Origin of the sequence: Rubripirellula reticaptiva (assembly GCF_007860175.1) — a bacterium.
In the GTDB taxonomy this organism is placed as follows: domain Bacteria; phylum Planctomycetota; class Planctomycetia; order Pirellulales; family Pirellulaceae; genus Rubripirellula; species Rubripirellula reticaptiva.
On sequence record NZ_SJPX01000005.1, the window covers coordinates 749,730 to 865,072 of the forward strand.

Genomic DNA, 115,343 nt, shown 5'->3' on the forward strand with positions numbered 1-115,343 from the left:
TCCAGCCCATTTCGTTTTGACCGTGCTGCCAACCACCTGTTTTGAATCGATTCCCCGGTTCGTCATAGTTGACACTTCCAGGTGGAAACGCACCGTGAGTAGCCATGTGATTATGCATCGCCAATCCGAGTTGTTTCATGTTGTTCTGACACTGCATGCGTCGCGCAGCTTCGCGTGCCGCTTGCACCGCAGGCAGTAATAGTCCCACTAGAACTCCAATGATGGCAATCACGACCAATAGTTCGACCAATGTGAATGCAGGTCGATGCGCGGTGACACTCCGCTCTGAAGTTCCATGGCGCTGCTGTGGTCGTGCTCGCCTTGTCGCCATACCCATCAAGTTTCTCATCAAGGTTTTCCGATTTCTATTTGAAAGACAAATTTGTGTTCGACAAAAAATCGATCGACGGATGTCAAGATTTGTGGGGAAGGCCAGTCACCCAATCCAACCTCAAGTCCGTGTGTTCGATTTCCTGAATCGGGGCGGATTAAAACAAAGCCATATAAATTTGGAAGTTTGAACTGATGTGCAAATGATGAAGCGTTTTCACGATCACCTAGCGAAGAACACAACGCGTCAGCATGGCACCCTCGACAAGCTTCAAGGGGGAACGACGCAACCTTGCACGACTGTGAAGGTCTCGAGAATTCCAGCTGATTTAGCAGGAAGCAAGCGAAACGAAGGTGCCAATCACTGTTTCCCCCTCAAGGGATTCCCAACCCAAGCAAGCCAACCTAGACAACGATGGCAGAATCACGATGCAGGAAAACGGGGCAGATCTGCGTTCGATTCAAACGCTGCTGGGTCACGAGAATTTGAACACAACTCAAATCTACACCCACGTCACGATTCAGCGACTCAGGGAAGTTCACAAGCGAACCCAAGCGACCTTCGCAAGGTGAACATCAAACTCGGGAGAGTTGGTCGTGCCGTTTTTGCTGGATACGAATGCGTGGATTGGCCTGCTCAAGAATCCATCGAGTTCCGTTAAAACTCGCATTCAGACTTTAAGTCCAAGCGAAGTGGTAACCTGCTCAATCGTTCATGCTGAGTTGCGTTACGGTGCAGGAAAGTATGGCAATGTCCAGCGCCGCGTTCTTTTGATTGAACAATTCCTTGCACCATTTCGGTCAGTAGCATTCGACGATGATGTTGTCATTGAATACGCAAGGCTTCGCCATTCTCTGGATGGCGATGGGTAAACCGATCGGGTCGCTTGACACGATGATTGCAGCAAGTTGCCTGTCTCACCAATTCACGATCGTGACGCACAACGTCTTTGAATTTTCACGAGTTCCTGGCCTAACCGTTGAAAATTGGCAGTGATGACGATTGCTCAACGCGAAGCGATCAGCGGCTTCGACGCAGACATCGACAACGATGCCACTGACGACTTGACATACCAGTGGGATGCCTTGCTTCGCCGTGTTAGGCGTGATGATGGCACGACGGCAAGCTCGTACGTGCAAACAAGGGTTGCTGAGCCATGGACGCTGGCCGGGATCTATGCACACCGCGTCGAGCTTACGACAGAAGAAGCCATGAAGTTGTGTGACGATGCTCCCCAAGATCGAGAGGGACGAAAGGCGTTCGATCGGCATTTGGACGATCGCTGCCAATGTTTTCGTTCGGCTTACCATCTGCTCGGCCCGGACGCGGATGGGGAAACATTGATCACCTTGAAAATGACAAGGGCGATCAAAGTCGCTGGCCAAGTTCAAGTCAACGGAACTCCTCTCGCCAATGCATTTATCATGATTCACTCGAAGAAAACCGCGATTGATCAGCTTTTCCCCCGTTCGGCTCCGGAGCTAACTGATCATGAAGGAAAATTCAGCTGCTATTGCTTCCCCGGCGATCTCGACCAAGCACGGATCGTCGCGGAACGGCCAAGTGGGAATCGAGTGTTGACCCTAAGCGACATTCAGCCAACGTCAACGGCAACGGGTATGATGTTTGAATTCGACACCGACGCGAAGGACTACGAAGTTGTCGGCAAACCGAAGCGTTAGTGGCAGGCAAAGAACTCTTGCGCGAGTGCTCTCACATTTGAAGCGAATTTCTGACGCAAATGAATCACTCTTTTGCTGCCGAGTGATCGGCGATGCTCGCGGTAGTCATCACAACCACAACAGCCTTACTCGCTTAACCATGTAACAGGCCAGGGTGACTTGGTGAGAGCTTGCCGGGCGGTTGGCGAATCGGATGCGAACACGCGAACGTCGTCGGCAGAGAGCGTGCCGAGTTGCACGGTGGTGTTGATTCGCCATTCTCGTTCGGCGCGCCAATCGTAGGTATTGCCCGCCGCTTGAAACAGGAAACGATCCGCCGGTGCGAGCTTCCTGCGACTCTCTGGTTCACCGTAGATCACTGGGCGGCCGCCCATCGCCGCTAAAACCTGTTTGCGAACGGCGACTCCGAACGGTTCGTAGTCCCAGCGGCCGAGGTGAGGCCGAAAACAGCGTCGCTGCAGAATGTCGGCGAGGGGCAGCGCCGAAAAACAGACCACCGGCTCGGAGCGCGTCGTCGCGACGGCCGAAGCGATCAGACACTGCGACCGCACAATTCGCTCGAGTGCATCGATCGGACCACGGTGCGTCGCAGCGGGATGATCAACCAAGACCGAGTCTTGGTACTGAGACTCGGTTTCGCCTGGCCATGGTCCGTGACGTGATCGGGTGCAGTGAATCAGCCATTGCCCGTCCGTCCGAGACCAGTCAGCATCGGGGGACGAGGATTTAGTTGGCGGTGGTCCCGCGAGCGTGGATTCGGCGGTTGAAGTTTGGGGAAGCGATGAGTTGCGACCGGCCAGATACCATCCGATCGCACCATCGGTGATCAACCTGTTGGCGGCGTCTTTTCTGCCGCCCATGATCGCAACTCGAGTGGACGCGTCCCTAGAGAGGCTTAGTCGTTTTCGCAGGCAAGTCTCGACGTTGCCACCTCGCCGAACGTGAATGGCATCAACGCGATCGGCGATCGCAATCACGGCTGCGTCACGCGAGAGTTCTTCGCAATCAATGCGAACATCTGCGACGCTGTCGTCAACGGAGACCGTTACGAGCGGAACGTCAAACAACGCCGCTGCTCGAACGGTCCAAGGTTCGATCGCTGATCCTCGCGCGACCACGACAGCACCGCCGAGGTCACGGCAATCGAGCATGCTACGACACAGAAACTGACAAACGCGTTGATGCAGAAACACGTCGTGTCCCAGTCGGCTGCTGGTTACTGCGACAAGGGTTCGCGGAAACCGCAGGATGTCACGTCCATGAACTTCGGCAACTGATTCTTTGACACTACCGTTAGCATTGGCCCATCGCCGCATCCGCGCGATACGAACTTCGTCAGGCGCTGGTGACGGTGTCATGTGGAGTTCCCTTCAAAGGAGCCAGTGGCACTAGGTCAAGATTACGTTTCGTTGCCCGTGATCAATTTGTGGGGCAGATGGGTCACGGAGTTAAACCAATCGAGCGTCCAACGATCGCCATCGAAATCCAGCTTCGAGATTCCGGTGTTACGAAGGGCTCCAAAAATTCTTGGATCGACACTTGCGTTAAGCATCTGGGCCAACAGCGCTCGCTTGAAATCTGCGTGGATGATCGCGACGACGGCCTGTCCCGAACTGCCAAAGGTAGCCGACAAACGTTTGACAACTTTACCAGCACGTGCGCAGGCTTCGTCGTCGGTTTCACGTCTTTGGCCGCCCCACCATCCGGTTTCTTTGATCGTAGAATCGACCGTGCACCGATTCGCATCGTCGACGACGTGACGGATGACATCAGCGCGGCCAAGCCCGATTCCGCCTTCGGTCGCATCCGGACCATGGCCGCGGAAACAGCCACCTCGTTCGAACACATCATGCCAAACTTGGACGTCTGCACGATTCACATCCGTTACATAACGAGTCGTTTGTAACGTTCGCAAAAAAGGACTGGTGATCAAGTGATCGATCGAAAGCGATTTGATCCACAACGCCAAGTGCTGGCACTGCAGTCGGCCGACCGCGGTGATCCCGGGATCTTCGACACGCAGGTAGGCTGCCCTCGCGTTGTTTTCGCTTTCGGCATGTCGGATCAAGTACAACTGCATGGTGAAAAATTCTTGCTCGGCGTTACGATTACCGCCGCTGTCGAGTTCGCGTTCGAACATAGTCGATCATCATCCATTCAACGACGACCAACACGACCGGAATGGTGAATAACAAAAACTGAGACAACTGGACGTTGGCTGCCCATGATGGCCCCGATCGCTGAGCAGCGCTGATCACGGCCATTACCAGCGATCCGTTGATGAACAGCATCAACGAAGTCACCAGCGCCGATCCGATCGCCAACAGGCAACCAGCCGTCACAGTGCTGCGTTCATCGGCGGACGATTTCCAGATCACAGGCCCGCTCGCATCGGCAGCACTTGGCTAAACAGGATCGTAGCCAACAAGCCGACTATCGAAAGCACGGCCAAAAGCGGCGTCCAACTTCTTAACGATTCGCCTTCGGTGAGTCCGCCCATTTTCGTGAATACCCAAAATCCGCTGTCATTCATCCAACTGCCCATCAGCGATCCAGCGCCGACCGCAGTCGCGACGTAGACCAAATTGTATTCGGGTTTGATGTCACCGATGATCGCGGACATCATACCTGCACCAATGATCATCGCGACTGTGCTGCTGCCCTGGGCGACTTTCAAGACCGCCGCAATGCTCCATCCAAGCACCAACAGCGACACGCCTGCGGCGCCGGTGCCCGAGAAATAATCGCGGATCGTCTCACTGATGTTCGTCTCTTGCAGCATTCCACCGAACGCGCCGCCGGCGGCCGTGATCAAGATAATGACGCCACCGCTCATCAACGATTCTTCGACATCGCCACTAAGGCCACGCCACGACAATGACCGAGTGATCTTTAGCGTCAGCATTGCGCAGATCGCGGCCAGCAACAGAGCAAAGTTCGCGTTGCTCCACAGCGCCATGCGATCCGCCAAGTCGCGCGCCGGTGACTGCCAGACATGTTGCTGGATCAGTTTTGGGTAAGCGTCTTCGATCAACGCACGATTCATTCGCCGTCGGTCAACAGGTTTCATCCTCAATTGATCGGCGTCCAATTTTGACTTTGCCACTTTCGACAACGGCACACCCAAAAAAGCTTTTTCGTCATGCAAATCGGTAGACAGCAATGCTTGGCTGAACAGTTCGACGTATTCCTTTTTTGATGCATCATCGGCGGGAACGACGGTTAGCTGGTTCCGTTCGGCATCCGATAGCTGGTTGCTGGCCAGTAAACGTCCGGCCGGTGAAACAGGTTTCGCACTGGCCATCGTTTGAGCGAGTTCAGCGAAATTCTTGACTTCTGCGACAGTCAATCTCGCACGGTCTTCGCGGTCCGCAAGCGTCGTTGCGAGTGTCCCAGCACCGATCAGCAATACTGGCAGGGCGACCGGCAGCAGCGACACCCAAAGCGATGGAAGTTCGTGTTCCAAGAGTGCTTTATGTTTGTTGTCACCGGCGCCGAGAGATCGCATCACGATCGGCATTTTCTTGTCGATCAAGATCGAAAACAGCAAACCGGCAATGGCTGCGGGAATTGCCACCATAACACCAACCAACATCATCATCCCAATGTCGACACCCAGAATCGCCGACACCAACAGCGGCCCCGGTGTTGGTGGAACTAGCGTGTGAGTGATAGCGCCGCCGGTCGCAATCGCCATCATATACCGCAAATAGTTTTGATTGGTTCGCCGATACAGGCTGCGGGCGAGCGGCACCAATAAGTAGAACACGGTGTCAAAGAAGACGGGGATCGCCAGGATAAAACCACTGACCATCAAGCCAAACGAGGCCTTCTTTTCGCCTGTCAAGGAGACCGCGCTGCGTACGACCCGGTCGGCCGCGCCGCTGTCGAGCATGCACTTGCCAATGATCGCAGCCATAGCGATCACGATGCCGATTCCGCCAGCTGAACTTCCGAACGCATTGACCACGGCGTTCATGCGCGTGCCAGCGTCTTGACCTTCGACCAACCCCACACCCAAACTGACAATCAGTGCGGAAATGATCAGTGCCAAAAACGCGTTCAGTTTCAGACCAATGATCATGCCAAGCACTGACACGATGCCAACGACCAGCAGAATGATGGGAATGATGTCCAGAACACCATCGTAGGAGTTGGGGATTTCGACGTCAGCAACTTCACCGTCCTCGGCTTCACTGACAGCGTCAGCCGCGTCGACGGCAACAGCAGCTTGGCCTGCGCCTGGAGTTAGGGCGGCTGGAGCAACGGGGCCTTGCCCGATCAGTTCGGCACTGCCGAGACAACCAAAGGCCAGTACTAGACAAAGCACGCAAATGAACGGGGGTCGCATTCGGTCAGGATCCAAGGGAGAGCAATGGCGTCAGGAATCTTGTCGCGATGAAGATTCTAGCCCAACGCACGCCAGCGTGTTGGACGCAGCCACTACGAACCGCTGGACGTGTTGCCGGTCGACCGATTCTTTCGCAGTTGATCGCTTACGCGTGCCAAGATCTTTTGATCCTCGGCGCTCAATGATTCTTTGCCGCCGCTGTGCAACCGCCGCAAGATGTCATCGAGCCGAGCAGCGTCGACGGCTTCATTTCGCTCCTGCTGCATCACTGCTTTCAAGCGTTTCAGCTTTCGCTTTCGATTCAGACGTTCCTTGACCTTAGCGACCAGACTGGGTTGACGTCGCGATTGAGAAGAACCAGCCTCGGTCGAAAACTCAAACGCACGCAAGATTTGCACAATGTCGCTGCGGTACGATGAGACCCACAGCAACAGAGCCAAACCAAACAAGATCGGCCAACTGGGCAGTCCCGTTGATGTCGTTTGGGCAAGCGACCACATTGCCAACACCATTGTCAACATCGCCAGCACGATCAAGCAGCGGCGAAAGACTCGAACTTGGGCGGGCAGATCCAAACGCGTTCCACAGATCGCCGTCAGCGCGCCATACGTCTGGCGTCCGAGCGAGCGAGGGAGCGGAAAGATTTGGCAAACGGCCTGCAGCGAGCACAACCAAGCCGCTGCCTTCCACATCGCATCCGGAGCCGCCATGCCCAACGATGGCATGGCAAACAAACCAGTGACCAACGAACCAGCAGAGTCGTCCGACAAAGTGGGGATCTGGAACCCGCCGCCGATCAAACGAAAAACCATCGCCAACACGACCAAGGAACCCATCGTCGACAAAGTGACGACCAACGCTCGCTTGGGTGGCCACCGACGCGGTGATGTTTCGACGCCAATCAAGCCAACGGTCAGTTCACCGACGGACAGCCCGCAGCCTAAAACCGTAAAGGTGTGAACGATGCTTTGCACAACCCAGCCGCTAACCCAAACCATGGTTCCAAGCAACGCGGCCTTCGGCAAATCGGAATTGCCTGGCTGTGATTTTGCAATCATCACGACGGTCAGCACGATTCCGGCAGCGACAAAAATCCCGTAGGACAGATTCAATTGCATGCCACCAAGCGAACCGATCGGCACCGCCCAAGGGGGCACCCTATCGCGGGCAACCTGCGAGGGTTGAGGGGGAACCGAGGGTGGCTGTTCGACGGGCATCAGAAATCAGTGGGCATCAGAAATCAGGCGACAAGCCAAGTTCGAAAAGTGGCAGCCGGCGCGTTAGCTCGAAGTATACCGCATTGGCAAATTGGTGAGACCGAAGTCGACAAAAACGGCGAACACGGTCTCGCCTGAAACTTCTGCCATTGGCGATCGCGCAGGCATTTTGACTACAGATCTTTCAGCCGCTGGACCGACGCTCGGGCGCGTCTTAGGAAATCGTGCTTCGGCTCGCCAGTTTCCAGAAAAATCGGCGGTCCGATCGTGATACAGCTCAACAGTGGCACGGGCAGCACTTCGCCGCGGGGCAGAATCCGATTTACGTTGTCGATGTAGACCGGCACCAATTCCAGGTCAGGTCGTTTTTTGGCCATGTAGAACAGGCCGCTCTTGAACGCCGTCATTTCCGTTTCGCCCGATGAACGACCACCCTCGGGGAACATGATCAGCGAATAAACGTCACCCATCTGTTTCAACATGATGTCGATGGGGCTCTTGTGGACCTTGATTTCTTTTCGGTCCACCAGCAAAGCGTTGAAGCTGCGAGCCAAGTGAGGCTTGAACCAACCGGCCGACCAATAGTCTTTGGCCGCGACAGGGCGCGTCACCGCTCGCAGTTCCCGCGGCAGCGCCGACCATAACACCACCGCGTCAAGGTGGCTGGTGTGGTTGGCAAAGTAGATTCGCTGGCACGTATCCGGTTGGCAATCGATCCAACGAACGGTGAACCCGCTGAACAACTTTGCCAACAATACAATTGCGTGGCTAGTAAGCGTCATGCGCCCATTCTAGTGCAACTTTCCTGTTTCTATCAGCGGCCAAGCGCGGACGGGCGTTCGTGGTCAGCTGCGCCCCTAAAACATCCTCACAATCTCATCGGCGACGCTGCGTGGATCGATCGAGTCGACGACATCCACTGGCCGGATTTCCGTGAACGAACGCAGCCACGACTCTTGGCGTTTGGCCAGTTGGCGAGTGTGGGTAGCGACGTCGAGCTTTGTTTCGTCCAAGCCGGGGCCGCCACGCAGGTGGCTAATCACTTCGCGATAGCCGACCGCTTGAGCCGCCGTGCGAGACAATTCACCGTGCCTGTCGAGCAGACCCCGGACCTCTTCGACGAGCCCAGCCTCGAACATCGCATCGACGCGCGAATTGATTCGCTGATGCAGCATCTTCCGAGGCCACAGCAAACTGACGACTCGGCAATGCGATGGAGCAACCGACTTGTCAAACTGAATCTGTCGGTGGCTGATGGGCTGGCCAGTCAACCGAGCCACTTCAAGAGCTCGGATCATGCGACGGGCATCGTTCTTACCGATTCGGTGAGCCGCCAGCGGGTCGACTTGATGCAAACGATCTCGCAGCGCTTCGACACCGTACTTTTCAACATCAGCTTGCACAGCTTCGCGAAACGCCCAGTCCGCCGGTGGACCAGGATCAAAGCCACGCAGGACTCCCTTTAAAAACATTGGCGTGCCGCCGACAAAAATCGGCGTCCGTCCGCGCGAACCGATTTCAGCAACCGCGTCATGAGCAGCTCGCAGGTAACGGGCAACACTGAAGTCTTCGGTTGCGTCGACCAAGTCGATCAAATGGTGCGGTACCGCTGCTTGTTCTTCAGCACTCGGTTTCGCCGAACCGATGTCCATGCGCCGGTAGACGGCGATTGAATCAAGCGAGATGATTTCACCGTTGATTCGTTTGGCCAACTCAATCGCGACGGCACTTTTTCCGGACGCTGTGGGGCCGGTCAGCACGACCGCCGACGACGCAAGCGATTCAAAACAAGGTTCAGGCATGTTGATAAAGCCAAGTCCTACTTGAACATCCATCCGTGACGACGCCCCACCATTGCACTGACCGCCAACAAGCCCGACGCGACAACGACAATGATCGCACCGGTGCTCAGTTTGGGCACGATCGCGCTGGCGACCGAACCAAACCCTGCTGCCAACGCACCAATCGCAGCCGAAATCCAAATGTTCGGCCGAATCGAATCGCTCCAGTATCGTGCGGCACTGGCGGGGATGATCAACAGCCCCACGATCAACAACAAACCGACGGACTGCATTCCCGCCACGCACACGGCCACAACCAGCGACATCAGTAACAAGTCCAGTAACCGAACGGGGTACCCCAAAACGGTCGCCAGCCCTTCGTCGAAACACATCAACGTCCATTCTTTCAACAACATCGTGCTGGCCAGAATCGCCACGATCGCGATGCCTGCCAATAAAAAAACATCGGACTGCCGTATCGACGCAGCTTGTCCAAAAATGAATCCCGGCAAACCCGCTTGGCTGCCCGTTGGCGAGGCTTGAACGATCGGCATCAGCACCACACCGATGCCAAAAAACGTACTCAGCACAATCGCCATCACAGCGTCCTCGGGCAACCGGGCGACACGCCGCAGCCACAGCACCGACAGCATCGCCAAGCCGCTGCTGATCGCGCCGCCAATCAACATCACCGGCAAACTTTTGCCGGCTTCGGGTGCGATCGATGCGTATACCAAAAATGCAACCGCGACGCCTGGCAACGCCGCATGACCGATCACGTCGCCAGCCAACGCTCGACCTCGCAGCATCAAGAACGTGCCCGTGATTCCTGCAGCAACCCCCAACAGCATCGTGCCGGCAAGCACGACGAGGGTATTGTAGGCGAACAGGTTTTCAATCAGCGACATCGGCAACGTTGAGGTTGTGGAAACGGTCAGGACCTGAAGTGCGATCACTCAAAGATCATCATTTTGCCGCCGTACGTGGCCTTTAACAACTTGGGCGTCATCACGTCCGCCACCGGGCCTTCGGCGATCACTCGCCCGTTCAATAGCAGCGCACGATCAAAGTAATCTGCAACGGTATCCAGGTCATGGTGAACGACCATCGCCGTTTTTCCGTCGTCACGCAATCGCCTCAGCACGTCAATGATGGTTCGTTCGGTGGACGCGTCCACGCCCGCTAGCGGCTCGTCCATCAAGAACAGATCAGCACCCTGGACCAGCGCCCGTGCCAAAAAGACACGCTGTTGTTGGCCACCGGAAAGCTGGCTGATTTGCCGCTTGCTGTAATCCTGCATCCCAACGCTTCGCAGCGCCTCGATCGCCTGCTCTCGGTGCTTCGAACGCACCGGTCGCAGCCAACCAATCTTGCGATACAAGCCCATACAAACCACATCCAATGCCGTGACCGGAAAGTCCCAGTCGACACTGGTCCGCTGGGGAACATAGCTAACCCGCCCAACCGCACTGGCGAACGTATCGCCAAAAAATTTGAAGTAGCCCGACGCTGGTTCAATCAGCCCCAAAGCCGCTTTGATCATCGTGCTTTTGCCCGCACCGTTGGGGCCGACGATCGCGGTAAGCGTTCCCGGCGGAGTCGCCAAGTTCACGTTTTCAAGTACCGCATTGCTGCGATAGGCAATCGTAACGTTGAACGCTTGTAGTGGGCAAACCGATGAGGAATCGTCGCCAGACATTGCGTTCAACCTTCGATCTCCGGTGCGTTTGCCTGTAGCGGACCATCATGCGGCACGGTTCCGCCAAGTGCCTTGGCGATCGTACCAAAATTATGCCGCATCATCCCGATGTAGTTGCCCGACGGAGTATCGGCGGCGCCCATCGAGTCGCTAAGCAGCACCCAGTCGCTGGACACTTCCTGGCCTCGCTTTCGCGCGCCTTCGACGATCGCTTTGACTTGGCGTTCGGAAACACTCGACTCAAAGAAAACCGCGGGCACGTTCCTGCTGCTGATCAAGTCTACCAATCGGTTGACGTCGCGAATCGCCGCGTCGCTGATCGTCGAGACGCCTTGGACGCCATGGACCTCGACATGATAGCGACGGCCAAAATAACGGAAGGCGTCGTGCGCAGTGATCATGATCCGCTGAGACTCGGGAATGCTTTCCATCGCCTTGCCCCCCCATTGGTCCAACACCGCCAATTCAGCTTGGTACTTTGACGCTCGGACTGCAATAGCGTCGGCATGCTCGGGCATTAACTCTGACAATCGCCGAGAAACGTTTCCAACCGCTTCGCTCCAAAGTGACACGTCCATCCAGATGTGCGGATCGTGCACACCGGCGTCGGCATCGATTAATTGGTCGTGCGGCAGTGTCTCGCCGATGGCGATCGTGTTTTTGGGGTCGCCGTCGCGGCCAGCCAGGACGTCGCCGAGTCGGCCTTCGAGATGCAGGCCGTTGTAGACGACAATGTCGGCAGCACGCAGCTTTACCGCCACCGAGCGCGAGGGCGTGAATAGGTGCGGATCCACACCCGGCCCCATGATCGTTTCCACGTTGGCGTCGGGACCGACCAAGATGGAAACCATGTCGCCAATCATCCCGGTAGTGGTGACGATTTTTTTGCGTGTTTTGCCGGACGAATCCAGATCTTGTGTCGACCTGCCCGCCGAAGTGGCAGCCGAGTGGTTGCATCCGCCTAACAAAAGGGCGGCCCAGAACATCGCCAGCGAAACCACAATGGCAGCCACAAATCGGACTTGTGATCGGTCGTTGGGCGAATTTACGGGGTTCTGGAGGCGTTGCACTTAAAAAACTCGGCAATCGGGAGGTTTACGAGTAGCCAAATATAATTGTTTGGCTTGCCAAAAACTAGCTCAATGCAAGTGCAATTCGCGTTCCGGTTCGAGAACATTTACCTGCGAACATTTACCAGCCGGACATCAATGGTGTGGTAAACTTCAGTTTGCGTTGATCGAATTTTTGCGTCGTTCGATGCTGGCCCGCCGAAATTGAGACTTCGACCGAGATGGGACTGACCTACTTCAAACGTTTCCGCATGGAATACGACCTGACGGAAACCCCAGATCCGGAAAAGACGGTTCCGGCCGGCTATTCGATGATTCCGTTCAGCACCGGAATCGTTCGTGAGCATGCGACGGCAAAGTACCAGAGCTTTCGGCAAGAATTGGACGCCAACGTTTTTCCGTGCCTGGGACGTCGCGACGGTTGTATGCGTTTGATGCGCGAGATCACTTCGCGTGACGGGTTTGTTGCCGAGGCAACCTGGTTGTGCCGCTACCGCGATCCCACGACGGGACATTCAATCCCAGTCGGAACCGTCCAAGGGATTGAAATTGACGGCTGGGGGGCGATCCAGAATTTGGGCATCGATTCGACGCATCGCGGACGCGGGCTCGGCTCGATCCTGATGGCACGCGCAGCAAGCGGTTTCCGGGAAGCCGGACTAACGCGGATGCACCTAGAAGTGACGACCGACAACACCGCAGCAATCCGTTTGTACGAAAGGCTGGGTTTCAAACGTGCCCAAGTCGTCTACAAAGCCGCCGACGTCGCCGGCGTTTGAATTTTTTTTCGGGTAGCGAAAGGTCAATTCGCAGCCCGCCAAGTCCAGGCGGGCTATGAATCAGTTCGGTGACTAAGCCGACGTGCCGTTGAGTGCTTCTTGAAGCGCACTCTTGGGGCGAACGCCAACGAAGCTATCGGACACTTCGCCACCTTTGAAAACCAACAGCGTTGGAATGCTGCTAATACCAAACTTCTGAGCGATGCCTGGATTATCGTCGATGTTGATCTTGCCGATCTTGACCGAAGGATTCTCGGCAGCCAGTTCGTCAATCATCGGAGCGATTTGACGGCAAGGGCCGCACCAAGGAGCCCAGAAGTCAACCAGCACAGGGCCGTCTGACTTGAGGACTTCGCTATCGAAGTTGTCGTCGGTGAATTCTTTGACAGCGTCTGAGGCCATGGAAATTCCTTCGTAAATGGATGTTATCTGATGGGTCGGCGTCAATTTAAGCCTTGCGGGGGCTCGCAAGCAATTCCCCCCAGCAATTTGGTCGGCACCGAATGATGGCCGCCCCGCTACATTGTCCGCCAAAGTTGGCAGTTAGCCGAGTAGGTCACGATAGGGTAGCAATATCTGGGCCAATTGATCCAGGATCATTCCAGTCGCACCCCAAATTTCATGATGCCGGTGACGAATCGCTCGAGCGCGGAACTGAAAAGTTCCTACCTCTCCTGGCCCACTGCGAACCGAACGCGTTTTCAGCGTGTCGATTCGGCTATGCGGATTCAAGAGCACCGAAAGTGGCAGCGTCACCACTTCGGCGACCTCGATCGGGTCAGGCCGCCAATCCTGGTTCGGACTGTCGATCACCATCACGACCGGAAAAACCAAATTTCGGCTGGCATAGACATATTGCGTCGCCAGTTGTCCACAGAAAGTTCGCACGTTCGGCGGGACGCCGAGCTCTTCTTCGAACTCGCGCAAGGCTGCTTGGCGAATCGTTTCGCCCGCATCGACTTGGCCACCGGGCAACGAAATTTGACCGCCATGATGGGCCAACGTCGTCGGCCGCAACGTCAGTGGAATCGTCCATTGATCGGCGTCGTCACGATACAGAGTGACGGCAACCGCAGCGATGCGAACTTGCATCGCTGGCGGGCCACGATGACGCCCATAGGAAAGCGTCGGAGAAATGCTGGTGCATGAACGAGGAACGCTGGGTTGCGAAAGCAATCGCTCGATCAACTTGCCCAGGTTTTCATCACTCATGGTTCTTACCGTCTGCCGTTCGCCGGAAACTACATCAAAGTTTCAAGCAATCGGCGCAGTTTGCGCAGCTCGACGCGGTGATCGAAATCGTCCATCGGCGACATGTGTACCGTCAATGCGCGATCATATCCGTCGCGCGACAATTGAGTCGCAATCTTGCCGTAGTCGACTTCCCCTTGCCCGACGCTGACCTGGAATGCATCCGGTCGCGTGTCACGGAGGTGAACGTTGCAGACAAATTTCAGAATCTTGTCCAGGCTTTTCGCTTTGGCCGGGCCGGCGATGTAAACGCTGGGATCCAACGTGATGCCAAGGCCGTCGACGTTATTGCAAAGCACCATCAACGTATCGGGATCGTCACTCAAACAATTCAATTGGCTGCGGACACTGATGCGGACACCTTCGCCCTCGCCGACTTTGACAAGCTTTTGCAACCGTTCGACTTCTTCGTTGAACGGCGTACCGTGCTCACCCGAAGGCACGGTGATGTTGACCACCTTGGTCTGCTTGGCCAAATGACAGATTTTCTCGAAATCTTCGTAGTGCTGGTCGCCCGTCGACGCCAATTCGACACTGTAGCCCGAGATATCTAAGCGATGCGAATGACGCAGCAATTGTGCTGCGCGATCCAAGTCTTCTAGCAGTTCACTTGGCTTGACCTTGCCGGATTCATGCAGCGCGATTTCGATAGCGGTGAATTCAAGATCCGTTAGAACCTCAATCGCCTCCCGCAACTCCATCTCGGGCCAGCACTCAGTCGATGCTGAAACAAACACGTTTCGTCCTTCCTAACTATCGATGCTCGTCACGCGTCGATCGAACGTCTTTGAACGCCGACCGTGACGAGCGAAAATTTCCGTAACCGTTGTTGTGCTTTCGAAGCACCTATTCGTAAACCGCCTAAAACGCCACGGCTTACCGAAGCCACACAGCTTACCGCGGCGAGGGCTTCCAGCAATAGACCGGTTTTGAATCGGTCGACGTGATTGAACCAGCCTGCTGACCGGCAAAGTTCGCCAGGTGTGTGCGGAATCGCACGAGCTAGTTTTTCCCGACTGCTTTCATGACTTCGGCGGCGACTTGGTCGATCGACTTGCCCGTCGTGTCAACGCGGAAATCAGCGGACGATTCATACAGGTCGTGTCGATCGGCCAATAGTCGCTCGATTTCTTCGCGCTGCGACAACGCGGTCAGAGCAGGCCGTCGGTCGGCCGTTGACGCATCCGCCAATACCCGGCCACAGATCTCGTCGGCCGTCGCATCCAACCAGACTCGCACGCCCGTCGATGCCAACACTTCTCGGTTTTCGGCACGCAAAATCGCACCTCCGCCTAACGAAATGATCGATGCACGACCAGCCGCGACTTCGACGAGGGCCGCAGATTCGAGATCACGAAACAGTGATTCGCCACCTTCGGCGAAGATCTCGCGAATCGATTTTTCTGCCTTTTTCTCGATCACCTCGTCCAGGTCGATCGAGGGTGCGGCCCAAGCAGCCGCTAGCCTAGCGGCCACGGAAGTCTTGCCCGTGCCGCGGAATCCAGTCAAATACAGGTGGCGTGTGATCAACATAGTTAGACGATGACAAAAAAAGCGAAATCCGACAAGCAACCTGCTGCTGTGAATCATGCAAAGTCACGCCGTACGGCGATGATCGTGGGGGCGATCGCGCTCTCACTGCTGCCGTTTGTCGTGATCGAATGGGCCGTACGAACTTTTGCGGATCCCCCCGCGGCCGTCGATGTTCACTCGGTCGTGGGCCTGGATCATTTGCAGCCACTGTTTGAACTGGACCCCGCGTCAGATCGATATCGCATTCCGGATTGGCGTTTACAATTCTTTTGTCGCGACTCGTTTCCACGCGTCAAATCCGCCGGCACGCGACGTGTGTTTGTGTTGGGAGGATCGACAGTTCAGGGGCGACCGTTTTCAACCGAGACTGCGTTTTCAACTTGGCTACGTTTGCAATTGCAGGCTGCTGACCCAAACACGAACTTCGAAGTCATCAATTGTGGCGGCGTTTCTTACGCCAGCTATCGCGTCGCAAAAATCCTTGACGAGGTGCTCGCCTATCAGCCTGACGCGATCGTGATCTACACCGGCCATAACGAATTCTTGGAAGACCGCAGCTACGAGCATATTCGCCAGCTCGGGCCGATTCGCCGCAGCATTACTCGGGCCACCTCGTCGTGGGCGACTGCTCGCTGGATCCAACGCAAACTGATGCCGCCTGAAATTCGCGCACCGATGATCTTGGCGACGGAAGTCGACACGCGGCTTGATCATATCGGTGGTCTGGATTCCTACCAGAACGATCCGACTTGGCGAAGCGAAGTGGAGAGTCAATTCAGTCAATCGTTCAGCGGAATGCTAAGTGCAGCGAAAGCTGCGAAGGTTCCCGTTATCGTTTGCTCGCCATCGAGCGATTTGGTCAACACACCACCCTTCAAATCAGATCCCACGGTGGCACGTTTCGACGCATCGCTGACTTACGCCGCGGGCCGGGCGAAATGGGAAGCAGGAGAAGTCGCCGAGGCAAAACGATTGCTCGTGCTGGCTAAAAACCAAGACATTTGCCCTTTGCGCGCAACCGATGCGATCGTCCAATCCGTACATGACGCCTGTCGTGATTTCGAGACACCGATGATCGATACCGACGAATTGTTTGACATGCGAAATCACCTAGGCGCGAAAGTGTCCGACGGAATTGCAGATCCCGAATTTTTTGCGGACCACGTTCACCCAACCATTGCCGGGCACCAACGAATCGCGGCTGCACTTTTGGAAAAGTTCACCAACAAAGGGTGGGTCACAATCAGCTCATCATCCCAAGCGAGGTTCGAAGCCGCGGCGGCTTCGCATCTGTCATCGCTCGACGAGACGTATTATGCACGCGGTCGTCAACGGTTGAGGGGACTTCGCCGCTGGGCGTCCGGGCGGGCGGCACTGCCGATTGCAGAAGACCAAAAGTCGCTAGAATAACGTTTGTTCATCCAAATCGCTTTTCACTCGCCAGCACTGCTGATGTGACGATTCGCTGGCAATACGTCCGCCCGGAAAAACTGATGCGTCAACTAATCGCCCTGGTCCTGTTCATCGGATTCGTTTCGCCTCCGGTGTTTCGACTTGCATCGGCCCAGAATTCCGAAAGCCAAAGTTTCGAAGTCCAGGATATTGCGAACCAAGGTTCCGCAAGTCAAGAGTCGTCCGCGCCGCTGAGTGCCGACAACATCCAACGCAGCCTGACGCGTGACAGCCCGATCGATGCCGACGATATTGCGGCGGCAAGCGGGTGGGCGTCCGGCAGTGGCATCGTGGATTGGCTGGGCCCGCTAGCGCCAGTTGCCTTATCGCCATTTTTCGGTGTCACCTGTTTGTCGGGCCTTGCGCTGTGGGGGCCGGACTGGGCAACCAACAATGCGGTACTAGGTGTGGCTGGACCACTTCGTAATGAGACGTTGTTCTTTATCTTTTTAGGGCTGACGTTGCTGACCAGTCTGCCGCGTCTGACCAAGGTCAGCAAACCGTTCGCACAGGCACTTGATCGTCTTGAAACTTACGCCGTCATCGTAATCTTGTTATCGATCAAGTTTGTGATGTCGATGGAAATGTCGGGCGACGAAGTCAGTGGCGAACCGCAAATCGCGATGGTCCAATTTGGCGTCGTCAGCATGTCGATCGACACGTTGCTGGCGATCGCAATGGTGATCAACGTGTTGGTCATCAACAGTGTTAAGTTCTTTTTCGAGTTCCTGGTTTGGTTGACGCCGGTTCCGTTTTTGGATGCTATTTTCGAAGTCTGCAACAAATCGTTGTGCGCCGTCTTGATGGGCATTTACGCCTATAGCCCGACGATTGCGACGGGCATCAACTTGGCGGTGTTGATCGTCGCGGCACTAATGTTGCGATGGATCAGCCGCCGTGTGCGTTTCTATCGAACAATGACGCTGGACCCGATCCTGGCAAAACTATGGACCAGTTTCGGAACTCCACGCAAACCGGAATTGATCGTTTTTCCAACGGATACGTTTGGACCGTTCAAGGCCAAGAGTCGGCTGCGAATGGCGGTTCATCCCGATGGCGGATGGAAGCTCTGCGAAGCGAATTGGTGGATGCCAGGGAACGAGCACTTGGTCGGCCCGGAAGCCAAACCGGCGGTTCGCGCAGGCTGGGTAATGAACACTCTGATCATCAAAGATGTCGATGGCCGTGAAGCAAAGTTGACGTTCAGTCGTCGTTACAACGAAGCCAAACTATCGGCATTGCTTCGAGACATGGGAATGGACGAAGCCGAAATCGATGAGGTGGTCGACCAGACGCTGGCAACTCAGTTCGCATAGAGGCGACAACAGGCTAAACGTCGGTGATCCGGCGTTTCGGTGCCTTTTGCGAACTTGGCGCGGCGCCGAAGTGAGGCTTCGGAACGGTGGCATGCGGCGGTTGGTTTCGTTCAACGCCATCCAAGTCACCAAGGTATTCTTCGCGAACCTTGGGGTGCCGTTTGACTTCTTCGGGTGTGCCGTCGATTAAGACCTGGCCTTGATAGATTACGTAGCAGCGATCCACCGTTCCTAAGATTTCTCGGGCTGCGTGGTCCGTGATCAGCACGCTGATTCCACTTTCACGCAGCTGCAGAATCACTTCTTGAATCGACTGGACCGTGACCGGGTCAATCCCGGCAAACGGTTCGTCAAGCATCACAATTTTTGGATTGGAAACCAAACAGCGAGCGATCTCCAACCGACGTCGCTCGCCACCGGAGAGGCCGCCCGCTTTGCTTTTACGAATGTGGGTGATGTTAAACTCTTCGAGCAACTCGTCCGTGCGAGCTTTGCGTGCCTTGCGGTCGATGCCAAGTAGTTCCAACAATGCCGAGATATTTTGCTCAACCGTCAAACTCTTGAACACGCTCGGTTCCTGTGGCAGGTAACCCATGTGCCCATCTCGAGCGCGGCGATACATCGGCCACGTGGTCACGTCGGCACCGTCCAGATAGACGCGGCCTCGATCCGGTTCGACCAGTCCACAGATCATGCGAAAACTGGTCGATTTGCCCGCACCGTTGGGACCTAGCAAGCCCACAATTTCGCCGCGGCCGACGTGCAAATTCACACCGTCAACAACCCGTCGACGGCCATACGTCTTTTGAAGCTCGAAGGCCTCTAAGATCCACGGGTTTTCGCTAGTCATGCTTGCAGTCCATTGCAGAGGTTCAATTTCGCTCTGAGATCACAATGAGAGGTCGATCGCGTCTCATTTACTTTACCGAATCAATTTCATTCGCTTGAAGTTCGGCGTAAACGGAACCGGCGAACTCCACGAGTGCGGCCAGAAAACCACCAGCGCCTTGCCGACCAACAAGTCACGCGGCACATAGGAATCATCGGCCCATCGCCAAGCCGGTTCATTGACACCGCGAGGCAGTTTGTACTGGCTTTTCGTGCCGGCCCAGCATCTCGCGTCGAGGCTCTCGGGGCTGTTGTCGCCCATTGGGAAAAACTGGTCTTCGTGCAAGGTGAACGAAACGGTACGCCGAGCTTGCCAGCCGATAAATTCGTCCCAGCGTTGGGGCATCGCAAAAACACTTTGAATGTCTCCCATCGAAACGCCGCTGCCGGCCAACCGGAACAGCGTGCTGTTGTCGTAATCGTTGATGCCGCCGAAGTTAGCATTGTTGGTGGCAATGTAATACTTGTCACGGCGAATCTGCAGATGTCGAACCGTTGCCTCACCACCCTTCACCGCCAACCCAACCGGTGCAGCGTCGAGCGGATCGTTTTTCGACCAACGTGGATAATCTTCGTCGCGACTCCGATAATCGCGGGCATCGAAAGTAGTCAACGAATCAAACTCGATCACGTCGCCATCGACCCAGAGGACCAATTGGTCATCGCAGTTGCTCAGTCGAACCGTATGGCGCGAACCGGCCTTGAATCCAGTTTCGGCTGTTGGCGAAGAGTTTGCTCCGGTGAAGTTCCTGGTTTCACCTTTCCCTGAGCCGGCGTCGATGATCGTGAGCTTTGCCCTGCCGTCGGCAAGATTGATTCGGCACTGATACTTGACGCCGGCTTCGACGATTTCGAGCGTGACTTCTTTTGCATCACTACTGGTCTCGATATCAGCTTCGGCGATCAGGTCGCCAACCCAGTGCATGCCGTCACGACCAATTTGCTGGTTTCCGCTGTCTTGACCGCCCCAAATGGCGACACCCCGAAATTGTTCGGGCCCAGCGCCACTGTCGTAGTTTTCGTTGAACTCGCCGTTGCTAAATCCGCCGTTGAGCGATCGTTCCAGACTGCCACCGCCTGATGTTGACGGCCGTTCCTTGTAAACGTATCCGGCCGGGACATGGATGTACGAATCGTAGGCGTAAAAATCGGTGATCGCTTGCGACTGATACGCGTCAACGTCCGAAAGTGATTGACCGGCATCCGCGGCCGACCATTGTTCGTCGGTGGGAAAGCGATGGAAGTAACGCAGCCATTGATCAGCGTCAGCCGGTGCCTTGACCGTTGCGACAAAGCCGTCCGTTTTACGGTCGGTGGTCCAAGAGTTTTCCGGCGGCGAATCGGCGCCTTCGGCCCATGCTTGCCAGCGACTTGGGTAGTCAGCATTGACGAGCGACTCGGATTGGAAGTCAGTGTCGTAGACCAACTGGCTCATCGCCATCAACGTGGTCGGCGGTTTGCGCAGGATCATCGACTTGTCGTTCGTACCGGTGCGACGCGCGTAAACATCGCCGTGGCTAAGCGTCAGCGTTTCGGTCGGCAATCCGACCAATCGCTTGATGTAGTTTTGCTTGGGATTTCCTGGATACTTGAAGACAATCACATCCCATCGATCGGGATCGTGGATCATGTATTTGAATTTGCTGACCAGGATTCGGTCGCCATTGAATGTGGTGTCTTCGCCGTTGTCCTTTAGGTCCAACGAATTGACGTGACGACAGTTCGGGCAGACACCGCCGACGACAACCAAGTTCGTGCTTGCACCGGATCGTTCGCGACTCGCACCAACTTGGAACTGTTGTCCACACTGGTCGCACGACAAGTCTTTGTGGGCTCCCATCAATGTCGGTGCCATCGAACCAGTGGGGATCACGAAGGCTTCGGCCAAGAAGGCGCGAAACAGCAGCGCCAGGATGAACGCGACCACGAAGGCTTCGACGGTTTCTCGCTGGGCGGCGACCCGAAACGACTCGGCGCGCTTCTCGGCAGGCGTGCGTTGATCTTGATTGGCGGCCGCCTCCGCTGCTTCTTGTTTGATTCGATCAGCGTTTTTGGCTCGGGCCATCAGTCGACTCAGGGCATCAATGGAGTGGGGACAAAGAGAAAACAGCTAACGTAGCGTGCCGCATCCTAGCCATTTCCCCTGATTTACGGAACTTCGATTCATTCGGCGAAAGCGTCTGAATCTTGGCAAATGGAAGCTGAGGGGCCTCAGGCAATCGTTTGAGGGTCGCTGGCAGGCGTCAAAGCCGGCATTTTGGCTCGGTTTCCCTATCGAAACCATCGGACTCGGCCGACCGCTGATCGGTATTACGTGGCGGCCTTACGGTGCGAAAGGTAGGTGTAGTTGCCAAGCGATTTCTCGTAGAACGCGACCGTCTCGCCCGCTTGTTCGTTATTCAGCACGCCTCGCTGAAGTGCGTCTTCGACTGCTTCTTGCAGCTTGTCGACCAATTCGCGAGTTTCATACTGGACGTAGCCCAGCACTTCTTGGACGGTATCGCCCTTGACGATCGACTGTACCTTGACGTTTCCGTCGGCGATATCGACATGGACTGCGTGCGTATCGCCAAACAGATTGTGCAGGTCACCCAAAATTTCTTGATAGGCACCGACCATCATCACAGCCAATTGATACGGCTGGCCTACCGTGTGTTCATGCAGCATCAGAGTGCGGCTGCGCTTACCGCCACAGATAAAACCGTCGACCTTGCCGTCGCTGTCGCAAGTGATGTCGCCCAGCACCGCGTGCCGAGTTGGTTTTTCGGCCAACCGATGGATCGGCATGATCGGGAACAATTGGTCGATCGCCCACGAGTCAGGCATCGACTGGAACAGCGAGAAGTTGGCGAAGTAAATGTCCGAGAGTGTGCGATCCAAGTGCCGAAGCTCGTCCGGCAGTTCGCCCATTTCAGCGCCGATTTTTTGAATGCCGTGGCAGATTGCAAAGTACAGGTCTTCGGCGATGACGCGTTGTTCAAGTGGCAGATATCCACCGCTGAACAGGTTCATGCAAAGTTCAAGCGAAACTTGAGCGTCGTGGAATACTTGCTGGATATTTCGCGACGTCAAACTGTCCAGCGAAAGCCAAAGATCATGAACCGGTTGCTCGTACTCCTCGGGTAATTCACCGAGGTCGGACTGGAACTTGCCTTGCGCGGTAACGCCAAGGATATCCATCACCAAAATGCTGTGCTGAGCCGCGATGGCTCGGCCACTTTCCGAGATCAGCGTAGGGTGTGGCACTTCCGCTTCGTCGCACACCGTTTGCACGTGATAGACCACGTCATTGGCGTACTCTTGCATGGTGTAATTCATGCTGGAATCGGTATCCGTTTGCGATCCGTCATAGTCGACACCCAAACCGCCGCCAACGTCCAAGTACTTCAGCCCCGCGCCGCGGCGAAACAGATCGACGTAGATCCGAGACGCTTCCAAGATCGCCGATTTCAGTTGGCGGATATTGCCGACCTGGCTGCCGACGTGAAAGTGCAACAGTTGGAAACAGTCGCCCATCCCCAGTTCGATCAGGCGGTCCAATTGCGCCAGCATTTCGGAAACCGTCAATCCAAACTTGCTGCGGTAACCGCCGCTGGCTTGCCAACGCCCGGTGCCGCGGGTGGCCAGTTTGACTCGCATTCCGATTGTCGGACGGATGCCCATTTCTTCGGCGTGCTTCAGGATCAAATCCAGCTCGCTAACCTTTTCAACGACCGGAATGACTGTCCGCCCCATTCGCTGGGCCAGCAGAGCCATGTGGATGAATTCGTCGTCTTTGAAACCGTTACAGATGACCGGCATGTCGGGGTCGGTCATCGCGACCACGGCCAACAATTCAGGCTTGCTGCCCGCTTCGACGCCGAAACCGTATTGGCGACCATGGGCGATTACTTGCTGGACGACATCGCGTTGCTGGTTGACCTTGATCGGAAAGACACAGCAGTATCGGTTTTGGAATCCGTGCTGGTTGATCGCTTCGGCAAAGCAATCGTTCATCCGCTTGAGTCGGTCAGCCAAGATTCCGTTGAAACGAATCAGAATCGGCAAATCGAGGCCGCGTTGATCAAGTCGGTCGACCAGTTCTTTGACATCGATCGCGTTGGCCCGGTTGCGATTGGGCGAGACCAACAAGGTGCCGTTGTCAGAGATATGAAAGTAATCGTCACTCCAGCGTTCGATGTCATACAACTCGGCAGAGTTTTCGACGGTCCAATTTGGCGTGGTGGTTGGTGTAGTGGTGGCACTCATCCAGCGATCTTTCCCGAAAGGTTAGGAAACGAAACCAACAAAATTCGACGCAGCAGGAAACCGAAGTCTTCGGGTCTGGCAGTAACGAAAGTTGTCAAGACTATCGGCGAGTCATTTCAGACCGGAACCGTTAATGAGCTCCGCTACCGAAACCTTGAGCCAGCGTGTGAATTCTAGGCGAGTAAGCTCGCCACTGTTTCGGCGACACCAAACTGGCACTAGCCTTTGCGAGCCAATTGTTCTTCGACCGCAGCGATCGGGATGGGGATTCCGCGAAGAGTGCCTTCCAGCACGATCGATCCGTTCACGACACCCTGGAAAGCTGCGATGATCATTCGATTACGGCGAGCCTTCACCAGCTCGACCATCAAGATCAAATCGTCGCCGGGCGTGACGATACCTCGAAAACGCACGTCATCAACGCCGCCGAAACCGACAATGTCGGCACCTAGCAAGTCGTTCTTTTGAGTGAAATAACTGGAAAGCTGAGCCACCGATTCCAGCATGACAACACCGGGCATCAAAGGCATGCCGGGCATATGGCCGCGGCACCAAAATTCATCCTCCGTGACCGATTTTACGGCCGCGCATACATTCCGGTCTAAATCCTCGTAGAGGATCGCCGTCAATTGCTCCATCTCGTGGCGCTGCGGATTCAACTCGCGGATCGCTTCAATACCGGCGATTGGCTTGTTGACGTCCAACAGATCGAGATCGATGATGAATTTGCTTTTCAACTTGCTTTTCACCAAGCGAGGAAGAGAAATCTCGATCTTTTGATTAGGTTTTCAGCTTGCGGCGTTTCGCTTTACGTGCCTTAGCGTTAGCCGGGCGGCGGCCGTGATTAGCTTTCTTTAACTTGCGATGCGGTTTGGCCATCGAAAAATCTGGTCGTCAGAGGTACAGGAAAATGGGAGCTTTGCTTCCCAAGAATCGAGAAAATAGCAGGTTTCGTGCCGCAGGGGTAGCCTCGGTCACGGTCAACTTTTCGCCGGTAATGGCAGACCATCCAGTGATCCATCCCAAACCCCGCTAGTAGCAGACCCAAGCATGGCTTATCGGACGCCCGCCGAAGAGCCGTCGGGGAAGTCCGAACTGTGGCCGCTAATATCGTGTTGATGGACCGCGGTACCCGCCTTGGCGAGCATTATCAGAATACGGCAGGTGGGCTTGCGGCTGATAAGACTGTGGCTGGTAAGACTGTGGCTGGTAAGACTGTGGCTGACCGCCGCCACCAAGTGTGACCTCAGGCTGGGGCTGAGCCGACTTGTAGCGTCCCGGATTTCGCACCGACGGGGGAACCATCGGGTCGGCGATCGTGGGAGCCTCGGCCAAGGCCGGGTTCTCGGAAACAGCCTCGAGTCGTTTTCGCTGATACCAGCCGCCCGATTCGGTGCTGGCCAGTGTGGTCAAGACGGCCGAGTTTTGCGGGGCGATCAAGTTCGTCGCCGGACCGGTTGCGGATGCAGGCCGAACGCCGGACGAGGGAACCGACAAGTCACCGCGGACCGATGCGATCGCGTTCGGTGATGGGATTGATGGCGATGCGGAAGCTGGAGGAGCATTTTTCGCGAAACGGGCGACCGGTCCGCTGCCTTCGGCAACCCAAGCGAGCCAATACTGTTGCAGTTCGGCCAGCGAATCGTAGCCGTAGTGTTTTTTGATGTTCACAGTCCAAGATGGCGACTGCATGTAATCGCTCAGGAACGCGATGAACGTCGGAGCGTCCTGTTGTTCGATCAAGAACCGGCACACTGAATATCCCTGGGCATACATCGGCAGCACGTCGTTGGGGTACTCAGTCAACAAGAACAGCTTGTTCATTGCGATGCCACGATGGGTGCTCAAGAATTCCCGCAGCTTGGCTTCGTGCTTGCTCTTTTCCGAATCGTGTTCGACTGTCGTACAAATTCCCTCGTCGGCCCATCGCGGCAACGGACGTCCGAAGTGAGTCGCCAAGACAGTGTGCGTGACTTCGTGAGGCAGAACGCTGTCGAGGATTCGCTCGGGCGTACCGACGACTTTCATTTGGAAGTCGCGAACCGGAGCGGTGTGGTAGTTGGTTTCGCCCTGGGCGGCCAGATTAGCACCCGCGATGACAACGACAGGGCATGGTGTCGGCCAAGGCGGCAACGGCTGGCCTAGCCAATACGATGCCAGGTCATGACGGTATTTTTCCGCCGTATCGCCAACTTGTTTGGCAAGCTGAGCGTCAGGCGCTTGGATCAAGAAGTTACGTGTCCGATAGTTGGCTGCGTCAGCCTTAGTTGCGGCCAAGCCCACGGCCAAGCAGACAATTCCAGCGGCAAACGCGACAATCGTGCCGCGCAATTTCGAGTCGGCTTCCATGCCGGGGGCTCCTAAAATGCGTTTCGTTTTCGGACGTCGGGCAGTCTAGGAGAATCCGGGCGGTCACCGATAGCCGAATGTTGCCCCGATTTCTGCGGGAATTGCGGCTTCGGCGGCAAGTTTTCGGACCATAAAACTTGCCAAAAATCTTCTCGCCCAATTCGTCCGCTGTGCCAAGCGTCCTAGGCAGGAAACAATTCGCGAATCCGCTTCGCCACGGTTTCGATGTCCTGGTTGGCGTCGACGACTGCGGTCGTTTCGCTGGCTTCGGGCAACTGCTTCAAGAACGCTTTGCGAACCGACTCCATGTATTCAGGGCCGCGAGCTTCCATGCGATCAGCTGGTCGGTCGATCCGCGCCATCGAATCAAGTGCCGGCATGTCCAACAGAACGGTCACGTCGGGCGACAGATTGCCGGACGCCATTCGGCCAAGTTGCCACAGCAAATCCGGCGAAACGTCACCACCGATACTTTGGTAAACGACTGTCGACAGTAAGAATCGATCCGAGATCACGACTTTGCCTTCAGCGAGTGCCGGTCGAATCAGCGTCTCAACCAATTCGCTTCGGCTGGCCATAAAGATGATCGCTTCGGTTCGACGATGCATCGTCAGATCACTGCTCAATAGAATTTCACGCAACCGTGCTCCCACCGCCGTTGTACCCGGATCGCGAACGCAAAGAACTTCGCGACCTTGGTTTCGAAAGTGCTCGGCCAAACGGTTGATCTGAGTCGATTTGCCAACACCGTCGATGCCATCAAGCGAAACAAACATCCCGGTCGTCATGAATCAGTCTCGTTAAGGAATTGTTGTTGAATCGGTTACGAAATAATGATCGATGGTTGCCGACACGGCGTTAAACGTACAAACTTGGAAGATAGCGGGTTACCCTCAGCCTCGCTATTCTTCCCAATTCGTCGCCTTTGCGAGTGAACAACATGGACGTAAACAAACTGAAGCCAGGCGATTGGGTGATTTATCGAAAGCAAAAATCCAGTAAATCGCCTGGCGAACGAGCGATCGAAGTTCGGCCTGCATCCAGCGGTGAAACGTACCAATACATGGTCGACAAGTTTTGGATCGTCGAGGAAGTCCTAGGCGACGGCCAGATTCGTTTGCGAACGCGTCGCGGCAAACAGCACACCGTGCCGGCGGACGATCTGCGATTGCGCACGCCGCGATGGTGGGAACGGATCTTGTACCGAAATCGTTTCGAGCCAGCCGAGCTGACACCTAAAACGTCCGTGGGAGCAACGAACGAGCCTGCCAGCAATGGCTGAATCGATTTTGTCGCCGAAATTATTTCGGTTCCTTCGTGAACTAAAAAAGAACAACAATCGCGACTGGTTTGCCGACAACAAATCTCGTTTCGAAGAGGACGTGCGAGGGCCTGCGGTCGAGCTGGTCAGCCAGTTGCAGAAGCCGCTCGCGAAAGCGGCGCCCATGTTGTGCGTCGTCCCCAAAGGTCATGGCGGCAGCGTGATGCGGATCTATCGCGACACGCGATTCGGCAAAGACAAAACGCCCTACAAAACCAACATTGGCATTTCGATCCGCCACCAAGCGGACAAGAACATTCACGCGCCCGGCGTCTACTTACACCTCGAGCCAAACGAGTGTTTCATCGGTGCCGGATCCTGGCGTCCGGCGTCGGCACAGTTGGCGGCTTTTCGAGCCGCGATCGCGAACGATCCCAAGGGCTGGATCAAGGCACGCGACCAGCGAGGGTTTCGCGAAAACTACTCACTTGCGGGCGAGAGTCTGAAAACTTCACCGCGAGACTATGACAAAGATCACCCCATGATCGAAGACCTGCGGCGGATCGATTTCATTGGGACCTCGCCATTTGCTGAAACTGACATGACAGGCCCCGATGTCGTCGCCACCGTGATCGACCGAATCAAGAAAGCTAAGCCGATAATGAGTTTTCTGTGTGATGCGATCGGCGTTCCGTACTAGCGGGACTCCACGCGTTATTCTAGTCGCATGACGATTTTGATTCGATGCTTCGTCGCCGCGATCACCATCGCGGCGGTTTCTGAAAACTCATGGCTGGCTGGCACCGATGCATTGGCGGGACTGTTGCCGCTGGCGTTAGTAGCTTCTTCGGACCGGCAATGGACCAAGCGATTCGGCGCACGGTTGGCGAACTTCGCATGTTTCGTGCTGCCATGCTTAACCTTGGTCGACACAACGGTGTTCCAGTGGACCGGCAGCCATCTGTGGTCGCCGCTGGTGGGACGAGCGGTCACGGATTTGCGTGCTGGCTTGTTTTCTTACGCCTCGGCAAACGTGATGCGAGGCATCGGCGTCCTGGTTGCAAAAATCGCACTTTACGTCTCCGTCGCGTGGGCGCTGGGCCGAATCGGCTCGCGCTGGCAGATCTCGGTAACGCCAATCGCAACTTGCACGGCAATCGCATGGATCGCGGTTTTGGGGCATCACGGGAATATACCCAAGCCAGAATGGGCTGCAACAACGACGAAACAAGTCACAAACGACACCGCCCAAAGCTTTCAGTCGATGGTTCTGCGCCGCGACGCGGACCAGCGAATGATGTCAGTCAGCTCGCTCGATGAATCCGGATCTGATCACGAGAATCGGCCCGACATTTTAATCGTCATTGCCGAATCATTTCGTCACGAACTGATCACGCCCGAAGGGACACCCAATCTTTGGAAACTGGCAAACGAAGGAATCTGGTGTCGCAATCATTTTTCGGGCGGCAACGCCACCAACCACGGCATCTTCAGCATCGTCAGCGGCTTGGAAGCGATTTGGTATTCGCGTCCGGTACGATACTCGCCGCCGTTAAATCGCCTATTCCACCGGAGCGGATACGAAATCGGTTTCTTTGCGGGACACGACGATTGGCGAGTCTTTCGAATGGACGGCTTCATCAGTGATGAACACTACGATGAGTTTTCCGCCGAACCGCCCGATGGCTTGTCATCGGATCGTCAGGCCACGATGCGGGCAATCGAGTACTTGCGACCGAGCGACGAACCAACTCGCAAACCGCGACTGGCGATCTTGTATCTGTATGCAACTCACGCCACGTTCAACAGTTACCCCGACGACCAAAAGTTCCAGCCCGCGGCGGACGACCGGTTCACGATTCCGTATCCACCGTCGGCCGCCGATGAAGTTTGGAACCGTTATCGAAACGCGGCGGTCACGGCGGACCGTTTCATCGGCGCGGCGTTGGGCGACGACGATACCGCCCGAAATCGCATCTTTGTATTCACAGGCGACCATGGCGAATCATTTTTAGAAGACGGCACCATTGGGCACGGCACCAAGCTGTCGCCCCAGCAAAACATGACGCCCGCAATCATACGGATTCCCGGCGGAAGCCACCGCGTCATCGACTCGCCGACCATGCACGCAGACATTTTGCCAACATTGCTTGCTGCCGCCGGCATTGAACTGACAGTACAAAACCGACCAGTGCTCGACGGTATCGACTTGGCGAGCGCGAGCGAAGACACACTGGCCCAGCGGTTCTTCGTCACGCGAAACTACTTCGACGACCAAGTTGCCATCATTCACGACCGCGATCCCATGCAAAATGAAATCGAAGTCTCGCTCGACGAGTTCACGATCAAAGGCAACACCGATCACTTGCAATCCTGGATCGACGCGCGTTTCAAGCCGTCGCAATCACGGCAACCAAAGTAACGACGTTGCGGTGCGACTTTCTAAAGGACTTGCGATTTACTAAAGGACTTGCGCTGGCGCCGCGCGTTGCTCTTTGATCAACCGAGTGATCAAGTCATCGACCGTGACTCCGTCGGCGTCCGCGGCAAAGGTCGGCACGATACGATGACGCAGCACCGGGTGCGCCAGGGTTTCGACATCGTCGATCGTGACGTGCGTTCGCCCCTGCAGAAGCGCGCGAGCTTTGGCGGCTAGCACCAATTGCTGGCTGGCACGCGGCCCCGGCCCCCATTCGATCATCTCTTTGACCCACGGCTTTGCATTCTCGTCGCGCGGTCGTACGGCGCGGATCGTATCGAGCACCCAGTCTTTGACATGAGGCGGCAAGGGGACGCGGCGGACGGTTCGTTGGAACTGCATGATTTCTTCGCCCGACACCACGGCTTCCACCGCACTGGTGAACGACGACGTAGTACGGTCAACGATCTCGGCTTCTTCATCACGTGTCGGATAATCGACGACAACCAAGAACAAGAACCGGTCACGTTGCGCTTCGGGTAGGGGGTAGGTGCCTTCTTGTTCGATTGGGTTCTGAGTCGCCAGCACAAAAAACGGCTCGTCCAGCCGGTACGTTTTTCCTGCTGCGGTGACTTCGTGTTCCTGCATCGCTTCCAACAACGCCGCTTGCGTCTTTGGCGGCGTCCGGTTGATTTCGTCTGCCAGCAACATTTGTGTGAACACCGGCCCGCGTTCAAACTTGAATTGTCGATGTCCGGTTTGCGGATCTTCTTGGATGATTTCCGTTCCGGTGATGTCGCCAGGCATCAAGTCGGGCGTGAACTGAATCCGCCGAAACTTCAAATTCATGCTCTCGGCCAACGTCTTCACCATCAACGTTTTCGCAAGACCCGGCACGCCCTCGAGCAGACAATGCCCGCGTGCCAGGATCGCGATCAGCAATTGCTCGATCACTTCGTCTTGCCCGACGACAACGCGGCCCACTTGTTCACGAATTTTCTGGCAGGCGGTGACCAACTGTTGCGCAGCGGCCATGTCGTCTTCGGATTCGATGGGAGGCGGATTCACCATAGTGTGGTTTCGATCAAGTCATTGGTAGGGGAATGCAAACGCGAGATGGAATGCAAACGGAAGTGCAGGCACGCTATATTAGCTAGTGCCAGCATCGGCTTCGCCCGCCAAATCACGTTTTGCAATCTCCATTTTGGATTTTTGCATCCTTTTGCCCACCCCTACGCTCTCTTTTCCCCGCCGATCCATGCCATCGTTGTTTGTTGTCCGAGGTCGTGATCAGGGAAAGCACTTCCAGCTTTCCAAGCCGATGTATCGAATCGGACGCGAAACGGGCAGCGACATTCAATTGCTCGACTCAGAATCGTCTCGCTCGCACGCCGAATTTCAAGCTGGTGATGACGGAAAGTACGAGATCGTGGATCTGGGCAGCAGCAACGGCACTCGGATCAATGGCAAAAGAGTCAGTCGACACCTGCTCAACAGCGGCGATCGAATCGAAATCGGTGGCACGCTAATGATCTACACTGGTACCGGCCAGCCTGGTGCCACGTCGGCCGGACGAGGATCTTCCAGTATCGGCCCAATCGGTGATCTCGAAGCCGCCCACGGCGTCGACATCGTTCTAAAAAGCCAAGATGACGTCAGCCGCATTGTTTCATCGCTGTCCCAATCGGTGTCCGACCCCGACCTGATCGTCAACTCTGGCGAAGGATCACTTCGCCGGCGATCCGAGTCGGACCGCTCGCTCGAAGTCATGTACTTGACCGCGATCGCAGTGGGACGAACCGACGATATCGAAGAAGTGCTGAATCGAATTTTGCGATTGGTGTTCGATTGGGTCGAAGCCGACCGTGGTTGCGTGATGTTGCGTGATGTTGCAACAGACAAATTTCGGCCTGCGGCAAGGTGTGACCGCGAAGACGAAGCGAATTCAGTGCGAGGCAAGCCGATCGCGATCAGCCAAACGATTTTGGATTACGTGATCAAACAAAAGGAAGGCGTACGAACCAGCGACGCGCGTGACGATGCTCGCTTTGATTCAGCGGCGTCGATCGTTCAAGGTGGCGTTCGCGAAGCGCTGTGCGTTCCCTTGCAAGGTCGGTACGCGATCGTCGGCGCACTCTATATCGACACCTACACATCGCCTGGTCAGTTTGTGGCCAGCGGAAACAAGACTCGTTTCAACGACGATCACCTTCGACTGATCACTGCGATCGGTCACCAAGCGGCGTTGGCGATCGAGGATACGTTCTACTATTCGGCGCTGGTGCAAAGCGAACGACTGGCCGCGATGGGACAAACGATCGCGACACTCTCGCACCACATTAAAAACATTCTTCAAGGGATCAGCGGCGGTAGTTACCTGATCGAAGCCGGACTCGACCGCGGCGATACCGACGCGGTACGGCGTGGCTGGTCGATCGTCGACCGAAACCAAGAACGGATCTCAAATCTGGTCATGGACATGTTAACGTTCAGCAAAGAACGCGAACCGGAAAAAGTTGATGCCGATCTAAATGAGACGGTCGCCGATGCGGTTGAATTGATGAAGGCACGTGCCGCCGAGGTGCAAGTCGAAATCGGTACCGATCTCACCTCGTCGATGCCGCTGGCTCTTTTTGATCCCGATGCGGTTCACCGAGCGGTGATGAACTTGGTCACCAATGCGATCGATGCCGCATCGGGCCGATTGGCGAGAGACGATGACTTTGACGTCAATGCCGAATTGGGTGACCCGGCCGAGTCCGAAGCTGAGACCGGGAAAGTTTTCGTGCGAACCTCGTACGAGTCGGGCCAGGGCTGGACTGTTGATGTGGTCGACAACGGACTAGGCGTCGCACCGGAAGACCGCGAAAAAATCTTTTCGCTATTCGAATCACGCAAAGGCATGCGAGGTACGGGATTGGGATTACCCGTCAGCGCAAAGATCATGCGAGAACACGGCGGCGACATCTCGATCGTCGATATCGGAATCAGCCAAGGGACCTGTTTTCGCCTACGTTTCCCGGATCGCGAAACCAACCTGTCAGATTTTGCAAAATTGGACACGTTAGGCTAATCGCCACTCACGGCAAACGCGACACGTTGTGCCCGATTGAAACGGCTTGTCTCAACGCCCGTAGTTCGACAAGTCGATCGGCGAGATATCTTGCAAGAATGCATCTGGGCTGAGCCAAAGCGTGAGCCAGAACAAGACGAGAGAGACAATCGGCAACAGCAACAGCAGGATCAAGACCTTAACAATGCTCCTTTCCTCGTCGTCACTGTTCGAGCACAAGTCGTGCTGCTTCGCGTCATCGATTTCGATATCGCTTTTCGAAAACGTAGAACTGGTTGAACGAGACTGATCCTGCGTGGTATTCAGGATGCTCGTTGGATCGATCGATTCGGAATCCAATTTCCCAGCCTGCGACTGGAAGATTAATAGCGGAATCATGGGCTGCTCCCTACAACAATCTGGATGGAGAACACAAACGACGCGTTAGACGCCCGGGACTTAAATACGCCGTCACGCTGCGCGAGAGCACTCCGATGCACACGGCAGGCCACAATGGCATGATTTGCCAAAAGTTCGAAAAAAACGCCATTTCCATACATGCACAGTCGACATCAAACCCGCGCACCGTCACCCCTGGTTTCCAGCATGGAAACTGGCGTTTCCACTTCGGTGTCGTTTTCAAGTGAAGCATGACTTGCCGAAAAGTCTTGTCGACATTGCCACCTGCCATCCCCGATGATTGGGCTATCTTCTTAGAATGGATTCATGAATTCTCCCAACCTAAGCAGTGCTTCAATTCCGAAACGAGGGCAACCGATCGCACCGGAGTTTTTCCCTACGATTGCGGAGTGCACTTACGACTGGGAAAGCTGGCACAATCGCGATGCTGAACTGTTGTGGGTAAATTCGGCGGTCGAGCGTTTCACCGGATACACGGCCAGTGATTGCTTGGAAATGGACGACTACCCGTATCGCCTGATTGATTCTTCGGACCATGGTCGCATGAAGCAACACATGGTCGAGATGGCCAGCGGAAGCTCAGGGAACAACATTGAATTCAAAGTGCGGCATCGCGATGGAACTCACCGCTGGGTCGCAGTATCTTGGCAACCGATGACAGACCGGCAAGGACGTTCGCTGGGTTACCGAACCAGCGTGCGGGACATCGCCGATAAACGCGAACTGCGTGAACAGTTGCGTTTGCACAACGAGCACCTCGAGCAACTGGTGCAAGAGCGAACCGCTCGCGTCGCTGAATTAGAAAAGCACCGTTCGAAAATGCAGCAACTCGCAGCCCTCGGGGAACTAGCCGCCGGCGTCGCTCACGAGATCAACAATCCGCTGGCCGGAATACGCAACGCCTTGCTGCTAATGAAACGGCATTTGCCCAGCGACACAAAACACTTTGACAAGTTCGAGCTGATTGACCGAGAAATCGACCGCATCAGTGGCATCACGCACCAGATGTATCAACTCTATCGGCCCAGCCAGCAGATGGCGACGCGGTTTTCAATCCAACAGTCGATCGAAGAGGTGATCTCGCTGTCACAACCGCTTGCACGAAAGACCAGAGTCAAGGTCGTGACGGTCTTCGTTGATTTGATCGCGATTGGCGAACTGGGCGCCGATGAAGTGGTGTCGCGAGAAGGTGAGCTGAAGCAGGTACTGCTGAATCTTATTCACAACGCGATTCAAGCTTCCAAACCAGGACAAACGGTGACCGTCACCACAAAAACGGAACATCGAACTTTGTCCGTCGAAGTTGCTGATGATGGATATGGCATCGCAGCCGAACATCTGGACCAGATTTTCAATCCTTTCTTTAGCACAAAGACGGAAACCGTCGGACAGGGCATGGGATTGGGGCTATCCGTAACGCGTAGTATCGTTGAAGCCATGGACGGCTCGGTCAAAGTCGCGAGCGAAGTGGGCAAGGGGACGCGGTTTACGGTCTCGATACCAAGACGACTGGAGTAGGCGGCACCGCCTTCTCGTGCACCGCGTCACGACGACAAGCTTGCAACGAATGTCACTTGGTTGGCTAGGTTTCAAATGACAACAACGAACGACCACTCTCACCGAATCCTCATCGCTGATGACGAACCGCTTTATCGAAACGCGACCGCTGAACTTTTGCGGGATGAAGGCTACGATTGCGTTTGCGTCGAAGATGCCAACGACGCGATCGAATTGCTTCGTGAACAGCCGTTTGACTTGATCCTTTCTGATTTGAACATGCCCGGCAATTTGAAATTAGAATTGTTGAATGAAGGCCGCACGGAGTTCTCGCATATTCCGATGATTGTCGTGACTGGCGCACCCTCGATCCCTAGCGCGATCGAAAGCGTTCGACTTGGCATCGCCGACTACCTGCTCAAGCCGGTCAAATTTGACGAACTGTTGGCCGCAATCAAGCGAGCGATTGGGCAACCGATTGCCAAGAATGTCGAACCCGGCAAGCCACCGGCGTCCGGCAAGACGCAATCACGGTTTACTGAGATTATCGGCGACAGCACGCCGATGACTGAATTACTGGATATAGTCGACCGTATCACGGCGAGTAAAACAAATGTGCTGATTACCGGCGAGAGCGGAACGGGCAAAGAAGTGATTGCCAAGGCAATCCACGACAACAGTCCACGATCCGGCGGTACATTTCAAGTCATCGACTGCACAGCAATTCCAGAATCGTTGTTCGAATCGATGCTGTTTGGTCACATGAAGGGATCGTTCACGGGGGCAATTCAAGACCAGCAAGGTTTGCTTCGTCACTGTGATGGTGGTACGGCATTCGTCGACGAATTAGGTGAATTGCCGGCGATTTCACAGGCGAAGTTGTTACGGGCCGTTCAAGAGCAAACCTTCACGCCGATTGGTGACAGCAAACCGATTAGCGTCAATACTCGTTTCGTTTCCGCGACCAATCGTGATCTACAGGCCGACGTTGATGCTGGCCGCTTTCGCCAGGACTTGTTCTATCGATTGGCAGTGATCCACATCGAACTGGCTCCGCTACGCGAGCGCGGCAACGATGTCCTGTTGCTTGCCGACTATTTTCTAAAACACTTGCGACCAACAGACTCTAGCATCGTTGGGTTCTCGGCCCAGACGCTCGATTGCTTCCGCAGCTATCACTGGCCCGGCAATGTTCGCGAACTACGAAACGTAATCGAACGAACCATTGCACTCGCACGCGGCGAAACGATCGAGGTCGATGACCTACCGCCGCAGCTTCGCGATATTGATTCACTTCCCATGGACACAGCCAAAATCGCAGAAATATCTCGAGACGAAATGCTCGATCGTGCCGATCAGGCTTACCTCACTGCGTTACTGAAGAAACACGAAGGGGTTATCGCAAGTGCTGCACGCCAAGCCGGGCTATCACGTCAAGGATTGAATAAGTTGTTGAGACGACACCACATCAGCGCGGATCAGTTTCGGTAGCCTTGGCGGATTCGAGCAAACATTTTGACGGGGGTATCGTCAACCGGCGTGGGGTGTTGGAATGGGCCGCCCGATTTAGCGCGACATCTTCTCCCAGACTCCAGTACCGTGACCGAAATTTCATCCGAAACGCTGATCCTAGAACTTGCCCGCAGTCTGCATGCTTGTGGATCGCCAGCCTATGAGTTGGACCTCAGGATGGAACAGGTTGCTGCGTCGCTTGGTAGATCAGCGACATTCTTTTCAACGCCTACTGCACTGTTTGTGACGTTTGATGACGATGTCGACCAAGGGACAAGGTTGGTGCGTGTATTTCCTGGCGACACGAACCTGAGGCGGTATGCAGAACTGTTCGAACTGCAAGCCGCGATTCAGAATGAAGGGTTACAGCCGCCCGAGGCTTGGCAACGTTTACAGCAAATCAACGCGACGCCCGATGGCTATGACAAGACCGTTGAAATTGCTGCGTACGGGATCGTTGGTGCCTGCGTCGCTGTGCTGGTCGGGGGCAACACAGTCGTCATCGCGGCGTCGGGCGCGATTGGATTGATCGTCGGCAGTTTGGTGGTCGGGCTAGCGGCGATGCGGCTACAACTCCATTTGATCAATGTGATTGCGGGATTTGTCGCAAGTGCCATGGCGTGCTTGATCCAAGTTCTTGTCCCGGCGAGCAATTTTGAATTGACGGTACTGTCGTCGCTAATCGTGCTAGTTCCGGGTTTGCATTTAACGATCAGCATCAACGAATTAGCAACCCAAAACTTAGCGTCGGGCTCGGCTCGAGTCGCTGGAGCGATCACGACTCTGCTGACCATGATCTTTGGCGTCTACATGGGACACGGGATTGTTGCTGCTTTTCATGCAGTCCCCACATCGGCCGCGCCGATGACGCCGACGCTGCTGGCTTCGGCAGTCGTCATCGTTCCGACCGGACTCTGTTTCGCAGTCCTTTTTCGAACTCGATACCGCGACGTCCCCTGGTTGCTGTTGGCGACGATCGTCGGTTTCGGCACACTGCGATTGGCAGCCGAATTCGTCAGCTCATTTGCGGCGGTTTGGATCGCATCCGTCGTTGCAGGAATTGTCAGCCACGTCATCACTGGCCGGTTACGGTTGCCTTCGGCGGTGATGCTGATGCCCGCGCTGATCCTGTTGGTGCCAGGAAGCATCGGCTTTTCTGGGATAGCACAAATCATGCTCCGAGACGACTTGCCCGGCGGCATTCGTTTGGTCGCCACGATGATGCTTACCTCGGTTGCGATCGTCGCCGGCTTGCTCCTCACCGACGCCCTCGCACCCAACCAAAACCTCGCGAAAGAAACAACAATTCGTGACGCTAGCTAGCAGTCGTCCCCTCGCACGATCCCAACCCGCAAATCACAGGTTTTGAACGAATTCGTCGGGTAGTTTGCCTTGATATCTAGCGTTCGCATATTGCCGGTACCAAGCTGTTGCGGTGGAAATCCACTGTCTTTGCGGCGGCGACAAACTTGGTTGGATTGACGCCACGTGATCGTCAACTCGCTGGGCAAACTGGTACAGCGTTTCACTTGGACCGCGAACGAGCGACCATTTCTTCATTCGCCGATCGACGCGTGACAACCTTTTTCGACATTGCTGGTCGATCGCATGGATGCCGACTTGCGAAGGCTTGTAGAATTTTGTCCACCAAAAATAAATGAGCCCACAAACCAGCGGAATCTGGGCCAACCGAAAAAGTGTCATCAGGGTCTCGGTCACCCGCGCGGGCATGACCAAACCTAGCCAATACGTGTACCACGCCTCATCGTTACTTGACGATGTCTCATCAGAACCACCAGAGCGAGCCATTGCGCTGGCGGCATCCTGCAGAGGCGAGATCGTACGATAAGTACGACCCGGGGTCGATTCGACGGGAAACCACTGGCCAGTCGCATCGTCGTATGCTTCCGCCCAAGCGTGGGCGTCACGATTTCGGGCAATCCATTTCGTGTTGTCGTCACTATGCTGCTCATCCACGACGTATCCCGTCAAGTATCGTGACGGCACACCGACCGATCGCAACATCAAAACGCTTGCCGATGCAAAGTATTCACAGTGCGCGACGTGCCGGGTATCCAAAAAGTGAGCAACAGGGTCAACGCGACGTGGCGGAACGGTTTGATTGAGACCATAGACAAACTGCTGTTGAAAAAAGTCACTGATCGCTGCGGCTTTCTCACGAGCCGATTCTTTACCGCGGCAGATCTCGGTCGTTGTCGACGCCAGCATTTCCTTCAACGACTGTGGGATTCTTTCGAGGAGAAATCGACGCTGACCGTCAAGCTGCTCGGGCGGAAGTTCATTGCTAATGCCAACTCGATACGGCACCGTCACGTCGACCCCCATCCGCACAATGCCATGCTGGGAAACGATCAGCTCGTTACTTTTCGACTCGATCCAACGAGTCGCAAGAGGCATGAACACCACCGCCCCTTTCATGGGATCGTTATGGACGTCCATTTCGACCAAGACTTCTTGTGCGTCTCGAGGATTCTTAGTTGAACTTTGGCGTCGCTTTGGATTCTGTAAATCAAAGTGTTTCAAGTCGCGACTGATACTGACAATCGACCTTGACGCAGGAGACTCTGACGGACGAACCGTGAAGTCAATCATGTCAGCTTCGGCGGCGTCGTTCAATCGCAGATTGTTTGCCGATCGCCATTGACCAGATTGATAGTAATCGAATGCCGTTCCTCGCAAGTAGCCCGGTGCACGTTCAGAATCCACGATCAAGGCGATCGATGTTGGATCCGATGAGAGGTGTTTGCGAATCGATCCCAATCGGCTGCCGTTGACGTACATGAGTCCGCCGACGTACTTCGGACTAACGGTCGTGTCGATCGAAACTTTAAGTTGCTGCTGCAATGCGTTCTGGACACTAGGCAATGCATCAGTCGTCGCTCGGGCCACAACGCTGGTAGCCAACAACAAAGTTGAAATCGTAAGAACGGCAAAAACGGGACTTGTACGGCGAGATTGTTCGGTCGGATCGCCGGGCCTGTCCGGCAGACCCATTGCCCGATTGCGTTTCGCTGAAAAAATGATCTGCGAGGCCGTACAAAAACCGATGCAAACGATCAAGCCAACCGTCGTTTGTGCCGTCAGCGACCGGCTGACTCCCCCCGCAGCAACACACAACAAAACGACGATCATCCCCAAAGCCAGAAGCGAAACGTGGCCTCGATCGGGACGAAAGGTCCAAACCGCGAGAGACAAAAAAAAGCACGAGTGTGCCAGCACGTCAACGGCCAAATAAACCAAGTTGGCGGATCCGTTGATGCGACCACCAACACGCCAAACCGTAGTAAAAGCAACGATCAGTGCGATGGTCAAGAACAAAACCATCCATCGAATGGACCGAGACGACGAGCCAAACCAACGATTATTTTCAGATGCCGGTCGAGATGTCGAGCGGTGATGTAAAAGCACCCATGCCAGTGGAAGTGCCGCCAGAATTCCTACTTGCAAGAAATCATTAAATGTCGATCCCAAGAACAGCATCTCGCCAAACAGAATCACACCGAGCAACGTCTTCGTACGTTCAAGCATGAGCCGCATACTCCGGCGCGCTAGAGGGATTACATTGAATGACGGTGACGTGGTTGAGAGAGAAAGCACGTTCGAATTCTTGCTGGCGCGTCGTCAGCAATAATGTGGGGCAGTGGCCGATCATTTCAAAGACGCCCGCAATACGACGATTGGCCGTGGCTTGGTCGACGGTTTCCGCGCCAGCCAATTGAATCAAAAGCGGTTCGCTGTCCGAAACCGCGTGTTGGTTGCGAGGTGCTATAAAAGACTCGGTCGATTCGTTGGTCACGTGCAAACGCAGCCGGACCTGGCGGTGACAAAGATCCGTTACAGCAACGGCGGCCAACGACAACAGGCGTTCCAACACTGGATCCACGGTCTCGGCAGATTGTGGGCGATCGCGATCACTCGACGTGTCGACGATGATCGTGACCGTTTGAACCGATGGCGATTGATACTCGCGAACAATGGGGCGCCCCAGCCTAGCCCATGACGAAAAATCCCATCGCCGAACCGGCATGCCGACTTGATATTCGCGACTGCCGGTATAGTTCAACGCATCTCCGGAAAGCAACCGGTTTGACCATGCACCGATTGCACCGAGAACGGTTCCTGCGATGGGATCGTCCTCGTCATCGATCAATTGTGGTGTGATCGCAATCGTTGTCTGCGAAGCCACAGCGTTGCTTGATCGAAACAAATAAAACGGAAACAGCGACTCGACCATTACATTGGGCAGCACAGCGATGCCGCGTCGCCCGCCCGACAACGTAAACGCAGCATCAACACGATCACGCGGCCGAATCGTCGCGAGCTGACACCGCTGAGACAACAACTGGAATCTGAGGGGACGAGCGTCGCGTCGACGAGTCTTTTCAGGGACAAAACCCACCATCAGATCCATGGCCGGCAACCGCGATTCGTTACGAAGGTGCATCGTGACCAAGAACGGCTGGTTCAAAGGTGCAGAGGTTGGCAACGAAAAGTCGACCTTTAGACGTGGACGTGCCAATCGGCTGCCCAGTCCACCAAGTACAAGCATCGTCAAAGTCGCCGCAAAAACACCGACCCACGGGTAACCCCACACGATGTTCAGCGAAACGATCATGATCAACAGCAAAGTGACCGACGCACCGGTTAGCGAACGGCGAAACGCCAACAGCAACGTGATTGGCGAGATGACGACTCGGCCAACCAAAGCGACCCATCGCCATGGCGTGCTTGATGGTGCGATCGAGTTCAAACGGGCACCTCAACTTGGTCGACCAATTCACGAATGATCATGGCTGTTTCGCGATGGGGCATCGATGCACTGCGCGGCGAGACACGGTGCGCGATCGTTAGTTCCGCCATGGCTTGAATGTCATCAGGCATAACAAAGCCACGACCACGAAGCACCGCGTGCGCTTGTGCTGCGCGAAGCAACATTTTTGATCCACGGGGACTGCATCCGATCCGCAGCCTCGAATCGACACGCGTCAAACTAACAATCTCGACCAAATACTCTGCTACCTTTCGGTCCACCGTCGCCGCTCGCGCCATCGCCTGCAATTCGATCAATTCATCACGGTTCATCACTGGCTTCAATGCACTGTGCGGATCGTCGGATGTACGATCAAGCAACATCTCTACTTCACTGCTTGAGTCCGGATAGTCCATCGCCAACCTGAGCAGGAAACGATCGAGTTGCGATTCGGGCAACGGAAAGGTCCCTTCGAATCCACTTGGATTTTGCGTTGCGATTACCAAGAACGGTTGATTCAGTTTGTAACACTCGCCGTCAATCGTGACCTGTGATTCGGCCATCGCCTCTAACAACGCACTTTGCGTCCGCGGTGACGCTCGGTTGATTTCATCGGCAATCAGCAAGTTGCAAAAAATCGGTCCGGCTCGAAACTCGAACTTATTCGTCGCAGGTTGGAAAATCGAACTTCCCAAAATATCCGCTGGCAACAGATCGGGCGTGCACTGAACTCGTCCAAAGTCAAGGTCGATCAGGGCGGCAATTGATTTCGCGAGTGTCGTCTTGCCAACACCGGGCACGTCTTCGATCAATAGCGATCCGCCGGCCAGTATCGCCGTCAGTATCGAATCAATCACCGCGTCTTTGCCACGAATGACACCGCGCAGTTTTTGCCGAACGAGATCGAGTTTTGCTAAGCGGGGATCATCCGTGATGGCCGCTTTGATCGGCGCGGTGGATGACGAGACCGAATCTTCGAGCGTTTTTCGTGCAAACAAGGGAACTGACTCTGGCCTAAATGAAGAAGTACGGACACGCCAGTGCAGACCAAAGGACGGTTGCCAGAACTGGATCGTCGCAATCCCGATCAACGTAATCCTGTCTACGCAGTCCTGCGGACGCGATTGAATTGTACCGGACATGAAAAGTCACGTGCAATCAGCGGCAATATGCCCATGATCGCGATGCTTCGTCATTTCGTACATGAAGATGGCAGCGGCAACCGAAACGTTCAAACTGTCAGTGTCCAAGTGCATCGGAATGGTAACCAAGTCGGTCACAACGGACTCGATTTCTCGCCCAAGGCCGTCCGGTTCGCTGCCGACGATCAACATCATCGGTCGTCGATCTGATTCAATTGTGCCAAAGACGAATTGGTCAAGAGGCGTCGCATCGGGGTTGAGTGTGGTTGCGACCACACGGACATTGCTGCGCCGAATCATCGTCGGAATCTCATCAATCGGATGGTTCGATTGGTAGATCGATTGACTGAAAACCGTCCCCATGCTGACTCGAATGGAACGCCTTGAAAACGGATCCGCCGTCCTTGGCCCCGTCACGAGTCGGTTGATGCCGAGCGCGGTCGCCGTACGAATCATGCTGCCCAAATTGTCCGCAAGCGAAACACCAAAAACAGCTAGTGAGATTTCCCGCCGTGATGAATCGGACCAGGCTGGATCAACGGCAAGTTGGGTGACCGATTGAGTGGGCGGCCGAATTCCTTCGGCCAAGATGCCGCGGTGGAAATCAAACCCAACCAATTGGCGAATCTGATCTGACGAGAGCACGAAGAGGGGGACGTCGTCGTGAAACTCGGCAGCGACTTGTTCGTGTCGGCCTTCTTCGACAACGACCGAGCGCGGTCGAAAATTGCTTTGCGCCAATTTTTGCACACACCAGCCGCCTTCGACAATGAATGTGTCGTCGGCTGTCTTGATGCTGCGTCGTTCCGATTGCAGGTCGGTGTACCGAGCCAGTCGCGGGTCGTCGATGTCGTGGATTTGAATGATGGGCATAGCAAATTCTAGCGTTACAGTCGTTACGAAGCGTGCGGCCTGCCTTACCAACAGCCCTATCTGAGTCAAACGAGTGTACGGATGTTGATTTTTGGCAACGTGCCGTGGTTTGTCGGCAACGTTTCGATAGACAGACCGTCAAGACATGGTGAACCGTGATAGATGCGATTGAAGTTGCGTCTAGTGCGGGGGCAAAGCCGTAGAGTTTTCACCGCTGGTCTAAACAATTTCCGTCAACACGTCGGGCACACGTGTTGCGAGCCCCCAATTCTTAAAATATGCCCATCCGAATTCTAGTTGTTGACCCCCATGAAATCACTCGTGCGGGAATCGGTCTTGCCTGCCAGTCACGCGAAGATCTGAAAATCGTTGGCGAAGTCGACTCGATTGACGAGGCGGTGCTTTTAACGCCCGAGACAAATCCGAATGTCGTGGTCATGGACCCTCGTTCTTGTGCCGGCGATGGCCTCGAAGAACTGCTTCGATACCGCAATGCCTTCCCAGCGATCAAGATTTTAGCGTTCACTGGAAACGAAAATCCGGCGTTCGCGAAAGACGTCGTTGAATGCGGCGTGGATGGATTCTTGATCAAGGATGCATCCGCCGACGAGCTCTGTTGGGCGATCCGAACCATTCATGCCGGGCGGATCTTCATCAGTCACTCCCACCACGGCGTTAGTTCGCCCCAACATGAAAAAACGGTTGATTCAAACATCCAAAAACGGGATGCCAACGCGTTGGAGCACCCGAATCATCTCGCGATGGAAAACAACCCAGATGCCCAAATTGATCTGTCGACACGCGAACGGGAAGTCCTTGCCCTGATCGCCGACGGGATGACGAACAAACAGGCGGCTGCAAAGCTGTTCCTCAGCGTCAAGACTGTCGAAACGTATCGAGCTCGCGTGATGCGAAAGCATCAGTTGAAAGACCGAAGCGACCTTGTGCGATTCGCAAAGCGGCACGCGTCGAAAACACTTGAATTGCAACCTACGGGGTAAGGGTGCGGTGTTTCCTGTCGGGGAAACCCGCAGGACGTGAATTGGAACTTCCGCTTCCCGTCAGGAAAAATGTGGCACTTGGAATTCAGTGTCAGGCTTCCTTGGACTTCGCGTCTGTTTTCGCACCGAGCGTGAAACTTGGACATAGGTTTCAAGCGTTCCCATTACCACAGCAAAACAAACCGCTTGGCCACCACGGCCAAGCGACAAGTTTCACAGACTCGAAGTTGTGGACTTGGGGAAAACGAGGCTCAGAAATTGTTTCGGATTCGGTTGACCTGTGTGCACCTAAATCCCTACTGTCGTCTTCGGCAAGCCGCAATCCTGCGGCGAATCGAATTCAGGAAACGCGATTGAGCTTCAAAAGAAATTAACGCATTTCGATTCACAAGATACGACTCGCTCGTTTTCAATTGCCCCTAGGAAACTCACGATGAACTTCAAAACTACTTTCGTTGCTCTGATTCTCGCCACTACCGCTGGTACCGCTTTGGGTCAAACCACTGCATCGCAAAAATTCACGGTCACCGTTCCCGGTGCGATCGCGATCACCGCGCCTTCCAACGTGACGATCGTCCACGATGAAAGTGAAATCGATCAAGTGTTCCCCGCTCAATCGTGGGTTGTCAAAGGCAACTCGTTGGCTGGTGTCACGGCATCGTTCGCAACTAGTCAAGCATTCCGTCACACCGTTGATCCAACTGCAAAACGCAACGCGACTTTGGGCTTGAGCGTCAATTCATCCGTTGGATCGGCCGCCTGGACCATTAGCCAAGCAACTGACACGACTGACTATGCCAACAACGACGGTGTTGCTACGGTTCAAGTTTCGTCCAACGGTTTCGGACGAGCGAACCTTGACCTTTCGGTCAGCTTCGTCACCAATGGCTTTGGATCGTTCCCAGCCGGTGACTATGAAACGACTGTCACTGGTACGGTGACAGCAAACTGATATTTGACTTTTTCGATCTAAGAACAACGGTTGCCGCCGCGTCTCATGGAGACGCGGCGGTGATTGCGTCTACAACTCGATCACGAACTTCATGATCCACTGGAAACACCTTTTCATCGCCTTCGCAATCGCCACATTGACTTTCCAGGTCAGTGACGGCGATGTTGTTCGTTTAGGCGGAAACGGTGTGCGAGTTGACATGACCCCTATCCCTCAGTCGGGATCGCAAAGCCTAACCGCTTCGGCCGAGTGCCGTGTTCGCGTCAACAACCGCCAAGCCCTGTTGCACTGGACAACGTCGACCTTTCGTCATATTCAGTACCCTGAAATCGAGAGTGACGCCACAATCGAGGCGACAGTGACCGGAACCTCTGGGATGGTCGACGCGTAACCGCGACGCCTCGTCAAACAAACAGACCGATCAGCCAACCGAAATGAAGCCGCCATTGCGATGGGCATCGCAGGCAACGGCGAAGTAAAAGTCAACTTGCGAGTCAGTATGGGAAACGCACAACCGGTCGAGGGCAACCACTGTGCAACTGTCGTGCTGACGATCACAGGACACTAAAAGGACTTTTTTGACTCACGCAAGGATGCCCAAACGATCCACGCCCGAGACCGTCGCACAGTGTGTGATTGGGATCGTTGTTTGCATTGGCATCGGTGTCGGTTGCGCCTCGCGGCCACTGCCGACACGTCCTTCGATTGCTGAATTGGTTCAAGATTCGCTCGACCATTCGATGCCCGAATTCGACATCAAATCGGCCAATCCATCAGACGACTTCGATGCGTCATCGATTCACCACGACTTGGCGCCCGGTGAATCCATCATCGAGGAACAAATCATTGATGACCGCATCATCAGCGAACGGGTAATCAGCGATCAGGTAATCAGCGATCAGGCGTCCCAAGAAAAAACGCTCGGCCAATCGGTTACCGAGCACGCCGAATTGATTGACGTCTTTCCCCGATCCAGAGATGATCATCCGATCGAACGGGCGATGGGGTATGACGACTACTTCGAAGACAACGGATCTTCACGGCGGCGAAGCGTACGTCGAACTTCAAAGACGGCTGTCCAACAAACCCAAGGATATTTGGAAGCCGAAGAACCACTGTTGTTTGATGAAGAATTCATCGAGACCGATGTTCGTGAAGTCTTGCTGACCCTGTCGTCCGATGCAGGCATTGACTTAGTGATGGATGAAAATGTCCGCGGAGTCGTCAACGCACGAGTGCACAATTTGCCGCTCGATCGAGCGATCGAAAAGGTATTGATGCCGCTGGGGCTGTATTACGCCAAACGCGGCAACCAGCATTTTGTCGCACCGCCAGACCCGGAATCGCCACTATTTTCGTACATTGCCAGTCGTTCGGAGTACCGTCCCAAACACTTGGAAACGAAAGCTCTGATCGACACCGTGCCCAAGGGCCTCGTGCCGTTTGTGCAAGAAATCGCCGGCTCAAACTTGATCGTCGTCGAGGCACCGGACCAAATCGCACAGCAATTGATGGATCGATTCGCGGCGGTGGACCAACCGATTCCTCAAGTCGTCTTGGAAGCAATCATTTGCGTCGTCGAGCCGGACAGCGGATTTCAATTTGGACTCGATTGGCAGCACGCTGTCGAACTGAATGGTGAAAGCGCATTGAAACTTGGTGCGACCGGACTAGCACTCAGTTCCACCTACTCGAAAGCGGGTGCCGGCGCGATTTTCGACGACTTTGCCAAGACGTCGACGTTCATCAAATTGTTGAACGAAAACGGATACCTGACCATTCGCGCGTCACCTCATGTGATGGCCCAAGACAACAAGAAGGCCACGATCGCAATCAATCGCGAGACATTCTTTAGTGTCCAGCCACAATCGAGTGGCGCGACCGACAGCAGCGCATTTTTCTTTCAACAAGATATCCAAACGGTGCAATCGGGGATCAGTTTGGACATCACACCGCGCATCCGCGGTGACGTCGTCACCATCGATATTGAGAAAGCAGAAGTCAGCGAGGACGTCCGAACGGCGAATACAGAACTAGCGCTCAATCCGTTCCCAATTATCAATCGTCGTTCGGTCTCAACAACGGTTCACGTCAAAGACGGTAAAACCATTGTGATCGGAGGTTTAGTACAGCGAGAGACGATTGATAAGGTGAATCGGATCCCCGGATTAAGCAGGATTCCGCTACTGGGCTATCTTTTTGAAACGACACAACAACAAACCCGCGATGCGGAAGTTGTGATCTTTATCTCACCCAAAATCGTGAAGCCCGTTTGCACTCCTTAATTAGTGCCACCGATTTCACTCTTGCCCCAAATCTAACCGAACGCACCGCCATGCCTGCCCCACAGCGCAAGGGTGTTCGATTTCGTTTGAGCCTATCATTGGCTCTCGGATTGATCGCCGCCAACTCCACTTCGCTCGCCGAATCTACCACTTCCGCCAGTGTTGAAGATATCGGTGGAGGCGAAAAACGCGTGACCTTGTCCCAGTCTGTTGAACCGTCGTTTCATATTGAACCGATCGTGCATCGATTCGAAGCTCGTCGCGGCACGACGATTCCATTTCGGTTCGAAATTAAATCGACCGGCAAAGCAATGAATGTTACGGTCATGCCGGTACGTTTGCGTCAAGAAGTCACTGGCATCATTTTGCATGACGAACAAGGTGAAGCGCCGGATGAGATGAAGTTCTTGAGCCCGACTGAGTTCAAGCTCGAACCTGGCGAGTCGACGTTTTTGGTTGGTGAAGTCACCGTTCCGCTGGCAAAATCGAACTACCTTTCGTACGGCGTTCTGGTCCGTGACAACGGCTATGTGTCGGGTAAAACACCTGACCCAACCGATCCAACTCGAATCACTGCTGGGGTGCGGTTTGTGACCCAGTATGTGTTGCGAGTCGACATTGAAACGGGCGTCAAAGATGTCAGCCAGATGAACCAACTCGCTTTTGAACACGGCAGTGTGATCAACGAGCTTGGCATGCCTGTCGCAAAGACCTTTCTGATCAACCCAACTGACTTTGCGTTCGAATGCAGCGTCAGAGGTACCATTGAGTCAGCCACAACATCGCGTCCCAAGCCGTTTCGCTTATCACTTCCGTCCCGAGTCAACCTCGAAGGCGAAGAACGATACTTAGTGCGGATCATGCCTCGCAGCCGCGTGCAAGTCACTGCACCGGTGGAGGAACTGTTGTTTCCGGGTGAACAGTCACTGAAAGTTGAAGTAACCAATGGCCGCCGAGGCTTGGTCGACCAGACCTTTGCCGTCAACGTTGGGCAGGGTGATTTCCCAGCCCTCGAAGTCCAGCAAGCATACTTGGATCATGAATTGTCCGTGCATCCGGCCCAAATCGCAGTCGGTGATGCAGCGGGTGTCAGTCGGTCCAACACACTGCGATTCACGAACAACTCGGTGCACTCGAAAAACATCGTGGCCGAACTTGTCGACTTGGCTGGCAATCCAGTCGACGACGTGCAGCTTTCGTCGGATTCCTTTGACGTTCGACCGGGCCGGACAAAGACGGTTCGGTTGTCGATTTCGTCACGCAACGACGCGGACGTGGCCAAGTATGGCGACATTAGGTTGAGGGTTCGTACGGGCGACGATCGAGAAATAGTTGAGTCGATTCCGATGGCGATGATCTTTGGGACCCCGGCGACTCCCAACCTAGAGGTTGGCGAGTTGGTGTCCGTCGAAAAGGACGGATTCACTTCCTTTGCAATGACGGTCACCAATCTCGGCGAAGGATACGTACCCGTCCATGCTGATCTTCAGATCGGTGACGCGACGGGCAATTCGTTAGACTTGGCGGATGGATTTGGCCGCTGGCTGCGACCTGGCGAAACGCGTGAGCTGGCGTTCGTGCCACCGAAGATGATCGCCGCAGGTCAGTACCAGATCGTACTTAACTTGGTCACCACTCCCGACCAAGAACCAGTCCAGAAGACTTTGGTAATTGAATTGGATCCGAAAACAGCCGACGAGCAAGTCGCCGAACCGAAAGCAGCCACCGTAACCAACTCGCCAATATGAGTTGTTTGGCTTGGTGCTAGAGGTATCGATCTAGCGTTATAACCGGCTGATCTTGAACATTCCGACAGGCCACGTTCATCCTTGCCGATGACCGTGGCCTTTTTTGTGGTTGTTGTACAGAGACCGGATCACAATCTTGACTATGAATGGGCACAACTTCAGGGCATCCGCTTTCGCAATTGCGAGCGTGATCGTAAATTCGGGCATCCCTTCCAACAGTCGAGCGGACGAACCACTCAACGCAGGTGTGCAAGCCTTCGTGGTTTCGGTGCCAACACGACTCGGCATAACCGCGCCAGCACAGGTCAATATCACTCATGATTTGACGGACGCTGTTCAACGATTTCCGGCCCAGCAATGGTCGGTACGTGGAAATTCTCGCGGCGGCATGGTGATCGAGTTTTCGATCGCCAAAGCGTTTAAGCACCATCAAATCGAATCGGCCAAGAATGATGCTCGGCTGAGTCTTTCGGTCACCAGCACGGACGGGCCGGCAACTTGGCTTGTCACCCAGCCATCGGACCAAACGTCGCTGTCAAATGACGATGAAACCGCGGTCGTGCAAGCCACTTCGGATGACGTGGGGTCAGCGATGCTGGAGTTGAACGTCGACTTTGTCGCCGCGCCGTCGGTTTCACTTGCCACGGGCGACTACACCATGGAAGTCGTCTGCACGATTTCAACGCCCTGATTAATTACTTATCCGTTTAGCACTCTTCCATCGACCCGTGAACTTCGCGTGGAAGGTATTGCCCGGGACCGTCTTCATCATAGTGCTGAGCCATGACGGATTCGAATTGTTCGCGAGACTTGATTCGCACGAACGATTCCCGCACGGTCTTGAAGTTCGGGTGACTCGCGGAGTACTTGATGCAGAACTTTCGCATCAGCATCGGCGCACGCTCGGGTGAATACGTTTGTTCGCACAACGTGAAGTGCTCTCGCATCACTGCGGCTTGTTGGTGAATCGTCGGTGGCGCCGGCAGCGGCTTGCCGGCGGCCAGCGCAAGCGATTGCGAAAAGATCCATGGATTGCCGATCGCGCCGCGGGCGATGGTGACTCCGTCGATTCCGGTTTGCTCGATCATTCGATAACCGTCGGCGGCCGTAAACAGATCACCGCTGCCGAGAATCTTCAAACGGTCACCGACATACGATTTGACCTCCGACAGAAACTCCCACCGACTCGGGCCCACATATCGCTGGACCACGGTCCGACCGTGAACGGTTGCCGCATCGAGTCCGGCGTCGATCGCACCGTCAAGAATTTCGAAAAACTGGTCGCGAGCCTCGGTCGAATCATCGATGCCGCGTCGCATCTTTACCGTCACCGGGATCGAGTCGGGAACGACATCGCGAGTTCGACGAAGGATTTCGATGGCGACGTGAGGCTGGGACAGATGGAAACCGCCGCGGCACCGCCCCAAGACTTTCTTGACGGGACAGCCGAAGTTGACATCGATAATGTCGAAGCCTGCATTGGCAAGCTTGAGTGCTCCGGCAGAGAACTGTTCAGGCTCCGCTCCCATCAATTGGCCACCCACGGGTGGTTCATCAGGATGGATGTCCAGGAAGTGACGTGTCTTTTCGCGATTGCCCAACTGCAGCAAAAACTGGTCCAACATGACTTCACACAGCGTGTAGCTGGCGCCGTGGCGTCGAGCGATTAGTCGCATCGGCAGGTCGCTGTACCCAGACAATGCCGCCTGGACGATCGGGGATCCGATGACGACATTGCCGATCTTCAGCGGTGGAATTGCGACAGTGCTGTTCATGCCAAAGAGGCTCCGATCGGATAGGATGTTCGGCCGAGACGACTTCACGAACTCAGGGAAACCGCAATGACGATGTCTCTACTGCTGCGGTCATTGATCATCTTTACCGCTACGGCCGTGTTTGCCAACGGCGCAGAACCTCCGACACCTGCTGCGGGCTCCGCAGCCTCAACTCAGCCAACCACTAAGACAACGATGCAAATTGAAAGTCAAGCTTTCGGGACGACTCCCGCAGGCGACGAAGTGACCAAGTTTACGCTGACCAACACCAAAGGTCACTCGATTTCAGTCATGAACTGGGGTGCGACTTTGATGGAAGTCAACGTGCCCGACCGCGACGGCAAGCTTGCGAACGTCAATTTGTGCTTCGATTCGCTGAAGCCCTATTTGTCGGGGCACCCGTACTTTGGCAGTTCCGTGGGTCGTTTCTGCAACCGCATCGAACACGGCAAATTTGCGATCGATGGCGTCGATTACCAAGTCACCCTGAACGCAGGCAAACACCATTTGCACGGTGGCAAAAAGGGATTCACGTACAAGACCTGGGACTCGGCGACGTATCAAACTGACGATGCCGTGGGCGTGAAGTTCAACCTGACCAGCCCCGATGGCGAAGAAGGATATCCCGGAACCGTCGATGCAACGGTCGATTATCAGTGGAACGACGACAACGAATTGACCATTGATTTTGCCGCTACTACGGACGCGGCGACTCACATCAACATGACCAACCACAGTTACTGGAATCTTGGCGGAGCAGGTTCCGGTTCAGCGATGGATCACGTCGCCGTAATCGAAGCAGATGAGATTCTTGATGTCGATGAAGACTTGATTCCGACCGGCACGATCAATTCGGTCGATGGCACCGTATTCGATTTCCGAACGTCTCGCTCATTCGGCGAACGAGTCGATACGCTGGCCGCGACAAAAGGATACGACCACTGCTATGTCGTTCGCGGCACAACGGGCCAGATGCGACGGGCGGCAACGGTGTCGGATCCCAAAACGGGCCGAGTGTTGGAAATCGAAACCACTCAGCCCGGGATGCAGCTGTATACCGCAAACCATTTGCCGGGGACTGATAAATCCGCCGGTGCCGGCATGCACGAAGCGTTCTGTTTGGAAACCCAGCACTATCCCAACACACCGAACCGGCCAGCGTTCCCGACAACTCTGTTGAAGCCTGGCAGCAAGATGCGGGAAACAACCGTCCACCGTTTCTCAGTCGAGTAAAGTATTTGGTCAAGTAACTCGACGAATTCCTTTCACGAAATCAGGCGTCCGTCAAGTAAGCAAACGCATCAAACCCGGGTCCAAGTGGACTCGGGTTTTTTCGCGCGCCTCTGGCACGTGATTTGATTTATTCGTGAATTATCTTTTTTGACGGCGTTTAAAGCGACCAATCAAAACGGCAATGAAGAATTTGCATTTGCCTTGACGCAAAAACCGCGTAAAGTTAACGTGCAATTAACAATTCGACTGTTCTCTTCGCCGACGGAGTTTGTGGTATGTCAGCAGACCTGGCCTTCGGTATTTTTGCGATTACCGGGCTATCGGCCTTGGCATACACAGTCGGCCGCCGCGTTGGCTTGAACTCGGGGAAGGCACGGCAACCTTACTTTCTAGCATCAATGTTGGCTGGCCTCGTTTTCTCTTGGGAAATGGCGGGCAAGTTGTCTTGGGCGGTTGTTTTCCCAACTTCCTCGGTATTGTTCTGGGCAAATTTGATGCCGGTCATCCTGTCGTTCGCGGCCGGCATCGCTTGCACGATGGTCTCGCTGACGGGTTGGCGACGCCAAGGCACGGTCATTGGACTGATGCTGTTGACGATCGGCTACACGTTGACTCCGATAGCTCGGCCTATTTTTGCGCGGGCTGAAACGGACGAAATTGCGACGTGGCGAGACAACGTTTGTTTGCAAAGTCACTCGGCGACATGCGCCCCGGCCGCCGCGGCAACGCTGCTGAGTCTTTCCGGGATCAGTGCGACTGAGTTTGCGATGGTGTCGCCTTGTTTGACCAGCAGCATGGGCACCGAGCCGCTGGGGTTATTCCGCGGGCTCGCGATTGCAGCATCTGGCAAACCCGTTCGTCCGGCCGTCGCATCGTCGGATCCGGCGACGTGGACCGAAGGCGACCAGTTGCCCAATATCGCGCTAGTCGAATTCGAATTGGCCGATTCACAGGGATCGAGCGGCCGCATCTTTGGTCCGCAGCATGAAGGGCACGCGGTCGTCATTCATGGGCGTGACCCACGCGGCAACTGGATTGTGCTGGACCCTGCGTTCGGCCGAACGGTCTGGTCACCATCGACATTCGAGTCTCGTTTCACCGGCGATGCGATCTACATGAAGTCAGTATCAAAGTAGGCTAGGCAGACCGCGTTGCAGGCCACATCTTCCCGCCGCACCGCCTTGCATCGCCGACTTGAGTTCAATACCGCAGAAAGTTGAAATTGATCTTGCCGTTGGTGAAACTTGGTCGCTAGTGTCCGGTCGTCTCGGAATGCGTTTTTAGGGAAACAGGATGTTTTGCCTTCCACACCACCATCGGAAATTGCCAGCGATCGCGGCCATCGTGATCTTCGCTGTTGCGATCTCGTCGGCCGGTTGCAGCCAGAATCCATACTTGGCGGCTCCCGGCGGTGCGGCTTGGAACATGCCGGCCAACGCAGCTATTTCGCAAAACGACGCCCGTTTAGCCGAACTGAATCGCCGTGTCCAATTGCTGGACGACAATAATCGGCAACTAACGACCCAATTGGCTCAAAGCGACCAGCAGATTCAAGTCTACAAAGACGAATCCGAACTGCTGCGAAATCAGCTTGCCGCGGTCAGCAATCAGATGGAATCGACGGCCATCGCCGCTCGTAACGCCCAAACGCAAGTCCGCGGCATGCAAGCCTCGGCTCAAGTTCGCGGGGGCGCGACGATCCAGCCAAACACGAACCTGACTCAGATGGCAAGCCGTTTGAACTTGGGTGGCATTCCTGTCCAGCAGGATGGCAACGTCATTCGGATCTCGGTTCCGTCGGATCAGTTGTTTGCACCGGGATCGGCTCAAATGAATGCGCAAGCAGCGACGACGCTTGATCCCATCGCGACCCAGCTCGTTCGCATGTTTCCACGAAACCGAATTGGCATTGAAGGCTACACCGACAATGCGCCGCTGTACGGTGGCGGTTTCGCGAGTGCTCATCAATTGACCGCCGCTCAAGCATCGGCGGTGCTGGATCTGCTGAGTCGCCGAAACGGGATGCCACCGAATCAATTGTTCACGGTCGCGCAAGGGTCCAACAATCCACGCCAGTCCAATGACACGCCCGCCGGTCGCGCGGCCAATCGACGTGTCGAGTTGGTCATCTATCCCGACAACTATTAGTCGTTGATCGCAGCCTTCTGTTCCGGTCGCATGGGTTTCGGTCACATAGGGTTCCGGTCGCATGGGTTTCGGTAGCCGCCGAAGAAGTGGGCTGGCTGATCTCGTCAATCCGGTTTTTGCCGATCTTTTGCGGATTTCGGCGGTCCGATAGACTATCCGGCTTCTTCTTTGTCCTCGTTTGCTGCTTGAAATCCCGCCATGCTTGTTTCTTTGAAATGGTTGTCGAAATACATCGATTTGCCGATGTCTCACGAGGAACTGGCCCTTCGGCTGAGTCTTTCGGGGCTCAATCACGAGGAAACGACCGAACTCGGCGGCGACTTCATCGTCGACCTTGAAGTCACCAGCAACCGCGGCGACTGCCTCGGGCACCTCGGCGTCGCTCGCGAAATTGGCGTTTTGTATGGGCTGGACGTTGCGACGCCCGATCCAAAACTGAAACCGGGATCGACCAAAGTCGACTCGTTGTTGTCGGTAAAAAATCAAGCTTTGGATGCTTGCCCGCGTTACACCGCGCGAGTCATCCAGGGCGTCAAGGTTGGCCCCAGCCCGGCGTGGTTGGTCGAGGCTCTGCAGTCGGTGTTTTGGAAACGTCGTTTGGACGGTTCGATCGAGGCCTACCAATCGATCAATAACGTCGTCGACGCGACGAACTTTGTGATGATGGAATGTGGCCAACCGTTGCACGCGTTCGACTACGACAAGATCGCCGACAAGCAAATCATTGTGCGGCAAGCAGCAAACGGCGAGAAAATTCAAGCAATCGACCATCGCGATTACGAACTCGACGAGTCGATGTGTGTGATCGCGGATGCAAAAGACTCGCAAGCGGTCGCCGGAGTGATGGGCGGCGCACTATCCGAAGTTTCTGAAGCGACGACGAATGTTGTGATCGAGGCCGCCGTGTTCACGCCGCTATCGGTTCGACGAACCGCTCGCCGATTGAAACTGCACAGTCCATCGTCGTACCGATTCGAACGCAAGGTTGACTCGGTTGGCGTCGAGTGGGCATCGCGACGAGTTTGCGAATTGATCGTCGAAATGGCGGGCGGTACGGTTGCCGACGGCATCATTGATACCTCACCGACGATTCAACCCAACGATCCAGTGGTGCTGCGTGCCAGTCAAATCGAGCGGATCCTCGGAATCAAAATCGACGCCGACGAAGTGAAACGCATCCTGACAAAGTTGGGCTGCGAAGCAGGCAAATCAGATGCAACGTCGACCGTCTATGTGCCGCCCACTTGGCGTCACGATTTGACTCGCGAAGCTGACTTGATCGAAGAGGTCGCTCGCATCCACGGTTACGACAAAATTCCTGAAGACGCACCAATCCCCGTCGCCCCGAGTTCCAAACGCGACTTCGATACTGCGATGGAAAGAGTTCGACAAGTTTTGACGTCGGCTGGAATTAGCGAAGCGATGACGCCCAGCATCGTCACCGAAAAGTTAGACCAATCGCTAAGCCCATGGACCGACACGCCGGCGTTACAAACGGAAACAGCAATGTTAAAGGGTGCACGCCGGTTGCGGCGGACACTGTTGCCAAGCTTGCTAGAAGGCCGTGCCAAGAATTGGGCTTCGTCGTCGATTGCCGCTGACTTATTCGAGATCGCGCACATTTACCTTCCCGCGACCGGCGGTAACGACACGCTGCCATCGGAACAGTACTCTCTAGGAATCGTCTCGGGCAGCGACTTCTTCGTTGTCAAAGGAACTCTGGAAACGCTGTTCGACCGCATGGGTGTCGAAGGCAGTCTAGAAGTCCAGTCGGTCGACCGGACGGGTTTTGCCAAAGGCAGCGTGGTGTCGCTGAAGATCGGTGAAGTCGAGCTTGGATATATGGGCATCGTCGAACCCAAAGTGCTGAAGTCGTGGAAACTGCCGGCGCCCGTGGTTGTGGCTGAGATTGCGTTGCCAGCAATGTTAGAGATATCGTCGTTGGTGCCTCAGCAAAAGTCGGTCAGCATGTTCCCATCGATCGAACGTGACTTGAACTTCATTCTTGCCGAGTCGGTTCGCTGGGTCGATTTGGAAAAAGTCGTGCGAGCCGCGGTTGGCGATTCGCTGGCCGATGTTCGGTATCGCGAAACGTACCGAAACGCCGAAAAAGACGGAAAAAATCGCAAACGCGTCTTGCTGACCGTCCAGTTGCAACGTCACGATCAAACCCTCAGCGGTGATCAGGCAGACGAATTGATTGGAAAAGTGATTGGGCAATGCGGCAAACAACTGTCCGCCGAACTATTGTCGTAGCCAGTCCTTTATTGCATGCTGGGCAAACGGCGATTGAGTCGGCGTTGCCGCGGTGGGCAAGCCAATTCAGCAGCCGGGATATCGCCGGCTCTACCGTTTTGCGTCAACCAGCGTTTCTATGCAGCGTCCCACTTTCCTCGGCGATCTATATCTCGGCATCGATGTCGGCGGCACCAATGTGAAAGTTGGTCTGGTCGACGATAGCGGCACCATGATCAAGCAAGGATCCGCTGCAACGCCGGTACTGAAAACGCCTGAAAAAGTGTTCCAGTTCGCAATCAATTTTGCGAATCAATACTGCCAACATTTTGACATCGCGCCGGAACGTTTGAAGGCCGTCGGCTTGGCGGTCCCTGGGGTTCTCGATACGCGTGAGTATGTGCTGCGTGAAGTGGTTAACCTGCCGGGCTGGCTTGGGCAACCGCTGAATCAGATTTTGTCGAGCGTTTGTCAGCGTCCGACGATCGTCACCAACGATGCCAATGCCGCGGCTTATGCCGAGCACGAGGCGAGAAACCTGGGCGAACAATCGCTCGCGTTGGTCACGCTAGGGACAGGCGTCGGATGCGGTGTTGTGGCGGGTGGCCGGCCGCATGGTGGCGACCATGGATGCGCGGGTGAGATCGGTCACATCACGATCAACTTTGATGACGATGCGCTGCCTTGTACCTGTGGCAGTCGCGGTCACTTGGAATCCTACGCAGGCGCCGCTGGCGTGATCAAACGGTTGCAAAACTTGTTGAACAGCGAGGCAAGCGGTTCGCAGAAATGGACGACGCTCGAAATTGCGGATGCGGCAGAGGCCGGCAATGCGATCTGCATTCAAGTCATCGACGAAACCGCAGTACTGGTTGGCCGTGCGATCGGCATGTTAGGTCAGGGGCTTGATCCGGCTGTTGTGTTGCTAGGCGGAGCGATGACGTTTGGTGGTGACAAGACCGAAACAGGCCGGCGTTTTCTGCAGCGTATCCGCGCGACTGTCAAAGCGACAACACTGGTGCAGGTCGGTGGTAACATGAAAGTAGAGTTCGCGACCCTTGGCAACGACGCCGGAGTCTTAGGCGCGGCGATGGTGGCAAAAAAACTCTCTAGGCAACCTTCTTAGCGCAACCTTCCTAGCAAGGATCGTCAGTGATCACGAAACCTAACGAGCGGATCTCTTGTCGGATTTTCGAACGAGCATCGGATGCATCGGCTGCGGCCGCAGCTGAGATTGCCGATCTGATCCGTTTGAAATCCAGCCAGAACCAGAATGCGGTGCTTGGTTTGGTTGTCGGTTCGTCGCCCGTCAACATTTATAGTGAATTAGTGCGACTGCATCGCGCGGGAGAGTTGTCATTTGCCAACGTCGTGACGTTCAACTCCGACGAGTACCACCCGATGCAGCCAGTCGAACTGCAAAGTGCTTCGCGGTTCATGCGTGAACATCTTTTCGATCATGTAGATATCGATCCGGCCAATATTCATTTGCTCGATGGCACCGTGTCCAAGGAAGATGCCGCCGCACATTGTGCCCAGTACGAACAAATGATTCGCGATGCTGGCGGTATCGATGTGCAGTTATTGGGCGTCAACCGCGCCGGGCATATCGGATTGAACGAACCAGGGTCGGATCGCAGTTCGCGGACGCGGCTGATCACGCTGGACGAACCCACGCGTACGGAAGCAGCGAGCGATTTTTTCGGTGCCGAAAATGTTCCTCGTCACGCCATCACGATGGGGATTGAAACGATTCTCTCAGCAAAGCGAATTCTGTTGGTGGCGATGGGCGAGGGCAAAGCGGACATTGTCGCTCGTGTTGTCGAAGGGTTCGCCAGCGCGAATGTCCCGGCAACATTCTTGCAGGACCACCCGAGCGCTGAAATCTTACTCGACCAAGCGGCGGCATCCGGGCTGGCCCGATTCGCGACGCCTTGGTTAATCGGCGAGGTAACTTGGGACGACACAACGACTCGGCGCGCCGTGATTGACTTAGCCGAAGGTGTCGGCAAATCGATTTTAAAACTGACCGATGCGGATTACAACGAACACGGTCTGCAAGACTTGTTGGCCGCGCACGGCAGCAGCTACGACATCAACTTGCGCGTGTTTCGGCACTTGCAATCAACCATCACCGGTTGGCCAGGCGGCAAGCCCGAGCATCGGAAGCGGCCGGGTGACCGACCGGGCCATCGTGACGACATTTTTCCGAAACGAGTGATCTTGTTTTCACCGCATCCCGATGACGACGTGATCTCGATGGGGGGGACTTTGATTCGGTTGGTCGATCAGGGACATGATGTGCACGTGGCCTATCAAACGTCAGGCAACATTGCAGTTTTCGACGAGGACGCTCTGCGTTTCGCCGAGTTTGTGGAAGACTATTGCCGCGAATTTGAAATCCAAGCTGATGGGATCGAGAAACTAGCCAGTCACATCGATAAGTTTTTGCGCAAGAAGAAACCCGGTCAACTCGATAGTGACGAAGTGCTGCGAATCAAAGGCTTGATCCGCCGCGGCGAAGCTCGCCAAGGAGCCCGGTGCTGTGGCGTTCCCGACCATAATTTGCACTATCTCGACTTGCCGTTCTATCAAACAGGGCGGATCACTAAGAGTCCGCTAACGGACGAGGACATTCGCATCACCGTCGATCTGATGCGAGCCGTCGAGCCTCACCAAATCTATGCCGCAGGCGATTTATCGGATCCGCACGGCACTCACCGAACTTGTTTGTCAGCGATTTTGCAGGCCTGTGGCGTTTGCAAAGACGATCCTTGGTTTGAGTCGTGCGCGGTATGGATGTACCGCGGTGCGTGGCAAGAATGGGCACCGCATCAAATCGAGATGGCGGTACCGCTTAGTCCCCAAGAAGTTGCGCGAAAACGAGTCGCTATTTTCAAACACGAGTCACAGAAGGATCGTGCGTTGTTCCCCGGTTCGGACGTCCGAGAATTCTGGCAACGCGCCGAGGCTCGCAATGCCGATACGGCAAGACGCTATGACGAACTTGGCTTGGCCGAGTACGCCGCGATCGAAGGCTTCGTCCGCTGGGACGGTCAAACCGGTATCGAATTGTAAAAATTCGCACTGTCCTTAGTCGAGATTCAGGTCTCGACAGTACTTCTGAATCGCTTCGACAAACGTGTCGCCATAGTCTTCTCGTTTGCGATCACCAACACCTTTGATCTTGGCGAAATCAGTGATCGTACGGGGCAAATGCCGAGCAAATTCTCGCAGCGTTGCATCGCCGAAGATAACGTAAGCGGGAACGTTCTTTTCCGCGGCGAGTTCGCGGCGCAGTGATCGCAACGCCTCGAACATTCCGCGGTTAACGCCGTCCCACGACTCGGGTGCCGACTTGCCCGAGCTGGGTTTGGCTTTTTTGTTGACAGTTGCGACGGTCAGTCGTGGATCACCATCACGACGCAACAGACGGCGGCCTGTTTCGGTCACGCCGAGCGTTTGGTATTCACCCGATCGGCACAGGTAGCCTTGTTGAATCAATTGGTCGATCCACATTCGAACCGCCGGCAGTCCGTCATCGGTAAGCAACGCGAACGTGCTGAGTTTGTCATGTCCGAGTTCGCGAATCCGTTGCTCGCCCGAACCGCAAAGCACTTTGGCGGTGTGCGAGACGCCAAAGCGTTCGCGCAGCCGGATCACGCACGACAGGATTTTCTGGCTTAGCGTGATTGGGTCTTCGACCAAATCGATCTCGTCCAAACAAACGTCGCATCCACCGCAATTGTCCGTTGCGTAGCTTTGGCCAAAGTGTTCCACCAAGACTCGGTGACGACACACTGTTCCAGCGCAAACGTCGAACATGGCTTCGAGTGATGCGACTGCGGATTGGTACGATGAGGGCTCGCCCGACATGATCCGTTTCCAAGTCACCACGTCGCCACCCGAGTAGAACAGCACACACTCTGATTCCAGTCCATCACGTCCCGCTCGGCCGCTTTCCTGTTGGTAGTGCTCGATCGATTTTGGCATTCCCGCATGAACGACATAGCGAACGTTCGACTTGTCAATTCCCATTCCGAATGCGACCGTAGCCACGATCACATCACACTCGTCTTTGATGAACGCGTCCTGGTTTGCCTTCCGCGTCTCGTCGTCCAGCCCGGCGTGATAGGGCAGTGCCGAGATGCCTGATTGGACGAGCGCCGATGCCGTCTTTTCAACTTCTTTGCGACTGATGCAATAGATGACGCCAGAGTCGCCCTTGTGTCGATCGACAACTTCCATCACTTGCTGCAATCGACCGTCGGCGCGGACCATTCGATAGGTCAGATTGGGACGGTCAAAGTTGCCAACGATGATTTCGGGGGCGGCGAGCCCAAGCTGGGTGGCGATGTCGTCGCGAACCGGACCAGACGCAGTGGCTGTGTAAGCATGAACCGACGACTTGGGAAACCATTCTTTCAACGAGCGTAAACCGCGATACTCGGGCCGAAAATCGTGCCCCCAATTGCTGATGCAGTGAGCTTCATCGATGGCGAAGAACGAGATCGGTTGACGGCGCAAAAAGTCCAGTGTCCTTGGATTCAGAAGTCGCTCGGGCGCCAGGTAAAGTAGTTTCAGTTCGCCACTGCGAATCGAATCGGCGACTTCGCGTTTCTCGTCGTCGGTTTGGGTACTGTTGACGTACGCGGCCGCGACGCCGCAAGCTCGCAGGGCGTCGACTTGGTCCTTCATCAGCGAAATCAACGGAGACACGACCACCGCCATCGCATCAAGTGACAGGGCGGGCACTTGAAAGCACAGTGATTTTCCGCCACCGGTGGGCAACACCGTCAACGAATCGCGTTGGTTCAAAACACACTCGATCGATTCTTCTTGAAGTGGCCGAAACGCGTCGTAGCCCCAAACCTCTTTCAAGATTCGGTGAACGTCGTTCGTTTGAGTCACATCAGCCGCCATCAACGCCGCTCCAAGCTAGCCAGCCCTGTCTGCACGGGCGTCATCAAGTCGTCACTATGGCGCAGCGCCGCCAAATCGACAAGAACGGCGGACGTGCGGGGTGACGCCAAGAAGGTCGAGACCTTCAGATGAAGGCAAATTTGACACCGCTGGCAGCGTCGCCTATCCTTGCCCCGACGAGACTACACATGTAGGCAATTTTAATTCGCCCGAGGAAACGATGCCCAAGAAGAAGACCGGGAAGACGCCAAACCCGATTCCGACAATTGGTGCCGAAGAGATGGCGATCTTTCAGTTTATTCAGCAGAAGTCGGCGGCTACCGTCCGTGAAGTCGCCGATCACTTTGCCGATCACGGCAAGGCGAGAACGACCGTGTTGACGGTGATGGATCGCCTGAGATCGAAGGGACTATTGTCGCGAAAAAAGGTAGGTGCATCGTTTCAGTACCAGCCGTGCGTCGAGCCCAGCGTGGTGATTCAGTCGATGGTGAAAGACTTTGTTCGCCGCGTCTTGGGCGGTTCGATCTCGCCGTTCACGGCGTACATGAGTCAGTCCGGCGAGATGACGGAATCAGAAATTCAGGAATTGAAAAAAGTCGTCGCTGAGTTAGAGCAGAAGCAAATAGATTCGAAGGCAAACTCATGATCACGATTGCAGAAACCATCATTTCCGCATTGACGCGAGCCTCATGGCAAGGCGGCTCCGCGTTTGTGGTGGCGTTGGTCTTGCTATCGATTGTCGAGCGATTGGCGAGCGTCCCGGCCTGGGCACAGCACTGGGTTTGGCGAATCGTCAGCATGAAGTTTCTGATCGCCATGATCACGATCCCAACGATCACCTTGGCAGTCTTGCCCGCACTGGAGGTAAAAACGGTGAACCGGATTGAGCTTCTCAATCAGATAAAAACACCGGCGTTTGATCAGGTGTCCGGCACGACATCGCGAGAATCGCAGATATTCACAGAGTCTCCTTTGTCGCCCGCTGCGAGCCGAGTTGTGTTTGCGGACGCCGAGGATTTCGGATGGCGTTGGCAATCCGTCGCAGCGACTCTCTGGGGTGCCGGCGTTCTCGTCAGTCTGTCTGTCTTTGCGATGCAGATGACGCAAACTTATCGATTGCCATGTCAACCGATTGAATCCGACTTTTTAAACGACGAAAATCGCCGACTGGCGGATCAGTTTGGCTTGAAAAATGAACCAGCTTTGACGATGTCGGCGAGCGTCACCGGGCCTTTATTGGCTGGGCCGGTGCATCCCAAAATCGTGATTTCCGAATCGGTCATTCAGTCCGCCAGCGACGACGAAATTCGTTGCGTACTGGCTCACGAGATGGCACACGCACGTCGTCGCGATCTGTGGTGGAACCTGTTGCCAGCGATGGTCCAGGCCGTGTTTTGGTTTCATCCGCTGGCGTGGTGGCTTCATCGCAATCATCGCAATACTGCCGAAATGGCTTGCGACGAATTGGCAGTCCGCCAGACTCACATTTCGGTGGTGGACTACGCCAACAGCTTGCTGGAAGTCGCGATTCAAGCGGGTTCATCACAACGTTTTGCAAACCATGTCGGTCACGTGGCCGTCTTTCGATCTTCGGATTCTCTTCGTAAAAGGTTGTTGGCTATGAAAACGCTATCGTTCGGTTCCGCGCGTCGAGTGAAGACCACTGTCGCAATGTTGTCAGTCACGGCGGTGTTGTTTTTGATTCCGGTAAATGCGGTCAATCGACCAGCCATAGCTCAGACGAGCAATTCGGCTGATGAGGTTGGCGACGAGCAGGCGAATGCACCGAAGAATTTCGCGAAAGAGGCGGCTGCCGCCGAGGCAAAGGAGCTCGCGTTCGGCAAAAACATGGGATTTGAAAAAGTGTCCGACCGAGGCGTGGCGATCGGATGGGGCGGAGGTGGCAAAGACTATGAATTGACAGTCGACGCAAACGAAGCTCACGCGGGCAAGACGTGTGGTCGTTTGAGCAGTGTCGCGGGCGGAACGTTTGGAACGTATACCCAGTGCATGGGAACGGACGGATTGGTTGGCAAACGCATTGAGTACCGCGGATCCTTGAAGAGCGATCTGGACGGCAATGGCGGGCTATGGATGCGAGTCGATGGAGATGACAAAGTGCTGTCGTTCGACAACATGGGCGACCGCCGTATCCAAGGAAAAACGAAATGGTCCGAGTACCGAATTGTGTTGGACGTGCCGGCCGAGGCAAACAATATCTGTTTCGGTTTTCTAATGACGGGCAAGGGCGATTTGTGGGGCGATGCGTTTTCGATCCGTGTGTTGGATCCAGTCGGCCAAGGGGATGACGTGACGGCTGAGCCACCGGAATCGCCTACGATGCCAAAAGCCGCGACCAATTTGGACTTCGAAACCCCTCACAGGTCCGCACCGAATTTTCCTGCGGGATGGGGCGGCGGTGGGCAAGGATACGAATTGGTTCTCGATACTAAAATCAAGCACAGCGGTCAGTCGAGTGGTCGAATCGAGCGGACGAAAAACAACGGAAACTTTGGCACGTACACTCAGATGTTGGTCGCCGACCCGTACCGCGGCAAAAAGCTGCGTCTGACTGGTTTCCTGAAAACCAAGTCAGTCAGTTCGTCAGGCATCTGGATGCGGATCGACGGGCCGGGAAACCAATCGCTGGGTTTTGACAATATGCAAGATCGGGCGGTGAAGGGGACCACCGACTGGGCCGAGCAGACGATCGAATTGGATGTTCCTGAATCTGCGACTGCGATCGCGATCGGTTTCTTGCTGATCGGGGACGGCACGGTTTGGGGCGACGATCTGGAACTAAGCGTGGTCGCCGACTGAGGATAATTTCCGAATCGTCAGAGCAAAATTGGGAATAAGACAAGTTTTTCCCAGTCTCCAGCCGCGAATTCTCCCGCCGCCACGCGAGACCGTGAATGACGGTTTCGCCTTTGTTAGCGACTAAGCAATGGAGCAATGCTTCGCCTACCGGGTCAGTGACAAGACCAAATGCGACGCTTGATGCGGTTAGGAAGCTTGTCAATCCAGAAAATTTCAAGAAAAAATGTGTGCGGTTGCCCCGATTTCATTTCGCTGAATTAGTCTGCCGAAACCGGTTGCAGGATGCGTTCGCTGAACACATGTGACCGGACGTTGGCCTGGGATGCTCCCAGCCATTTGACGTAGGGCAGTACATCAGAGGCATTTTTCTTTTTGAGCATGAAGTAGTTTTAGGTTTGCAGTGATTTGAGGGCACGAAGAATCACAGGCAAAGAATCCCAAACATCAGGTCGTCAAGCAAAGTATCCATGCAGCATCCACCGGTAAGTCGGTTGATGGCGTTGCTGCAGATTTGTTTTTCCTGATTCACCTGGAACGGTTTGGCGAAAGATCCACCACCATTGATTGCGATCGGTTTCAACCCGGTAGTAATCACGATTGATGGACGGACCTTTCCACCAACCGGTTTCGATTCTTTCCGGCCCCCACGAACGCACGATCCGGTGAGTCACTCCGTGAACTCGCAAACGATCGGGCAGCGAACCTAATTGCGTATCGCAGGCAAAGGGCACATTGCCAAATGCGATCAACAACATTGATGGTGAAGACAACAAGGCCACCGGTCTGCGCATCGCGTCGGTCGGTAACGGATTTAGATTTTGCGAGTTCAAGTTTTGTGAGATCGCCGATTGGCGGTGACGCGAAACTTGCCGTTTGAATCTTCGAGCGTATGAATGGTTTGTCCGGCTAGAACCTGAATGTTGGTTGCCGGCTAACGGCGACGTTTTGTAGGCGCTTTCGGGCAAAGGATCACGACAAAGTTTGACATCGACAACGGCACTGCGCCCGAGTCGACCACTCAGCGAATCAATCAATCGACTGATCGATGAACCGCTAAGCAAAGAGTGACCAGGTAATGAATGAGAGCCGGCTGAGTGGTTTGAATCACTGATGTCGGCAACTGAATTGAAGAGCGAGGTTTGAACGGTGCGAAGCGGACCGGTCAGAGTTGCGGACAACGTGATGCGGTCGACATCCGACGGCAATCGAGTTTGTTCAAGACGGTGAATCAAGAGACCGCTTAAGTGTTTTGCGTCAGCCGATGGCGCAAACAGACCAACATCAAGGGTCAGTGGCGGGTGGATCGAAAGGTCCAGGCGACATTCCATGCGTAGTGCCCCACGCTGGCGTGTTGCCAAGCCCGCCCTCACCTTGATCGTCAGTCGCTCGATTCGGTCGGCCAGGATCGCAGCGTCGATGGTCGGGTATTCCAGCGACAGAGTTTCGATGTGTTCCGATTCGGCACGAAACGTCGCGATCGGCTCGTCCACTTCACCAAGTGCATGCTCGATTCGTTTGACCAGTGCGGCACCCAACCGGGGTGCGATGCCGCTACGAGGAAGCCGCAGTAAGTGTCCAACGGTTTCGACGCCCAATCGCCGGAGTGTTTCGGCGGTTTCCGGTGCAATTCTTAGCACTGACACGTTCAAGTCTTCGATCGCAGATCGGTTTTCGCCGGGCGGCACAATAAAGCAGCGGTCGGCTGGCGCGTGAGACTTGGCGATCCGGCCATGAGCGACTGCCCAAGCGGCGCCCGCAGAATCAGCGATCGCCAGACGGCAGGCCAGTCCGAGGGAAGCCAGCAGGTCAGTGACTTTGGCAAGCGTCGCCGCTTCACCGCCGAACAGATGAGTCACACCGGCAATGTCGCCGATCAACGACTCGCATTGATGCCGCGGATGGCCAGCCCAAGGATACGAATCAAGCGATTCGATGGCGATGGTGGGTGTGATGGTTTGCTGGATCCACCAGGCGACTTGGTCAAACGCTTGGCGATCGAGTTCGGGATCATGCCGCTCGATGATGACATCGTCTAGTCCCGCCGCCAAACACATTTCGTGGGCTTGGGCGATCGACATTCCCACGCAGGCGCGAGTCGTGCGGACACGCGGGCAACAGGCAACGACTTGGCGTCCGCGCCGTGCGTGTTCGTCCCACAGCAAAAGAGGCGTGGGATTGGTGGGGGAAAGCGGTTCAGGCTCGCCGCTGAGTTGGTTGCTAGGCTGATCGCTGGTCGAGTTGCTGGGTCGTTCGATTAGCCGCCGTCTTTGGATGGGCCAATTCGGAAGCCAAACGCATAGCTGCCGTTTCATGATGTCGATTGGGGTGAATTGGATTCGGCTGGGCAGTGCTTGGTCGGCCAGTGTTTGGCTGAATCGTGTTGCTGGACGCTGATTTTGCGTTCAGGCTGATCATTCGACCGCGGTCGTCGATCATCACGGTGGTGGCGATACCGCCAGCCGATCCGCGGCACCGGTCCAACATCACTCGCAGGGCCGGAAAGGACGTTTGATGACGCGATTCGAAGCGAACGTTCTTTTCCATCGCCACATGGAATCGAGTTTCCGCGAATGTCGGTTTGCCTCGCGTGGCAATCGGGCGAACCAGCAAGCCTGGTGTACGACCAATTTCCGAAGCCAACTGGAACCGCCGCGCGTCCCGGTCGTCCAGTTCGGCGCCGACAAGTGACCAAACCGCCGCAACCGATTCGCAGCGCAGCGACTGGTCGATCGACCAGACCGCATCGGCGTGCCGATTGGGGCGAACCCAAATGATGCGGTCAGCCGGGATGCCCAACGCAACAGCCGCCGGAGGATAGAAATCGGATGGGCGAGCCACCACGACCAACGGTCCGGCGTGGCGGGTCAATTGCTGGGCGGCGGTGACCAGCGATAACGCACAGGTCGCGTTGGAATAGTTTTCGCCGACCCATTCGGTAACCGAGTCGACTTTCAGTCCTTTGCGAGGCAGCAATTGGTCAATGGCCGCGTTTCCGGTCGAGAAGGTTTCGACGACTGGCCCAGCGGCTTCGACCGTGCTGATGCAACCGGCCCGAGATCGCAGGTCACGCAGGATCTGGTCGCGAGTGGGCAGCGGCGACTCGTCAGACTTTGCAGATGCACCAGGCTTCGCAGGGGCTTCGAGCTTCGCAGGGGCTTCGAGCTTCGCGGGGGCTTCGAGCTTCGCAGAGGCGTCAGGCTGTGCTTGTTTTTCCGATTTCAGCGGATCCGGTGCCCAAGTTTTCCGGGCTTTCAGCGAATAGCGGTCGCCGGACTTCGCTGCAGCGGCGAAAGCGAACGTTTGCTGGAATGCCATGGTTTCGCCTCCCCGATATCGTTCGGGTCAGTTAAAGTCAGATGAACGGCCGGATACTCAATGCTAGCAACGCAGTGTATCGACGTACAGTATCTTTAATCGGTTCAAAAGGCAAATTGGATGCAGAAAATTCGCTGGTTCTTCCTGATCGTCGGCATCTTGCTGGCTCTGGCGATGTCGCTCCAGAACAACACATTGACCGATGTTCGTTTGTTGTGGCTCGACGCCCAGTTTCCGTTGTCGGTTTTGTTGTTGGTGGCAACGGCGATTGGGTTCTTGTTCGGCGCGTTGTTAACGGCATCCATGCTAAGAAGCCGAAAAACGGTCAAAAAAGAGCCTGTGGTGATCGTGGACACGAAAAAGGCGGCTGCCAAAAACGACTTGCCTGCGGACACTTCACCGTTGAAATAGGCGTCATTCTCGCTTGCCATCTTTTCACTTGGCACGTTTCACTTGGCACGGCGGCGTGCGGCCATTTGTTCGCGGCGTTTGGCGACCAAGTCGTATCGCAACAGCACCAGCCGAGCCAAATCGCCCATGTGGTTCAGCCCACCCTCTTCGCGTCGCTCGCCAACTCGATTAGCAGGGGCATGTGAGGCAGCAGCCGTTTTAGCAACAGGAGCTTTGTTGGCCGGCACGTTGACCGCGGGCGGGGTCACCACGGGAACATTGACAACAGCGACGTTGGTTTCAGCGACCGAATCGAACAGCAACATTTGAGTCATCGGGAAGTCTCCGGCAAAGTTTCGTTTCCGTCTGAGCCTCCGTTGGCCCGACAAAAAACATTCTTGGCAGGGGCCGTGACACGTCTGGTCACAACCACAGAAACTAAGTTTTCGGGTCGATTTCCGAACCTTCTTCCTTTTCCGACTCTCAGCTATAATGCGGGTGTGGACTGACCACACCAAAACCAAACCAAGGAGCGGCTCTTATCACTGCGCGTGAACCCCACCAAGTCCAAGACGACTCGCCCGAACGCAGCATCTTGGCGCGTTTGATCATGCCCGGCCAACCGGTCGAGGCAGATCCGTTGGAAGAACTTCATGGATTGGCCACCACCGCCGGCACGCAAGTCGTCGACGAGATGGTGCAGCGACGATCCACCCCTAGCCACTCGACTTACCTGGGCAAAGGTAAAGTCGAGGAGCTTCGATTGATGGTCGAGCGGCATGACGCTGACGTGATCATCTTCGACAACACTCTGACGCCCGCTCAGGTGCGTAACTTGGAACAGGCCGTCGGTGCAAAAGTCGTCGACCGAACCGAGTTGATCTTGGACATCTTTGCTGCCGGAGCTCGGACGCACGAATCCAGACTGGCCGTCGAAGTGGCTCAGCTTGAGTATTCGTTGCCGCGACTCAAACGCATGTGGACTCACCTTTCGCGACAAGCGATGGGCGTCGGCATGCGGGGGCCGGGCGAAAAGCAGTTGGAAGTTGACCGCCGGATCGCACAAAAGCGAATCCACGATTTGCAGACCGAACTCGCTCAGGTCGAACATCGCCGCGAACGACAAGTTGCCGCTCGCAAAGAGTCACCGACGGTGTCCATCGTCGGATACACCAACGCCGGCAAGAGCACGTTGATGAACGCGCTGACCGACGCAGATGTGTTGGCGCAAGACAAACTGTTCGCCACCTTGGATACGCGGACGCGCCGCTGGCAATTGCCCGGATGGGGCACGGTCTTGCTAAGCGACACGGTCGGTTTCATTCGCGATTTGCCGCACTCGCTGGTTGCTAGTTTCAAGTCGACGCTCGAAGAAACTCGCCAAGCCGAACTGCTGTTGCACGTTGCTGACGCCAGCAGTGCGACGGTGTTCGAACAGATCACCGCAGTCTACGAAGTGCTGAAAGAACTCGGCATCGAAGAGAAAGACACGCTGTTGGTGCTCAACAAGATCGACGCGATCGAAAGTCCAGCGGTGCTCAACCGTGTGCTCGACCGCTATCCCAACGCAATTCCGGTGAGCGCTCGCAGTAACAAAGGCTTGGCGATGCTGACCGAGGTGGTTGGTGAAACGCTGGGCCGAGAATTCTTGGACGTCGAAGTCGACGTGGCTGTGACGGACGGAAAACTGTTATCGTACTTGTCGGCCAAAGGTGAAGTGCTTTCACGAGAGTTCGGCGAAGAGATTACGACCGTCCATGTTCGCATGCCGGCCGGCGCGATGGGACCGGTTCACAAGTCGGCCAAAGCGATCCGCCAAATCGATCGCGAGGCAAAGCCTAAAACGCCAACGGCACAGCCGATGGAAATTGTCACGCAAGACGATCCACCGACCAGCGAAGTGGCTTGACCCGGTGCGTTTACGACCGATCCGTTGGAATCCTGAAAACGCGGTTGCAATCGTAACAGGCGCTAGCAGCGGCATCGGCCGTTGTCTTTGCGAATTGATGTCCGATCGAGGCGCAAACGTTGTCGCGGTCGCTCGGCGTGCGGACCGCTTGGCCTCGCTTGCCCAGCGGCCAACCGTCGGCAAGGTCATTCCCCTGGTTGGCGATGTCACCAACGGCGAGACGCGTCAGGCAATCATCGATACAGCCGCTCGAGTTCGCGATGGCGAGATTGACTTGTTGGTCAATAACGCGGGTATCGGTGGCATTGGTCCTTTTGCGGATGCGACGCCCGATCGGCTGCGACAAATCATGGAAGTGAACTTTTTCGCACCCGTCGAATTGACGCGTTTAGCGCTTCCACATTTGGCCCACGGCCGCGCCGCGGTGGTTTGCAACATCAGCAGCGTATTGGGGCATCGGGCGGTCGCGAACAAGAGCGAGTACTGTGCCAGCAAGTTTGCGATCCACGGCTTCAGCGATTCGTTGCGAGCCGAACTGGCGCCCCAAGGAATCCAGGTCACATTGGTCAGCCCCAGCACCACAGACAGCGAGTTCTTTGATTCGCTTGTCCATACCGATGCTAATCAAACGTCGAGCAGCATTGGCCGTTGGACACCTGACCGAGTCGCTCGGGCAGCTCTAGCGGCGATCAAGACGCGCAAAAGCGAAGTGATCCTGTCGGCCGGCGGCAAAGCACTGGTGTACGCCGACCGTATCTCGCCACCCATCATGAACGCTATTTTGCGATCGAAGGGTTAGTTGTCAGCCGGCTACCGGGATAAAGCACTAAGGCGAGTAAATCAGAATCGCCAAGTCATCGGGTTTGCCAGGCTGACCATCGCTAGGATCGGTCATTCGCTTAGTCGCCATATCGGCGAGCATCGAAATGCGGCGGACCGGTTTGCCCGAACGTGCCAAGTCGATCACTTCGCGAACGTGCAAATTATCAAATAGCCCATCACTGCCTACGATGACCGTATCTTTGGCGGCCAATAGCCTCGCCGGGCCAATCTCGATGTGCATACTACGTGAACCAACCAAGTTCGACACTAAGTGTCGTTCGTCATGGTGCATCGCATCGGCTTCGTCCAGCATTCCTGATTCGATCGCATAGCCAACCGGTGAATGTGGGGTGGATTTCCACTTCAGTGCACCGCGTTGCCCGATCATCAGCGTCATCGAGTCGCCGACTTGGTACGCCCGCGCTACCCGGTCCTGGATCTCGACCACCGCAAGTGTCGTCGCCGCGCCGATCCCCAAATCTAAGATCTCTTCATTGGCTCGTTCGATGCCATCCAAAATTGCTGGACGAAGATCCGAAAGAGGAGCCGCTTCGTGGACACTTTCGATAATCGACTCAACCGCGATCGCTGATGCCTTGTATCCGAGCGGGCAACCGCCCACTCCGTCGGCCACGACCATCACGATCCCGCCGGACACCGTTTGGATCATGGCTGCCGAATCATCGTTCGGTTCAATCTTGCTTGGGCACCTTCGACAAAAAACCGCGACATGACCGGAGGTCACATCGATGATTTCGGGCACTTCCATGTCAGATTCGACAAAGAGGCGGCGAAGCGGCTGGGCGACAGTGGTAAGCATGGTGGTCTGGCGAAAGGTAGGTCTCTAGCCCGGCTGGGCCTAGCGGAGAAACGGCAAGCCCGATCACCGATGGCCGGGGGCTTCTTAATTGTAGCCTTTCGTCGATCAGCGTCTCGAGAATCGAATGGCCTTTAGTCGCACTTTTTCCCAGTCTGCAAGCAACACGTTCGCGTCGCGATGCCTGTGACGGGGGAGGATTTCGATGGTTTTGCGGATGAGAGCGATTAGGTCCGGATGCGCACGCCGGCGAAGCCGCGCCGCGCCGACCATCGGCCAGGTGAACGGATATTCAGGCCATTTGCCCGAAAACATCCGATAGCTAATCAGCCCGATCGAAAAAACATCACTGCGAGTCGATGGTTTTCCCATCGCCTGTTCAGGCGCCATGTAGCCGAGGGTTCCGGTCCCGCTGCTGCTAATCGTTTTCTGCGCTACTTTGGCGATTCCGAAATCCGCCAGCCTGACCAAGTTGTCATCGAATAGCAGGATATTTTCAGGCTTGATGTCACAATGGATCACTCCGTGTTCGTGGGCATGAGCGACGCCCTCGATGATCTGGGTCAGCAAATCAAAAGCGGTTTCGAATGCTATTCGCTTCCCCAATCGATCATGCAGCGTCCGTTGCGCGAGTGGCGACACAATCACGAACTGGCCATCGATGAAGGATGCGTCTCGGATCGGCAAAATGTTGGGGTGGTCCAACTTCATCGTCAGCCGGGCCTCGCGACGAAACTCTTCGAGCATCTCTGGCGAGATCAGTTCGCTAGACGGAATCTTGAGCGCGACTTTGATTCCAAGCAGCGTGTCGGTCGCAGCATACACGGTCGCAAAACCGCCGGTTCCCATCCGACGATCCAGCCGATACTTGCCGACTCGCGATCCAACGCGCAGTCTCGTGGTGGTCTTGGGGGGGATCGAAAAGTTGGACAAGTACGTCTTCTCGGTCGAGTTTTCAAAAGTACGTTCGCACAGTAGCCCGAAACCACTGAGTTCAATTTCTTGTTGGCTCGTTCGCTGACGAAACGGTGAAGTCGTTCCACGTCATTCATCTTCGTTGGTATCGCAGTCTTGTCTACCGGACCGAAGACCAATCAAGCCGTTTACTTTTGCACCGGCTGTGCGGCGATCAGTTGACTGCCGATTTGAATGCCTAGCAAACTGTAACCGAACGCTTGGAAGCTACCAAAAAACGGATCATACGAAACGTCCAACACGGACCGGACCACACCGTAGATCGGCACGCATGCGACCAAAATTCCAGCGCCGCCGACCAGCATTCGTCGCTGGGGTGTTGGCATCGCAAACGCTGCCGCCACAATCACTGCGGCGCCAACCCAGTACCCACCGGTAAAAATGCCCAGCACCAAACCGTCTGTTCGCCAGCCTACAAACAAGCCGAACATCGCCAGCAACAGACAGGGGGCAATTAAGTTTGACGCCCATCGTTCGGTACGGGACAGCAGATGTTGCCCGAACGGGTGAAAACGCAGCACCGTGTTGAACAACGGATTGGCAATCCAAGTCAGAACCACAAACAGGACATAGCAAACCAGAATCGGAAAAATCAACGGTCCCAACGCCGGAATCCGCCCGGCCAAACTGCCCAGGATCTGCATCAACAACCACGCACCGAAGATCATCCCGAAAGCTGCTTTCGAGTTCAACCGGCTCATTCCGACATAGAATTTGTGAATCATCCGAAACACAAAACTGCGATTGTTCATCGCCGTCATCAGTCCCTGGCGAGACATTTCGTCGGTCGGATCGAGCCGAAGTGCCTCGCGAAAAGCCACCTGTGCTTCTTGGTGCTTGCCGTTGTTGACCAGCGTCCAGCCCAGCGCCGCATGAGAAAGCGAGTTGTCCGGATCCCGAGCCAGGTTCGTGCGGGCCGCTGAAATGGCTTCGTCACCACGGCCCAAACGTTCCAGCGTGATCGCCCGCAAATTCGCACAGTCGATGTGTTCGGGATCGACCGACAATCCTTGTTCAGCCGCATCGAGCGCCGCTTGATATTGCTGGGTCGACAATCGGCACCGAGCCAGAACCGTATAGAAGTCCGCGTCATAAGGTTCCAGTCGCAGCGATTCCAGGATCGCCGTCTCGGCTTCGGCATACCGGCCGCGGTTCAGATAGCACTGCGACAGCGCGTAGTGCGTGAACGGCGAATCGGGCTCGATCCCGACGCTCATCTTCGCTTCTTCGGTGGCTTCGTCGAATCGCGCCGAGTCCGGTAAAATCACCAACGCCAACAACGCATGGGCATGCGCATCGCGAGGTTCTTCGGCCAACATTTGCCGGAGATCTCGCTCGGCCAAATCCATGCGACCGGTGCCGGCCAACATTTGTGCTCGCTGGTATCGATCGCTCATCGTTTAATCTTCAGATAGTCCAGGATGTCATCGTACAAGCCGCCTTCGTTGGCATAGAGCGCGTGATTGCGGGCCGTCGAAAACCATTCCCGGGTCGATGGACGAACGTCCTTTGCCGCCACCAACAGGTCTTTGGTGGTGATCGGTTTGGGCATTCCTGTTTTGACCGCTTCGTGCAGTTTGCTCTCGATCGTCCGGTCAACGACCGCTTTCAAGTCAGCGCCCGAATAATCATCGGTCTTCGCTGCGACTTTGGCGACGTCGACGTCGTCGGTCGGTTTGCCAGCCAATTGAATCTGCAGAATCTCGGCTCGCGCCGCCGCGTCGGGTGGCGGAACGAATATGATCCGGTCAAATCGCCCAGGACGACGAAAAGCCGAATCCAAATGCCATGGTGTGTTCGTCGCGGCCAAACAAAGCAGCCCGTCGTTGTTCGATTCAACACCGTCCAGTTCCGAAAGAAACTGGTTGATCAGTTGACGACCGCCGCTGCGTTTCATGTCGCTGCGGCTGGCCCCGAGCGCGTCGACTTCGTCAAAGAACAGCACACACGGCTTGCTTCGACGAGCTTGTTCGAACAAAGCGTGCAGGTTCTTCTCGCTGTTGCCAATCCACATGTCCAGCACATCGTTGATGCCGATCGACATGAACCCCGATTTTACTTCGCCGGCCGTCGCGCGCGCCAAGTGCGTTTTCCCACATCCCGGTGGTCCGTACAAAAGAATGCCCCCGCCGACTTTCTTGCCGTAAGCCGCAAACATTTCGGCGTGCTCGATCGGATAGATGATTTTGACGCGGATATCTTCTTTGACCGACTCCATTCCGCCGACCGATTCGAATCCCTCGGTCGGTTGCAACATTTCGAATTCAGGCTCGTCGTCATCGAGGTCGCCGTCCTGCCAAGCGGCACCCTGCGGTTCCGACTCTTCGTCCTGCTCACGAAACTCGGTGATACCCAGCAAGCTTTCTAGTTCCGCGTCCGCAGCATCCTCGTCGCGATCGACGGCGTCACGATACGTCGACACGGCGGCGCGGATATCACCCGAACGTTGCAGCAGACGGGCGTGCATCACCATTGCCCGCGGGTCGGCGTTCTTGCCCGACGCCAAGGTTTCGACGATAGCCATCGCGTGCGAGTCTTTGCGTTGCCGGAAATAGATGTCGGCGAGGGACAACTGCAGCATCACGTTGCCGGGATTCAGTGACAACGACGTACGGACGTTCGCCGCGGCTTCGTCGTACTGCATCAGCTCGACCAACAAGCGAGTCAATTGATTCGACAGTTCGACGTTGTCGGGCGCTATCGCAACGGCGCTGCGAAGCGCGGCGATGGCAACTTGGTTTGCGTCACTCACTGGGGTGTCGGCTCGGCGGTTTCTTGAGGAATTGGACGGGATGGGGCGATAACGTCACTCGTCAGAGCGGGCGTGGCTTCCTCGGCCGCTTCAACAACCGGACGATTTTTTTTTGGCTCGGTTACGACCGGAATTTCGATGCGATGCAGCGCCGCGACCGCAATGGTCGTGGCGATTGAACCGATGATGAACAATCCGACAGGGATCAGCAGCCCACCTCGCGAAGACTCAAATCGTTCAAATGGATCGATAGACATCGGCATTGGGATAAGAGGAACAAGTCGACCAGTTTGGCTCAATCGTAAGCGAAATGTAGCCGGGCGGTTAGTGAATCAACCGGCAACTCGTTTTTTTGCGGGTATCGGGTTTGTGTGCAAGAGTTGCCAAACGAGCCTCGCAACCAAACGAGCCTTGTAACTAGGCGAGCCTTGTAACAACAAGCCACGCAATTGGGCGAGCCCAGCAACCGGGCAGACCTGACATTCATCGAATTGCCGCGTCCTGCCTAGTTGTTGGTTGTTGTCACTCTCACCCATTCCGCTACGCGTTTCGAGTCCTGCCGGATGTCAATTCGTTTCTACGCCCGTTTGTTCGTCGCTGCCTCTGTTGGAATCGTATCGATGGGGATTGCCGATGCCCGTGACCCGTCGAACCGGTATCGCGGATTCGGTCGGTCGACGGTTAGCCGGTCCTCCACGCCTCGATCGACCACGCCGATCGCCCAAAACATCCCTTCACAGGCCATGGCCGCACCCTCGATCGGAACGTCCATTTTGGATTCGCCCGAGCGGCTGACAAAAACCTATGGGCCAAGCATCTTGGTTCGTGACACTCAGTAGCGGTTGATCCGTTATTGCTGGCTGTCCGTGGAAAGCGGAATGGATTGCCCGAGCGACTTTATCGACAAAATCGGTGCATTTTTCTGGTCGATTGGTTTGCGTGTGGCATCTTTTGGTGGATGCAATTGATGCATTCAGTTCAAACCACCTTCCACGCCATCGATGCGTTATTGCCATGTTCAAGCGAATTGTTCTCGCAGCTCTGCTGGTTTCCGTCACCGTTTCACAAGCCTGTGCGCAAAGCCATTCGAACCGTCGACGCGGGGCGATCTTGGGCGGACTTGCCGGTGCTGCGATTGGCGTCGCGATCGGTGACAAAGGAAATAACGAAACCGCAGGTGCCTTGATTGGCGGAGCCGTCGGTGCGGTCGCTGGCGGAGCGATCGGTGATGCTCGGGATCAGCGCATCGACCACGACCAACGTTATCACAGCGGCTATCCTGGATTCTCGGCCCAGACTCATCCCCAACACGTCTATCCGTCGCAAATGCCAGCGTATGGAGCTGTGCCGTATTCGGCCCACCGCCAAGACTATTATGCGCCGCAAGTTTTCGAGCCACAGTATTCGTCACCACCATACTCGTCGCCCCAGTACGCAACTCCTCCATTTGCCGAGCCGATCACATCGTCTGGCATATCGCCGCAAGCCATCACGACCGATGACGTTGTCGCGATGGTTCGCAGCGGGCTGAGCGAGTCGATGATCGTGCGTCAGATCCAACTTCGCGGCGTGACTCGATCTTTGGCCGTTTCGGAAATCATCTCGCTCCATCAACAAGGTGTGGGCGAACCGATCATCAATGCAATGCAGGGCGTCTTCACACACCTGTCGCCATCGGACCTACCGGCGCCGATCGAAGGCCCCTTCCAAGACGGCCGCTCGTACCGTTACCCCAGCGACGTCAACGACCTCTACGGTCCCAGCCTGATGGCACCGGGCAACTAGCATTCCACCGCAGGCCGGTATTCACGTAGGGGCCGGTTCCCACGGGCCAGTTTGAGATTGGCCAATGAGAACCGGCCCGACGACTACTGACTCGATCGACGACTAACTCGATCGGAACAACCGTCGGCGCATAAAAAAACCCCGCGGCGAAAACCGCGGGGTCTGGGTCATTCTCGGTAGCTTTTCGCTGCACGATTACTCGCGGGGACGAATCGCACCGGTCAGGCCGCTGTAGTCGACGCGGTCGGTGGTGTGCCAAAGAGGTTGCCCTAGTTCGACACGGCGACGCAAGACTTCGATCTTGTCGGAGCTGCCTGCAGGTGCGTCCGTTGCTTCGAAGCCGTTTTCTTCGTTTGGCACGAAATCTTCATCGTGGCCGTAACGCAAAATGGCTTCAAAAACGTTTTTGCACTGACTCATAAACTGTTCTTCCGATTCACTGCGGGCATTCATGATGGTCCAACCATTCACTAGCGCCGCATGATGACTTCTATGTTTCCCGCCCTCGTCCGTGGGCAGTAGTGTTGACTCACGGCTTGATTATTGACTTTTTGCTCACAGAGTCAAGAAAATTGTGCGTGCTCCGCGCTACGAATGGCCATATCGCAGTCTCGGAATCCGAGCAGCAAAGGTGTGCCGGAAAGTCCGACCGACTCAATTCTTTCCGGGCCTTTTTTGACTTCCGCTCAAGCCGTTTTCGCAAGGGGGCGATCCCCAACCTTGAGCCTACGCAATGTGCTTCATTCGCTTCGTCAAGGGGGCGAAGAGTCAAACGCTTTGACTGCATTTCCGCTGGCGGGGGCCCAGTATTCACGCTACGTAGGGCCCGAAGGCCAAGTTTGTTCGGTCAAATCCAACGCAAATTTTTTTTCTGAAATCACTCGAATTTTTTACTTTTCGATCGTCTAGCGTGGACTCTTCAAATGAATTCTAACAAAGGACATGTGGATTCAACGCTCTATCGCCTTGCCGGCTGCCCGACGTGGCTTTCATTTGATCACTCGATCGATCACTGACGCCGTTCCAGAAATCGCCCAGATGCAGATTGGACTGATGCATGTGTTCATCCAACACACTAGCGCATCGCTGACGATCAACGAGAATGCGGACCCTGATGTTCGCATCGATTTCGAAACCGCAATGAATCATGCCGTGCCGGAAACGCTTGACTATGTCCACACTCTGGAAGGCCCCGACGACATGCCGGCGCACGTGAAGGCGTCGATGATGGGCACCAGTGTGACCGTCCCGATCACCAACGGTCGGCTAGCGCTGGGAACTTGGCAGGGCATCTATTTGTGCGAGCACCGAAACCGTGGTGGCAGCCGCCGGGTCGTGATCACCCTCAACGGCGAAACGGCTTAGCTAAGATTCGGTCGCCCGATTTGCCTAAAACGCGAACGCTACGGCAGATCGATGTGGTACCGGTGGCATTTGATGCAGGCATCGCCAGCGGCATCCCGGTGATGGCATCCGGCACAGGTCTCGATGCCCATCGGCATGAATTCGTGTGGCACGGGCGCTAGATCGGACGCAGAGATTGTTGTTACGTCGACTCTCGGCGGCGACACGATGCCATCGCGATTGATTTGATGACAGTGCTGGCAATCTGATAATCCGGCAATGTTCAGGTGTGGTCCGTGAGTGAACTTGGTGAATCCGCCGCTGCGATGAAGCGTCGGGTTCCGGATAAGCGGATCGCTGACCCACCCGCTAGGCGTCGGAGGCAAGTTTCGCGAGGCTGTCGTCAGAGCCCCCGGGTGACAGTCAATGCACGCTGCAACCGCCTTGCTTTCGAGTATCCGATCACGAGCCGGATCGCCAGGCATCAATTGAGCAGCCATTTCAATGGTTGCACGGATCACCGGATCGGCATGCCCATTGCCGCGATAGCGAACGGAGAACGTCAAGTCATCGCGATACCATCCGCCAGCCGGCAACATTGAATCGGCATCAAATCGAGCGGAAACGGCCGACGGTTTTTGCGGCACCGGCGAGCTGAGTGGATCTTCGGCAAGCGAGTCGTCCGCCAGCAGATCGCCACCACCCAACAGCTCACCACCGAGCAAGTCGCTGTCACCGAGCAAGTCGCTGTCATCCAGTAAGTCACTGTCGTCCAGTAAGTCACTGCCCCCGAGTAAATCATCATCGGCCAGCAGTTCATCTTCACCGGCTTGCATGCGAAACTTGGCCAGCTTGGTCTTGTCGGTTTGCATCGACTGCATTGCCAGGACATCTGATTCGTCGGCGGCTGTAAACCATCTCCGGCTCGCTTCTTCGATCAACTGGGGCGGCAACGACTGGATCATCGCTGCAACGGAATCCGCTCCGATACCACTTTTGCCAATGCGATCAATCATCACCGACTGACCACCGTGGCTGATGTCTTCGATCAAAGTCCGCAGTCCGCTGGCGACCTCGCGAGCAGCATCGACGTCATCGCTGCGTTGATCGTCGAGTCGCGAGAAGTCTCGCTGAGGCAGTTTACGAATCGCCATGTTCAAGTCGGGATCCGATCGCATCAACAGCTCAGCGATCGCCGTCACTTTTCCATCAAAGAACCCGATCGCTGCTGCAGGCCAAGGCCCCATCGACTCGGCCGCAATCGTGGTCACGCTTGGCAACGCAACTAGTTCGACACCGGTGGAAGTCTCGATTCGAAGAGCAGCATCATGGCAAGTTTGACAGGCTTTTTCGTAACTGGTCGAACGAGTCAATTCGCCGTCCCCGCCGCGAGCGTGACAATCGAAACACTGAAACGGCAACGGCTCGCCTTCGTGAATCGTTTTGGGAAAGTGCTTAGTTGCGTGTGACGCGTGGTCAAACGCGATCACTCCACCACGACGGTACGGCCAATCATTCCACTTGGGGTGAGAGCTTGCAAAGTCACCGAATCGATCGCTGTGACACGTCTGGCACTGGTCGTTTGTCATCGCCGTCAGCTTGCCGTCGGCGCCGCGGTGTTCTCGGTGGCAGGCGCTGCACTTGACGTCTTCTTGATTGACGGCGGCGCCGGGCAACCAATCTTGCCACGAATGATCTCGCGATCCCACCGATGCCAAACGCAGTTCGGTGCGAATGCTCGGTGGCAAATTGTGAGCGAATCCGGCGGTGGCTCGATCGATGGTGACGTGATGACAATTCAAGCATCGATCCGACTGCGAGATCCCGTCGTGCGCCTTCGATACCGCGGCTCCGGTCAGCGACGTGAACCAGTCCCCCACGGACGTTCCCGCTTGCTGGTGACAGGCGGCACAACGCCCCGAGTCCATCGTGCCAGCCAAAATTTGGGCGTGAGGCGTCGACAGATCACCGGGCTTAACCACGCTGGCTCGGGTGGACGACCAGCAAACTGCCGCCAACAGAGCAACGAGTGCGACCGAACCCAAAAACACAGCCTGTTTGCGCCGACCATGCCAAGTCCGAACTGGTTTGCAAGGTTCCGCCATCGTGCACCGACCGCGTCCCATCAATCCGGTTGTCGTTGGACCACGCCCGCAGGGGTTGCCTGTGCGTCCACACATCCATCGATCGCCAGGGCGATCGTTTTGGGGCGGAGCGGGCAAGTTGAAGTCTTCACGTCGCATGGCGTCTCTAAAACATTTGTGCAGTTTTTATCGTGCTGTGGAATCAGCGATCCGGTCAACGTTATCCGGCGTGGTTTCGTTATCCCGCGTGATTCCATGCGATCACCGCATGGACGATCGCGCCGGCCAACAATGCCACCGAAAACAGGCTGTGGATGACGACCCACAACCGCAAACGCAACTGCAGCGCGAACTGGTAGTCCAAGTCATCACGTCGGCGAACCAGCGCGGCGAATCGACCGGCCGCTTGGCGGCTGTCGTCTTCTAAGTATCGATCGAGTTCTTTCAGTCCACTTAGCAATCGCCGACGGCGGACACCGGTGGGAACCAACACGTACGCAAGTGACGGACGCGCATCAAAAAACGGGTTCAAATAGTGCGAATAAAAACTGCTCAGAACACGCATGCCTGATGATTCGTGCAAGCCATCCAACAGCTCTTGCGCCGTCGTTGCGATCTGGTTTCGACTCCAACCGACTTGGTCAAATCGATGTTGGCCCTCGACCGCCGTCAAACGCCGCGGCAAGGTTCGGCTGGCGTAGATGCCGTAGAAACCGCTGCCGCTGACTAACAAAAAAACGATCGACAATCCACATTCGAATATTCCGCCGGCAACTAAGACCGGCACATGCATTGCGTAGACGCCGAACGCGAAAATGCCCAAGTAGAGGTGCACCTGAGTCCAGGTGCTGGCGCTGCCGAGCGGCAAGACCGGCAATCGCCGCCGCACCCCCAACAACACCAACAACAAGATCGTCGCCAGCACGGTGAAGCCTGTGAAGAACGAGGCGTGGGCCAGTCGTCCCTCTTGGATTTTCATAATGACGAACACGATCGCGAGCGCAAACGCGGTGACCGCAAGCGACAGTTTGCGCCGATTACGAAACGACAATTGAGCGCGAGGTTTTCGGGTAGCCACGTTGTGTTAACTCCGGCGGTCGAGCCAATATTGCAGCGGTTCGGATTCGGTCAGATCGATCCGCACCAATGCATCATGCGGACACGCCGACACACAGGCCGGTCCCGTCGGCTGACTTTGGCACATGTCGCATTTGGTGGCTTTACGTATCGGTTTGCCGCTATCCATGTCGGTGTATGGTCGGCCTTTGGGGTCCACGACTTCGGCCATGCGGATGTTCTCGTACGGGCAAGAATTCGCGCACGTGCCACACCCGACACAAATCGGATCATGAATGCGAACCACGCCCGAGTCTTTGTCGCGAGTGATCGCACCAGTTGGACAACCGATCATGCAAACCGGGTCACTGCATTGCATGCAGGCTTGGACAAACTGAATCTGTTCGTGCGCGATGCCCTGCCGCACAAACCGAGGGTTGCCATCATGAGTCGATGCACACGCTTTGACGCAGTCATCGCACCGAGTGCAGCGGCTTAGATCGACGACCATCGCCGCCGTACCGTTGTTCACACGATTTTGGACGATAAATTCCAGCAATCCGGTTGGCTGAAATTGCTGGCCTTCCGAACTTGGCAAGTCTTTCCAATCGCCTTGGCCAAGATTCGATGCACGATCGGCGCTACGGCGATCCGTTCGCCCTCGCGATTCTTCGCGGCGGTCCGAATCATGGTGTTTCGTGTCACCACCCAGACGTTTGTGGTTAACCGTCGTCACCAATTCGCTGACCGATTCAGGCAATTCACTGCGGCGCACGTGAGGTAGAATTTCTTCGGCGAACACTTCGGCAGGAATGAACAACGCGTCCAAGAATCCGATCGCACGCAGCGAGTGGTCCAGGGTTTTCGGCGGTGCCGATTCGGGACGCAGCGAGTTGTAGGCGATCTCATCCAAGCCAAACACATGGCCTTTACCAAGGTAGGCGGTCGTTCGATCGGACGCACCGTAAGTTTTCGAGACTCGGCCAAACCCGCTTCGCACGATCACCAAATCGGTCGGCATGCGGCCTTCGGCGGCAACGACAGGTTCCGATTCAATTTGTTTCTGAACGGGTAACTCGCGAATTTTCTTGTAGTCCGCATGCCACTCCATCCGTCCAAACGAATGCATCTGAGTCGACGCAGCGACGCGATTGAGATTGGCTTCGGGCAAATGCCGAAGCAGCGGTAGTTCGCGCAGGTGGATCGTCAACCAGTTCTGGCGATAGTGTCGATCCAGAGTGTCGGCAAATCCTTTGTCGCGGCGCAGGATCTTCAATCCCTGCCAGCGAATTTCTAACAGCGTGGCTTCCGTTTCGGCGATCACGGTCGCGGTTCGCGGCGAACGATACATCGCTGCAACCTCGCCAAAGATCTCGCCCGGCCCGATCGTGACCGGACGCTGAGCGCCCGAACGATCGCGGCGCAAAACGGCTTCAAAATCTTGCAGGAATAATGCCGGCCGATCGTCGACCTGGCGAACGTTGGACGAGTCCCCGTTAGCGCCCGACGTGACTTGGTCCGGACGACGCGATTCGGGATGGCGGCTGCGGCCAAGGTATTTCCGCAGCGCTTCGGTCCACGACAGCTTTTCGACTTCGCTGCGTCCCAACTGCTCGGGCAACAACGACTTGACGATGACTGCAGCGCTGCCCGCCAAAACGAGGAACGCGCTGTTTCCGTAATCACCTTCGCGAACAATGATCTCGCCAGGTTCGCAGCGATGCAGCCGAGTATCGTTGCGCAGAATTCCTTCGAGCGGAATCGATCGCGGAAACGAATCAGAATCCATGCTAGCAAAGGGTTCACGCGAGCGCAGCCAGGACACGTCACCGTCGTTGATCGACGCGTCCATCGGTTCGCCCCATCGCTCGGGACGGCGCACTGCGATTGATTCTTCTGGCTGCATGATGCCCGTTCAATAGCGTTTGAAGAACAACAAAGTCAATTCCAATGAATTCAATCAGAGGAACAGTCGCCCCCAAACGGATGGCATTCCCGCCGCGACTTCAATCTGCGAAGATTGGGCTTGATGGCGCAGATAGGTCGAGGGCACCGACCACCGGTATTCATTTTCATTCGCAGAAGGGACGCTGCATTGCTCTCGACTAATCGCCTCGTTCGTTTTTGTTTTTCACTCTCTCTATCTCTTTTCGCTTTGACGGTTGTTACTAGCGAAGTCACCGCCGAACTGATCGCTGTCACCGGCGGGCCGCAGGTCGATTACAACTCGGCCCTTTATCGGTTGGACATCGCCACTGGCACGGCAACCAAGATTGGTGAAACGGGGCTGAAGCATGTCACGGGCATCGCCGTCGAGCCGACAACGGGACTTTTGTTTGCCCATCGCAACGATGACATCACGGGCGTCGGCGAACTGTATCGCCTAGATCTGCAAACTGCGTCACCAACGTTGATCGGCACCACGGGGGTGCGAGTTCCCGACATCTCGTTTGGCCCGGACGGAAACCTTTACGGATGGATGGAGTTCGGCAGCGAGAACTTTTTCAAGGAAGAAGTGGACGATCTGGTGACGTTCGATCTGAACAACGGTTCGGTCACTCGAGTGGGCGAGTCCGGGATCTTCACCAACCAAACGGGGCTCGCTTTTGCTCCGAACGGTTCGCTTTTCCTGAAATCAGGCGACATCGACGCGTCCAAACCTCAGGCCGATCGAGTGGGCCATTTGTATCAAATCGATCCCGTCACGGGCGTCGGCACATCGATCATCGCTCTGGACGCTCAGCCGCATAACGGACTGGACTTTGACGCGTCGGGACAAGCCTACACGTTCAGCCGCGGTAATTCGGGCACGTTGCTGCAGACGATCGACTTTACCACCGGTCACGTGACCGACCTGGATGTGTTTGATGTCCAAGGGATCACGGCGATTGCCTTTGTGACGGCTGTCCCCGAGCCATCGTCGTTGATCTTGATATCGACGGTCTCGGTTGGCCTGGTGATGTTTCGGCGTCGCCGAAGCTGAAATCTCGCGGCGTCGCTTCGGTCGTCACGTTTCGGATCTTGACTGATTCGCTCGATTTTTCGGGCGAGATCGTGATCGGACCGATGCCAACCGATGGACAGCCCTGTTCAGTACTGCAACGGTGCCCGAGTGTGACGGTTGTAGGGGCGGCGAGTGCCTTCGTTGGCGCCCCGGTCGGATTGTGCCGAATGAAACGATACGCCGAAAGTGTGGATGCGCACGTTCGGACCGTTTTTGACGACACTCTTCCCATGACCGAGCGGCGCTTCGATGTCGGCGATTCCAATCGATTCAGACGAAAACGAACGACAACCCAACCTGGTTCGCGACATTGCCGCGATCGCGTTGGTGGCGATCACGTTGATTCTGGTCGTCTCGGTTGTGACTCGCAGCGCGGCCGATCCCATCGATGAACCGATGTGGCCGATCAACCAATTCTATTCGCCAGACGTGGTCGTTTATCCGGCCAATGCTTCGATCACCAATGCCTGCGGCTACTGGGGCGCGCTATTGTCGTCCATGTTGTTTGACGCGGTTGGATTGGCGTCGTCGCTGGTAATTGCCGGACTTGGCGGAGTGGCGACGGCGCTATTGATCCGCGGTCATTTGAATGCGCCGGTGCTGCGTTCGCTCGGTGGCACGATCACCGTGCTCGGCGCGGCCACGGCCGCGGGCCTGTCGCAGACTAGCATCGAAGGCATGCCGATCGTCGGATCGGGCGGTTATTTGGGCGCGATGACGTCGACCTGGTTGCTAGAACACTTTGCGCCGGCGGGCGGCTGGATTTTGACGCTGACGACATTGGCGGTCGGACTGCTGATCACGACTGACTACGCACTGCTGTATGCAGGAAAGAAAATCGTTGCCAAGGGAGCCGGAGTTTCTCGTGCGGGAATGCAACGTGCCGCCGGAGTTTTGCCAGCCAAACGTCTGCGTCAACCGTTCACCGACTTGGAAGAACCCATCACACTGGATGGCGAATCGGGCGAGGCAAGCGCTGAGGAATCAGCAGCCGCTGCACTCGACGTCATCGATCCCGACAAACCAGACGCAAACGAGCGACACGACGGGCCTAAGATCAAATTCAACCGTACCAAACGGACTGGCATTGCTGGCGCTGTGGCGGCAACCGCAGCCGGACTAGCGGCCGCGGCCAGTGATGCGTTATCGCCGTCGGCACCAACCGAATCCGACGAAGAAGTCAGCGACGAGTACGACGAAGGAGATTGGGACGAAGAAGAAGAGGAAGAAGAGGTCGCGGAAGCGCCGACTCGTGAAATCGAAGTCGAAGGCGAACAGCTGATCCTTCGCCAAGACGAGGCTCATCCCGTGTCCGAACCGGCCAGTCAACCGAAAATCCGCGCGCCTAAACAGAAGAGCAAACGGGATCCTCGCGAGGAGTTCTTGAAAACGGTCAAAGAATCGGCGCCGAACGGATTCGAAGACTATCAATTGCCGCCACTTGAACTGCTGCGGCAAAGCGACGACATCAGTTACGACGACCAACTCGAAGAGGTGCGCCGGAAAGCTCACATCCTGGAAAAGACGTTCAAGGAATTCAACTTCAACATTCGCGTCGTTGAAATCGAAACCGGACCTGTGATCGCACAGTACGAAATTGAATTGGAAGCCGGTTTGCGTTTGAGCAAGATCACGGGCTTGTCCGAAGACTTGGCGATTGCCCTTCGCGTGCCCAGCGTTCGGATTGTCGCGCCAATTCCAGGCAAGAACACGGTCGGTATCGAAGTTCCCAACGAGACTCGCCAAGTCGTGATGCTTCGTGATGTGATCGAAGAATCCGACACACGCAGTGCCAAGATGAATATTCCGGTTTTCTTGGGCAAAGACGTTTCGGGCAATCCGATGGTCGTCGACTTGGCCAAGATGCCTCACCTTTTGATCGCAGGTCGAACCGGTACGGGTAAATCGGTTTGCTTGAACACGATCATCAGCTCGATCTTGATGTGCTGTCGGCCGGACGAAGTTCGCATGTTGATGATCGACCCCAAGATGGTCGAACTGAGCGGCTATGGTCGGCTGCCGCACTTGATGCACCCGGTGATCACCGACATGCGCAAGGCCGAAGCGATTTTGGCGTGGGCAGTCGAGAAGATGGAAGAACGGTACTCGCTGCTTGCCAAGGCCGGTGTGCGTCACATCAACAGCTTCAACGACCTTGGCCGCGAAGAAATCTTGCGACGCATGGAAATCGACGAAGAAGACGGCGAAACCGATGTCCCTGATAAGCTACCGTTCATCGTCATTATCGCCGACGAAATGGCGGACTTGATGATGACGGCCGGCAAAGACGTCGAAACGCATATCATTCGGCTTGCGCAAAAGAGCCGTGCGGTCGGGATCCACTTGATCCTGGCAACCCAAAAACCAACCGTCGATGTCATCACGGGTTTGATCAAGAGTAACCTGCCGGCTCGTTTGAGTTTCCAAGTGGCGTCGAAGACGGACAGCCGCGTTGTGTTGGACGAAAACGGTGCCGACAAATTGCTGGGTAACGGTGACATGCTGTTCTTGTGGCCGGGCACCAGCACATTGATTCGGGGACAAGGCACCTACTTGTCGGATGATGAAATCGACGCGGTGTGTGCGCATTGCAGCCAAAGCGAACAGAACTTCGTTGGCGAGTTGATGGAGTTGAAGGTCGACGCGGAAGGCGACGGTGGCGATGGCACGTCGATGGAGGCGATCAAGAAACGCGACGAACTTTACGACAGTGCCATCGAAGTCGTGATTCGTGAAGGCCGCGGATCATGCTCGCTGTTGCAGCGCTGCTTGGGCATCGGTTACGGACGCGCAGCGAAACTGATCGACTTCATGGCCGAAGACGGAATCGTCGGCGAGTACAACGGCAGCAAGGCGCGCGAAGTCGTTATGACGATGGCCAAATGGAACTCGTTGCAAGGCTTGGATGAAGACGACGGCCAAGTCGACGACAACGAGGAAGAGTACGACGAGGACGAACTTGAAAGCGGTGACGAGGAAGACGACGACGAGTACGAGGAAGTCGATGAAGACGCGGAAGAAGAATACGAGGACGCGGAATGAGTGAGGTGAATGGAGCGTCTGACCAATTTGGCGTCTTGCCCTTACGATGTTGCTTATCCTTTCTTCGGATGCGTTGAATCCTAGACTTTGACCTTCCCTGAAATCCACCGCTTCGACGAGCCACCGACCTTGAACGATCCTTCTCATCAACCGCCGACGCTCGGATCGATCGCGGTCATCATGCCGGCGGCCGGTAGCGGGCAACGGTTTGGCAGCCAGCGGAACAAGCTGTTTGCGACCTTGGCCGGCAAGCCGCTGTGGTTCCGATCGGCCGAGCGATTAGCGGAATCTCCGCTGGTCGGCCGCATCGTGATGCCGGTTTCCGAGTCCGACCAGCCGGCGTTTGAAAACGAATTTTCGGACTTAGTCGCCAGGCTGCGGATCGAAGTCGTCCGCGGCGGTGCCGAGCGATACGACAGCGTGCGAGCGGGGCTGGCCGCGATCGGCGACGACTCCGAAGTTCGCTGGATCGCGGTCCATGATGCGGCTAGGCCACTCGTTTCAGCCGGCGACTTAGCGGCGGTTTTTGCGATGGCCAGCCAGACAGATGCGGCGATCCTGGGGGCACCGGTCCCGGGAACGATTCGCCGTGAAATTCGGCTTTCCGATGGAATTTTGCGAACCGAGACCGTCGATCGGCGTGACCTCTACGTGGCTCTGACGCCGCAGGTCTTTTCCGCCGGGTTGTTGCAACGTGCCTATCAAAAGCACAATGGGCGGCCGGCGACCGATGATGCCGAATTGGTCGAACGGATCGGCCACCCGGTCTCGATCGTTCGCGGCAGCGCCGATAACTTGAAAATCACTTACCCCGAAGACTTGGCGGTGGCAGAAGCCATCTACGCCCGTTCAACGAAGAATAACGATGCCTGAATTCAACTTGCTTGACGACCTCCGCTGGCGTGGCCTGATCCATCAATGCACCGACGAAGCGGGGCTGGCCAAACTGCTGGCTTCGGGCTGCCAAACCGTCTACATCGGTTTTGACCCGACGGCGTCTAGCCTGCACGTGGGCAGCTTGATGCAGTTGATGATGCTGCGACGATTTCAAAAGGCTGGCCATCGTCCGATCGCTTTGGTCGGCGGTGCGACCGGCATGATCGGTGACCCCAGCGGCAAGAGCGAAGAACGCAATCTGTTGTCGGCCCAGCAGTTGCAAGAAAACGTCGATGGCGTGGCGGCACAGATGCGGATGCTGTTGGACTTCAACGGCGACAATGGCGCGTTGCTGCTGAACAATTTCGATTGGATGCAGGGTTACTCGTACCTGGAATTCCTTCGCGACGTCGGCAAGAACTTTCCCGTCGGCGCGATGATGGGCAAAGAGTCCGTGCGATCGCGACTCGATAGCGAAGCCGGACTCAGTTACACCGAGTTCAGCTACATGCTGTTGCAGGCTTACGACTTTGTGCATCTCGCCAAGGCACACGGTTGTTCCATTCAAGCCGGCGGCAGCGACCAGTGGGGCAACATCACCGCTGGCATCGACCTTGGCCGGCGGATGCTGGGCAAACAGTTCTTTGGTGTGACGGCACCGCTGCTGACGACCAGTGATGGTCGCAAGATGGGCAAGACCGAAAAGGGCGCGATCTGGTTGGATCCCGAGCGGACCAGCCCTTACGAGTTTTACCAGTACTGGAAAACGGTCGAGGACGCAGACGTGATGCGCTGCATCGCCTACCTAACCGAAATCGACCGCGAAGAATATGATTCACTCGCGCAAGCGACCACCGACGATCCGGGCAAACGCGCCGCGCAAATTCGTTTGGCTGAATGGATGACGAAGTTGCTGCACGGCGACGAGGGTTTGGCGACCGCCGAGCGAGCATCGCAGATTCTGTTTGGTGGCGAGATTGGTGAAGCAACCGATGCATCGCTCGGTGCGATCTTCGCTGACGTGCCAAGTCAAGACGTCGAACGTGACAAGCTCGGCGGCGAAGGATTCTGGATCGTCGAAGCTCTGCAATCGGCGGGATTGGTCAAGAGCGGTGGCGAGGCTCGTCGCGCGATCAAGGAAGGCGGCGTTTACTTGAACAATGTGCGAGTCAGCGACGAGCAACAACGCTTGTCGACGTCGGACTTGGCCAGCGAGACCGTGATGGTGCTGCGCAAGGGCAAGCGAAAGTACGCGTTGCTGCGATTTACTTAGGCCGGCTATTTAGCGCCGCTTATCGAACTAGCGTTTGGCGGCATACTTCGGCGATGGCGTCTTTGGATGCCAAATGAAACGTTGGGATGCGGCTAGCGATCAAGGGTCCCGCCGACGCGCTATAGTCGTTGATGTCGTGAGTGTTGATGATCACCGCAACCGCACGTCCTCGGCGTGACAACGACACCAGCGAGGCGATCGTCTGCGGTGGAGTCTCTTGCACGATCACCAGCATGGTCGTTTCCGATGACAGTCGCGATTCACACTCGACCAAAAACTCGGCAAACGTCAATCCACTAGTGCGTTCCAGTCTTGCCAACGTACGGTGAACTTCCTTGAACTGCACTGGGCCGCGTGATGGCGGGATCAGCACCGGACGCAACCGATCGCTTTCCTCTCGCATTGCCGCTGCGGCAGCCGCCATGCCGCGGACTCGGTGATCGCCCGCCCAACCTTCGTCTCGCACTCGATCCGATGCATCGCGTCCGTTGGTTGCCAACCCGAACGGTTCACCCGATTCGTGCAGCGCCGCAGCAATCGATGACGCCGCGGTGACTGCTAAGTCGCTGCGATACGGTTCGTGTTTCGTCGGATTGGTCGACTCGTGCAAATCCAACACCAACGTCGCACCGACGATCGACGACGGCTCGTAGATCTTGCTATGCAGCACCCCCGTTCGCGCCGTTGCCGCCCAGTGAACACTGCGCATCGGGTCGCCAATCTGCCACTGACGGATGCCTCGCAACCGGGTTGGGTCATCCATCACGTTTTCACGCATACGAATTTCGCCGATCGGACGTCGCGAGCCGATCTCGTAACTGGTCAGCGGCACAATCTCGGGCAACACTGTCACATATTGCGGTTCGGTGCCAACACGGTAGCGGCGAAACAGCCCCATCATGTCGCCGGTTTCCAAAACGGTTGGCCCGATTTGAAAATAACCACGGCGATGGCAGTTGATCTTGTACTCAAGTTTGCGAGTCTCGTCAGGCCACAACAACAGGACGCCAATGCGATCGCCTTCGACGGCAAGCGTCGGATGCTCGGTATCGGCAGTCCAACGCGGCAACAGGTCTTCGGCCAATAACCACAACACCGGAATTCGGCTGCGATTGTGAAAACTCAGTTCCACGGAAACTCGCGAACCAAGTTTGACTTCATCGTTTTCAACTCCACCACGCGACGCAACCGTCGCGGTCGCCCAAATTTTGGCGAGGTAGTAGTTGGTGCCCAACAGCAGCCCAGCGGCGACTGCCACCAAAACCCACAGCGACGCGCCGAACAACATGCCAGCCAGCAAGACCGCACTGACACCCGCGATCACGGTGAACTTTGGCGTCGAAGCAGCCTCGATCGCCGACTCCGATGCAACGGCTCGTTCGACTCGCTTGAGCAATCGCTGATCAAGCTCGTCCAATTCGTCGGTTTGATCGGGTTCGTTTTGGCCAGACATCAGAGACCGCTTAAGAATGAAAGAAAATTCGCTCGCCGCGGTTAACCTGCTTCGATAGTTGGCACGGCGATTTCGCTGACGATCTCTTCCAGGATTTTCTCGGTCGTCAATTTTCTAAGGCGACTTTCCGGACGCATGATCAGGCGGTGATTCATGACAGGATCAATGATTTTCTTGACGTCATCGGGCATCACGAAATTGCGACCGCGGATCGCCGCCATGGCTTGAGCACATCGGAACAACGCGATCGTGGCGCGAGGGCTGCCGCCGAGTGCCAAATCGGGGTGCGTTCGCGTTTCATTGACGATTTGCAACAGGTACTGGCGAACTCGATTGTCGACGTGAACTTTGCGGACCTGGTTCGACGCAGCGACAATTTCTGCGGCAGTGGCAACTGGCTTAAGTCGATCGATCGGATGCGTGTGCTGCAGCAATTCCAGCATCCGCATTTCTTCTTCCATCGACGGATACCCCAAACTGAACCGCATCATGAACCGGTCAAGCTGGGCCTCGGGCAATGGGAACGTGCCCTCGTGATCGACCGGGTTTTGGGTCGCGATGACGATGAAGGGCGGCTTTAAAGTATGAGTCGTTCCGTCCACGGTGACTCGCGTTTCTGCCATCGCTTCTAACAGCGACGCCTGGGTCCGCGGAGTGGCTCGGTTGATCTCGTCGGCCAGCAGGATTTGAGTAAACACCGGGCCGGGGCGAAATTCAAATTCGGAGGTTTTCTGGTTGAAGATTGAGGTCCCGGTGACATCCGTGGGCAGCAAATCGGGGGTGCATTGAACCCGCTTGAAATGGCAGCCGACACTGCGAGCCAAGGCTCGAGCAAGCATCGTTTTGGCCACACCGGGGACGTCTTCCAGCAAGATATGGCCGCCCGATAGCCATGTCACCAATGACAGAACCAATTGTTTGCGTTTGCCCACAATTGCCAATTCGACATTGCCAATGATCCGCTTGGCTAGCTCACTGACGGCGGCCGGAGAATCGATTTGAGCGGTCTTTTCGCTCGGAATGGGCGTTGCCGGTTGATTCATTCGGGTCGGATCGGGCGTGAAGTGGCGTCGGCCGCGTAATTCGGCACTACAATTGCAATTATGATCATAGCTTGCTGAGGACTGCCGCGGTGGCAGTTTGAACTATCACGTTTGACCGCCATGATGACTCCCAATCTACTGGTTACCGACGACGACGCGGCTTTTCGCCAAGTGCTTTGCGAGGCCTTGGCTCGACGGGGGTTCAACGTCACCGAAGCGACAGATGGCCAAGAGGCGATGGACGTGCTGGACCATAGCGAGGTTCATGTCTGCTTGATCGACTTTCACATGCCACGTTTGACGGGCTTGGACGTGATCCGCCGGCTGCATACGGCCGGCCGAGTGTTGCCGTGCGTATTGATGAGCGCGGACTTGAACGACGAAATCCGCCGCGAGGCCGAATCGATGGCAACGTACGGCGTGCTGGCAAAACCCGTCCGGCTAAAACAGCTAAGCGACGTGGTTTGCAGAGCCCTGGCCGATGTCTATGGCTGGCGGCCCTCGATGTAACGAAAAGTGGCGGCCAAGTTTGTTGGCCGCCGTATCGATGGATGCTAGAGGACTAGCCGAAGATCTTTAGCGATGGCTTGGGGTTCGCTTCGTCAGCCTTGTCCCACTCGCCTTCGATCATCTTTTCTAACTTTTGCAGATCGGTTCGACCGGCCTTTGCCGTCTGACTTCGTTCACCTGTCATCACCAAGATCGTGTCGTTCGGACCGGCTTCGGAAATGGCCCACTTGATCGCTCGCGAACGGTCAGCCACCAATCGCATGGCAGCGCACTTTTCGACTCCGTCAAGTACCGCGTGCGATGCCGGCATGAATGATTTTCGCGTCGCAGGTTGAGCCGTCACGATCGCGTGATCCGCGAACCGTTCGATCAGATTGCCGTAGTGAGCCAGGATCTCGGGTTGCTCGCCGCAATCAACAGCCATCACGCACCAGAGCCGGCCCGCGCCTTTCATTGAACGAAACGTTCGCAACGAAGCAGCCGCTCGTTCAGGTGTACCGGCGACATCCATCACCACCGACGCGTGACCATACCGAGCCAAACGCTGACCGCGGCCAGGCACCGTTCGCAGCGTGCTGATCTTTTCGATCGCTTCATAAAGCGGTTGATCCAGCAACAATCCCACCGCGATTGCTGCGGCGTGATTGGCAGCCATTGCACCGCCGCAAAGCGACGTTTCCATCACTGCGGTCGTGTCGTGATACGTCACCAGCAACGTCGTCATGCCGCCAGCGTGATCGATAATCTTGGCCGTCACGTCGGCTGCTTTACGGACACCGTACGACACATAGCGGACGTCATGATCTTCGATAACTCGCATCGCTCGCGGGTCGTCGGCCGGAGCCACAACGACTCCGTCATCCGCCAACCGATCGAGCACGCATTCCAACCCGTTGGGCCCAAAGTCATTGCCACTGATCGCTGATCCGGTGACCACGACCATATCGAACTCAACCGAATCGTAGTGTCCATAACGAGCTTCGTCGTCGGAAAGTTCGATGACGACGGCTTGCGAACCAGCATCCGCGGCTTCGCCGATCCACGCAACCAATTCGGCACCACTGGCAATCGACTCCGGTGCAGTCACTTGCACGACTCCATCGTGAGAGCCAAGGTCGGTCTGAAAACCAGCACGAACGCCGCTCGATCGCAACAGCGTTGACAACAACAATGACGTCGTTGTTTTGCCTGCCGAACCAATCACGCCGATCGTCAGCACTTTGCGATCAGGACGGCCGAGCATTTCGGCGGTGATGGACGCCATCGCCAAATCGACATCGCCCACGATGCACTGTGCCACAGGGCAGGGAAGCAGTTGTTCGGTCAAGATTGCGGCGGCACCACGAGCCATCGCCTGGGCGACTAATTTGGCAGGATCATCTTTTCCAATTCGGTAAACGATCAAGTCACCAGGCTGGGCAGTCGCTGGCGAGTCGGCGACCGATGTGATTTGCACATCTTCCGAAACGGTCAGACGAGCGGCCGGCAGCGTGCGGCGGAGAGAGACGGGAGATCCGGCTTCAAGCTGATGACGAACCGAATCGTTAGTCGCATTGGAAGGGGTTTGGTTAATCCCGTGACGCATGATGGCCTCCGTGCACATCGCTGTGATTGTGTTTCACGACGGTCCAACCGTCGTCGGAAGAAGCAATCCTCGCTCCACCGATGCAGTGATTGTTCCGATCGCCGAAAAGTGGTCAATAGGAAAAAATCTGCCGTGTGTCGCCATTTGCGGCGATTGATTGACAAAAGTCACTGCGGATTTTTAAATACCGATTCGACATCCGCTCAGGAACTCGCTTTTTCACGCCTCGCAATCTCGAACGCCGGTTCCCCAACGCAGCAAGATTTCATCTGCCGGCATCGCGTGAAACGTCCCGCGCGGGACGAAATCTGGCTACATCAGGCCGGCGTCCTTCATCATCATCTGCAGGTCGTCCCAGGCGGCTTTCTTGGCCGCTGGATTACGCAACAGATAGCTGGGGTGATACGTGACCACGACCTTGCTTTCCAAATACGTGTGCAACTTGCCACGAAGACGGCCGACCGACAATTTTGTCTTCAACAGTTCCTGGGCACTGATGGCACCGAGACAAACGATGTATTCGGGCCGCAACAAAGCCAACTGTTGCTCGTAAAACGTACGGCAATTTTGAAACTCGCCAGGTTCCGGCGTGCGACTGCCTGGCGGCCGGCATTTGATGCTATTGAACAGATACGCGTCTTCGCGCTGGAACTTGCATGCCTGGATCATCTTGGTCAGCAGTTGGCCCGCCTGATCCGCGAACGGCCGACCGCTGCGGTCTTCTTCGGCACCGGGAGCCTCGCCAAAGAACACGAAACGCGGGGTGGAGCTGCCTTCGCCAAAGACAGTCTGAGTGCGACAGTTCGACAAAACCTCGCACTGGGTACAACCAGCCACCTGAAGCGCCAAATCGTCCAGCCGCGCCTTCCGCTCGGCCACCGACAACGACTCGCCCGGATAGGGACCTTCGATCGACGTGAACGCCGGCACCGACTCGACACGGCGAACGGGCCGGGCCGGGCTAGCAACGGCTGCCGGAGGGGCGACTGCTGCTGGCGCTGCCGCCACGGGGACCTCGGCGACCGAAACTTCGGGCATTTCATCGGCTTCGGCGACAAAATGAGCCCCCCAAGCTTCGACTTCGGATTCCTGGGCATTGGGCAGAAAACGGATGCCCGCGCGTGCCAAATGAGCCGCTAAAGCAGCGGTTTGCTCATAGATTTCTTGGGCGTCAAGGGATTCGCCGGCGGTGGAAGCATCGTTTTCGGCCATCCGCCCAGTTTACCGACTTCGCTTTCATCGGGTTACCGGGCCTGTCTGAAACGCCGCTTTGAACGTACTCTGGTGAGCTTCCTGGTCCGTATTCGTCCTCAAGTGTTTGTTCACGTTTCAAATGGCAGTCCCCCAAGTCGCGATCGTTGGCCGCCCCAATGTCGGTAAAAGCAGCCTGTTCAATTGGCTGGCACGCCGCCGCTTGGCCATCGTCGATGACCATGCTGGCGTGACTCGCGACCGAATGGTGACGCTGATCGAGCATGAAGATCGCTTTTTCGAACTGATCGACACCGGCGGAATCGGGATCGTCGACGATGACGATTTGACCGATGACGTTAGTCGCCAAATCGAGCTCGCGATTAATTCGGCTGATGTCATCGTGATCGTCGTTGACGTGCAAAGCGGCATCATGCCGCTGGACGAAAGCGTGGCCGAGCGACTGCGTGGGATCGAGCGACCGGTGATCTTGGTCTGCAACAAGGCGGACCAACCGCACCAAGACATCCAGGCTGAAGAGTTCCACAAGCTGGGCCGCGGCCACATGGTCCAGGTCAGCACGACCCAAAACCGAAACCGTGAACAGTTGCTGGATCTGATCGTTGATCGTCTGCCCGACGCAAACGAAGAAGTTCACGCCGAAACGCAAATGAAGGTCACGATCGTTGGCCGCCGAAACGTTGGTAAAAGCACCTTCGTCAACACGCTGGCAGAATCCGATCGCATGATCGTCAGCGAAGTGCCAGGCACCACTCGCGACAGTGTCGACGTGCGTTTTGAAATGGACGGCCAAACGTTCATGGCGATCGACACACCGGGACTGCGCAAACGCAAGAGCCAGCGAACGGACCTGGAATACTATGGAATGCACCGGGCGCAGCGCAGTGTGCGCCGAGCCGACGTGGTGCTGATGTTTTTCGATGCCTCGGAAACGGTCAGCAAAGTGGACAAGCAGTTGATCGGTTACGTGATGGAAAATCACAAGCCATGCGTGTTCGTGATCAACAAGTGGGACAAACTGCACAACACCGTTCCCACCGATCGCTGGGTGCGTTATCTGCGTGCCCAATTCCCAACGCTCGCCTATGCACCGATTGCGTTCATCACCGGTCAAACGGGCAAGAACGTGAAGGCGCTGCTGAACCACTCGACGATGCTTTACAAGCAATCGTGCGAGCGGGTTTCGACAGGTCAGCTTAACCGTGTGGTCCGTGCGGCTGTCGAAGCCCACATTCCGCCATTGCATCAAGGCCGACGTCCGAAGGTTTACTTTGCAACTCAGGTTGCGACCCAACCGCCAACAATCGTGTTGGTCGTGAACGACCCAAAGTCGATCGGCAATGATTACCAACGGTATCTGTTAGGCGTGTTTCGCGATCACCTGCCGTTTGGCGAAGTGCCGATCAAGATGTACCTGCACAAACGCCATCGCAACGAAGAAGACCCAACCGAAATCAAGTAGCTTGCGCCAGCACAATTGTCGGGGCTTGTCCTAACGAAAGTCGTCAAGACTCGTTTCGGGCCGAAGCTCTTGATCAGCTTCGCTGCTTGAAGATCAGCCTGTGTGCGAGTTACCCAATCAGCTCGTGCAAATGCACGAACGTCTTACCCAGTCGGCCGTTGTAATTCCCGGCGCTGATTCGCATCAGTCCGGGCGTTTTGGCGGCAGCGTGGATCGCGTTTCGGGTCGCGTTTTGTAGCGCCTCCAAATCGCGACCGTTGACGATGATCTCCATGATGGACTTCACTCCATCCGGTACCTTCGACTTGTCACCCAGCTTGTCCTTTAGCGTCGGGCAAAATTCCGCATAGGTTGCCGCGATCAGAAAATCGTAGCTACTGCCCGCCTTGGATCCGCTCGACGCGACTCCGCCGGGAAACGTGGTGATCACATCGGGCGTCGCTTCGGCGGCCACCGAAGCGGCTTCGGCCGCATCTAGCGCCGTCGCTTCATCCGGACCAAAGAACCACAAGTTGCCCCCCATCACACCGTCGCGGAAACCGAAACGCCGCGACAAAAAGAACTCGCCACCGAGCGTTGGAATCACCCACCCCGGCTCGCCATGCCGTGTATCGCGAAACTGGTGACGGTCGCCGAACAGGGCGATTTTCCGGCCAAGTTTAAAGTAGTCCTCGGTATGAAGTTGATTGAACAGAGCCGTGGTCGGACACGTCAGCACGTTCTGACTCAGTCGGGCCAACATCACTTTTTCGAGATGCTTTTCTCGATTCTTGACGAACCGTGGCACATGAAATTGCACCGCAGCGCCGACTCGGCCATCGGGCGTTTCGCTGGCGTCGAGCCATCGTGACACACCGGCTTCGCAGTCACACAGGATCGTGCTGGACGCATGCCCGGTGACCGCATTGACGCAGTGGCGAAGCCAACGCTCGTCACGCGCCGTGATCAGGACTTCGCCATAGATGCTGCGAAATCCCTCAGCGTAGGTGTCTTCGACTAAGTCTTTCAAATCAATCATGGCCTACTTGCGCCCCTTACCGTCGTAGACTTTTTCTTCCGTCACGACTTTGTCCATATAGATATCGTGGTCCTGCATCGGGATCTCGTCGAACATTTGACATTCGAAGGCGAGCGAGACGAGCGGCGTTTCCAAGCGAGCGTTTTCAAGCAGCTTATCGTAATAGCCTTTGCCGTGCCCCGTTCGACCACCAACGGCGTCAAAGGCGACGCCCGGCACCAAGACCAAGTCAAGATCCTTAACGTCAACGTTCTTGGCTGCGACGCCGCGCAAGTCTTCGCGAGGTTCCAGAATCTTGTACATGCCGACTTCGAGTTCATCCATCGACTCGAGCAAGAAGAGTTCCAATTCACCGTCGACGCAGTACGGGATCACGATCTTCTTGTCACTCGCCACTGCGGCCGGAAGCGCGTGTCGTGTGCGGGCTTCGTCGCGAACGTCGACATACCACATCACACACTTGGCCGATTGATATTCAGGCATCGCCATCACACGGTCTGTGATCCGCTGGCTAACCTCTTCCTTATCCACCTGCTCCTTTCGAGCAGCGTGGGCCGCTTTGCGGATTTCGTTTTTACGTTCCGACAGTGAATCAGCAGACATCATCATTCTCCGGTGCAGTGTTTCGAGTTCAATTCCAGCCAGGCTCCAAATGAGCCTACGACCTGGCCAAGGGGGACATGCGACTACAGCGACTCGAACTTCTCGGCCGCCGCCGTCCATGCGTCCGTGTTTTGCGGTTGGTACGTCGTGGGTTCAAAGCTTGCGCGAACAAGCGACCGAGCGTCGTCGATCGATTTCAGCTTGCCCAGCCCGACCATTTGCATCAGCACGTTGCCGATTGCCGTCGCTTCGACCGGTCCCGCAACCACCGTCCGATTGCAGGCGTCGGCCGTCATCTGACATAGCAAAGCGTTGACGGAACCTCCACCAACGATGTGAATCGTTTCGATCGGATGGCCTAGCATCGATTCCAGCATTCCCAGACAAACTCGGTAGCGCAGGGCTAGCCCTTCCAGTGCGGCGCGATAGTACACGCCGTCAGAAGCCGGTTTCGCTTGGCCGGTCGATTCAGCAAATCCGGTCAAGGCATCAACCATGTCGTCGGGCGCGACAAAGTCCATTGCATCGGGATTGATCAACAATCCGAACGCAGGAGCCTGTTTGGCTTCGGTCACCATCGTATCCCAAGACACTTCCTTGCCACGACGTAGCATGGACTGACGGATCTGTTGGAAGATCCACAGACCGCAAATATTTTTTAGCAATCGTGTGCTGCCGCCGACGCCAGATTCGTTCGTGAAGTTCAGCTCGGCGCACTTGTCTGTGATCATGGGCTCGGGCAACTCGCACCCCATCAACGACCAAGTCCCGCTGCTGATGTAACACCAAGACGGTTTGGCCGGCGCAAAGTCGTCCGCCGGCACCGCCAACACGGCTGATGCCGTATCGTGCGTCGCTGGCAAGACGACCGAGACACCATCGAGCCCCGTGAATGACGCGACCGACGGCTGAACGGGGCCCAAGTTGGTCCCCGGTGACGTCGTTTCCTTGAACAGGGACGAAGGCAAACCGAGCCGAGCGATCAAATCGCGACTCCATTGGCCGTTTCGCGGGTTGGAAAGCTGGGTCGTGGAAACGTTCGTGATTTCGTTGCTGTGGACGCCAGATAGCAGCCAGTGAAAAAAGTCGCCGATCAACAAGAACTGATCCGCCGCTTCCAGCCCTGGATCCCCCGCCAACTTGGCTGCTAGCAATTGGTAGGCAGTGTTGATTTCCAGAAATTGCACCCCGGTAGCGTCAAAAATCTCGGACCGAGGCACAATTTCGAAGGCTTTTTCCAGCATGCCGCGAGTCCGTCGATCGCGGTGATTGAAACACGAGCCAGCGAATTGGCCGACTTTGTCGATCAAGACATAATCGACGCCCCAGCTATCAACGCCGACCGATTCGATGTTGACGTACTTGGCCGACGCCATTCGCAACCCGGTTTGGATCTCGCGCCACAGCCCCAATACATCCCATTGCAGCGAGTCGTGAACACGGACCGGTTCGTTGGCAAAACGGTGGATCGCATCAAGGGTCAGCTTGCCGTCCACGACGACGCCAGCGATAACCCGACCACTACTGGCCCCTAGGTCGACGGCCAAGTGGGCGACATGCTGCGAGCTGGGCGTTGGGGCAGAAGATGCAGATTTCGTCGATGACATAAAAATTGGCGATTAGCGTGGGAATTCCAGTAAAAAACGGCAATTAGCCGCTCCATTTTGCTAGCTCGCCAGCCTATCGAACTCGCCGCCAACCTGCCAGTCTCGGCCCGCAACCCGCCGCCCAAATCTTGCTTCAAAACTGCCACCCAATCAACAGACCACCCAAAAGAGCTACGTCATTGCTATCGATTTGTTGAGCCAAAGCCCAGGTCAGCGATACCCGTTTGAAAAACCGAAAAGGCATGTAACTCGGGGTGCAATAACGCTTTACCGATGACAACTCGGCGCAGCGGAGAACAAAACCAAAATTCTGCAGTTGACCGGTCCCGGCAAGGGCGTAATCTAATGCTACCGAGACGGTGAAGAGGCCAGAAAACGCCCAGCCGATTCGGAACAAAACACAGCCGAGATTTGAATGCAAGTCATTGACTGCATTCGAGTTACGCTAGGACGCAGCGGCCTCCCTTTTTGGGGGATCGGTAACTGCATGAATAGTGCGAACGTCACATTTTGGACGTCTCTGGCAAATCGTCTCCGCGAGTTCGCCTTGCGTGAGGTTGACGCGGTCAGCTTGCGGCCACGGGCTGACATTCGTCGATGGTGAGAGGCATGCTTTCGAGCTTGTCGATCATCTCACGAAACCTCACGGGCCGGGTACAGGAGTACCCGGCCGCGAACGCTCGCAGAGAGACTTTTTTCTTAGGGCGCGACCGGCGTCGCTTTCTTAACACCAAAAGAGGCTACTGCCCGCATCCACATTCTCGACAGGACTCGAACGTGATGCTCACGGCTAATGCTTCAGATCGATCTCGCCACGCTCCCACGCGGAAATGAAGGCGGGCAAGCTTGGCAAGACTCCCTTTGCCCCGCGCAGTTCAGCCGGCGTCATCCAAAAGTACTCGCTGACTTCCTCTTCGAATGGGATCGGTGTGATCGCGTGGTCCAAGCGAGCCAGCCACCATGCCAACCTTGTCCCCCACGGCGTTACACTTCGCCAGCACAGTCGGACCGGTTCAACATCGATCGTCAGTTCTTCCTGCATTTCGCGAACCAACGTTTCATGTTCTTCCTCACCTTTTTCAACCGTACCGCCGGGCAGACACAACTTGCCAGGCGCGGTCACCGTCAACGCGCGGCGAATGATCAACAGTCGTTCTTCGCGAAAAATCACACCCACGACACCTCGTTTGTTTTCGAAGTTGCCTCGCGGTACTCGTTCGGACGAAACAGATTTTGGTGGTACGTTGCTCATACGTGTGCTTTTAGCGGAAGCCGACTACCGCGACAATCGCACCCACGCCATCCACTCCCCATCCGAGGCCAATCAGATCGCAAACGTTAGTCGAAAATTCTTCCACGGCCCCGAGTCTCAGGAAGCGATTCGAATCATCACGACTCTGCGGCAAGCCGGCTTCGTTGCCCTGCTTGCGGGCGGCTGCGTTCGCGATGCCATGCTAGGCAAACAACCGAAAGACTACGACGTCGCCACCGACGCCACCCCCGATGCAGTTCGAGACGTATTCGGAAAAAAGAGTACGCTGGCGTTCGGCGCGTCCTTCGGCGTGATCGGCGTGCTGCCACAGCGAGACACGAAAGCTAGCACCGCAAGTTCGACTGAATCCACGATCCAGCCAACCGAGGTTGCAACTTTTCGAAGCGACGGCGAATACAGCGACGGACGTCGCCCCGATTCGGTGCACTTCGGCGACGCGAAGCAAGACGCTCTGCGGCGCGACTTTACGATCAACGGGCTGTTCTACGATCCGCACACCGACGAAGTAATCGACTATGTCGGTGGCGAAGCCGACCTACAAGCAGAACGTTTACGGACGATCGGCAATCCCGCCGATCGGTTCGGCGAAGACAAGCTGAGGATGTTGCGAGCGGTACGTTTCGCGACGACGCTCGGGTTTGCAATCGATCCGTCCACTCGTGACGCGATCGAATCGTTCGCTAGCCAGATGAATGTTGTCAGCGGAGAACGAATCGGTGCGGAAATGCGCCGCGTTTTCACATCGCCGTCGGTGGTCCAGGGACTGCGTCATTTGATCGACTGCAAACTGGATGAAACGGTGTTGCCTGAAATTTCCGCCGTCAATCTAGACCAGCTTGCCGCCAAGACAAACAAATTGAGCAACCGCTCGTTTGCGATCGTGATGGCATGCTTTCTGCTGCAAACCGATGCACCCGAGCAAGCGTTAGCGGCGATCGCAGATCGCTGGAAACTCTCAAACGAGGAAGTGCGTCAGATCACGGCGGCAATCCTGCACTACCCCGTGATTGGCGGTGCGGACCGGTTGGCTTGGTCGGTCGTGCAGCCGATCCTGATCGATCGTGATGCCGAAACGATCATCGAAGTGGCCGAAGCGAATTCGAAATCCAGCGACGAAGCCGGCATCGCGATCGCTCGGCGTGCGATGGCGATGCCACGGAAGGAACTCGATCCGCCACCATTTTTGAACGGCAAAGACTTAAAAGATCTCGGCATCCCGGCCGGCCCGCTTTACAAGTCGATCCTGCAATCGATCCGCGACGCTCAACTTGATGGAAAGATCCACTCACGCGGCGAAGCCATTACCCAAGCCCAGCAGCTATCAAACTCGTTATGACAGAAACTCCCAACATTGCTCATTGGTTCGGCGCCGACCTTGCACCGGGCGAATCGGCCAACACGGAACTGCAAGTCACCGAAAGCTACAGCGGCCGGAACATTTCAATCCCGATTCGCGTTTGCCGTGGCCTGACTGACGGGCCAACGGTCTTCGTAACCGCCGCGCTTCATGGCGACGAACTAAACGGAACCGGCGCCATCCGCATGCTGATCGACAATGACGATTGGAAACTGCAGTCAGGCACTGTTCTGATGATCCCGGTGCTGAATCCTTTGGGATTCGAACAGCACTCGCGTTACCTACCTGATCGACGCGACCTGAACCGCTGTTTTCCTGGCACGGTCAGCGGCAGCATGGCATCACGATTAGCGAAAGTGATCTTCGATTCGGTCATCACCCAGTGCGATTTCGGGATCGACTTGCACACCGCAGCAGTCCGGCGGACGAATTTTCCGAACGTGCGAGCGAACTTAGAACATCCTGATTGCTTGCGGCTGGCGACTGCGTTTGGATGTGGGATCTTGCTGCACGGTAACGGCCCCAAAGGATCATTGCGGTTGGAAGCGACTAAAGCGGGATGTCCGACGATCGTGGTCGAAGGTGGCGAAGTTTGGAAAGTCGAGTCGTCAGTTGCCGAGTGCATGACTCGCGGAATCCTAAATGTCTTCAAAGAGCTTGGCATGATGGACGGCGAACAGGACTTGCCCGATTCACAAGTCACTCTGCGGGAAACCAAGTGGCTGCGTGCCGAACGGGGCGGGTTCATGTCGCTGCACGTGGCGCCGGGCGACAGCGTCGAAAAAGGGCAAGCGATCGCAACCAACAGCAGCTTGTTGGGTGAAGAAAAAGGTCGCTTGGTCACACCGTTTTCGGGAATCGTGATTGGCATGACGACTCTGCCCGCGGTCCAGCCTGGCGAACCGGTCGTCCAGATCGGGCGTCTTGCCGACCCTAAATCCGCACGGCGTCACGCCAAGCAAGTCGCCGGCGACGACGTGCAACGCACCGCCCACGAACATCTAGCCACCAACATCCATGTGACCGAACCGAGCGAAGAAGAACCAAACAAGCAGGAACCACCGGCGAAATAGCGTGAAATGACGCGTCAACAAATTGGACGCCCAGCCGAGAACTCGACAAGATGAAGCAGGCCGGCTGATCGACTGATCTTGACCCAATCTGGCCGCCGAGACTAAACCTAAACGACATCAAAACAGATCAAGGATGATGCTGTTCCGACCTCAGACCCACGTACCTAGCCAAGGAAGGCCCAACGATGGCCAATCCCGCAAATAACGTCCCGTTGATGGACGTCAATCGTGACAATCTTCCCCTGCGTGAAGAATTCATCGAGGCCCTGACCGATGTCGTCGACAGCGGTCGTTTTCTGTTCGGCCCAGATGTGGTTGAACTCGAAAGCGAAGTCGCGGCCTACAGCCAAGTCGACAACGCGATCGGCTGTGCGTCGGGCAGCGACGCGCTGCTGCTGGCAATGATGGCGTTGAACATTGGGCCTGGGGACGAAGTGATCGTGCCCAGCTTTACGTTCTTTGCATCAGTTAGCTGCATCACACGACTGGGTGCGACGCCCGTCTTTGTCGACATTCGACCCGACACGTTTAACATCGACGCCGAAAAGATCGAAGCCGCGATCACTCCGCGAACCAAAGCGATCATTGCCGTCCACCTGTTTGGCCAATGCGCTGAAATCGACCGCATCTGCCAAATCGCCTGCGCTCACGATGTCGTCGTCGTCGAAGACGCAGCACAAGCCATCGGCGCCGCCTATCATTCACGCCCAGCGGGCAGTTGGGGACTGATCGGTTGCTTCAGCTTCTATCCCACGAAAAACTTGGGCGGCATGGGTGACGGCGGCATGATGACGTCGCTCGACCCTGCAACTGCCGACCGCCTGCGTTTGTTTGCCGGTCACGGAATGCGACCGCGATACTTCCACAAAGTGGTCGGGATCAACAGCCGACTGGACACGTTCCAAGCCGCCGTGCTGCGAGTCAAACTGCGCCACTTGCCGGAAGCGGTCGAAGCACGACAAACCATTGCGTCGCGCTACAAGCGTTGGCTGACCGAGGCTGGTGTCGTCGGCGACGATACGATGGTGCTGCCTTACGAAGATCCAAACGCATTCCACGTTTGGAACCAGTACGCCGTTCGGATTCCTGGTGGACGCCGCGACGCACTGCGAGCTCACTTGTCCGAGCAAAATGTGGGCAGCGAGATCTATTACCCGATCCCTGTTCACAAGCAAGAATGCTATCGCGACAAGAAGTATTCCGATGCCTCGCTTCCTGAAACGAACAAAGCTTGTGCCGAAATCATGAACCTGCCGATCTTCCCCGGTTTAACCGAATCGGAACAACGGCAAGTTGTCGACACGGTGGCGAAGTTCTATTCGGCTAGCAATCGGATGGTTGCGTAAGCACGTTTTTCCGGTGTGATCCCGCGGGCCTTGTTTGCGGGTTCGCGTGCCAGCGTCAACTCATTCGCTTGACGGCTTTGGCCGCTAATTTGGGAATCGACTTGCGGATTTCAGCCCAAGTCGGTTGGGCGTCTTTTTTGGGACGCACGATGAAGTCGTATCCGGTCGGCAATACTTGTTGCTGCAATCGAAACGATTCGCGGATCAGTCGTTTCCAACGATTACGTACGACCGCGTTGCCGGTCCGTTTAGGAATGGTGACGCCCATTCGCGCCCTAGCATCCGGCGACGACGCGATCGCGAACAACACCAGGACTCCGTCGGCTGCGCACGAGCCCTTCTTTAACGCGAGAGTAAACTCACTGGCGCGTTTGACTCGTTGATGTTTGCCGAAGGTGTATCGCATGCTCTCTAGAACGCCAGATCATCGCGAAGGCTAACCGAGTTGCGTTCTTCGAACTGCTCGATCAGCTTCTTCGATTCATCATCGATTGTTTTCGGCACTTGAATCTGCAAGACCACCAACAAGTCGCCGGCCGTGCCATCGCGATGCTTGACGCCTTGACCCTTCAAACGCAGCCGCGTGCCGCCGCTGGTACCGGCTGGCACGGTGACGGCAACCACTTTATCAGGCGTCGGCACGTCGACTTTGGCGCCCAAGATGGCTTCGCCAACCGAGATTGGCACGTTGACTTCGAGATTGCGGCCAATGCGTTTGAAATGCGGGTGATCCGAAACCTTGATCAGCAAGATCAAGTCGCCTTGCGGTCCGCCGTTGGGCGAAGGTTGCCCACGCTCGCGTAAGCGAATCTTTGATCCGGTTTCGACACCCGGTGGAATCGTAACGGCAATCTTCTCGTTGTCTCCGCCAGATGCCAGATAGAACTCGGTCTTGCCACCGCGAACAGCGACTTCCAATGGAATATCAAGTTCGTGTCGAACGTTAGCACCGGGCTGAGGCGGCGCCGGACGCCGAGCTCCGCCACCCGGTCCACGGCCAGCCCCGCGACCGCCTCCGCCGCCGACCATTTGTTCAAAGAAGTCGCCGAAGCCTTCGAATTGTGCTCCACCACGACCGCGACCGCCAAAGATCTGCTCCAAATCGAGCCCCTCGAAGCCTGCCGCTCCACCACCGCCAGCGCCACCGCCAGGATTGAAACCTGAACCGCGTATTTTTTCAAAGTCGGCGCCATAGCGGTCGTACGCCGCCCGTTTTTCATCGTCGCTCAGAACGTCGTTCGCTTCTTGGATCCGCTTAAACCGATCTTGATACTTCTTGTCGTCAAGATTCTTGTCCGGGTGGAACTTGATCGCCAACTTGCGATACGCCTTTTTTATTTCGTCCTTCGTTGCAGTACGAGGAACGCCCAGAGTTTGATAAAGGTCTTCAGCCACGAATATCGTCAGGGGAAACAGAGGAGTCGGATGCCAATGATTGTGCTCCGCCAAAATGGCAGATTTCAACTCAAACGGCTAGGTATTGCAAACCGCGAACCGGATCGACTTGCCAGACGCCCGAACATCAATTTTTCCCGGCAAAGTGTACCGTTGTTCGTTAGTACTGGGGTCTTGGTCGGCAATTGTCGCGGCCAGTCGCAGCCAATGATCCCGTGTCATCTCGCCACGCGGCCATCCCAATCGATCCCAAATCGTCTGCAACCCGGCGATCACGACCGCCGAAGGAGTCTCGCTGTCTCGCCAAACTAAGACTTTGCCATCAGCCACCGCCTGGGCCTGGACCCAATCCGCACCTGCCGAATCGATCAAATCACGCCAATCACGCTGGGCCATCGCCGCCCGACCGATCGCTTCGGTGGCGTCCGCGTACCGAGATTCAATCAGCGGGATCAGCTCGTTGCGAAGCCAGTTGCGTTGGTACACCGTTTCGGCGTTGGACGCATCTTCTCGCCATGATTGTCCAACTTTGACCAGATAATCGCGAATCGATTGGCGGCGAACACCGATCAGCGGCCGAACGATGACCAAATCGTCGTCAACCGGCCGATGCGGGGCGATCCCTGCTAACCCGGATGGCCCAGTTCCACGCATCAAGTGGTGCAGCACCGTTTCGACGTTGTCGTCAGCCGAATGAGCCAGGGTGATATAGCGACAACCGAGCGATTTGGCTGTATCGACCAGGAACTCGAGTCGCGCCGATCGCAACGAGGCTTCGTCTGATTTAGTTTTGAGGGCGCGGCCGCCGACGAATCTGACGCCAAGCGACCGAGCCAAGGCTTCGACAAAATGCTCGTCCCCATCGGACGCTTCACCTCGCAAGGCATGGTTGAAATGAGCCGCCACGAGAAAACCCGACTGAGGCAGACTCGCCCCGATTTCCGCCATCACACGCAGCAGCCCCACGCTGTCCGCACCACCACTGCAGCCGACCACGACGCCCACACCCGCCCACCGATGGGGTGGCCAGGCGTCGGAGAGCTGATCGATTAGAGTCGTCGCGGCTGGCATGAAGAAGGAGGCCGAGAACTTTCTTGATGACTGGAAAACTGGCACTTTTGGAGCCGCGAGCCGCCCCGAGCAACTTAATCCGACGCCGGTTGTTTCGCGGGAAGTTGCAAGCTGGTAATCTTGTGAAGTGATCCCTCCCGCTCCTTTGGTGGCAGGATTGGCATCACTCAATGTGAAGATTAACACCCCACCGGACAACAGAACCTCCCCCGTTGTTCGTCGATGATGTGTTCAACGCTTGTCTGCGCTTTCCAAACCTTTGACTGCGACATTGTACCGATGTGGTCCCTCGTTCTAACGATTTTCACCTGGCTTCGCCCTGGCTATCTGGCCGGCGACTGCTTGTTTGATCGTGTGACGGCATCACGTTTTACATCTTCCGCAAGTTGTGCGTCCGCGCCGAACTTGCAGTCCAGCGGTTTGTTTCTAGCGATCGATTCACTCGTTCAACGTATCACGACGAGACTTTGCAACGGCCGGTTTTCGAGTTCTCGATTTCGAGGACCCATCAATGAATACGACGATCGCCTTCTACTGCCTGATCTCGCTGATAGCCGGATCCGGCATCACGTTTGGGCTGTTCAAAGCCAACGATAAAAAGCGAACTGAAAAAGCGAACGAAGAAGCCGAAAGGCTACTCGCCGCGGCTCGCGCCAATGCCGAAACCCATCGCGCCGAGTTGCTGCTTGCAGCCAAAGAATCGGCGCTGAACGTCAAAGCATCCGCCGATGAAGAACTGGCGGCCGGACGCAAAACGCTATTGATTCGCGAACAGAAACTCGACCGACGGGACGAGCAACTGCACCAACAAGAAGACTCGCTGCGAAAAGCCCAACGCGGTCTCGAGAGCAGCCAGACTCGCTTGGCAACTCAGATGAAAGGCGTTTCGGATCAACGCGTCATGCTGGAAAAGAAGCTGAAAGAGCAGCAAACGATTCTGGAAACGGCTAGCGGTATGTCGCGAGCCGAAGCGACCGAAAAACTGATGGCGTCGCTGGAACAGGATCTCGAACACGAACGCGGCTCGGTTCTGCTGAAACACAAGAAGAAAATGGCCGACTTGGTCAACGCTCAGGCTCGTGAAATCCTTTTGACCGCGATCCAGCGTTACTCGTCCGCCCATACCGCCGAATCGACCACCAGCACCGTGGACGTGCCGACCGACGATATGAAGGGCCGTATCATTGGCCGCGAAGGTCGCAACATCCGCGCGTTCGAAAAAGCAACTGGCGTCGATGTCATCATCGATGACACGCCGGGCGTCGTCATCGTCAGTGGATTTGATCCGGTCCGACGCGAAATCGCTCGCCAGTCGCTCGGTGCGTTGATCGCCGACGGCCGCATCCACCCTTCCAAGATCGAAGAAGTCGTCGAAGAGACCACCAAAAAGATCGACGGCTTCATCATGCAGAAGGGCCGCGAGGCGGCCGACGAAGTCAACGTGCCGGGACTGCACGACAAGATCATCCACATGCTCGGACGGCTGCATTTCCGGACTTCGTACAGCCAAAACGTGCTGCGGCACAGCGTCGAGGTCGCGTTCATTTCCGGCCTTGTCGCAGAAATGATCGGCATGGACGGCGACCTGGCTCGCCGCTGTGGATTGCTGCACGACATCGGCAAAGCCGCCGACCACGAACTCGAAGGCGGCCACCCGAAAATCGGTGCCGATTTGCTACGACGACACAGCGAAGGCCCCGAAGTCGTGCATGCGGCGCTGGGCCACCATGACGAAATCGTCACCGAGCACCCGTACACCATGCTGGTCGCGACGGCCGACGCGTGCAGCGCCAGCCGCCCGGGCGCTCGCCGGGAATCGCTGGAACGTTACGTCAAACGGATGGAGGAACTGGAATCGATCGCGAACCGTTTCGACGGCGTTCGGCAAGCGTTCGCAATCAGCGCGGGCCGCGAATTACGTGTGATCGTGGCCAGCGAAAAGACGACCGACGAACAGGCTGCCTCGATCTGCCACGACATCGCCAAAGCCTTCGAGTCAGAGCTTACTTACCCAGGCGAGATCAAAGTCACGGTCGTCCGCGAAGCCCGATTTATGGCGACCGCCAAATAGTGAATGTTCTGTTAAGTTTACGTGAAGAAAAAGACCGGTGCGTGCGGTACGCCGGTCGATTGCCGCTGCGGCAGTGCCACTTTCGAACCGACCGAGCACCGGTTTGACAGGGCTCCACTATGTCAGATCTCATCTGCGTCTAAACTTAACGAAGCGTTCGAAATCGACCGAGCTAGCAGTCATCCAACCTTCGAGCCTTCTCAATTGTGAAGAATCAGTCTCCGTCGATTCTTCACCGGTAGCGTGTGAGAAAGCGTCATTCATAATCGCGGGCCCGTTCTCGTTTCAAGTCTATCGGAGCTCCCATTGATGAAATTCACACGCCCCCCAGTTGCATTAATAGCCATGGTCGCCCTTGGGTTGCTGGTTGGCTGCGATTCGTCCAAGACCACGACTTCGGCGCCAACCGCCGACAGCGTTCAAACCGACTCGGCAAGCGAGTCTACATTGGTCGGCGACATCAAGATCGACGGCAGCAGTACGGTTCAACCGATCAGTGACGCAATCCGCGAAGCCTTCATTGCCCAACATCCCGGCGTCAAAATCACTGTCGGCGGCGAAGGAACCGGAAACGGATTCAAAGAGTTCTACGGCAAGGCAACGGACATCTCCGATGCGTCCCGCCCAATCAAGCCCGGCGAACTCGAAAAGGCCCAAGCTGCTGGCGTTAAATTTGTCGAGCTAGCAGTCGCTTACGACGGTTTGACAATTGCGATCAACCCAGACAACGACTGGGTCAAGTCATTGACAGTCGAGCAACTGGAAAAGATTTTCGTCGGCAAAGACGCAGCGAAAAAGTGGAAGGACGTTGACCCCAGTTGGCCTGACCAAGAAATCAAAATTTTCTCGCCGGGAACCGGTTCGGGTACTTACGATTACTTCAAAGAAGTCGTCGCTGACAAACAAGAAATGCGTGGCGACATGACACTGAACGAAAACGACAACGTGCTGGTTCAAGGCGTTGCCGGCAACAAGTTCTCGATTGGATTCTTTGGTGTTGCCTACTACACGCAAAACGCGTCGATCTTGAAGGCGGTCCCAATCGTCAACCCAGAAATCAACGAACCGGTTTTGCCCACGACTGAAAACATTGCATCGGGCAAGTACGCTCCGTTCAGCCGCCCGCTGTTCATTTATGTCAGCGAAGAATCGCTTGCTCGCGCCGAAGTACAGACGTTTGTCGAGTTCTATCTGGAAAACGTGTCGACGTTCTGTGCCGAAGGAAAAGTCGACTACGTCCAACTGCCCGGCGACTTATTTGAGCGCACCATGACGATCTTCGACGATGTGACCACCGGAACGCATTTCATCGACGCCGACGGCAATTCACGTGAAGGCGCGTTCGCAGAACTGTACGTTGCCGAAAGCTTAGACGCGAAGTAAGTAACCGTTCGTCCACGAAATCACCTCGATCTCAAAGTCACCGATGTCGGCTCGTCAGAATACGCCGCTACCCGTAGCTCTGCAAAAACGCAATTTTCGTTCGACCGCGGCCAGCGAGTTCCGCGAGCGATGTGTGGTTGCATTTCTTGCGATGTGCGGACTGACGACGGTATTGATCACGGTCTGCATTGTGGGAATGCTGGTGAGCCAGAGCTGGAATTTCTTCCAAAGCGAGCATGTCTCGTTTGGTGAGTTCCTGACCGGCACCGAGTGGACGGCGTTGCAAAGCCAGGAACTCGAAAACGCCAAGTTCGGGATCTGGCCGCTGCTTAGCGGAACGCTTCGCGTCACCGTGATCGCGATGATCATCGCCCTGCCACTGGGCCTGATCACGGCGATCTACCTTTCGGAATTTGCCAGCTACCGAGTTCGCAGCATCCTGAAACCGACGCTCGAAATCATTGCGGGCATCCCAACGGTCGTACTGGGGTTCTTTGCGATCTTGGTGATCAGCCCATCGTTGCAATGGTTCACTGCTGGTGCGTTCGACACATTCAACGCGACCAGCGCAGGTATCGCTGTAGGCATCCTGTGCTTGCCGATGGTCACCAGTTTGTCCGAGGACGCGATGCGAGCAGTGCCGTCGGCGCTGCGAGACGCTGCGTACGGGCTTGGCAGCACGCCGTTCGAAACTGCGGTAAAAGTTGTGGTGCCAGCCGCCCTTTCGGGAATCATTTCGGCGTTCTTGCTGGCGTTCAGTCGAGCAATCGGTGAAACGATGGTCGTGGCACTCGCGGCCGGCACGCGAGCAACGGCAACGCTGGATCCTCGCGAGCAATCGCAAACGATGACGGGATTCATCGTTGAAATGATCAAGAGCGAAAACGAGTACGGGACCGTCCAATACTTCAGCCTCTATGCCGTCGCGATCACGTTGTTCGTGATCACGTTTGGAATGACGCTGCTTGGCCAACTGATCCGCCGTCGCTTCCAAGAGTCATATCAATGAGCGACATGCCAAACGCAGAAGAACGATCCGGCGACGCCCGTTCGCAACGCAAGTCAAAGCCCGCCGACCCGCTGCCTTCGGCATTGGTCGATCGCGACCAAGTTCAGGCACGCAGCAACGCACAGAAACGCAAGTCTTTCGATCGCATGTTTTTCTGGTTGTGCGTCGCGATCGCTTCGTTAAGCGTGGTCGTGTTGGTCGTGCTGTTGGTCTCGATCGGCTTCCAAGGCCAAAGTCGCTTGACCAGTGACTTGATCAACAATTCGCATAGCGAATTAGAACCGGCCAAGTCGGGAATGTGGCCGTCAATCATCGGATCGCTGTTGGTGTGCGGAATCTCGGGCCTTGTTGCTCTGCCACTGGGAATCGGCACTGCCATTTTCTTGGAAGAGTTCAAACCGGCGAATAAGCTGCTGCGAACGCTGCACGGTTTCATTCAGTTGAACATCGCCAATTTAGCGGGCGTCCCATCGATCGTATTCGGCCTGCTCGGGCTGACCGTGTTTGTTTACATGTTCAACGTGTTCGGACAAATCCAAGTCAACCGCCCAAGCGACTGGGAGCTGTTCGGCGTCAATCACTATTACCAAGTCCTGTCGCTTGAGCCCGGACAAACGATCCTGGTGCCCCAGCAAGATCAATCGCAAACCACCATCAAAATCAGCGAACCCATCGAAGGCATCGACAATGATGGCAACCCGTTCCAGATTGAAATCTGGGACCGAGCATCGGGCCCGAAACCGGCGGACCGCGAAACGCGTTTGAAAACAGTAAAGAAGGGCGCCGTCGGTGGTTCTTACTCCAAACGGTCCTGGTACTACTTTCGTCTTCCGTTCGGAAAGAGTTTCCTGGCGGCCGGGCTAACGCTGGGCTTGGTTATTTTGCCCGTCATCATCATCGCGACGCAAGAATCGCTGCGTGCGGTTTCTCCATCGCTTCGTGAAGCCTCGCTGGGACTTGGCGCCACCCAGTGGCAGACCACTCGCAATATCAGCCTGCCGGCGGCGCTGCCGGGAATATTAACCGGGGCAATCCTAGCGCTCGGACGCGCGATCGGCGAAGCCGCGCCCGTTTTGGTCGTGCTTGGCGCGGCGATTGCCAAGAACCGAGGCCCCGAAAACCTGATGGATTCGGTCGTGACGATGCCAGTTCTGATTTTCAACTGGGCTGGCCGCCCTCAAGACGTGTATCAACAATTGGCTGCGGCTGCCATCATCGTGTTGCTTGTCGTTCTGCTAGCACTAAACTCAGTAGCAATCTACGTTCGCCATAAAGTCCAATCGCGGTAACTGAAATTTTTACGCCTTCCAGCAACGCTTCTATGACCGCTGACCCATCGCCCACGAACGTCGAATCGACAATCGCCGATTCAACGGTAAAGCAGGATCCGCTGCCTAACCGTGCGTCCAATCCTGCGCCCAAGCCGGATTCGCAGACGCTGATCAAGATTGAAAATTTCGACGCCTATTATGGTGATTTCCAAGCAATCCATTCGCTCGACATCCAGATCCCACAAAACAAGGTCACCGCATTCATCGGGCCAAGCGGATGCGGGAAAAGCACCTTGCTACGGTGGATCAACCGGATGAATGACACGGTCCCATCGGCACACGCCAATGGGACACTGCGAATGGGCGACCTCGATATTCTGGCGTCAACGACGGACGCCGTTTCTTTGCGGCGTCAAGTTGGAATCGTCTTTCAAAAACCCAACCCGTTCCCTAAGTCGATCTACGACAACGTTGCCTTCGGACCGCGACTGCACATGCGACTGACGAAGTCCGAACTGGACGAATTGGTGGAATGGTCGCTGCAAAAAGCTGCCGTTTGGGAAGAAGTCAAAGATCGCTTAAAAAAACCTGCACTCGGCTTGTCCGGCGGCCAACAACAACGCTTGTGCATTGCCCGTGCGATCGCCGTCGGTCCAAAAGTCCTGTTGATGGATGAACCTTGCAGTGCCCTGGATCCATCGAGCACGCTTGCGATCGAAGACCTAATGGATGAGCTTCGCGACCAATACACGATCGTGATTGTCACCCACAATATGCAACAAGCATCCCGGTGCAGCGACAAAACGGCGTTTTTCTTCGAAGGCCGACTCGTCGAATTCGGCGAAACCGAGCAGGTGTTCACGCTGCCCAAAAAACAACAAACCGAAGACTACGTTAGCGGCCGTTTCGGATAAGCCACACGTTGCTTCGACATCGCGACGTTGTTTCATCGCCGTGACGCCAGAAACAAACTTGCGCCAATGTGGTTTATAAAGCGGCGAGACTCAGTCGGTCCCGATCCGCATCATTTATTCTCTTTTAAACGTACAGCCACCAAGTATGACCAAGCATCTCGAACGCGAATTGGAAACACTACGCAGTAAGTTGGTCGCCCAATTCGGCATCGTTGAACAGATGATTCAATTGGCGGTACGCTCGCTGGTCGAGCGGCGAACCGACTTGGCCGACCGTGTGATTCAGTCCGACGACGAAGTCGACCAAGCCGACATCCAAATCGAAGAAGAATGCCTAAAATTGCTAGCCCTGCATCAACCGGTCGCCACCGACATGCGATGGTTGATCTGCGTGGTGAAGGTCAATGGTGAACTTGAACGTATGGCAGACTTAGCATGCAACATGGCCGAGCGAGCCAAATCGCTAGACCTTTTCCCGCTCTTCCCCGTTCCCGAGGAATTGACCGAAATGGTGGTGACTACCAACAAAATGGTCAAAATTTCGCTCGATGCTTTCATCGAACGTGATCCAGTCAAAGCGAACGAAGCGATCCAACTTGACGATCTTATCGATACCATGAACCGTGTCGTAATCGACCAATTACACGAAACGATGCGTTCCGATCCGGACTTGATCGAACCAGCCGTTCACTGCTTCAGTGCGTCTCGTCACCTGGAACGAATCGCCGACTTGGCCGAGAACATCTCCGAAGACGTGATCTACATGGTCACAGGCGAAATCGTCCGTCACAAACACGGGTCGACATCCCAACCACCGAACTAGACCCGTCTGCGGCTCAAGTCTTGGGAACAGTCCGTATCGAAAATCAAGTTACGGTAAAAAACTCACTCGCTGTTCCGTCTTCTAGACAAAAAACCAAAGCGACATTGGCGTGCCATCCCCGCTAGTGAAGTGATCGTTCAACATCATGGTCGCGACCAAAATTGATGCGTTCGTAGCGGCATGGACGGCAATCAGTGCGAACAAGTCTTTGCGATAATAGAACCACAGGTTGGTGGTCACCGCCCAAGGCAGCATGACCCACGCTTCCCACAACTGGTGAGTCGCCAAAAAGACCGCCACCACGACCAGAAAACTTCGCCATGTGAACCGAGCCACCGGAACTTTTCGATAATCCGATTCGTCGCCGTTTGGATCCAACACATCCGCGAACCGCATCAAAAAACTA

At 55.9% G+C, this 115,343-nt stretch carries 103 protein-coding genes (2 of these 103 cut by a window edge); 48 read left to right on the forward strand and 55 right to left on the reverse strand.

From position 1 onward, the window contains the following. Positions 1-331, reverse strand: the 5' portion of a protein-coding gene (locus Poly59_RS23905) for a DUF1559 domain-containing protein (RefSeq protein ID WP_146536902.1). 818 nt of this gene lie to the left of the window's left edge; the window shows 331 of its 1,149 coding nt (coding positions 1-331); the start codon lies at positions 329-331; its stop codon lies off the left edge, out of view. Positions 332-759: 428 nt separating this feature from the next. Here Poly59_RS23905 and Poly59_RS23910 point away from each other — a divergent pair, with 428 nt between their 5' ends. The 3 genes from Poly59_RS23910 (at position 760) to Poly59_RS23920 (ending at position 2,013) form a co-directional block, all read left to right on the forward strand. Beyond that, positions 760-903, forward strand: a complete 144-nt coding sequence (locus tag Poly59_RS23910; RefSeq protein ID WP_146536903.1) for a tyrosine-type recombinase/integrase — start codon at positions 760-762, stop codon at positions 901-903. 24 nt (positions 904-927) lie between these two features. Further along, entirely contained in the window at positions 928-1,203 is a 276-nt protein-coding gene (locus tag Poly59_RS23915) for a type II toxin-antitoxin system VapC family toxin (protein ID WP_186776480.1), read from the forward strand. 123 nt (positions 1,204-1,326) lie between these two features. After that, on the forward strand, positions 1,327-2,013 hold the full coding sequence (locus Poly59_RS23920) for a hypothetical protein (RefSeq protein ID WP_146536601.1): 687 nt from the start codon (positions 1,327-1,329) through the stop codon (positions 2,011-2,013). A 125-nt stretch (positions 2,014-2,138) separates the two neighbouring features. On the opposite strand, the gene Poly59_RS23925 is transcribed toward Poly59_RS23920, so the two are convergent. The 10 genes from Poly59_RS23925 to Poly59_RS23970 all read right to left on the reverse strand — a co-directional run bounded on the left by Poly59_RS23925 (position 2,139) and on the right by Poly59_RS23970 (position 12,131). Continuing rightward, the gene (locus Poly59_RS23925; protein WP_146536602.1) at positions 2,139-3,371 is read right to left on the reverse strand and encodes a hypothetical protein; all 1,233 of its coding nucleotides are present in this window, start codon (positions 3,369-3,371) and stop codon (positions 2,139-2,141) included. A 41-nt stretch (positions 3,372-3,412) separates the two neighbouring features. Further along, on the reverse strand, positions 3,413-4,153 hold the full coding sequence (locus Poly59_RS23930) for a histidine phosphatase family protein (RefSeq protein WP_146536603.1): 741 nt from the start codon (positions 4,151-4,153) through the stop codon (positions 3,413-3,415). Continuing rightward, positions 4,122-4,391: a hypothetical protein gene (locus tag Poly59_RS23935; RefSeq protein ID WP_146536604.1), complete on the reverse strand. Its 270-nt coding sequence runs from the start codon at positions 4,389-4,391 to the stop codon at positions 4,122-4,124. The genes Poly59_RS23930 and Poly59_RS23935 overlap by 32 nt, the downstream gene beginning before the upstream one ends. Further along, entirely contained in the window at positions 4,388-6,364 is a 1,977-nt protein-coding gene (locus Poly59_RS23940; RefSeq protein WP_146536605.1) for a GntP family permease, read from the reverse strand. Before Poly59_RS23940 ends, Poly59_RS23935 begins: the two co-directional genes overlap by 4 nt. Positions 6,365-6,456: 92 nt before the next feature. Beyond that, a complete protein-coding gene (locus tag Poly59_RS23945; protein WP_186776481.1) occupies positions 6,457-7,581 on the reverse strand; it encodes a hypothetical protein in 1,125 nt (374 codons plus the stop codon). A 173-nt stretch (positions 7,582-7,754) separates the two neighbouring features. Further along, entirely contained in the window at positions 7,755-8,363 is a 609-nt protein-coding gene (locus Poly59_RS23950; RefSeq protein ID WP_146536607.1) for a lysophospholipid acyltransferase family protein, read from the reverse strand. Positions 8,364-8,438: 75 nt separating this feature from the next. After that, positions 8,439-9,383, reverse strand: a complete 945-nt coding sequence (gene miaA / locus Poly59_RS23955; protein ID WP_146536608.1) for a tRNA (adenosine(37)-N6)-dimethylallyltransferase MiaA — start codon at positions 9,381-9,383, stop codon at positions 8,439-8,441. 17 nt (positions 9,384-9,400) lie between these two features. After that, positions 9,401-10,318 (reverse strand): metal ABC transporter permease, encoded by a 918-nt coding sequence (locus Poly59_RS23960; RefSeq protein WP_146536609.1) that lies wholly within the window; start codon positions 10,316-10,318, stop codon positions 9,401-9,403. Continuing rightward, complete coding sequence (locus Poly59_RS23965) at positions 10,315-11,061, reverse strand: metal ABC transporter ATP-binding protein (RefSeq protein WP_146536904.1); 747 nt, start codon at positions 11,059-11,061, stop codon at positions 10,315-10,317. Before Poly59_RS23965 ends, Poly59_RS23960 begins: the two co-directional genes overlap by 4 nt. A 5-nt stretch (positions 11,062-11,066) precedes the next feature. After that, complete coding sequence (locus Poly59_RS23970; RefSeq protein WP_146536610.1) at positions 11,067-12,131, reverse strand: metal ABC transporter solute-binding protein, Zn/Mn family; 1,065 nt, start codon at positions 12,129-12,131, stop codon at positions 11,067-11,069. Between the two features lie 221 nt (positions 12,132-12,352). Between Poly59_RS23970 and Poly59_RS23975 the strand changes: the two genes are divergently transcribed. Further along, positions 12,353-12,910: a GNAT family N-acetyltransferase gene (locus tag Poly59_RS23975; protein WP_146536611.1), complete on the forward strand. Its 558-nt coding sequence runs from the start codon at positions 12,353-12,355 to the stop codon at positions 12,908-12,910. A gap of 72 nt (positions 12,911-12,982) precedes the next feature. Here Poly59_RS23975 and trxA read toward each other — a convergent pair whose 3' ends face one another. The 4 genes from trxA to Poly59_RS23995 form a co-directional block, all read right to left on the reverse strand. Then, complete coding sequence (gene trxA / locus Poly59_RS23980; RefSeq protein ID WP_146536612.1) at positions 12,983-13,312, reverse strand: thioredoxin; 330 nt, start codon at positions 13,310-13,312, stop codon at positions 12,983-12,985. 141 nt (positions 13,313-13,453) lie between these two features. Then, entirely contained in the window at positions 13,454-14,122 is a 669-nt protein-coding gene (locus Poly59_RS23985) for an NUDIX hydrolase (protein ID WP_146536613.1), read from the reverse strand. 29 nt (positions 14,123-14,151) lie between these two features. Continuing rightward, positions 14,152-14,898 carry a sugar phosphate isomerase/epimerase family protein gene (locus Poly59_RS23990; protein ID WP_146536614.1) on the reverse strand — a complete coding sequence of 249 codons (747 nt, stop codon included), beginning with the start codon at positions 14,896-14,898 and terminating at the stop codon, positions 14,152-14,154. A 265-nt stretch (positions 14,899-15,163) separates the two neighbouring features. Next, the gene (locus Poly59_RS23995; RefSeq protein WP_146536615.1) at positions 15,164-15,694 is read right to left on the reverse strand and encodes a shikimate kinase; all 531 of its coding nucleotides are present in this window, start codon (positions 15,692-15,694) and stop codon (positions 15,164-15,166) included. Positions 15,695-15,703: 9 nt separating this feature from the next. Here Poly59_RS23995 and Poly59_RS24000 point away from each other — a divergent pair, with 9 nt between their 5' ends. Together Poly59_RS24000 and Poly59_RS24005 are read left to right on the forward strand one after the other, a co-directional pair. Continuing rightward, on the forward strand, positions 15,704-17,104 hold the full coding sequence (locus Poly59_RS24000) for an SGNH/GDSL hydrolase family protein (protein WP_146536616.1): 1,401 nt from the start codon (positions 15,704-15,706) through the stop codon (positions 17,102-17,104). Positions 17,105-17,187: 83 nt separating this feature from the next. Next, on the forward strand, positions 17,188-18,462 hold the full coding sequence (locus Poly59_RS24005) for a hypothetical protein (protein ID WP_146536617.1): 1,275 nt from the start codon (positions 17,188-17,190) through the stop codon (positions 18,460-18,462). Positions 18,463-18,475: 13 nt separating this feature from the next. On the opposite strand, the gene lptB is transcribed toward Poly59_RS24005, so the two are convergent. The 7 genes from lptB to tmk form a co-directional block, all read right to left on the reverse strand. Continuing rightward, positions 18,476-19,312, reverse strand: a complete 837-nt coding sequence (gene lptB, locus Poly59_RS24010) for an LPS export ABC transporter ATP-binding protein (RefSeq protein ID WP_146536618.1) — start codon at positions 19,310-19,312, stop codon at positions 18,476-18,478. Between the two features lie 72 nt (positions 19,313-19,384). Further along, positions 19,385-21,415, reverse strand: coding sequence for a signal peptidase I (gene lepB, locus Poly59_RS24015; RefSeq protein WP_146536619.1), 2,031 nt, complete (start codon positions 21,413-21,415; stop codon positions 19,385-19,387). Between the two features lie 245 nt (positions 21,416-21,660). After that, positions 21,661-23,598, reverse strand: a complete 1,938-nt coding sequence (gene speA / locus Poly59_RS24020; protein ID WP_146536620.1) for a biosynthetic arginine decarboxylase — start codon at positions 23,596-23,598, stop codon at positions 21,661-21,663. 218 nt (positions 23,599-23,816) lie between these two features. After that, positions 23,817-24,335 carry a 3-hydroxyacyl-ACP dehydratase FabZ family protein gene (locus Poly59_RS24025; RefSeq protein ID WP_146536621.1) on the reverse strand — a complete coding sequence of 173 codons (519 nt, stop codon included), beginning with the start codon at positions 24,333-24,335 and terminating at the stop codon, positions 23,817-23,819. Positions 24,336-24,378: 43 nt separating this feature from the next. Continuing rightward, the gene (locus Poly59_RS30745) at positions 24,379-24,477 is read right to left on the reverse strand and encodes a 50S ribosomal protein bL37 (protein ID WP_390621519.1); all 99 of its coding nucleotides are present in this window, start codon (positions 24,475-24,477) and stop codon (positions 24,379-24,381) included. A 225-nt stretch (positions 24,478-24,702) separates the two neighbouring features. Further along, positions 24,703-25,947: a hypothetical protein gene (locus Poly59_RS24030; RefSeq protein WP_146536622.1), complete on the reverse strand. Its 1,245-nt coding sequence runs from the start codon at positions 25,945-25,947 to the stop codon at positions 24,703-24,705. 182 nt (positions 25,948-26,129) lie between these two features. Further along, complete coding sequence (tmk, locus tag Poly59_RS24035) at positions 26,130-26,735, reverse strand: dTMP kinase (RefSeq protein ID WP_146536623.1); 606 nt, start codon at positions 26,733-26,735, stop codon at positions 26,130-26,132. 152 nt (positions 26,736-26,887) lie between these two features. Here tmk and Poly59_RS24040 point away from each other — a divergent pair, with 152 nt between their 5' ends. Genes Poly59_RS24040 through Poly59_RS24050 form a run of 3 tightly spaced genes read left to right on the forward strand, consistent with a single transcriptional unit; the run spans position 26,888 to position 29,630 of the window. Beyond that, positions 26,888-27,229 carry a hypothetical protein gene (locus Poly59_RS24040; RefSeq protein WP_146536624.1) on the forward strand — a complete coding sequence of 114 codons (342 nt, stop codon included), beginning with the start codon at positions 26,888-26,890 and terminating at the stop codon, positions 27,227-27,229. Beyond that, positions 27,222-27,908 (forward strand): DUF2461 domain-containing protein, encoded by a 687-nt coding sequence (locus tag Poly59_RS24045; RefSeq protein ID WP_146536625.1) that lies wholly within the window; start codon positions 27,222-27,224, stop codon positions 27,906-27,908. Before Poly59_RS24040 ends, Poly59_RS24045 begins: the two co-directional genes overlap by 8 nt. A 27-nt stretch (positions 27,909-27,935) precedes the next feature. Continuing rightward, positions 27,936-29,630 carry a sulfatase-like hydrolase/transferase gene (locus Poly59_RS24050; RefSeq protein WP_146536626.1) on the forward strand — a complete coding sequence of 565 codons (1,695 nt, stop codon included), beginning with the start codon at positions 27,936-27,938 and terminating at the stop codon, positions 29,628-29,630. Positions 29,631-29,669: 39 nt separating this feature from the next. On the opposite strand, the gene Poly59_RS24055 is transcribed toward Poly59_RS24050, so the two are convergent. Then, entirely contained in the window at positions 29,670-30,698 is a 1,029-nt protein-coding gene (locus Poly59_RS24055; RefSeq protein WP_146536627.1) for an AAA family ATPase, read from the reverse strand. A gap of 187 nt (positions 30,699-30,885) precedes the next feature. Here Poly59_RS24055 and Poly59_RS24060 point away from each other — a divergent pair, with 187 nt between their 5' ends. Then, positions 30,886-32,700: an ATP-binding protein gene (locus tag Poly59_RS24060; protein ID WP_146536628.1), complete on the forward strand. Its 1,815-nt coding sequence runs from the start codon at positions 30,886-30,888 to the stop codon at positions 32,698-32,700. A 51-nt stretch (positions 32,701-32,751) separates the two neighbouring features. Here Poly59_RS24060 and Poly59_RS24065 read toward each other — a convergent pair whose 3' ends face one another. Beyond that, positions 32,752-33,078 (reverse strand): hypothetical protein, encoded by a 327-nt coding sequence (locus Poly59_RS24065; RefSeq protein WP_146536629.1) that lies wholly within the window; start codon positions 33,076-33,078, stop codon positions 32,752-32,754. Between the two features lie 327 nt (positions 33,079-33,405). Here Poly59_RS24065 and Poly59_RS24070 point away from each other — a divergent pair, with 327 nt between their 5' ends. The 3 genes from Poly59_RS24070 (at position 33,406) to Poly59_RS24080 (ending at position 37,431) form a co-directional block, all read left to right on the forward strand. Further along, a complete protein-coding gene (locus Poly59_RS24070; protein WP_146536630.1) occupies positions 33,406-34,617 on the forward strand; it encodes a two-component system sensor histidine kinase NtrB in 1,212 nt (403 codons plus the stop codon). Between the two features lie 75 nt (positions 34,618-34,692). Further along, positions 34,693-36,087, forward strand: a complete 1,395-nt coding sequence (locus Poly59_RS24075; RefSeq protein ID WP_146536631.1) for a sigma-54-dependent transcriptional regulator — start codon at positions 34,693-34,695, stop codon at positions 36,085-36,087. Positions 36,088-36,195: 108 nt separating this feature from the next. After that, the gene (locus Poly59_RS24080) at positions 36,196-37,431 is read left to right on the forward strand and encodes a threonine/serine exporter family protein (RefSeq protein WP_146536632.1); all 1,236 of its coding nucleotides are present in this window, start codon (positions 36,196-36,198) and stop codon (positions 37,429-37,431) included. Positions 37,432-37,464: 33 nt separating this feature from the next. Here Poly59_RS24080 and Poly59_RS24085 read toward each other — a convergent pair whose 3' ends face one another. The 4 genes from Poly59_RS24085 to Poly59_RS24100 all read right to left on the reverse strand — a co-directional run bounded on the left by Poly59_RS24085 (position 37,465) and on the right by Poly59_RS24100 (position 42,894). Next, on the reverse strand, positions 37,465-39,657 hold the full coding sequence (locus Poly59_RS24085; protein WP_186776482.1) for a transglutaminase family protein: 2,193 nt from the start codon (positions 39,655-39,657) through the stop codon (positions 37,465-37,467). Further along, complete coding sequence (locus Poly59_RS24090; protein ID WP_146536634.1) at positions 39,650-40,879, reverse strand: DUF58 domain-containing protein; 1,230 nt, start codon at positions 40,877-40,879, stop codon at positions 39,650-39,652. The genes Poly59_RS24085 and Poly59_RS24090 overlap by 8 nt, the downstream gene beginning before the upstream one ends. Then, positions 40,876-41,826 carry an AAA family ATPase gene (locus Poly59_RS24095; RefSeq protein ID WP_390621530.1) on the reverse strand — a complete coding sequence of 317 codons (951 nt, stop codon included), beginning with the start codon at positions 41,824-41,826 and terminating at the stop codon, positions 40,876-40,878. The genes Poly59_RS24090 and Poly59_RS24095 overlap by 4 nt, the downstream gene beginning before the upstream one ends. Positions 41,827-42,027: 201 nt before the next feature. Next, positions 42,028-42,894: a TrmH family RNA methyltransferase gene (locus tag Poly59_RS24100; protein WP_146536636.1), complete on the reverse strand. Its 867-nt coding sequence runs from the start codon at positions 42,892-42,894 to the stop codon at positions 42,028-42,030. A gap of 278 nt (positions 42,895-43,172) precedes the next feature. Here Poly59_RS24100 and Poly59_RS24105 point away from each other — a divergent pair, with 278 nt between their 5' ends. The 6 genes from Poly59_RS24105 (at position 43,173) to Poly59_RS24130 (ending at position 49,571) form a co-directional block, all read left to right on the forward strand. Then, positions 43,173-43,895, forward strand: a complete 723-nt coding sequence (locus Poly59_RS24105; protein ID WP_146536637.1) for a LuxR C-terminal-related transcriptional regulator — start codon at positions 43,173-43,175, stop codon at positions 43,893-43,895. 433 nt (positions 43,896-44,328) lie between these two features. Further along, on the forward strand, positions 44,329-44,847 hold the full coding sequence (locus Poly59_RS24110; protein WP_246151897.1) for a hypothetical protein: 519 nt from the start codon (positions 44,329-44,331) through the stop codon (positions 44,845-44,847). Positions 44,848-44,938: 91 nt separating this feature from the next. Then, positions 44,939-45,238, forward strand: coding sequence for a hypothetical protein (locus Poly59_RS24115; protein WP_146536638.1), 300 nt, complete (start codon positions 44,939-44,941; stop codon positions 45,236-45,238). A 202-nt stretch (positions 45,239-45,440) separates the two neighbouring features. Beyond that, a complete protein-coding gene (locus Poly59_RS24120; RefSeq protein WP_246151898.1) occupies positions 45,441-47,132 on the forward strand; it encodes a type II secretion system protein GspD in 1,692 nt (563 codons plus the stop codon). A gap of 50 nt (positions 47,133-47,182) precedes the next feature. Then, the gene (locus Poly59_RS24125; RefSeq protein ID WP_146536639.1) at positions 47,183-48,880 is read left to right on the forward strand and encodes a hypothetical protein; all 1,698 of its coding nucleotides are present in this window, start codon (positions 47,183-47,185) and stop codon (positions 48,878-48,880) included. Positions 48,881-49,067: 187 nt separating this feature from the next. After that, the gene (locus Poly59_RS24130) at positions 49,068-49,571 is read left to right on the forward strand and encodes a hypothetical protein (RefSeq protein ID WP_146536640.1); all 504 of its coding nucleotides are present in this window, start codon (positions 49,068-49,070) and stop codon (positions 49,569-49,571) included. A 16-nt stretch (positions 49,572-49,587) separates the two neighbouring features. On the opposite strand, the gene Poly59_RS24135 is transcribed toward Poly59_RS24130, so the two are convergent. Further along, the gene (locus Poly59_RS24135; protein WP_146536641.1) at positions 49,588-50,655 is read right to left on the reverse strand and encodes a tRNA dihydrouridine synthase; all 1,068 of its coding nucleotides are present in this window, start codon (positions 50,653-50,655) and stop codon (positions 49,588-49,590) included. Between the two features lie 66 nt (positions 50,656-50,721). Between Poly59_RS24135 and Poly59_RS24140 the strand changes: the two genes are divergently transcribed. The 6 genes from Poly59_RS24140 to Poly59_RS24165 all read left to right on the forward strand — a co-directional run bounded on the left by Poly59_RS24140 (position 50,722) and on the right by Poly59_RS24165 (position 59,349). Next, positions 50,722-51,888, forward strand: coding sequence for an aldose epimerase family protein (locus Poly59_RS24140; RefSeq protein WP_246151899.1), 1,167 nt, complete (start codon positions 50,722-50,724; stop codon positions 51,886-51,888). Between the two features lie 275 nt (positions 51,889-52,163). Next, positions 52,164-53,024: a cysteine peptidase family C39 domain-containing protein gene (locus tag Poly59_RS24145; RefSeq protein ID WP_146536642.1), complete on the forward strand. Its 861-nt coding sequence runs from the start codon at positions 52,164-52,166 to the stop codon at positions 53,022-53,024. Between the two features lie 157 nt (positions 53,025-53,181). After that, a complete protein-coding gene (locus tag Poly59_RS24150; RefSeq protein WP_146536643.1) occupies positions 53,182-54,036 on the forward strand; it encodes an OmpA family protein in 855 nt (284 codons plus the stop codon). A gap of 198 nt (positions 54,037-54,234) precedes the next feature. After that, positions 54,235-56,292 (forward strand): phenylalanine--tRNA ligase subunit beta, encoded by a 2,058-nt coding sequence (gene pheT, locus Poly59_RS24155; RefSeq protein WP_146536644.1) that lies wholly within the window; start codon positions 54,235-54,237, stop codon positions 56,290-56,292. 118 nt (positions 56,293-56,410) lie between these two features. After that, positions 56,411-57,397, forward strand: coding sequence for an ROK family protein (locus Poly59_RS24160; protein ID WP_146536645.1), 987 nt, complete (start codon positions 56,411-56,413; stop codon positions 57,395-57,397). A gap of 29 nt (positions 57,398-57,426) precedes the next feature. Next, the gene (locus Poly59_RS24165; RefSeq protein ID WP_146536908.1) at positions 57,427-59,349 is read left to right on the forward strand and encodes a 6-phosphogluconolactonase; all 1,923 of its coding nucleotides are present in this window, start codon (positions 57,427-57,429) and stop codon (positions 59,347-59,349) included. Between the two features lie 15 nt (positions 59,350-59,364). Here Poly59_RS24165 and recQ read toward each other — a convergent pair whose 3' ends face one another. Next, the gene (gene recQ / locus Poly59_RS24170; protein ID WP_146536646.1) at positions 59,365-61,194 is read right to left on the reverse strand and encodes a DNA helicase RecQ; all 1,830 of its coding nucleotides are present in this window, start codon (positions 61,192-61,194) and stop codon (positions 59,365-59,367) included. 220 nt (positions 61,195-61,414) lie between these two features. Between recQ and Poly59_RS24175 the strand changes: the two genes are divergently transcribed. Together Poly59_RS24175 and Poly59_RS24180 are read left to right on the forward strand one after the other, a co-directional pair. Beyond that, on the forward strand, positions 61,415-61,840 hold the full coding sequence (locus Poly59_RS24175; RefSeq protein WP_146536647.1) for a BlaI/MecI/CopY family transcriptional regulator: 426 nt from the start codon (positions 61,415-61,417) through the stop codon (positions 61,838-61,840). Beyond that, complete coding sequence (locus tag Poly59_RS24180; RefSeq protein ID WP_146536648.1) at positions 61,837-64,014, forward strand: M56 family metallopeptidase; 2,178 nt, start codon at positions 61,837-61,839, stop codon at positions 64,012-64,014. The genes Poly59_RS24175 and Poly59_RS24180 overlap by 4 nt, the downstream gene beginning before the upstream one ends. Positions 64,015-64,271: 257 nt before the next feature. Here Poly59_RS24180 and Poly59_RS30460 read toward each other — a convergent pair whose 3' ends face one another. The 3 genes from Poly59_RS30460 to Poly59_RS24190 form a co-directional block, all read right to left on the reverse strand. Next, complete coding sequence (locus Poly59_RS30460; protein ID WP_261343553.1) at positions 64,272-64,394, reverse strand: hypothetical protein; 123 nt, start codon at positions 64,392-64,394, stop codon at positions 64,272-64,274. A gap of 72 nt (positions 64,395-64,466) precedes the next feature. Next, positions 64,467-66,326 (reverse strand): Y-family DNA polymerase, encoded by a 1,860-nt coding sequence (locus Poly59_RS24185; protein ID WP_186776483.1) that lies wholly within the window; start codon positions 66,324-66,326, stop codon positions 64,467-64,469. Then, on the reverse strand, positions 66,232-67,329 hold the full coding sequence (locus Poly59_RS24190) for an ImuA family protein (protein ID WP_146536650.1): 1,098 nt from the start codon (positions 67,327-67,329) through the stop codon (positions 66,232-66,234). Before Poly59_RS24190 ends, Poly59_RS24185 begins: the two co-directional genes overlap by 95 nt. A gap of 120 nt (positions 67,330-67,449) precedes the next feature. Here Poly59_RS24190 and Poly59_RS24195 point away from each other — a divergent pair, with 120 nt between their 5' ends. After that, entirely contained in the window at positions 67,450-67,740 is a 291-nt protein-coding gene (locus Poly59_RS24195; protein WP_146536651.1) for a lipopolysaccharide assembly protein LapA domain-containing protein, read from the forward strand. Positions 67,741-67,778: 38 nt separating this feature from the next. Here the strand turns inward: Poly59_RS24195 and Poly59_RS24200 are convergent, their stop codons facing one another. Continuing rightward, on the reverse strand, positions 67,779-68,054 hold the full coding sequence (locus tag Poly59_RS24200) for a hypothetical protein (protein ID WP_146536652.1): 276 nt from the start codon (positions 68,052-68,054) through the stop codon (positions 67,779-67,781). 275 nt (positions 68,055-68,329) lie between these two features. On the opposite strand from Poly59_RS24200, the gene hflX reads away from it, so the two are divergent. Both hflX and Poly59_RS24210 read left to right on the forward strand, forming a co-directional pair. Further along, positions 68,330-69,628 (forward strand): GTPase HflX, encoded by a 1,299-nt coding sequence (gene hflX / locus Poly59_RS24205; RefSeq protein WP_146536909.1) that lies wholly within the window; start codon positions 68,330-68,332, stop codon positions 69,626-69,628. Between the two features lie 4 nt (positions 69,629-69,632). Further along, complete coding sequence (locus tag Poly59_RS24210) at positions 69,633-70,427, forward strand: SDR family NAD(P)-dependent oxidoreductase (RefSeq protein ID WP_186776512.1); 795 nt, start codon at positions 69,633-69,635, stop codon at positions 70,425-70,427. 27 nt (positions 70,428-70,454) lie between these two features. On the opposite strand, the gene Poly59_RS24215 is transcribed toward Poly59_RS24210, so the two are convergent. The 5 genes from Poly59_RS24215 to Poly59_RS24235 all read right to left on the reverse strand — a co-directional run bounded on the left by Poly59_RS24215 (position 70,455) and on the right by Poly59_RS24235 (position 75,257). Continuing rightward, entirely contained in the window at positions 70,455-71,270 is an 816-nt protein-coding gene (locus Poly59_RS24215) for a PP2C family protein-serine/threonine phosphatase (RefSeq protein ID WP_146536654.1), read from the reverse strand. Between the two features lie 105 nt (positions 71,271-71,375). After that, complete coding sequence (locus Poly59_RS24220) at positions 71,376-72,200, reverse strand: serine/threonine-protein kinase (RefSeq protein ID WP_246151902.1); 825 nt, start codon at positions 72,198-72,200, stop codon at positions 71,376-71,378. A gap of 170 nt (positions 72,201-72,370) precedes the next feature. Next, positions 72,371-73,639, reverse strand: a complete 1,269-nt coding sequence (locus tag Poly59_RS24225; protein ID WP_146536655.1) for a tetratricopeptide repeat protein — start codon at positions 73,637-73,639, stop codon at positions 72,371-72,373. After that, complete coding sequence (locus tag Poly59_RS24230) at positions 73,636-74,994, reverse strand: ATP-binding protein (RefSeq protein ID WP_246151903.1); 1,359 nt, start codon at positions 74,992-74,994, stop codon at positions 73,636-73,638. The genes Poly59_RS24225 and Poly59_RS24230 overlap by 4 nt, the downstream gene beginning before the upstream one ends. After that, the gene (locus tag Poly59_RS24235; protein ID WP_186776484.1) at positions 74,991-75,257 is read right to left on the reverse strand and encodes a hypothetical protein; all 267 of its coding nucleotides are present in this window, start codon (positions 75,255-75,257) and stop codon (positions 74,991-74,993) included. The genes Poly59_RS24230 and Poly59_RS24235 overlap by 4 nt, the downstream gene beginning before the upstream one ends. Before the next feature lie 300 nt (positions 75,258-75,557). Here Poly59_RS24235 and Poly59_RS24240 point away from each other — a divergent pair, with 300 nt between their 5' ends. Both Poly59_RS24240 and Poly59_RS24245 read left to right on the forward strand, forming a co-directional pair. After that, positions 75,558-75,833, forward strand: coding sequence for a hypothetical protein (locus tag Poly59_RS24240; RefSeq protein WP_146536657.1), 276 nt, complete (start codon positions 75,558-75,560; stop codon positions 75,831-75,833). A 175-nt stretch (positions 75,834-76,008) separates the two neighbouring features. Next, positions 76,009-76,779: a glycine zipper domain-containing protein gene (locus Poly59_RS24245; protein WP_146536658.1), complete on the forward strand. Its 771-nt coding sequence runs from the start codon at positions 76,009-76,011 to the stop codon at positions 76,777-76,779. Positions 76,780-76,974: 195 nt separating this feature from the next. Here Poly59_RS24245 and Poly59_RS24250 read toward each other — a convergent pair whose 3' ends face one another. Continuing rightward, entirely contained in the window at positions 76,975-77,199 is a 225-nt protein-coding gene (locus Poly59_RS24250; protein ID WP_146536659.1) for a hypothetical protein, read from the reverse strand. A 522-nt stretch (positions 77,200-77,721) separates the two neighbouring features. Between Poly59_RS24250 and Poly59_RS24255 the strand changes: the two genes are divergently transcribed. Further along, positions 77,722-78,144: a secondary thiamine-phosphate synthase enzyme YjbQ gene (locus Poly59_RS24255; RefSeq protein WP_146536660.1), complete on the forward strand. Its 423-nt coding sequence runs from the start codon at positions 77,722-77,724 to the stop codon at positions 78,142-78,144. 38 nt (positions 78,145-78,182) lie between these two features. Here the strand turns inward: Poly59_RS24255 and Poly59_RS24260 are convergent, their stop codons facing one another. The 3 genes from Poly59_RS24260 to Poly59_RS24270 all read right to left on the reverse strand — a co-directional run bounded on the left by Poly59_RS24260 (position 78,183) and on the right by Poly59_RS24270 (position 83,169). After that, positions 78,183-80,366: a cytochrome c3 family protein gene (locus tag Poly59_RS24260; RefSeq protein ID WP_146536661.1), complete on the reverse strand. Its 2,184-nt coding sequence runs from the start codon at positions 80,364-80,366 to the stop codon at positions 78,183-78,185. A gap of 79 nt (positions 80,367-80,445) precedes the next feature. Further along, on the reverse strand, positions 80,446-81,285 hold the full coding sequence (locus tag Poly59_RS24265; protein WP_146536662.1) for a hypothetical protein: 840 nt from the start codon (positions 81,283-81,285) through the stop codon (positions 80,446-80,448). 6 nt (positions 81,286-81,291) lie between these two features. Then, positions 81,292-83,169, reverse strand: coding sequence for a cyclic nucleotide-binding domain-containing protein (locus Poly59_RS24270; RefSeq protein WP_146536663.1), 1,878 nt, complete (start codon positions 83,167-83,169; stop codon positions 81,292-81,294). 249 nt (positions 83,170-83,418) lie between these two features. On the opposite strand from Poly59_RS24270, the gene Poly59_RS24275 reads away from it, so the two are divergent. The 4 genes from Poly59_RS24275 (at position 83,419) to tyrS (ending at position 89,458) form a co-directional block, all read left to right on the forward strand. Next, positions 83,419-84,246 (forward strand): PEP-CTERM sorting domain-containing protein, encoded by an 828-nt coding sequence (locus tag Poly59_RS24275; RefSeq protein WP_186776485.1) that lies wholly within the window; start codon positions 83,419-83,421, stop codon positions 84,244-84,246. Between the two features lie 270 nt (positions 84,247-84,516). Then, complete coding sequence (locus Poly59_RS24280) at positions 84,517-87,309, forward strand: DNA translocase FtsK (protein ID WP_146536665.1); 2,793 nt, start codon at positions 84,517-84,519, stop codon at positions 87,307-87,309. Positions 87,310-87,438: 129 nt separating this feature from the next. Further along, positions 87,439-88,182: a 2-C-methyl-D-erythritol 4-phosphate cytidylyltransferase gene (gene ispD / locus Poly59_RS24285; protein WP_315852616.1), complete on the forward strand. Its 744-nt coding sequence runs from the start codon at positions 87,439-87,441 to the stop codon at positions 88,180-88,182. After that, positions 88,175-89,458: a tyrosine--tRNA ligase gene (gene tyrS, locus Poly59_RS24290; RefSeq protein WP_146536666.1), complete on the forward strand. Its 1,284-nt coding sequence runs from the start codon at positions 88,175-88,177 to the stop codon at positions 89,456-89,458. The genes ispD and tyrS overlap by 8 nt, the downstream gene beginning before the upstream one ends. A 19-nt stretch (positions 89,459-89,477) precedes the next feature. Here tyrS and Poly59_RS24295 read toward each other — a convergent pair whose 3' ends face one another. Further along, the gene (locus Poly59_RS24295; protein ID WP_146536667.1) at positions 89,478-90,911 is read right to left on the reverse strand and encodes a DUF58 domain-containing protein; all 1,434 of its coding nucleotides are present in this window, start codon (positions 90,909-90,911) and stop codon (positions 89,478-89,480) included. A gap of 41 nt (positions 90,912-90,952) precedes the next feature. Then, positions 90,953-91,954 (reverse strand): AAA family ATPase, encoded by a 1,002-nt coding sequence (locus Poly59_RS24300; RefSeq protein ID WP_146536668.1) that lies wholly within the window; start codon positions 91,952-91,954, stop codon positions 90,953-90,955. Between the two features lie 120 nt (positions 91,955-92,074). On the opposite strand from Poly59_RS24300, the gene Poly59_RS24305 reads away from it, so the two are divergent. Continuing rightward, a complete protein-coding gene (locus Poly59_RS24305; RefSeq protein WP_246151904.1) occupies positions 92,075-92,464 on the forward strand; it encodes a response regulator in 390 nt (129 codons plus the stop codon). Positions 92,465-92,516: 52 nt separating this feature from the next. Here Poly59_RS24305 and Poly59_RS24310 read toward each other — a convergent pair whose 3' ends face one another. Both Poly59_RS24310 and Poly59_RS24315 read right to left on the reverse strand, forming a co-directional pair. After that, positions 92,517-94,049 carry a glutamate ligase domain-containing protein gene (locus Poly59_RS24310; protein WP_186776486.1) on the reverse strand — a complete coding sequence of 511 codons (1,533 nt, stop codon included), beginning with the start codon at positions 94,047-94,049 and terminating at the stop codon, positions 92,517-92,519. Positions 94,050-94,361: 312 nt separating this feature from the next. Beyond that, positions 94,362-95,261 (reverse strand): uracil-DNA glycosylase, encoded by a 900-nt coding sequence (locus tag Poly59_RS24315; protein WP_146536670.1) that lies wholly within the window; start codon positions 95,259-95,261, stop codon positions 94,362-94,364. Positions 95,262-95,382: 121 nt separating this feature from the next. Between Poly59_RS24315 and der the strand changes: the two genes are divergently transcribed. Continuing rightward, positions 95,383-96,723 (forward strand): ribosome biogenesis GTPase Der, encoded by a 1,341-nt coding sequence (gene der / locus Poly59_RS24320; protein WP_146536671.1) that lies wholly within the window; start codon positions 95,383-95,385, stop codon positions 96,721-96,723. Positions 96,724-96,832: 109 nt separating this feature from the next. Here the strand turns inward: der and Poly59_RS24325 are convergent, their stop codons facing one another. The 4 genes from Poly59_RS24325 to Poly59_RS24340 all read right to left on the reverse strand — a co-directional run bounded on the left by Poly59_RS24325 (position 96,833) and on the right by Poly59_RS24340 (position 101,203). Then, entirely contained in the window at positions 96,833-97,741 is a 909-nt protein-coding gene (locus tag Poly59_RS24325) for a formylmethanofuran--tetrahydromethanopterin N-formyltransferase (protein ID WP_146536672.1), read from the reverse strand. Between the two features lie 3 nt (positions 97,742-97,744). Next, on the reverse strand, positions 97,745-98,344 hold the full coding sequence (locus Poly59_RS24330) for a 5-formyltetrahydrofolate cyclo-ligase (RefSeq protein WP_146536914.1): 600 nt from the start codon (positions 98,342-98,344) through the stop codon (positions 97,745-97,747). Positions 98,345-98,427: 83 nt separating this feature from the next. Then, positions 98,428-99,951, reverse strand: coding sequence for a rhamnulokinase (locus tag Poly59_RS24335; protein ID WP_146536673.1), 1,524 nt, complete (start codon positions 99,949-99,951; stop codon positions 98,428-98,430). Positions 99,952-100,741: 790 nt separating this feature from the next. Continuing rightward, a complete protein-coding gene (locus tag Poly59_RS24340; RefSeq protein WP_146536674.1) occupies positions 100,742-101,203 on the reverse strand; it encodes an NUDIX hydrolase in 462 nt (153 codons plus the stop codon). Here Poly59_RS24340 and Poly59_RS24345 point away from each other — a divergent pair. The 3 genes from Poly59_RS24345 (at position 101,196) to Poly59_RS24355 (ending at position 105,000) form a co-directional block, all read left to right on the forward strand. After that, positions 101,196-102,560 carry a CCA tRNA nucleotidyltransferase gene (locus Poly59_RS24345; RefSeq protein ID WP_246151905.1) on the forward strand — a complete coding sequence of 455 codons (1,365 nt, stop codon included), beginning with the start codon at positions 101,196-101,198 and terminating at the stop codon, positions 102,558-102,560. The two genes, Poly59_RS24340 and Poly59_RS24345, sit on opposite strands and share 8 nt — an antisense overlap. Beyond that, complete coding sequence (locus tag Poly59_RS24350; protein WP_146536676.1) at positions 102,557-103,654, forward strand: succinylglutamate desuccinylase/aspartoacylase family protein; 1,098 nt, start codon at positions 102,557-102,559, stop codon at positions 103,652-103,654. The genes Poly59_RS24345 and Poly59_RS24350 overlap by 4 nt, the downstream gene beginning before the upstream one ends. Before the next feature lie 185 nt (positions 103,655-103,839). Then, positions 103,840-105,000 carry a DegT/DnrJ/EryC1/StrS family aminotransferase gene (locus Poly59_RS24355; RefSeq protein WP_146536677.1) on the forward strand — a complete coding sequence of 387 codons (1,161 nt, stop codon included), beginning with the start codon at positions 103,840-103,842 and terminating at the stop codon, positions 104,998-105,000. Positions 105,001-105,055: 55 nt separating this feature from the next. Here the strand turns inward: Poly59_RS24355 and rnpA are convergent, their stop codons facing one another. From rnpA to tilS, 3 genes are all read right to left on the reverse strand, one after another. Next, positions 105,056-105,406: a ribonuclease P protein component gene (rnpA, locus tag Poly59_RS24360; RefSeq protein ID WP_146536678.1), complete on the reverse strand. Its 351-nt coding sequence runs from the start codon at positions 105,404-105,406 to the stop codon at positions 105,056-105,058. Positions 105,407-105,411: 5 nt separating this feature from the next. After that, positions 105,412-106,395 carry a DnaJ C-terminal domain-containing protein gene (locus Poly59_RS24365; RefSeq protein ID WP_146536679.1) on the reverse strand — a complete coding sequence of 328 codons (984 nt, stop codon included), beginning with the start codon at positions 106,393-106,395 and terminating at the stop codon, positions 105,412-105,414. 78 nt (positions 106,396-106,473) lie between these two features. Next, positions 106,474-107,466 (reverse strand): tRNA lysidine(34) synthetase TilS, encoded by a 993-nt coding sequence (gene tilS, locus Poly59_RS24370; RefSeq protein ID WP_146536680.1) that lies wholly within the window; start codon positions 107,464-107,466, stop codon positions 106,474-106,476. Between the two features lie 511 nt (positions 107,467-107,977). Here tilS and rny point away from each other — a divergent pair. The 6 genes from rny to phoU all read left to right on the forward strand — a co-directional run bounded on the left by rny (position 107,978) and on the right by phoU (position 114,937). Next, positions 107,978-109,537 carry a ribonuclease Y gene (gene rny / locus Poly59_RS24375; RefSeq protein WP_146536681.1) on the forward strand — a complete coding sequence of 520 codons (1,560 nt, stop codon included), beginning with the start codon at positions 107,978-107,980 and terminating at the stop codon, positions 109,535-109,537. Between the two features lie 309 nt (positions 109,538-109,846). After that, positions 109,847-110,920 (forward strand): PstS family phosphate ABC transporter substrate-binding protein, encoded by a 1,074-nt coding sequence (locus Poly59_RS24380; RefSeq protein WP_146536682.1) that lies wholly within the window; start codon positions 109,847-109,849, stop codon positions 110,918-110,920. Positions 110,921-110,963: 43 nt separating this feature from the next. After that, entirely contained in the window at positions 110,964-111,929 is a 966-nt protein-coding gene (pstC, locus tag Poly59_RS24385) for a phosphate ABC transporter permease subunit PstC (protein WP_146536683.1), read from the forward strand. Beyond that, positions 111,926-113,218, forward strand: a complete 1,293-nt coding sequence (locus Poly59_RS24390) for a PstA family ABC transporter permease (protein ID WP_146536684.1) — start codon at positions 111,926-111,928, stop codon at positions 113,216-113,218. The genes pstC and Poly59_RS24390 overlap by 4 nt, the downstream gene beginning before the upstream one ends. 32 nt (positions 113,219-113,250) lie before the next feature. Then, entirely contained in the window at positions 113,251-114,114 is an 864-nt protein-coding gene (gene pstB, locus Poly59_RS24395; RefSeq protein ID WP_146536685.1) for a phosphate ABC transporter ATP-binding protein PstB, read from the forward strand. A gap of 145 nt (positions 114,115-114,259) precedes the next feature. Beyond that, entirely contained in the window at positions 114,260-114,937 is a 678-nt protein-coding gene (phoU, locus tag Poly59_RS24400) for a phosphate signaling complex protein PhoU (RefSeq protein WP_146536686.1), read from the forward strand. An 81-nt stretch (positions 114,938-115,018) separates the two neighbouring features. Here phoU and Poly59_RS24405 read toward each other — a convergent pair whose 3' ends face one another. After that, positions 115,019-115,343: the end of a CPBP family glutamic-type intramembrane protease gene (locus tag Poly59_RS24405; RefSeq protein WP_186776487.1), read on the reverse strand. The gene runs 425 nt beyond the window's last position; only the last 325 of its 750 coding nucleotides appear in the window; the start codon falls outside the window, past its right edge — the gene reads right to left on this strand; it ends in the stop codon at positions 115,019-115,021.

Coding starts and splice junctions, on each gene's coding strand:
- Poly59_RS23965 (WP_146536904.1), bottom strand. CDS start 11,061: ATGTCTGGCGACGATTCCTCATCGGTTTGCCCACTACAAGCGTTCAAC.
- hflX (WP_146536909.1), top strand. CDS start 68,330: ATGCCCGGCCAACCGGTCGAGGCAGATCCGTTGGAAGAACTTCATGGA.
- Poly59_RS24110 (WP_246151897.1), top strand. CDS start 44,329: ATGAACTTCAAAACTACTTTCGTTGCTCTGATTCTCGCCACTACCGCT.
- tmk (WP_146536623.1), bottom strand. CDS start 26,735: ATGACGACCGGGATGTTTGTTTCGCTTGATGGCATCGACGGTGTTGGC.
- Poly59_RS24340 (WP_146536674.1), bottom strand. CDS start 101,203: ATGAGCAACGTACCACCAAAATCTGTTTCGTCCGAACGAGTACCGCGA.
- Poly59_RS24390 (WP_146536684.1), top strand. CDS start 111,926: ATGAGCGACATGCCAAACGCAGAAGAACGATCCGGCGACGCCCGTTCG.
- Poly59_RS24045 (WP_146536625.1), top strand. CDS start 27,222: ATGGCTGAATCGATTTTGTCGCCGAAATTATTTCGGTTCCTTCGTGAA.
- Poly59_RS24030 (WP_146536622.1), bottom strand. CDS start 25,947: ATGGAAGCCGACTCGAAATTGCGCGGCACGATTGTCGCGTTTGCCGCT.
- Poly59_RS24115 (WP_146536638.1), top strand. CDS start 44,939: ATGATCCACTGGAAACACCTTTTCATCGCCTTCGCAATCGCCACATTG.
- Poly59_RS23985 (WP_146536613.1), bottom strand. CDS start 14,122: ATGAGTGATGAAAACCTGGGCAAGTTGATCGAGCGATTGCTTTCGCAA.
- Poly59_RS24185 (WP_186776483.1), bottom strand. CDS start 66,326: ATGAAACGGCAGCTATGCGTTTGGCTTCCGAATTGGCCCATCCAAAGA.
- Poly59_RS24040 (WP_146536624.1), top strand. CDS start 26,888: ATGGACGTAAACAAACTGAAGCCAGGCGATTGGGTGATTTATCGAAAG.
- Poly59_RS24310 (WP_186776486.1), bottom strand. CDS start 94,049: ATGCGTCACGGGATTAACCAAACCCCTTCCAATGCGACTAACGATTCG.
- Poly59_RS24075 (WP_146536631.1), top strand. CDS start 34,693: ATGACAACAACGAACGACCACTCTCACCGAATCCTCATCGCTGATGAC.
- Poly59_RS24380 (WP_146536682.1), top strand. CDS start 109,847: ATGAAATTCACACGCCCCCCAGTTGCATTAATAGCCATGGTCGCCCTT.
- Poly59_RS24215 (WP_146536654.1), bottom strand. CDS start 71,270: ATGCTTACCACTGTCGCCCAGCCGCTTCGCCGCCTCTTTGTCGAATCT.
- Poly59_RS24280 (WP_146536665.1), top strand. CDS start 84,517: ATGTCGGCGATTCCAATCGATTCAGACGAAAACGAACGACAACCCAAC.
- Poly59_RS24350 (WP_146536676.1), top strand. CDS start 102,557: ATGACAGAAACTCCCAACATTGCTCATTGGTTCGGCGCCGACCTTGCA.
- Poly59_RS24200 (WP_146536652.1), bottom strand. CDS start 68,054: ATGACTCAAATGTTGCTGTTCGATTCGGTCGCTGAAACCAACGTCGCT.
- Poly59_RS24335 (WP_146536673.1), bottom strand. CDS start 99,951: ATGTCATCGACGAAATCTGCATCTTCTGCCCCAACGCCCAGCTCGCAG.
- Poly59_RS24180 (WP_146536648.1), top strand. CDS start 61,837: ATGATCACGATTGCAGAAACCATCATTTCCGCATTGACGCGAGCCTCA.
- Poly59_RS24125 (WP_146536639.1), top strand. CDS start 47,183: ATGCCTGCCCCACAGCGCAAGGGTGTTCGATTTCGTTTGAGCCTATCA.
- Poly59_RS24325 (WP_146536672.1), bottom strand. CDS start 97,741: ATGATTGATTTGAAAGACTTAGTCGAAGACACCTACGCTGAGGGATTT.
- Poly59_RS24315 (WP_146536670.1), bottom strand. CDS start 95,261: ATGGCCGAAAACGATGCTTCCACCGCCGGCGAATCCCTTGACGCCCAA.
- rny (WP_146536681.1), top strand. CDS start 107,978: ATGAATACGACGATCGCCTTCTACTGCCTGATCTCGCTGATAGCCGGA.
- Poly59_RS24065 (WP_146536629.1), bottom strand. CDS start 33,078: ATGATTCCGCTATTAATCTTCCAGTCGCAGGCTGGGAAATTGGATTCC.
- Poly59_RS23925 (WP_146536602.1), bottom strand. CDS start 3,371: ATGACACCGTCACCAGCGCCTGACGAAGTTCGTATCGCGCGGATGCGG.
- Poly59_RS24150 (WP_146536643.1), top strand. CDS start 53,182: ATGTTTTGCCTTCCACACCACCATCGGAAATTGCCAGCGATCGCGGCC.
- Poly59_RS24085 (WP_186776482.1), bottom strand. CDS start 39,657: ATGCTTGAACGTACGAAGACGTTGCTCGGTGTGATTCTGTTTGGCGAG.
- pstB (WP_146536685.1), top strand. CDS start 113,251: ATGACCGCTGACCCATCGCCCACGAACGTCGAATCGACAATCGCCGAT.
- Poly59_RS23975 (WP_146536611.1), top strand. CDS start 12,353: ATGGGACTGACCTACTTCAAACGTTTCCGCATGGAATACGACCTGACG.
- rnpA (WP_146536678.1), bottom strand. CDS start 105,406: ATGCGATACACCTTCGGCAAACATCAACGAGTCAAACGCGCCAGTGAG.
- Poly59_RS24355 (WP_146536677.1), top strand. CDS start 103,840: ATGGCCAATCCCGCAAATAACGTCCCGTTGATGGACGTCAATCGTGAC.
- Poly59_RS23930 (WP_146536603.1), bottom strand. CDS start 4,153: ATGTTCGAACGCGAACTCGACAGCGGCGGTAATCGTAACGCCGAGCAA.
- Poly59_RS24120 (WP_246151898.1), top strand. CDS start 45,441: ATGCCCAAACGATCCACGCCCGAGACCGTCGCACAGTGTGTGATTGGG.
- Poly59_RS24270 (WP_146536663.1), bottom strand. CDS start 83,169: ATGCAGCCAGAAGAATCAATCGCAGTGCGCCGTCCCGAGCGATGGGGC.
- Poly59_RS24195 (WP_146536651.1), top strand. CDS start 67,450: ATGCAGAAAATTCGCTGGTTCTTCCTGATCGTCGGCATCTTGCTGGCT.
- speA (WP_146536620.1), bottom strand. CDS start 23,598: ATGAGTGCCACCACTACACCAACCACCACGCCAAATTGGACCGTCGAA.
- Poly59_RS24225 (WP_146536655.1), bottom strand. CDS start 73,639: ATGAGCGATCGATACCAGCGAGCACAAATGTTGGCCGGCACCGGTCGC.
- Poly59_RS24250 (WP_146536659.1), bottom strand. CDS start 77,199: ATGAGTCAGTGCAAAAACGTTTTTGAAGCCATTTTGCGTTACGGCCAC.
- Poly59_RS23950 (WP_146536607.1), bottom strand. CDS start 8,363: ATGACGCTTACTAGCCACGCAATTGTATTGTTGGCAAAGTTGTTCAGC.
- Poly59_RS24255 (WP_146536660.1), top strand. CDS start 77,722: ATGTGGATTCAACGCTCTATCGCCTTGCCGGCTGCCCGACGTGGCTTT.
- Poly59_RS30745 (WP_390621519.1), bottom strand. CDS start 24,477: ATGGCCAAACCGCATCGCAAGTTAAAGAAAGCTAATCACGGCCGCCGC.
- Poly59_RS24055 (WP_146536627.1), bottom strand. CDS start 30,698: ATGGTGAATCCGCCTCCCATCGAATCCGAAGACGACATGGCCGCTGCG.
- Poly59_RS24140 (WP_246151899.1), top strand. CDS start 50,722: ATGACGATGTCTCTACTGCTGCGGTCATTGATCATCTTTACCGCTACG.
- lptB (WP_146536618.1), bottom strand. CDS start 19,312: ATGACTAGCGAAAACCCGTGGATCTTAGAGGCCTTCGAGCTTCAAAAG.
- tilS (WP_146536680.1), bottom strand. CDS start 107,466: ATGCCAGCCGCGACGACTCTAATCGATCAGCTCTCCGACGCCTGGCCA.
- trxA (WP_146536612.1), bottom strand. CDS start 13,312: ATGGCCTCAGACGCTGTCAAAGAATTCACCGACGACAACTTCGATAGC.
- Poly59_RS24000 (WP_146536616.1), top strand. CDS start 15,704: ATGACAAAAAAAGCGAAATCCGACAAGCAACCTGCTGCTGTGAATCAT.
- Poly59_RS23995 (WP_146536615.1), bottom strand. CDS start 15,694: ATGTTGATCACACGCCACCTGTATTTGACTGGATTCCGCGGCACGGGC.
- Poly59_RS24105 (WP_146536637.1), top strand. CDS start 43,173: ATGCCCATCCGAATTCTAGTTGTTGACCCCCATGAAATCACTCGTGCG.
- lepB (WP_146536619.1), bottom strand. CDS start 21,415: ATGGCCCGAGCCAAAAACGCTGATCGAATCAAACAAGAAGCAGCGGAG.
- Poly59_RS24135 (WP_146536641.1), bottom strand. CDS start 50,655: ATGAACAGCACTGTCGCAATTCCACCGCTGAAGATCGGCAATGTCGTC.
- Poly59_RS24050 (WP_146536626.1), top strand. CDS start 27,936: ATGACGATTTTGATTCGATGCTTCGTCGCCGCGATCACCATCGCGGCG.
- Poly59_RS24330 (WP_146536914.1), bottom strand. CDS start 98,344: ATGTCTGCTGATTCACTGTCGGAACGTAAAAACGAAATCCGCAAAGCG.
- Poly59_RS23940 (WP_146536605.1), bottom strand. CDS start 6,364: ATGCGACCCCCGTTCATTTGCGTGCTTTGTCTAGTACTGGCCTTTGGT.
- Poly59_RS24245 (WP_146536658.1), top strand. CDS start 76,009: ATGTTCAAGCGAATTGTTCTCGCAGCTCTGCTGGTTTCCGTCACCGTT.
- recQ (WP_146536646.1), bottom strand. CDS start 61,194: ATGGCGGCTGATGTGACTCAAACGAACGACGTTCACCGAATCTTGAAA.
- Poly59_RS24175 (WP_146536647.1), top strand. CDS start 61,415: ATGCCCAAGAAGAAGACCGGGAAGACGCCAAACCCGATTCCGACAATT.
- Poly59_RS24240 (WP_146536657.1), top strand. CDS start 75,558: ATGTCAATTCGTTTCTACGCCCGTTTGTTCGTCGCTGCCTCTGTTGGA.
- Poly59_RS24190 (WP_146536650.1), bottom strand. CDS start 67,329: ATGGCATTCCAGCAAACGTTCGCTTTCGCCGCTGCAGCGAAGTCCGGC.
- Poly59_RS24300 (WP_146536668.1), bottom strand. CDS start 91,954: ATGAATCAACCGGCAACGCCCATTCCGAGCGAAAAGACCGCTCAAATC.
- Poly59_RS23945 (WP_186776481.1), bottom strand. CDS start 7,581: ATGCCCGTCGAACAGCCACCCTCGGTTCCCCCTCAACCCTCGCAGGTT.
- miaA (WP_146536608.1), bottom strand. CDS start 9,383: ATGCCTGAACCTTGTTTTGAATCGCTTGCGTCGTCGGCGGTCGTGCTG.
- Poly59_RS24005 (WP_146536617.1), top strand. CDS start 17,188: ATGCGTCAACTAATCGCCCTGGTCCTGTTCATCGGATTCGTTTCGCCT.
- Poly59_RS24295 (WP_146536667.1), bottom strand. CDS start 90,911: ATGTCTGGCCAAAACGAACCCGATCAAACCGACGAATTGGACGAGCTT.
- Poly59_RS24260 (WP_146536661.1), bottom strand. CDS start 80,366: ATGCGACGTGAAGACTTCAACTTGCCCGCTCCGCCCCAAAACGATCGC.
- pheT (WP_146536644.1), top strand. CDS start 54,235: ATGCTTGTTTCTTTGAAATGGTTGTCGAAATACATCGATTTGCCGATG.
- Poly59_RS23910 (WP_146536903.1), top strand. CDS start 760: ATGCAGGAAAACGGGGCAGATCTGCGTTCGATTCAAACGCTGCTGGGT.
- Poly59_RS23920 (WP_146536601.1), top strand. CDS start 1,327: ATGACGATTGCTCAACGCGAAGCGATCAGCGGCTTCGACGCAGACATC.
- Poly59_RS24100 (WP_146536636.1), bottom strand. CDS start 42,894: ATGCCCATCATTCAAATCCACGACATCGACGACCCGCGACTGGCTCGG.
- der (WP_146536671.1), top strand. CDS start 95,383: ATGGCAGTCCCCCAAGTCGCGATCGTTGGCCGCCCCAATGTCGGTAAA.
- Poly59_RS24305 (WP_246151904.1), top strand. CDS start 92,075: ATGATGACTCCCAATCTACTGGTTACCGACGACGACGCGGCTTTTCGC.
- Poly59_RS24235 (WP_186776484.1), bottom strand. CDS start 75,257: ATGCCGATGTCTATCGATCCATTTGAACGATTTGAGTCTTCGCGAGGT.
- tyrS (WP_146536666.1), top strand. CDS start 88,175: ATGCCTGAATTCAACTTGCTTGACGACCTCCGCTGGCGTGGCCTGATC.
- Poly59_RS24145 (WP_146536642.1), top strand. CDS start 52,164: ATGTCAGCAGACCTGGCCTTCGGTATTTTTGCGATTACCGGGCTATCG.
- Poly59_RS24070 (WP_146536630.1), top strand. CDS start 33,406: ATGAATTCTCCCAACCTAAGCAGTGCTTCAATTCCGAAACGAGGGCAA.
- pstC (WP_146536683.1), top strand. CDS start 110,964: ATGTCGGCTCGTCAGAATACGCCGCTACCCGTAGCTCTGCAAAAACGC.
- phoU (WP_146536686.1), top strand. CDS start 114,260: ATGACCAAGCATCTCGAACGCGAATTGGAAACACTACGCAGTAAGTTG.
- Poly59_RS24060 (WP_146536628.1), top strand. CDS start 30,886: ATGCCATCGTTGTTTGTTGTCCGAGGTCGTGATCAGGGAAAGCACTTC.
- Poly59_RS30460 (WP_261343553.1), bottom strand. CDS start 64,394: ATGCTCAAAAAGAAAAATGCCTCTGATGTACTGCCCTACGTCAAATGG.
- Poly59_RS24160 (WP_146536645.1), top strand. CDS start 56,411: ATGCAGCGTCCCACTTTCCTCGGCGATCTATATCTCGGCATCGATGTC.